The sequence below is a fragment of the Devosia algicola genome (genome assembly GCF_028816455.1).
In the GTDB taxonomy this organism is placed as follows: domain Bacteria; phylum Pseudomonadota; class Alphaproteobacteria; order Rhizobiales; family Devosiaceae; genus Devosia; species Devosia algicola.
Genome location: NZ_CP118246.1, coordinates 3,509,716 through 3,600,370, shown reverse-complemented (window position 1 = coordinate 3,600,370; position 90,655 = coordinate 3,509,716). Strand labels below are relative to the sequence as shown.

At 57.9% G+C, this 90,655-nt stretch carries 91 protein-coding genes, 8 pseudogenes and 1 riboswitch (1 of these 100 cut by a window edge); of the genes and pseudogenes, 47 read left to right on the top strand and 52 right to left on the bottom strand.

Annotation, left to right across the window (positions count from 1 at the left end):
* Together PSQ19_RS19215 and PSQ19_RS19210 are read right to left on the bottom strand one after the other, a co-directional pair.
* Positions 1–797: branched-chain amino acid ABC transporter permease (locus PSQ19_RS19215; RefSeq protein WP_282219072.1), on the bottom strand; the 797-nt coding region annotated here is incomplete at its 3' end.
* 167 nt (positions 798–964) lie between these two features.
* Positions 965–2,062, bottom strand: coding sequence for a branched-chain amino acid ABC transporter substrate-binding protein (locus PSQ19_RS19210; protein ID WP_282219071.1), 1,098 nt, complete (start codon positions 2,060–2,062; stop codon positions 965–967).
* 152 nt (positions 2,063–2,214) lie between these two features.
* On the opposite strand from PSQ19_RS19210, the gene PSQ19_RS19205 reads away from it, so the two are divergent.
* Complete coding sequence (locus PSQ19_RS19205) at positions 2,215–2,904, top strand: GntR family transcriptional regulator (RefSeq protein ID WP_456077514.1); 690 nt, start codon at positions 2,215–2,217, stop codon at positions 2,902–2,904.
* Here PSQ19_RS19205 and PSQ19_RS19195 read toward each other — a convergent pair whose 3' ends face one another.
* From PSQ19_RS19195 to PSQ19_RS19180, 4 genes are all read right to left on the bottom strand, one after another.
* Positions 2,905–5,223, bottom strand: coding sequence for a glycoside hydrolase family 15 protein (locus PSQ19_RS19195; protein ID WP_282219070.1), 2,319 nt, complete (start codon positions 5,221–5,223; stop codon positions 2,905–2,907). It abuts the gene before it with no gap.
* A gap of 3 nt (positions 5,224–5,226) precedes the next feature.
* Entirely contained in the window at positions 5,227–6,012 is a 786-nt protein-coding gene (locus PSQ19_RS19190; RefSeq protein ID WP_282219069.1) for a glucose 1-dehydrogenase, read from the bottom strand.
* A 172-nt stretch (positions 6,013–6,184) separates the two neighbouring features.
* Entirely contained in the window at positions 6,185–6,883 is a 699-nt protein-coding gene (locus PSQ19_RS19185; protein ID WP_282219068.1) for a J domain-containing protein, read from the bottom strand.
* A 1-nt stretch (position 6,884) separates the two neighbouring features.
* The gene (locus tag PSQ19_RS19180; protein ID WP_282219067.1) at positions 6,885–7,604 is read right to left on the bottom strand and encodes a VWA domain-containing protein; all 720 of its coding nucleotides are present in this window, start codon (positions 7,602–7,604) and stop codon (positions 6,885–6,887) included.
* Positions 7,605–7,753: 149 nt separating this feature from the next.
* Between PSQ19_RS19180 and lhgO the strand changes: the two genes are divergently transcribed.
* Positions 7,754–8,947, top strand: a complete 1,194-nt coding sequence (gene lhgO / locus PSQ19_RS19175) for an L-2-hydroxyglutarate oxidase (protein ID WP_282219066.1) — start codon at positions 7,754–7,756, stop codon at positions 8,945–8,947.
* A 128-nt stretch (positions 8,948–9,075) separates the two neighbouring features.
* Here the strand turns inward: lhgO and PSQ19_RS19170 are convergent, their stop codons facing one another.
* The gene (locus tag PSQ19_RS19170; RefSeq protein ID WP_282219065.1) at positions 9,076–10,236 is read right to left on the bottom strand and encodes a mandelate racemase/muconate lactonizing enzyme family protein; all 1,161 of its coding nucleotides are present in this window, start codon (positions 10,234–10,236) and stop codon (positions 9,076–9,078) included.
* Between the two features lie 438 nt (positions 10,237–10,674).
* On the opposite strand from PSQ19_RS19170, the pseudogene PSQ19_RS19165 reads away from it, so the two are divergent.
* Together PSQ19_RS19165 and PSQ19_RS19160 are read left to right on the top strand one after the other, a co-directional pair.
* A pseudogene (locus PSQ19_RS19165) lies at positions 10,675–11,896 on the top strand (PQQ-dependent sugar dehydrogenase).
* Between the two features lie 120 nt (positions 11,897–12,016).
* Positions 12,017–12,976 (top strand): dihydrodipicolinate synthase family protein, encoded by a 960-nt coding sequence (locus PSQ19_RS19160; RefSeq protein WP_282219064.1) that lies wholly within the window; start codon positions 12,017–12,019, stop codon positions 12,974–12,976.
* A gap of 56 nt (positions 12,977–13,032) precedes the next feature.
* Here PSQ19_RS19160 and PSQ19_RS19155 read toward each other — a convergent pair whose 3' ends face one another.
* From PSQ19_RS19155 to PSQ19_RS19140, 4 genes are all read right to left on the bottom strand, one after another.
* The gene (locus PSQ19_RS19155) at positions 13,033–13,713 is read right to left on the bottom strand and encodes an RES family NAD+ phosphorylase (protein WP_282219063.1); all 681 of its coding nucleotides are present in this window, start codon (positions 13,711–13,713) and stop codon (positions 13,033–13,035) included.
* On the bottom strand, positions 13,710–14,132 hold the full coding sequence (locus PSQ19_RS19150) for an MbcA/ParS/Xre antitoxin family protein (RefSeq protein WP_282219062.1): 423 nt from the start codon (positions 14,130–14,132) through the stop codon (positions 13,710–13,712). The genes PSQ19_RS19155 and PSQ19_RS19150 overlap by 4 nt, the downstream gene beginning before the upstream one ends.
* A 137-nt stretch (positions 14,133–14,269) precedes the next feature.
* Positions 14,270–14,653: an FCD domain-containing protein gene (locus PSQ19_RS19145; RefSeq protein WP_282219061.1), complete on the bottom strand. Its 384-nt coding sequence runs from the start codon at positions 14,651–14,653 to the stop codon at positions 14,270–14,272.
* A complete protein-coding gene (locus PSQ19_RS19140; RefSeq protein ID WP_282219060.1) occupies positions 14,622–14,936 on the bottom strand; it encodes a GntR family transcriptional regulator in 315 nt (104 codons plus the stop codon). The genes PSQ19_RS19145 and PSQ19_RS19140 overlap by 32 nt, the downstream gene beginning before the upstream one ends.
* Positions 14,937–15,108: 172 nt before the next feature.
* Between PSQ19_RS19140 and PSQ19_RS19135 the strand changes: the two genes are divergently transcribed.
* From PSQ19_RS19135 to PSQ19_RS19115, 5 genes are all read left to right on the top strand, one after another.
* Complete coding sequence (locus PSQ19_RS19135) at positions 15,109–16,281, top strand: ABC transporter ATP-binding protein (RefSeq protein ID WP_282219059.1); 1,173 nt, start codon at positions 15,109–15,111, stop codon at positions 16,279–16,281.
* A gap of 107 nt (positions 16,282–16,388) precedes the next feature.
* Complete coding sequence (locus PSQ19_RS19130; protein ID WP_282219058.1) at positions 16,389–17,609, top strand: ABC transporter substrate-binding protein; 1,221 nt, start codon at positions 16,389–16,391, stop codon at positions 17,607–17,609.
* Positions 17,610–17,679: 70 nt separating this feature from the next.
* On the top strand, positions 17,680–18,045 hold the full coding sequence (locus PSQ19_RS19125; RefSeq protein WP_282219057.1) for a hypothetical protein: 366 nt from the start codon (positions 17,680–17,682) through the stop codon (positions 18,043–18,045).
* 13 nt (positions 18,046–18,058) lie between these two features.
* Positions 18,059–18,670, top strand: a complete 612-nt coding sequence (locus tag PSQ19_RS19120) for a carbohydrate ABC transporter permease (RefSeq protein ID WP_282219056.1) — start codon at positions 18,059–18,061, stop codon at positions 18,668–18,670.
* Positions 18,667–19,545 carry a carbohydrate ABC transporter permease gene (locus PSQ19_RS19115; RefSeq protein ID WP_282219055.1) on the top strand — a complete coding sequence of 293 codons (879 nt, stop codon included), beginning with the start codon at positions 18,667–18,669 and terminating at the stop codon, positions 19,543–19,545. The genes PSQ19_RS19120 and PSQ19_RS19115 overlap by 4 nt, the downstream gene beginning before the upstream one ends.
* Here PSQ19_RS19115 and PSQ19_RS19110 read toward each other — a convergent pair.
* The gene (locus tag PSQ19_RS19110; RefSeq protein WP_282219054.1) at positions 19,542–20,300 is read right to left on the bottom strand and encodes an SDR family NAD(P)-dependent oxidoreductase; all 759 of its coding nucleotides are present in this window, start codon (positions 20,298–20,300) and stop codon (positions 19,542–19,544) included. The genes PSQ19_RS19115 and PSQ19_RS19110 overlap by 4 nt on opposite strands.
* A gap of 18 nt (positions 20,301–20,318) precedes the next feature.
* The gene (locus PSQ19_RS19105; RefSeq protein WP_282220755.1) at positions 20,319–20,816 is read right to left on the bottom strand and encodes a 2,4'-dihydroxyacetophenone dioxygenase family protein; all 498 of its coding nucleotides are present in this window, start codon (positions 20,814–20,816) and stop codon (positions 20,319–20,321) included.
* A gap of 248 nt (positions 20,817–21,064) precedes the next feature.
* Here PSQ19_RS19105 and PSQ19_RS19100 point away from each other — a divergent pair, with 248 nt between their 5' ends.
* Entirely contained in the window at positions 21,065–22,048 is a 984-nt protein-coding gene (locus PSQ19_RS19100; RefSeq protein WP_282219053.1) for an SDR family oxidoreductase, read from the top strand.
* A 151-nt stretch (positions 22,049–22,199) separates the two neighbouring features.
* Here PSQ19_RS19100 and PSQ19_RS19095 read toward each other — a convergent pair whose 3' ends face one another.
* The 5 genes and pseudogenes from PSQ19_RS19095 to PSQ19_RS19075 form a co-directional block, all read right to left on the bottom strand.
* On the bottom strand, positions 22,200–22,946 hold the full coding sequence (locus PSQ19_RS19095) for an ATP-binding cassette domain-containing protein (protein ID WP_282219052.1): 747 nt from the start codon (positions 22,944–22,946) through the stop codon (positions 22,200–22,202).
* On the bottom strand, positions 22,943–23,740 hold the full coding sequence (locus PSQ19_RS19090; RefSeq protein WP_282219051.1) for an ATP-binding cassette domain-containing protein: 798 nt from the start codon (positions 23,738–23,740) through the stop codon (positions 22,943–22,945). Before PSQ19_RS19090 ends, PSQ19_RS19095 begins: the two co-directional genes overlap by 4 nt.
* Positions 23,737–24,588, bottom strand: a complete 852-nt coding sequence (locus PSQ19_RS19085) for an ABC transporter permease (protein ID WP_282219050.1) — start codon at positions 24,586–24,588, stop codon at positions 23,737–23,739. Before PSQ19_RS19085 ends, PSQ19_RS19090 begins: the two co-directional genes overlap by 4 nt.
* The gene (locus PSQ19_RS19080) at positions 24,585–25,535 is read right to left on the bottom strand and encodes an ABC transporter permease (protein ID WP_282220754.1); all 951 of its coding nucleotides are present in this window, start codon (positions 25,533–25,535) and stop codon (positions 24,585–24,587) included. The genes PSQ19_RS19085 and PSQ19_RS19080 overlap by 4 nt, the downstream gene beginning before the upstream one ends.
* Before the next feature lie 47 nt (positions 25,536–25,582).
* Positions 25,583–27,029, bottom strand: a pseudogene (locus PSQ19_RS19075) (ABC transporter substrate-binding protein).
* A 335-nt stretch (positions 27,030–27,364) separates the two neighbouring features.
* Here PSQ19_RS19075 and PSQ19_RS19070 point away from each other — a divergent pair.
* The 4 genes from PSQ19_RS19070 (at position 27,365) to PSQ19_RS19055 (ending at position 30,000) form a co-directional block, all read left to right on the top strand.
* Positions 27,365–27,787 (top strand): OsmC family protein, encoded by a 423-nt coding sequence (locus tag PSQ19_RS19070; protein ID WP_282219049.1) that lies wholly within the window; start codon positions 27,365–27,367, stop codon positions 27,785–27,787.
* Positions 27,788–27,790: 3 nt separating this feature from the next.
* Positions 27,791–28,327, top strand: coding sequence for a carboxymuconolactone decarboxylase family protein (locus tag PSQ19_RS19065; protein WP_282219048.1), 537 nt, complete (start codon positions 27,791–27,793; stop codon positions 28,325–28,327).
* A 108-nt stretch (positions 28,328–28,435) separates the two neighbouring features.
* Positions 28,436–29,494, top strand: coding sequence for a type III polyketide synthase (locus tag PSQ19_RS19060; RefSeq protein WP_282220753.1), 1,059 nt, complete (start codon positions 28,436–28,438; stop codon positions 29,492–29,494).
* Positions 29,494–30,000, top strand: coding sequence for an isoprenylcysteine carboxyl methyltransferase family protein (locus PSQ19_RS19055; RefSeq protein WP_282219047.1), 507 nt, complete (start codon positions 29,494–29,496; stop codon positions 29,998–30,000). The genes PSQ19_RS19060 and PSQ19_RS19055 overlap by 1 nt, the downstream gene beginning before the upstream one ends.
* Here PSQ19_RS19055 and argE read toward each other — a convergent pair.
* The 4 genes and pseudogenes from argE to eutB form a co-directional block, all read right to left on the bottom strand.
* Entirely contained in the window at positions 29,997–31,169 is a 1,173-nt protein-coding gene (gene argE / locus PSQ19_RS19050; RefSeq protein WP_282219046.1) for an acetylornithine deacetylase, read from the bottom strand. The two genes, PSQ19_RS19055 and argE, sit on opposite strands and share 4 nt — an antisense overlap.
* A gap of 12 nt (positions 31,170–31,181) precedes the next feature.
* On the bottom strand, positions 31,182–32,366 hold the full coding sequence (gene doeA / locus PSQ19_RS19045; protein ID WP_282219045.1) for an ectoine hydrolase DoeA: 1,185 nt from the start codon (positions 32,364–32,366) through the stop codon (positions 31,182–31,184).
* A 17-nt stretch (positions 32,367–32,383) separates the two neighbouring features.
* Positions 32,384–33,376 carry an ectoine utilization protein EutC gene (gene eutC / locus PSQ19_RS19040; RefSeq protein WP_282219044.1) on the bottom strand — a complete coding sequence of 331 codons (993 nt, stop codon included), beginning with the start codon at positions 33,374–33,376 and terminating at the stop codon, positions 32,384–32,386.
* Positions 33,369–34,371: pseudogene (eutB, locus tag PSQ19_RS19035) on the bottom strand (hydroxyectoine utilization dehydratase EutB). Before eutB ends, eutC begins: the two are co-directional and overlap by 8 nt.
* A gap of 436 nt (positions 34,372–34,807) precedes the next feature.
* On the opposite strand from eutB, the gene PSQ19_RS19030 reads away from it, so the two are divergent.
* From PSQ19_RS19030 to PSQ19_RS18995, 8 genes and pseudogenes are all read left to right on the top strand, one after another.
* Entirely contained in the window at positions 34,808–35,416 is a 609-nt protein-coding gene (locus PSQ19_RS19030; RefSeq protein ID WP_282219043.1) for a transporter substrate-binding domain-containing protein, read from the top strand.
* On the top strand, positions 35,325–35,675 hold the full coding sequence (locus PSQ19_RS19025) for a type 2 periplasmic-binding domain-containing protein (RefSeq protein WP_282219042.1): 351 nt from the start codon (positions 35,325–35,327) through the stop codon (positions 35,673–35,675). Before PSQ19_RS19030 ends, PSQ19_RS19025 begins: the two co-directional genes overlap by 92 nt.
* 90 nt (positions 35,676–35,765) lie before the next feature.
* A complete protein-coding gene (ehuC, locus tag PSQ19_RS19020; RefSeq protein ID WP_282219041.1) occupies positions 35,766–36,437 on the top strand; it encodes an ectoine/hydroxyectoine ABC transporter permease subunit EhuC in 672 nt (223 codons plus the stop codon).
* Between the two features lie 8 nt (positions 36,438–36,445).
* Positions 36,446–37,138, top strand: a complete 693-nt coding sequence (gene ehuD, locus PSQ19_RS19015; protein ID WP_282219040.1) for an ectoine/hydroxyectoine ABC transporter permease subunit EhuD — start codon at positions 36,446–36,448, stop codon at positions 37,136–37,138.
* Complete coding sequence (ehuA, locus tag PSQ19_RS19010; protein ID WP_282219039.1) at positions 37,135–37,908, top strand: ectoine/hydroxyectoine ABC transporter ATP-binding protein EhuA; 774 nt, start codon at positions 37,135–37,137, stop codon at positions 37,906–37,908. Before ehuD ends, ehuA begins: the two co-directional genes overlap by 4 nt.
* A 114-nt stretch (positions 37,909–38,022) precedes the next feature.
* Positions 38,023–38,526, top strand: coding sequence for an Lrp/AsnC family transcriptional regulator (locus PSQ19_RS19005; RefSeq protein WP_282219038.1), 504 nt, complete (start codon positions 38,023–38,025; stop codon positions 38,524–38,526).
* A gap of 126 nt (positions 38,527–38,652) precedes the next feature.
* Positions 38,653–40,147 (top strand): annotated as a pseudogene (locus PSQ19_RS19000) (NAD-dependent succinate-semialdehyde dehydrogenase).
* A 34-nt stretch (positions 40,148–40,181) separates the two neighbouring features.
* Entirely contained in the window at positions 40,182–41,552 is a 1,371-nt protein-coding gene (locus tag PSQ19_RS18995; protein WP_282219037.1) for an aspartate aminotransferase family protein, read from the top strand.
* Positions 41,553–41,595: 43 nt separating this feature from the next.
* On the opposite strand, the gene PSQ19_RS18990 is transcribed toward PSQ19_RS18995, so the two are convergent.
* The 7 genes from PSQ19_RS18990 to ectA form a co-directional block, all read right to left on the bottom strand.
* Positions 41,596–42,786 carry an aspartate kinase gene (locus tag PSQ19_RS18990; RefSeq protein WP_282219036.1) on the bottom strand — a complete coding sequence of 397 codons (1,191 nt, stop codon included), beginning with the start codon at positions 42,784–42,786 and terminating at the stop codon, positions 41,596–41,598.
* Positions 42,752–43,057 carry a hypothetical protein gene (locus PSQ19_RS18985; RefSeq protein WP_282219035.1) on the bottom strand — a complete coding sequence of 102 codons (306 nt, stop codon included), beginning with the start codon at positions 43,055–43,057 and terminating at the stop codon, positions 42,752–42,754. Before PSQ19_RS18985 ends, PSQ19_RS18990 begins: the two co-directional genes overlap by 35 nt.
* A 66-nt stretch (positions 43,058–43,123) precedes the next feature.
* Positions 43,124–43,399 carry a phytanoyl-CoA dioxygenase family protein gene (locus tag PSQ19_RS18980; protein ID WP_328517699.1) on the bottom strand — a complete coding sequence of 92 codons (276 nt, stop codon included), beginning with the start codon at positions 43,397–43,399 and terminating at the stop codon, positions 43,124–43,126.
* Positions 43,311–44,051, bottom strand: a complete 741-nt coding sequence (locus PSQ19_RS18975) for a phytanoyl-CoA dioxygenase family protein (protein ID WP_282219033.1) — start codon at positions 44,049–44,051, stop codon at positions 43,311–43,313. The genes PSQ19_RS18980 and PSQ19_RS18975 overlap by 89 nt, the downstream gene beginning before the upstream one ends.
* 48 nt (positions 44,052–44,099) lie before the next feature.
* Positions 44,100–44,492 carry an ectoine synthase gene (locus tag PSQ19_RS18970; RefSeq protein WP_282219032.1) on the bottom strand — a complete coding sequence of 131 codons (393 nt, stop codon included), beginning with the start codon at positions 44,490–44,492 and terminating at the stop codon, positions 44,100–44,102.
* 10 nt (positions 44,493–44,502) lie between these two features.
* On the bottom strand, positions 44,503–45,795 hold the full coding sequence (gene ectB / locus PSQ19_RS18965) for a diaminobutyrate--2-oxoglutarate transaminase (protein ID WP_282219031.1): 1,293 nt from the start codon (positions 45,793–45,795) through the stop codon (positions 44,503–44,505).
* 52 nt (positions 45,796–45,847) lie between these two features.
* On the bottom strand, positions 45,848–46,282 hold the full coding sequence (gene ectA / locus PSQ19_RS18960) for a diaminobutyrate acetyltransferase (RefSeq protein ID WP_282219030.1): 435 nt from the start codon (positions 46,280–46,282) through the stop codon (positions 45,848–45,850).
* A gap of 533 nt (positions 46,283–46,815) precedes the next feature.
* On the opposite strand from ectA, the gene PSQ19_RS18955 reads away from it, so the two are divergent.
* Entirely contained in the window at positions 46,816–47,175 is a 360-nt protein-coding gene (locus PSQ19_RS18955) for a MarR family winged helix-turn-helix transcriptional regulator (RefSeq protein WP_282219029.1), read from the top strand.
* A 30-nt stretch (positions 47,176–47,205) separates the two neighbouring features.
* Here the strand turns inward: PSQ19_RS18955 and PSQ19_RS18950 are convergent, their stop codons facing one another.
* Together PSQ19_RS18950 and mscL are read right to left on the bottom strand one after the other, a co-directional pair.
* Positions 47,206–47,841, bottom strand: a complete 636-nt coding sequence (locus tag PSQ19_RS18950) for a response regulator transcription factor (protein ID WP_282219028.1) — start codon at positions 47,839–47,841, stop codon at positions 47,206–47,208.
* 279 nt (positions 47,842–48,120) lie between these two features.
* Positions 48,121–48,552: a large conductance mechanosensitive channel protein MscL gene (mscL, locus tag PSQ19_RS18945; RefSeq protein WP_282219027.1), complete on the bottom strand. Its 432-nt coding sequence runs from the start codon at positions 48,550–48,552 to the stop codon at positions 48,121–48,123.
* A gap of 183 nt (positions 48,553–48,735) precedes the next feature.
* Between mscL and PSQ19_RS18940 the strand changes: the two genes are divergently transcribed.
* Positions 48,736–50,361 carry a hybrid sensor histidine kinase/response regulator gene (locus tag PSQ19_RS18940; protein ID WP_282219026.1) on the top strand — a complete coding sequence of 542 codons (1,626 nt, stop codon included), beginning with the start codon at positions 48,736–48,738 and terminating at the stop codon, positions 50,359–50,361.
* Between the two features lie 2 nt (positions 50,362–50,363).
* Here PSQ19_RS18940 and PSQ19_RS18935 read toward each other — a convergent pair whose 3' ends face one another.
* On the bottom strand, positions 50,364–51,035 hold the full coding sequence (locus PSQ19_RS18935; RefSeq protein ID WP_282219025.1) for a response regulator: 672 nt from the start codon (positions 51,033–51,035) through the stop codon (positions 50,364–50,366).
* Between the two features lie 203 nt (positions 51,036–51,238).
* On the opposite strand from PSQ19_RS18935, the gene PSQ19_RS18930 reads away from it, so the two are divergent.
* From PSQ19_RS18930 to PSQ19_RS18915, 4 genes and pseudogenes are all read left to right on the top strand, one after another.
* Positions 51,239–53,038 (top strand): hypothetical protein, encoded by a 1,800-nt coding sequence (locus tag PSQ19_RS18930; protein ID WP_282219024.1) that lies wholly within the window; start codon positions 51,239–51,241, stop codon positions 53,036–53,038.
* The gene (locus PSQ19_RS18925; protein WP_282219023.1) at positions 52,936–54,963 is read left to right on the top strand and encodes an SEL1-like repeat protein; all 2,028 of its coding nucleotides are present in this window, start codon (positions 52,936–52,938) and stop codon (positions 54,961–54,963) included. The genes PSQ19_RS18930 and PSQ19_RS18925 overlap by 103 nt, the downstream gene beginning before the upstream one ends.
* Positions 54,964–55,223: 260 nt before the next feature.
* Positions 55,224–56,142 (top strand): annotated as a pseudogene (locus PSQ19_RS18920) (sulfite exporter TauE/SafE family protein); the annotation flags it as partial.
* Between the two features lie 92 nt (positions 56,143–56,234).
* Complete coding sequence (locus tag PSQ19_RS18915; RefSeq protein ID WP_282219022.1) at positions 56,235–56,927, top strand: TIGR02186 family protein; 693 nt, start codon at positions 56,235–56,237, stop codon at positions 56,925–56,927.
* 5 nt (positions 56,928–56,932) lie between these two features.
* On the opposite strand, the gene pdeM is transcribed toward PSQ19_RS18915, so the two are convergent.
* Both pdeM and PSQ19_RS18905 read right to left on the bottom strand, forming a co-directional pair.
* Positions 56,933–57,613 (bottom strand): ligase-associated DNA damage response endonuclease PdeM, encoded by a 681-nt coding sequence (gene pdeM / locus PSQ19_RS18910; RefSeq protein WP_282219021.1) that lies wholly within the window; start codon positions 57,611–57,613, stop codon positions 56,933–56,935.
* A 26-nt stretch (positions 57,614–57,639) separates the two neighbouring features.
* A pseudogene (locus PSQ19_RS18905) lies at positions 57,640–60,097 on the bottom strand (ligase-associated DNA damage response DEXH box helicase).
* Between the two features lie 86 nt (positions 60,098–60,183).
* Here PSQ19_RS18905 and PSQ19_RS18900 point away from each other — a divergent pair.
* Both PSQ19_RS18900 and PSQ19_RS18895 read left to right on the top strand, forming a co-directional pair.
* Entirely contained in the window at positions 60,184–60,375 is a 192-nt protein-coding gene (locus PSQ19_RS18900; protein WP_282219020.1) for a hypothetical protein, read from the top strand.
* Entirely contained in the window at positions 60,348–60,881 is a 534-nt protein-coding gene (locus PSQ19_RS18895; protein ID WP_282219019.1) for a nucleoside/nucleotide kinase family protein, read from the top strand. The genes PSQ19_RS18900 and PSQ19_RS18895 overlap by 28 nt, the downstream gene beginning before the upstream one ends.
* Positions 60,882–60,884: 3 nt before the next feature.
* Here the strand turns inward: PSQ19_RS18895 and PSQ19_RS18890 are convergent, their stop codons facing one another.
* Together PSQ19_RS18890 and PSQ19_RS18885 are read right to left on the bottom strand one after the other, a co-directional pair.
* A complete protein-coding gene (locus PSQ19_RS18890) occupies positions 60,885–62,000 on the bottom strand; it encodes a quinone-dependent dihydroorotate dehydrogenase (protein ID WP_282219018.1) in 1,116 nt (371 codons plus the stop codon).
* Positions 61,997–62,353, bottom strand: coding sequence for a DUF952 domain-containing protein (locus tag PSQ19_RS18885; RefSeq protein WP_282219017.1), 357 nt, complete (start codon positions 62,351–62,353; stop codon positions 61,997–61,999). The genes PSQ19_RS18890 and PSQ19_RS18885 overlap by 4 nt, the downstream gene beginning before the upstream one ends.
* Before the next feature lie 133 nt (positions 62,354–62,486).
* Between PSQ19_RS18885 and PSQ19_RS18880 the strand changes: the two genes are divergently transcribed.
* On the top strand, positions 62,487–63,128 hold the full coding sequence (locus PSQ19_RS18880; RefSeq protein ID WP_282219016.1) for a S24 family peptidase: 642 nt from the start codon (positions 62,487–62,489) through the stop codon (positions 63,126–63,128).
* 18 nt (positions 63,129–63,146) lie between these two features.
* On the opposite strand, the pseudogene PSQ19_RS18875 reads toward PSQ19_RS18880, so the two are convergent.
* Positions 63,147–64,766: pseudogene (locus tag PSQ19_RS18875) on the bottom strand (lysine--tRNA ligase).
* Positions 64,767–64,894: 128 nt separating this feature from the next.
* On the opposite strand from PSQ19_RS18875, the gene PSQ19_RS18870 reads away from it, so the two are divergent.
* Both PSQ19_RS18870 and PSQ19_RS18865 read left to right on the top strand, forming a co-directional pair.
* Complete coding sequence (locus tag PSQ19_RS18870) at positions 64,895–65,308, top strand: tellurite resistance TerB family protein (protein WP_282219015.1); 414 nt, start codon at positions 64,895–64,897, stop codon at positions 65,306–65,308.
* A gap of 21 nt (positions 65,309–65,329) precedes the next feature.
* Positions 65,330–65,845, top strand: a pseudogene (locus PSQ19_RS18865) (class I SAM-dependent methyltransferase); the annotation flags it as partial.
* Between the two features lie 84 nt (positions 65,846–65,929).
* On the opposite strand, the gene PSQ19_RS18860 reads toward PSQ19_RS18865, so the two are convergent.
* Positions 65,930–66,949, bottom strand: coding sequence for a transporter substrate-binding domain-containing protein (locus PSQ19_RS18860; protein ID WP_282219014.1), 1,020 nt, complete (start codon positions 66,947–66,949; stop codon positions 65,930–65,932).
* Positions 66,950–67,050: 101 nt separating this feature from the next.
* On the bottom strand, positions 67,051–68,256 hold the full coding sequence (metZ, locus tag PSQ19_RS18855; RefSeq protein WP_282219013.1) for an O-succinylhomoserine sulfhydrylase: 1,206 nt from the start codon (positions 68,254–68,256) through the stop codon (positions 67,051–67,053).
* 36 nt (positions 68,257–68,292) lie between these two features.
* A riboswitch (SAM riboswitch) is annotated at positions 68,293–68,370 on the bottom strand.
* A 73-nt stretch (positions 68,371–68,443) separates the two neighbouring features.
* Between metZ and PSQ19_RS18850 the strand changes: the two genes are divergently transcribed.
* From PSQ19_RS18850 to PSQ19_RS18830, 5 genes are all read left to right on the top strand, one after another.
* Positions 68,444–69,553 carry a 2'-deoxycytidine 5'-triphosphate deaminase gene (locus tag PSQ19_RS18850; protein WP_282219012.1) on the top strand — a complete coding sequence of 370 codons (1,110 nt, stop codon included), beginning with the start codon at positions 68,444–68,446 and terminating at the stop codon, positions 69,551–69,553.
* A 152-nt stretch (positions 69,554–69,705) separates the two neighbouring features.
* Positions 69,706–70,476, top strand: a complete 771-nt coding sequence (locus PSQ19_RS18845) for a motility protein A (RefSeq protein ID WP_282219011.1) — start codon at positions 69,706–69,708, stop codon at positions 70,474–70,476.
* Between the two features lie 11 nt (positions 70,477–70,487).
* Complete coding sequence (locus PSQ19_RS18840; protein WP_282219010.1) at positions 70,488–71,342, top strand: flagellar motor protein MotB; 855 nt, start codon at positions 70,488–70,490, stop codon at positions 71,340–71,342.
* Positions 71,343–71,499: 157 nt separating this feature from the next.
* Positions 71,500–72,123, top strand: coding sequence for a M81 family metallopeptidase (locus tag PSQ19_RS18835; RefSeq protein ID WP_282219009.1), 624 nt, complete (start codon positions 71,500–71,502; stop codon positions 72,121–72,123).
* A 17-nt stretch (positions 72,124–72,140) separates the two neighbouring features.
* The gene (locus tag PSQ19_RS18830) at positions 72,141–72,992 is read left to right on the top strand and encodes a M81 family metallopeptidase (protein WP_282219008.1); all 852 of its coding nucleotides are present in this window, start codon (positions 72,141–72,143) and stop codon (positions 72,990–72,992) included.
* Between the two features lie 62 nt (positions 72,993–73,054).
* On the opposite strand, the gene PSQ19_RS18825 is transcribed toward PSQ19_RS18830, so the two are convergent.
* Complete coding sequence (locus PSQ19_RS18825) at positions 73,055–73,828, bottom strand: phytanoyl-CoA dioxygenase family protein (protein WP_282219007.1); 774 nt, start codon at positions 73,826–73,828, stop codon at positions 73,055–73,057.
* A 130-nt stretch (positions 73,829–73,958) separates the two neighbouring features.
* On the opposite strand from PSQ19_RS18825, the gene PSQ19_RS18820 reads away from it, so the two are divergent.
* Genes PSQ19_RS18820 through PSQ19_RS18805 form a run of 4 tightly spaced genes read left to right on the top strand, consistent with a single transcriptional unit; the run spans position 73,959 to position 78,179 of the window.
* Positions 73,959–74,765, top strand: coding sequence for a helix-turn-helix transcriptional regulator (locus PSQ19_RS18820; protein WP_282219006.1), 807 nt, complete (start codon positions 73,959–73,961; stop codon positions 74,763–74,765).
* 10 nt (positions 74,766–74,775) lie between these two features.
* Positions 74,776–75,456, top strand: coding sequence for a sialidase family protein (locus tag PSQ19_RS18815; protein WP_282219005.1), 681 nt, complete (start codon positions 74,776–74,778; stop codon positions 75,454–75,456).
* Positions 75,437–75,859 carry a hypothetical protein gene (locus PSQ19_RS18810; protein ID WP_282219004.1) on the top strand — a complete coding sequence of 141 codons (423 nt, stop codon included), beginning with the start codon at positions 75,437–75,439 and terminating at the stop codon, positions 75,857–75,859. The genes PSQ19_RS18815 and PSQ19_RS18810 overlap by 20 nt, the downstream gene beginning before the upstream one ends.
* 19 nt (positions 75,860–75,878) lie before the next feature.
* Complete coding sequence (locus PSQ19_RS18805) at positions 75,879–78,179, top strand: MFS transporter (RefSeq protein WP_282219003.1); 2,301 nt, start codon at positions 75,879–75,881, stop codon at positions 78,177–78,179.
* On the opposite strand, the gene PSQ19_RS18800 is transcribed toward PSQ19_RS18805, so the two are convergent.
* From PSQ19_RS18800 to PSQ19_RS20110, 5 genes are read right to left on the bottom strand one after another with little or no spacing between them, the layout of a single operon-like run.
* Positions 78,169–78,987, bottom strand: coding sequence for a sialidase family protein (locus tag PSQ19_RS18800; RefSeq protein WP_282219002.1), 819 nt, complete (start codon positions 78,985–78,987; stop codon positions 78,169–78,171). The two genes, PSQ19_RS18805 and PSQ19_RS18800, sit on opposite strands and share 11 nt — an antisense overlap.
* Complete coding sequence (locus PSQ19_RS18795) at positions 78,959–79,285, bottom strand: sialidase family protein (RefSeq protein WP_282219001.1); 327 nt, start codon at positions 79,283–79,285, stop codon at positions 78,959–78,961. The genes PSQ19_RS18800 and PSQ19_RS18795 overlap by 29 nt, the downstream gene beginning before the upstream one ends.
* A 20-nt stretch (positions 79,286–79,305) precedes the next feature.
* Positions 79,306–79,794 (bottom strand): hypothetical protein, encoded by a 489-nt coding sequence (locus PSQ19_RS18790; RefSeq protein ID WP_282219000.1) that lies wholly within the window; start codon positions 79,792–79,794, stop codon positions 79,306–79,308.
* Positions 79,791–80,249 (bottom strand): hypothetical protein, encoded by a 459-nt coding sequence (locus PSQ19_RS18785; protein ID WP_282218999.1) that lies wholly within the window; start codon positions 80,247–80,249, stop codon positions 79,791–79,793. Before PSQ19_RS18785 ends, PSQ19_RS18790 begins: the two co-directional genes overlap by 4 nt.
* Entirely contained in the window at positions 80,242–80,457 is a 216-nt protein-coding gene (locus PSQ19_RS20110) for an amidohydrolase family protein (protein WP_407649046.1), read from the bottom strand. Before PSQ19_RS20110 ends, PSQ19_RS18785 begins: the two co-directional genes overlap by 8 nt.
* 1,033 nt (positions 80,458–81,490) lie before the next feature.
* Between PSQ19_RS20110 and PSQ19_RS18775 the strand changes: the two genes are divergently transcribed.
* From PSQ19_RS18775 to PSQ19_RS18760, 4 genes are read left to right on the top strand one after another with little or no spacing between them, the layout of a single operon-like run.
* Positions 81,491–81,991, top strand: coding sequence for an SDR family NAD(P)-dependent oxidoreductase (locus tag PSQ19_RS18775; RefSeq protein ID WP_282218997.1), 501 nt, complete (start codon positions 81,491–81,493; stop codon positions 81,989–81,991).
* Positions 81,885–82,253: an SDR family NAD(P)-dependent oxidoreductase gene (locus PSQ19_RS18770; protein WP_282220752.1), complete on the top strand. Its 369-nt coding sequence runs from the start codon at positions 81,885–81,887 to the stop codon at positions 82,251–82,253. The genes PSQ19_RS18775 and PSQ19_RS18770 overlap by 107 nt, the downstream gene beginning before the upstream one ends.
* Positions 82,250–83,245 (top strand): hypothetical protein, encoded by a 996-nt coding sequence (locus tag PSQ19_RS18765; protein ID WP_282218996.1) that lies wholly within the window; start codon positions 82,250–82,252, stop codon positions 83,243–83,245. The genes PSQ19_RS18770 and PSQ19_RS18765 overlap by 4 nt, the downstream gene beginning before the upstream one ends.
* Before the next feature lie 17 nt (positions 83,246–83,262).
* Positions 83,263–83,655: a RidA family protein gene (locus PSQ19_RS18760; RefSeq protein ID WP_282218995.1), complete on the top strand. Its 393-nt coding sequence runs from the start codon at positions 83,263–83,265 to the stop codon at positions 83,653–83,655.
* Here PSQ19_RS18760 and PSQ19_RS18755 read toward each other — a convergent pair.
* The 7 genes from PSQ19_RS18755 to PSQ19_RS18725 are packed head-to-tail and all read right to left on the bottom strand — an operon-like array spanning position 83,650 to position 90,345.
* Positions 83,650–84,630 (bottom strand): acetylxylan esterase, encoded by a 981-nt coding sequence (locus tag PSQ19_RS18755; protein WP_282218994.1) that lies wholly within the window; start codon positions 84,628–84,630, stop codon positions 83,650–83,652. The two genes, PSQ19_RS18760 and PSQ19_RS18755, sit on opposite strands and share 6 nt — an antisense overlap.
* A 31-nt stretch (positions 84,631–84,661) precedes the next feature.
* Positions 84,662–85,945 (bottom strand): amino acid deaminase, encoded by a 1,284-nt coding sequence (locus PSQ19_RS18750; RefSeq protein WP_282218993.1) that lies wholly within the window; start codon positions 85,943–85,945, stop codon positions 84,662–84,664.
* The gene (locus PSQ19_RS18745) at positions 85,945–86,757 is read right to left on the bottom strand and encodes an HpcH/HpaI aldolase family protein (RefSeq protein ID WP_282218992.1); all 813 of its coding nucleotides are present in this window, start codon (positions 86,755–86,757) and stop codon (positions 85,945–85,947) included. The genes PSQ19_RS18750 and PSQ19_RS18745 overlap by 1 nt, the downstream gene beginning before the upstream one ends.
* 20 nt (positions 86,758–86,777) lie before the next feature.
* Positions 86,778–87,566 carry an SDR family oxidoreductase gene (locus PSQ19_RS18740; RefSeq protein WP_282218991.1) on the bottom strand — a complete coding sequence of 263 codons (789 nt, stop codon included), beginning with the start codon at positions 87,564–87,566 and terminating at the stop codon, positions 86,778–86,780.
* Positions 87,567–87,569: 3 nt separating this feature from the next.
* Positions 87,570–88,529, bottom strand: a complete 960-nt coding sequence (locus PSQ19_RS18735) for a Gfo/Idh/MocA family oxidoreductase (protein ID WP_282218990.1) — start codon at positions 88,527–88,529, stop codon at positions 87,570–87,572.
* Positions 88,530–88,543: 14 nt separating this feature from the next.
* On the bottom strand, positions 88,544–89,338 hold the full coding sequence (locus PSQ19_RS18730) for an SDR family oxidoreductase (RefSeq protein ID WP_282218989.1): 795 nt from the start codon (positions 89,336–89,338) through the stop codon (positions 88,544–88,546).
* Positions 89,335–90,345, bottom strand: a complete 1,011-nt coding sequence (locus tag PSQ19_RS18725; protein ID WP_282218988.1) for a Gfo/Idh/MocA family protein — start codon at positions 90,343–90,345, stop codon at positions 89,335–89,337. The genes PSQ19_RS18730 and PSQ19_RS18725 overlap by 4 nt, the downstream gene beginning before the upstream one ends.
* A 258-nt stretch (positions 90,346–90,603) precedes the next feature.
* On the opposite strand from PSQ19_RS18725, the gene PSQ19_RS18720 reads away from it, so the two are divergent.
* A protein-coding gene (locus tag PSQ19_RS18720) for an RraA family protein (protein ID WP_282218987.1) crosses the window boundary here: on the top strand, positions 90,604–90,655 show its start. It continues 623 nt past the right edge of the window; the window shows 52 of its 675 coding nt (coding positions 1–52); the start codon lies at positions 90,604–90,606; its stop codon lies off the right edge, out of view.

Here is a 90,655-nt window from a genome sequence, read left to right as displayed (position 1 = left end):
AGGCCAGTTGGCTTGAGCACGAGAACAAGTATCAGCACCGAGAAGGAGAAAACGTCCTTCCATTCGCTGCCGATACCGGGAATTTGGGTGCCGAATGCCTCAAGCAGCCCGAGGATCAAGCCGCCGAGCATGGCACCGGGAATGGAGCCGATGCCGCCAATAACCGCGGCGGTAAACGCCTTTATGCCGATGAGAAATCCCATGAAATACCAGATTGAGCCATAATAGGCGCCCGCCATGGTGCCAGCAGCCGCGGCCAGTGCCGAGCCGATGAAAAAGGTCACGGCAATCACGGCGGTGACATTGATACCCATCAGGCGGCACATGTCCTTATCGATGGATATTGCGCGCATGGCCCGACCGTATTGGGTGCGCGAAACGAACAATTCGAGTCCGATCATCAACGCGGCCGCGGTGCCGACGAGGATCATCTGATTGTAGCTGATGAACAGGAGGCCGAGATTGATGCCGCCAAAACCAAGATCAGCGCCGAATGGCTGATATTGCCCATTGGTCAGGGTCAAGACACCGTTTTGCAGGACCAATGACACCGCAAGGGCTGTGATGAGAATGGACAGGCGAGGCGCGTTAAGCATCGGTTGGTAGGCAATGCGCTGGATGAATACGCCCAGAAAGCCGACTGCGATCATGGCCACAACCATGGAAATCGCAACGCCGGTCCAGCCGGGTCCAACATAGGGTGCCAGAACAGACAGGATGAGAAAGCCGAGAAAGCCGCCGACCATATAAATATCGCCGTGGGCGAAATTGAGCAGTTTTACCACACCGAAAATCATGGTGTAGCCAAGCGCAACCAGCGCGTAAAAGATCCCAGCACCAGCCCGTTCACCAGCTGCTGGAAAAAAATATCAAACACCGACATTCACAAGGCTCCCCCTTGACGCCGATTGCAGAGGACCTCGCCACTCCAATGGAGCGGCGAGGCCATAAATAGGCGTTGCTGTTATTCAGCCAGGGTCCACTTGCCGCCCTTGCCCTGCAGCACGACAAAGTTCGAACGCGCAAGGGTATTTTCAGGCGTGAAGGTGATTTCACCGGCAAGTCCGGTGTAGTCGGCGGCCTTGAGGGCTTCGACTACGGCAGCAGAATCGGTGCTGCCGGCAGTTTCGATGGCCGAAGCCAGAAGCTTCATGCCGTCATAGGCCAGCGGCGCATAGGGGCCGGGAGCGGAACCATAGGCTGCTGAATAGTCTTCAATGAAGGCTTTGGCTTCGGGCAGGAATTCGGCAGTCGGATTGGAGAATCCAACGACGCCCTCAGCCGCAGAACCGGCAATATTGAACAGTTCAGGAGAGTTCGATCCGTCGCCAACTGCAATCTTGCCCTGGTAACCGGCCTGACGCAACTGACGGATCAGCAAGCCACCATCAGCATAGTAGGCCGTCCAGAAAACCGCGTCTGGATTGGCCGATCGAATGGCGGTGACGATGGCGGAATAGTCCTGCTCGCCCTTGTTGGCCACTTCAAATGCCGGCACCGTGTTTCCAGCGGCTTCCCAAGCGGTCTTGGTCAGATCGGCCAGATCCTGCGAATAGGCGTCGCCCTGGTTAACGATGGCCAGCGACTTAATGCCGTTGGCGGTAAAATATTCGACAGCCTTGGCCACCTGATCATTGCCGGTGGAGTTAATCATGAAGGCGTCGCCGGGGTTGGCCGGAATCAATTTGGTCGAGTTGGCGGCGGCGATAACAAACGGCAACTTGGCGTCGCCGAATATCTTCAGAGTTGGTACGGTTGCGCCGGAACAATAGCCCCCGACAACACCCACGACATCGGAGGATGCCAGCTTGCTGGCGGCGTTGACCGCCTGTTGGGGATCACAGCCGTCGTCACCAACAATCGATGTCAGCTGTTCGCCCAGGACACCGCCCTCGGCGTTGATTTCGGAAATGGCGAGGTCCACAGCATTGGCCATGTCTTGACCATATGTGGCTTCCGAGCCGGTTGTCGGCACGAGAATGCCGATTTTCATGTCGGCGTATGCCGGGACGGCGAGCGCCACGGCAATCGCCGTGGTTGCTAAAAATGCAGTAATCTTCATGGCTTGGTTCTCTCCCATACCTGTTGTTGCCGTCGGCACTCCCTGTACCCGACGGTTCAGATGGCTAGATTTACACGATTGTATCCAATATACAACCTGCTACATTGAGCACCTCACCGAGAGAATGTGTTGCTGAGCGAGGAGGGCACGGCTTGATCGATAAACTGAGTTTGCGGGCGTCCAATCTTGGTGCCAGCGCGTCGTCATCAGATATCATCCACGACGCCCTGCGTGCGGCAATTATTCGCGGCGAAATTGAGGAAGGCCAGACTCTTCGGCAGGATGCCATCGCCAAGATGTTCAATGTCAGCCGAATTCCAGTACGCGAGGCGCTCAAGCGCCTAGAGGCGCACGGATTGGTGACCTCCGTGCGCTACAAGGGCGTTGTGGTCAGCCGCATCTCAGTTGCAGAGATCGAGGAAATCTTTGAATTCCGGGCAACGATCGAGCCGCAACTGATCGCTCATTCCGTGCCAAGGATGACGCGAAAGTCAATCGACCACGCCCAGGCATTGTGCGATTCCTTCGCGGAGGAAAAGGATGCTGGTCGATGGGGTGACCTGAACCGCCAGTTTCATTCCTCGCTCTATATCGACGCTGGTCGGCCCTACTATTTTGCCGCCGCAGCAGCAGCTAACGACCGCGTCGAGCGCTATATTCGCGCGCAGGCTCAGTCTGACCCATGGCCGCGAGCGGGCAATTCAGGAGCACCAACTGATCCTGGACGCCTGTCGCAATGGCGACGTGATGCAGGCCGCCGCGTTGACCCGCGATCACGTCCTGCAGGCCTCGATCTCATTGACCAAGTTTCTTTCTCAACAGGGTTGAGTGGCGTGCTCTGATTATCCGCGCCCCAACTGGATGGCAAAGTCCTTTTGGCGCCAGGCGTCTCGGTCGGGATAAAAGAAGGTGAACTTTAATTCATCAAACTCAGCAAGTTGGTCCTTTGTCAGCGCCAATATGTGCATGCCAAAGGGGCCGGGCGCCGATTTGCTGTCGTCCTTATGATGCCAGTCATCAAGCGAATGGTGCAAGATGAACGGTTCGGTGGCTTCAATATTTATGCCGCGGCCCTTCGGCACGGACTGGAACGGGCTTGTTTCGCGCCAGTGCCAAACTTCTGCTTCGGGAATGGTCCCGCCATAGCGAGTGTCGACATCATCGAGCAGTTCGGTGGGGCGTTCGGTCGTTATGCAGGCAAGCAGTTTGAGAAATTCACCATGAGCCCAGACCAGCGGCATGGCGCTGCCAGATGGCTTACCCGGCATCAGGCCACGGTCGGGCAATGGTTCGCTGTCCCATACCTGTTCGGGGATCAAGCCGCCGGGTCCGGTCATCTTGGCCATTGCGGCCAGATATGGTCTGGCGTCTTCGCCCGCGGCAACCGCATAGTGCCCGCGTTCACCGGTCAGCAGCGGCCACAATCGACCGATGCCCTGCCCGTCAAATGGGCTTCCGTCAGCGTGTTCACCATAGCCGTCACCATTGTAACGATGGAAGGAAGGACCGTTAGGCGTTTCGACGCGCAAAATCTCATCGACAAGCCGGACCGTGTCAACAATGCGCTTGTCGTCGGCTTTGCGCAGACCGGTGCGGACGAGATACAAAAATTCCAGCCCCAGCAGGCCGGTCGCGGCGATCTCACCGTGCGCGACGTTACGCACATCGATTGAACCATTGATACCGCCCTGCATCGGCCGCGGCGACATGCGAACGTAATAGCCTCCGATATCGCGATCAGCGCAATATTCGCCGCTGGTTGTATAGGTCCAGTCCTCGATGCGTTCGTTCCAACAATCGGCGAGCGATAGCAAATACGCCCGCTCATCGGCGTTGAAATAGTCTGCCGACGCGACGAGAGCACACACTGTCAGGGCAAGAGTAAACGGGCTGGCGCCGGCGTTCTCTTCCCAACGGTCCTGGTCGCTCATCGGTCCCATTCGCACAATATAGGCGATTGCCTTGCGAACCATGTTTTCGGTCGGAATCGAATTGGTCAGGCTGCCAACGGCGCGCAGTTTGGCGGCTAGAATGACCGGTAGCGCGACTTCATCGAGTTGGCTCCCGCTCCAATAGCCTCGACCATCCGGATAATAGTTTTGAGCCCAGCCTCCATTCTCAGATTGTGTACCGATCAGATAGGCCAGTGTCTTTTTGGCATCCTCGATCTGCCCGACGACGATCATCGCCAGTGCCGCTTCAACGGTGTCGCGTGTCCATACCAGGTGATAGCCACCGGGATCGTCGTGGCTGCTGCCCCAAGGCACGCTGAGGCTTGCTACCACGGCCCCGGCATAGGTCCGGTCTTCATGAACCTTGATGACGGTCGCGGATATTTCGGCCACGTGTTTCATCTCGGGGGATGCGTAAGGAATGACCAGCGTCTTGCCCCATTGCACCCACTGGTCAACAAAGCGGTTCCGCACATCGTCATAATCATCTGCCAGGCTCGAGCGTGCCAGCGTGCGGGCGCCCTCCAGCGTTTGCGAAAAGCTGAGCGCCAGAGTGCCGCTCGCCGACGCCAACTCACCGGTCAAGGCGACGTTGCCGTCTGTGGCACAACCATAGGTCCAGGTCATGGCGCCATTTTGCGAGAAGTCCTGCCAGCCATCCGATTCACCGGCATAGCCGACGCTGGTGCGCAAGAAGCCGCAATCGCTACGCAGGCAAATTGACGCGGCGTCTCGCTGCGCGGTGAGGTCGCCGTCTGCCCATGCCGTGTTCGCCCTGTCGCCATCCAGATGTGGCGCTAACAGGCAGTAAAGCTGCAAGCCCTCGCCAACCAGATTATAGTGCACCAAAAGTGTATCACGCTGCGGATGCGGCAAAAACTCGAGTTCCAGCCGGTAGTCATCGCCCTCATGGACGATCTGGGGCAGCGGCACATGCGGTTCTGGCGTTGAAATCAGATAGCGCCGGGCACGTTTGACTTCGGTCCAGCCATTTGGACCCGCGATGATGAAACCGAGATCGCGTATCTGGGGGTGGCCGGTTGAGGGCCAATAGACCTCGTTGCCAATGCCGTATCCCAAGGTCACCCAAATTCGGCTCGATCCAAGCGAGGTGGTTACCACATCCTTGGCGCTTGAGGTCCATGTGGGGCTGATACCGGGATGGCCGGGCGCGTTGCTACCGAGGTTAGTTTTTTGCTTATCATTCATGGTTCAACCTCCGTGCGCGAAGTCGGCAAAATCAATCATTCCGCCATCGACAAAGATGGTAGAACCGGTGGCGTAGCTGGCCAAATCGGACATCAGAACGGTGGCCATCTTGGCAATCTCCGCGGCTTCGCCCATGCGACCCAATGGTATTTTCTGGTTGAGATCAGCCAGGCCGTCTGGGTTGCTCCAGACATTCTGGTTGATCGCGGTCTTGATAGCCCCCGGTGCCAACGCCAGGACACGCACGCCGTGAGGGGCCGCCTCCTGCGCCAGGGTCTTGGTCATCATGGAAAGGCCGGCCTTGGAAGCGGTGTAGGCACTGTAACCGCTCCAGGGAATTACCTCATGGACTGAGGACATGTTGAGGATGGCCCCCTGCCCGTGCGCCACCATGCGATCGAGGGCCTCACGGCAACAATAATAAGCGCCAAAAAGATTGACCTGCAGAACCTTGGTCCAGTCGGTGGTCTTGCCTTGCCAGGCGAGTGCTGGGTGTCCGTCGATGCCAGCATTGTTGACCAGAATATCTATTCCGCCCCATTCAGTATCCATCCGGGTGAACATAGACGCGACCTGTTCGGGATCCGATACATCAGATTGCACCGCAAATGCGCGGCGCCCGAGTGCAGAAATCTTGTTGCACACCGCCTCGGCGGCCTCAGGATGAAACAGAAAATTAACAACGACATCGGCCCCTGCCTCAGCAAGCTGAAGCGCAATTGCTTCGCCGATACCCGAATTCGCGCCGGTGACCAGCGCCCGTTTACCGTCCAGATCGACTGCCAGCATGTTCGTTCTCCTGTTATGTGCAACCGCCAGTTCGTCCATCCGGTCGCGACCCAGATGAGGCGCAAAAACAGACGCTTATGTGGCGTTGGCTATCATGCTAACGATTTTTTGCCGCGAAACGGACGGTGACCGATGGTCGCATGAAATGTCGCCTGCCTAATATGTCTTGTCACTAGCGGTTCTGTTTCAGCAGCAGGTCGCGCGCCTCATTTATCTTGGCGGCGAGAAAGCTCGAGCCGCCATGGTCGGGATGGACGCCCTTCATCAACGTTCGGTGGGCGGTATTTATTTCAGCGTCGCTTGCGCCCGCCTCAAGACCGAGAACTTCCAACGCCCGCGCAATTGGATCACCGCCGTCGGACGATTCACCCGGATGATTCTGCTCGGCAAAATACTCACGCCATCCCGCACGATTGGCATCAAGCCAAGTTTCAAGCAGACTGACGCTATCGGGATCCCAACTAATCTCATCGATCAGTTCCCGCGTTTCGATTTCGCCAAGCTGCATTAGTTCGGCGCCGCGATATTGGCCAATGCGGACCACGCCGTCGACCGACCCGGTGTCGTGATCGAGTTTCATTTCAAAATAGTGGCTTCGGACGCTCGAGGTTTGCTCGGCACTCCATTTGCTGGTGTCGAAGGAAAATGGCCCTAGTTTACCGGTTCGATAGATTGAAAATGCAGCTGCGCCGAGGATCAGCGCGATATCGAAACGGCGCGCCAGCAGAAAGCCCAATCCAACAAGTCCAGCCGTACCAATAATACCGTTACGCAGCCATTTGGCACGGCGGCTCGGTGATAATTTGCTAAAGCCCTGATAAACCGCCAATAATGCAAGCAGGGCAAACCCCGCCAGGAAGACATATCCCATGTCAGCGCAATTGCTCCAGAAGGGCGTGGGCGGAGGCACTTTTTTGCAGTTTGAGCAGATCGCGACCGCCACTAGCAAAGGCGGCGACGGCTTTTAGCAACTGCGCCAGTTCCTGGGGGGCGGAGGCGTCAAAACGCGCATACGCGCCCTTGGTCAATCTGGCAAACTCGCGAAATGCCGCCTCGACCCGGGTGTCATGCCCTTCCTGAAAGATGAACAATGGCAAACCCAGCAGCCCCAACTGCCCTGCCTTTTCCGCCAGTCGATCGACATTTTCCTCAAGGGCATCCCCGACAAAAATCATGGCTTGAATGCGTTGTTTTGCGTGCTCCGAGCGGGCGTGGGCGAACACCTTGCCGATCTGGGTTTCCCCGCCCCGGCAATCAATACTGCACATCAATCGCGCCAAAGTCTGTGCGTTGACCACCCATTTGGACGCACGACATTCGCCAAAACCACGAAAATACTGGAGTTGAATGGCCAGTGCATTGTTGTTCGGAATCGCCTCAAACATCTCGCCCTGCAGCTTGCAGGCAAGATCCCAGGTTGGCTGGCGGCTCATGGTGGCGTCGAGGGCGAATAGGATTCTCGCCTGCTGTCCGGCCGACGGACGCGCCAATGCACCGACCTGTTTGACGAAATCGGCAATATCGCTGCTCGCCGAAGCCTTGCTGACTACGGCGGCTCGAACTGGTTTTAGGTCGCGTTGTTTGTCACCCATAATGTCAATATGTGGCGTGTCCGGGTTTCGAACAAGCCTATGAGTGCACACAATCGGGCGACAGCGCCGATGATTGTCGACGCGGAAATGCGAACCGGGTAGCTTAAACCAGATATCAGGGCGTGGGAGCCACACTGGGGGCATCGACAATGGTCTTCGACTACTGCGTCATAGGCGGCGGCATTGTCGGGCTTGCGAGCGCCGCCAAGATACTGGAAGCGCGGCCCGGCGCCAGCTTGCTGCTGGTCGAAAAAGAGGCCCGACTGGCGGCGCACCAGACCGGTCACAACAGCGGCGTCATTCACGCTGGTATTTACTATCAGCCAGGGAGTCTCAAAGCCACACTGTGCCGCGCAGGTGCCGAGATGACGATGGCGTTTTGTGCAGCCCACGATATTGCCTACAAGCAATGCGGGAAACTTATCGTTGCCACGAGCACCGATGAACTGGGCCGCATGGCGGCGCTCTACGAGCGTGCTGTGACCAACGGGCTGACATTGACGCGCCTCGACAGAGCCGAGCTGAAGCGTGCCGAGCCTGCCATTAGCGGGATGGGCGCCCTTTTGAGCCCCAAGACCGGCATTGTCGACTACAGCCAAATTTGCGAGAAATTGGGAGAGATCATTCGCGCGGCGGGTGCCGATATCCAGTTGTCGACTGGCATCGACAGAATAATGGAGACCGCCAGCGCTGTTGAGATCGGCTCGGGTGATCAAAGCTGGTCGGCGCGACGGCTTATTGTTTGTGGTGGCCTGCAGGCCGACCGGTTGGCCCGACTTGCCGGCATTGACATCGACTTCCGTGTGGTACCGTTTCGCGGTGAATATTATCGGTTGAAGCCCGAAAAATCAGGAATAATCAAACATTTGATCTATCCGGTACCAGATCCGGATTTGCCATTTCTCGGCATTCACCTGACCCGAATGATCGATGGCAGCGTTACAGTCGGCCCAAATGCGGTGGTGGGACTGGCGCGCGAAAAGTATGCCAAATTTTCAGTCGACGCGCGCGATGCACTGGATACCGTTGCATTCGGTGGTTTTTGGCGTCTGGTAGCGGGCAACACAAAACACGCCCTGCACGAACTATACGGCTCCATATCCAAGGGTGGTTATCTCAAGGAGTGTCAAAAATACTGCCCCTCGCTTGAACGCGATGACCTGCTGCCCTATCCCGCTGGTATCCGTGCCCAAGTCGTCACCAACAAGGGCGGGATCGTGCATGATTTCCTGCTCAAACAGACGAACCGAATGCTTCATGTTTGTAACGCGCCTTCGCCTGCAGCGACATCGGCGCTACCGATTGGCGCCATGATCGCCGACAAAATCATGCTGCCAGCCTGATCGGGCGGCAATACGGTAGCACAATTGCATGCGTACAGCTTTGCCGCCCTGGGACGCGAGTGGCCATCCACGCCACCAAAGCGCGGATGAAGGGTGCCGTCAGGTTCGCCTAATTGCGGCCCCCAAAATTACCAGTTCGTCACGGAGCCATCATTACGCTTCAACATTGGCGCCTGCCAGAAGCGGAAGGTCTGCTCCTTTACGGCGTCTTCGTTGATTTCAATGCCAAGACCGGGCGTTGAATCGACGTCAAAATGGACACCGTTGAGGTGTGGCTTGCGCACAAATATCTCGTCTGTATCGACTGCCCCGTACAGGTCGTTGTCGCCGACCCGGGTTTCGAGCCAGGAGAAATTGGCGACTGCGGCCGAAAAATGTATGGTTGCTGCGGTACAAATCGGACCAAGCGGGTTATGCGGCATCATGTCGACATAGTGTGCCTCGCTCCAGCCCGCCACTTTCATCGCCTCGGTCAGCCCGCCAACATTGCAGATGTCGATGCGATTGAACTGGTGAATGTCGCGTTCGATGTAGGGCACAAACTGCCATTTGCTGGAAAATTCCTCGCCGATTGCAAACGGTACATCGGTGAGGCGACGCAGCGATTCATAGGCCTCAGGGGTTTCGTCGCGGATTGGCTCTTCGAGGAAATCGAGCGTTCCAGATGGCATTTTCTGGCAGAACGAGGCGGCCTCGGCGACGGTCAGACGGTGGTGCCAGTCGATGCCTAGGACGGCCTCTTCTCCCAGTTCAGCACGAACCTGACGACAGGCTTCGGCGGTTTTGGCAATATGCTGGCGCGGCTCAAATGTCTTTCCGTTGCCGAAATCGGGGAACAGACGGATACATGACCATCCCTTGGCCTTGAGCGCCTTGGCGCGGTCAAAAATCTCGTCGAACTGGTTGGCGTCGGTGCTGGCAAAGGTTGGCACCTGGTCGCGCTGCTTGCCGCCCAACAACTCATAAACCGGCACGCCCAGCGCCTTACCTTTGATATCATGCAAGGCAATATCGATAGCCGAAATCGCGGCCTGCAGCACCCGTCCCCCTTCAAAATACTGGCTCCGATAACTCTCCTGCCAGAGCGCACCGATATCGAAGGCGTTGCGTCCCTGCAAGAACTGGGCGAAATGCTCGATCGCGCCGATCACAGCCCGTTCACGACCCGATAACCCGCTTTCGCCCCAACCGAAAACCCCATCGTCGGTTTCGACCTTGACGATCAGTTGGTTCCGATGGCCCACCCATATGGCGTAGGGGCGAATGGCGGTAATCTTTGGCGATTGCATGGGATATTCCTTGTTGGGACGGAATGGAGCGACCGGGAGCCTTGGCGCTTGGGGAAGTCTGCGGATTTTGGCTTGGTCAAATGCGGACAAGACGATCATACCGTAGCTGACACGTGACCTGGTGAGCCGGTCAACAAGGCGCTGCCCGGCCCGTTTCGGATACCAACAGGTATTCAACCCCAATTTGACTGAGACCCTAAGTGACATGCACTGCAGGTTCCGTCCAGATCAAAAGTGCAAGCAATAAGGCCATCGAACCGACCGTTCGATAATACGCTGCCATGCACCTCAACGGCCCCCAATCCGATTCCCGATCGTGCGGGCATCGGCACGGGGGTATCAACGCGCCTTCATCATCACCATATCAAGATATCGGCGATTCAAATTGGGGGAAGCCACTAGCTTTATCGCGCGCTGCTCAACCGGAGAGGAATTACGATGAATCCCTATATTACAGCCCAATTGAACGCCCTACTGCTCATTGGCGCATTTGCTGGACCCGTGCTTGCGCAGGGGCAATCCGCAGAAACCCGCGCACCCAATGGGGTCGACCAACGCCCGCAATCTGCCGACCAGACCCGTGCGCCGCAGCCGTCATCGATGCCAGCAGTCGACAAGGCGGTCGTCGCCGACGCTTTGCCCCAAATTTGGGCACTGGAGTTCTTGCCTGATGGGCGTATGCTGGTGACGGCCAAGGAAGGCGCCATGCATATTATTGCCCCCGATGGCACCGTGGGACCAGCGCTCACCGGTGTGCCCGAGGTTTATGTCAGTGGTCAGGGCGGTCTGCTCGATGTGGCACTGGCGCCTGACTTTGCGACCAGCAATAAGATCTTTTTCTCCTTTTCGGAACCACGCCCAGATGGCAACGGCACCTCTGTTGCCTCGGCCACGCTCGTGGACGACGCCAGCGCGCCAGGTCTTGAGGACGTCCGTGTAATTTTCCGCCAGACGCCAAGTTATGCGGGCCCCAACCATTTCGGTTCGCGACTGGTCTTTGGTCGCGATGGCGAGTTGTTCGTGACAGTAGGCGAGCGGTCCGATGCGCAGATCCGCGTTCAGGCGCAGAATATCGATAGCGGTCTGGGCAAGGTGTTCCGTATCGACCAGACCGGTGCGGCCCTGCCCGACAATCCATTTGTCGAAAGGGATGGCGCACTGCCAGAAATATGGAGCCTGGGGCATCGCAACATGCAGTCGGCAGCCCTGGATGGTCAGGGGCGCCTTTGGACGGTCGAGCATGGCCCGATGGGCGGCGACGAAGCTCAACATGCCGCAAGCCGGCATGAATTATGGCTGGCCCGAGGTTACTTATGGTCTCGACTATGGCGGCGCTCCCATCGGCAAGGGTGTTACGGCAAGTGCGAAAACCCAGCAGCCAATTTACTATTGGGACCCGGTGGTCGCGCCGTCCGGCATGGCCTATTACCAGGGAAAGGAGTTTCCCGAGTGGGACGGCGCCTTCCTGATCGGCGGCCTGGTGGCCCAGTCTGTAGTAGTGGTGCATCTTGAAGATGACCGTGTGGCCTTCGAAGAACGCGTGCCGCTCGGTGCCCGCGTGCGCGACGTCAAGGTCGGCCCGGATGGCGCCGTCTATGCCGTAACCGAAATGCGCGGAGCCGGCTCGCAGATTGTCCGTCTTAGCCGCGCTGAAAGCTAGTCGGCGCCAAGCAGGTGATTTTGACCAACGGACAGAATCGCTGCTGACCCGGGCAGCCAAATGTCCTATAGACGGGTCGGATCCCCCCGCCAGTTCCGGCCCATTGAAGGAGAAACCGCCATGTCCCAGATATTTTCCGGCTGCATCCCCGCGCTAATGACGCCCTGTAAGGCCGACAGAACGCCTGACTTCGATGCGCTGGTGCGCAAGGGCAAGCAATTGATCGCCAATGGGATGTCGGCGGTGGTTTATTGCGGTTCGATGGGAGATTGGCCGCTATTGACGGACGAGCAGCGCATGGAGGGTGTGGAGAGACTGGTAAAGGCGGGCGTTCCCGTTATTGTCGGCACTGGTGCGGTCAATACGGCAAAGGCCGTCGCTCATGCCGCTCATGCAGCTAAAGTGGGGGCACAGGGGTTGATGGTTATTCCCCGGGTACTCTCGCGTGGCTCATCGAGCGCAGCGCAACGCCATCATTTCAAGGCTATCCTGACCGCCGCCCCCCAGCTACCCGCTGTTATCTACAACAGTCCATATTATGGCTTTGCTACGCGTGCATATCTGTTCTTTGACCTACGCAAGGATCACCCGAACCTGATCGGGTTCAAGGAATTTGGCGGCGCCGATGATCTGCGTTATGCCGCAGAACACATCACCAGTGGCGATGACGATGTGACACTGATGATTGGCGTTGATACCAATGTGTTCCACGGCTTTGTCAATTGTGGTGCTGTCGGTGCCATCACCGGCATCGGCAACGTACTGCCAAGGGAAGTGCTGCATTTGGTTGCCTTGAGTCAGGCCGCGGCGGCTGGCGATGTCGAGGCACGCGTCCGTGCCCAGGAACTGGATGCTGCTCTCGCGGTTCTGTCGTCCTTTGACGAGGGGGCTGATCTGGTGCTGTATTTCAAGCACATGATGGTGCTCAAGGGTGACGCGGAATATTCGCTGCATTTCAACGAAACCGACGAATTGACCGATAGTCAGCGCGGATATGCCGAGACGCAACTCAAACTGTTTGACCAATGGTATGCTGGATGGTCACGGCAGTCTGACGTGGCCAAAAAATACGTCGCCTGAACGTCGGTAAATCATCTGACCTGCCGCCAAACCGTTGGCGGCGGGTTTTTTGTAGACTAAGCGCCGGCGACGCTATAGTCGGGCGTGCCGGTCCAATTCAACTTCCAACGTGCACCCGGCCTGACATTTTGCACGAGATGCGGCTGGAACGCGACCAAGCAGATGCCACCGCGTTTTCGCACTGAGGCGTAAACGAGCCCGCGCGCACCCTCGGTGCGCAATTGGGTCGCGAGTGCCTGTCCGGCGGGATAGGCAATTGCGGGGTCGGCCGCGAGAAAGGGTTCCCCGGAATCCATCCCTCGCAAATCGCGAAAATCGCCCAGAAATCCCGCGAGCAACACCTGATAGATCGCCTCGTCCACGAAATGATTGATCCGTTGGAGTTCGCGTGTCCGGTGATAGGCGACCTCGGCAATAGCGGTCAAATCGTCAAAAGCACAGTACCACGCCCCCCGCCCCGCATCATTGAAGCGATTTCCCTCGGGACGCGTATAGGCAAAGGCGGCGTTGATGTGTGTTTGGCCCCAGGCTCTGAAAATCAGTTCTCGCGGATCGAGATCGCGCAAACCCGACTGCTCGGCCCTTTGCCGCCGATTGGTCAACCCCTCGATCACTGCGAGGATTTCCATCTCGTCATCGTCATCAACCAGCGGGCGCAGAACCGGTGGCTTGTAATATGCGGTCGGGATCAACCGCACCGTCGCCTGTTCGGCGACCGCGACAAAGGGCGGGTTCACGCACCACCGCGCAGCGCATCAACATAGGTGCGGGTGTCTATCATGGTCGGTAAACCGCCCTCAATCATCGCATCAAGCGGGGTTCTACCGCCAAATAGCGGCCCACTGTTGGGCATGTGGACCCATTGATCGGCAAGGGTCTCACCAAAATAAAGGTGCAGGGCCTTGTATAGCCCGGTTATCGCACTGATGCGCAGCAGCTGATCCCGTGACAGCCGCCCTGTCCAGGCCTCGGTCTTGATCCGCGCCCACGTGCGCTGGCTGACGGCAATCAACGCCGCTCCTGTGGGATTGTTCAATTTCCAGATATCGGCCAGATGTGCATAGGCCTTGACCGCAACATTGGCTATTTGGGCAGGATCATGCGCATCCAGCCTATTTGGAGGAACATATTCTGTAGTTGCAGTTTGAACGGGCATCTTGATCACTTTCTGCCATATGGCTATAGATAGTCCGCCAAATGGCAAATGTCAATCATTGATGGCTTCTGTAGGCACCCGCCCGCGCACCGCCACCACGCCTACGATGGGGCCCAAGCGTATCCACGCGTACCGAATTAGGTTCGTTCCGATGACCGCAGCTGCTCGATCATATGCTGACACGAGCCTTCGACGTGACTGGCGACCATCGCTGCCGCCCCATCAGCGTCCTGGCGCTTCACGCAATCAATGATGCCACGATGTTCGTGCACGACCGCCGTGCGACGGCTGATTGCCACCGAAAATCCACTACTGAAAATGGAGAGAAGGTCGAGATGCTTTCGCCATGTGTCATAGGCATCCCGATTATAGTGCCGATCATAGATGACACTGTGAAATTCCAGGTCGAGCGCCCGATTGCGTTCTGGGTCGGCAAAGTTCAGCCGTTCGATTTCGGACTGGATTTTTTCCAGTCTGTCAACTTCTTCATCACTGGCAATGCCCACGAACCAACGGGTCATGTAGGGTTCCAGCAATCCCTGAATTTCGCTGATATTGCGCAAGAAGGCTCTCGTCCAAGGGACGTACCTGAGCGCCACGATTAGGCGTTATGACCACCAGACCTTCGCCGCGCAACTGGTGTAGCGCCTCACGGATCGGATTGGTGCTGACCGAATAACGCGCAGCCAAGTCGCGAACCTTGAGGCGATCATGGGCGCGTAAACTGCCGCCCAGAATGTCGTTTCTGATTTTCGCGCAAACCGCGCCGGTGCTGTCGCTGGTGGTGCTCATATAGTCGTGCATTTGCAATTCACCCGTGCGCGCTGCCTATACCCAAACACGCGCACCGCCAAGACGGTTTCTCGCATTTCAAGGGCGATAGGTTGTATCATCTATTGACATTTGGTGTATCATTTAGAACGATAAACACACAATAGCAGACAAATGCATGCTGCTTGTCGGGAGGATATGCTGGTTGGCTAATGTCACACTCAAGAACCTGACGAAAACCTATGCAGGCCAAATCACCGCCGTGGACAATCTGAGTCTGGCGATCGCTGATGGCGAGTTTCTGGTGCTGGTCGGCCCGTCTGGTTGTGGCAAGTCAACTGCTTTGAAAATGATCGCGGGACTGGAGCCGATCACGGCGGGAGAGGTTCTCATTGCCGACGAAGTCGTCAATGAATATGCCTCGCGAGACCGCGATATTGCGATGGTATTTCAAAGCTATGCGCTCTATCCGCACATGAGCGTTTTCGACAATATTGCCTTTTCGCTGCAAATTGCCCGTGTGCCAAAGGCGGAGATCACTCGCCGGGTCGCCGAGGTGGCGCGTATCCTGCAGCTCGAAGATTATCTGCGGCGCAAACCGGGTAATCTTTCGGGTGGACAGCGCCAACGGGTTGCCATGGGACGGGCGATCATCCGGCAACCTTCGGTTTTCCTGATGGACGAACCGCTGTCCAATCTTGACGCAAAGCTGCGCGTGCAGATGCGCTCGGAAATTGCGCAAATTCAGCGCCGGGTCAAAGTGACAACGATTTATGTGACTCATGATCAGGTCGAGGCGATGACCATGGGCGACCGGGTCGCGCTGATGAAAGACGGCGTCCTGCAACAAGTTGATACACCCGACAATATCTACAACCGACCAGCAAATACCTTTGTTGCCTCCTTTATCGGTTCGCCGTCGATGAACCTTTACCGGGCGAGCCTTGAACGTGATGAAAGCAACTGCACACTGGTGCTCGGCGGCAATCGACTTGCCATTCCGGCGAGCATTTTTGTGGATCGGGCCGAGCTGGCGGCAAAGATCGGCGATGAAGTCATTGTCGGACTGCGCCCCGAAGATCTTGAGGACGCCACACTAGTGCCGGGGCACCCGGCCGATCAACGGCTCAAGGCAACCGTCATACTCAACGAGTCCTTGGGCTCGGACCACATGGTGCATTTTCCGATCGACGCGCCGCTGGCCAAGGTTTCCGATCAGGATTCGCTTGATGAAATCGTCGTGGCCGAGGGCGCCAAAGGCGTGTGCATCGGACGATTTGGTGCGCGATCACTGGTCAAGGCTGGCCAACCGATCGAGGTGGCAGTGGCCTGCGACCGATTGCATTTCTTCGATGCTGCCACCGGGCTGGCAATTTAGAGGACCGGGCAAGACAGACTCGGCTTTGGCAAACTTTTGGACCGTGACGGTCTCGAAAAGAAGGCGCGGAAACTGCGCTCGGATACTGCAAACAGGAGGAGACGACGATGAAAACACTGATCAAGGGCTTACTGGTTGGCGCACTACTGGCGGCCACTGCAATGTCGGCCATTGCGCAGGACAAGGTGGTTTTGACGATGTGGCACAACCATCCAGAGTGGAAAGACCGGGTGGAGGCAATCCTCAACAAGTATGAGGAATTGAACCCCAATATCGATATCCAACTCGAAGAAATTTCAGGCACCAATTATAATACGCGGCTTAACACCGCCTTGGCCGCAGGGGAGGCCCCCGACCTTTTTGGTCTTAATCCGGGTCCGGTGACTGCGGACGCTGCGGCGGCTGGGTATACCGTTGATCTGACCGACAAACTGGATGTGTCGGGGCTGACGGATTCTGCAATTGCCGCCATCACGCTCGATGGCAAGATCTATAGCGCCCCGATCCTGGGTTCCTACACGGTTGGTCTCTACTACCAACGCAAGATATTTGAAGAAAACGGGCTGACCCCGCCGACCAACCAGACCGAGTTCATGGCGCTTTGCGATACCCTCAAAGAAAAGGGCATCACGCCCATGATCGCACCGGCGCAGGACGGGATCATTCCCTCGTTCCTTTACGCCATGATGGTTGCCAGCGTGGTCAAGGCGGATGGATTTGATGAAATCCGTGCGGGCACCCGCAAGTTCACCGACCCCGATGTGCTCAAAGCCGCCTATTTCCTCAAGGACTCCTATTCGTGCTTCCAGGAGGGTGCTCTTGCCACGCCCTATGTCGAGGGCAAGGCATTGTTCGCGCTTGGCCGTGGGGCCATGCTCGAAGGCGGTTCAGCCGACTATGCAGGGTTCCTTGAAACCAACCCCAATGTAGATGTCGGTGTCGTGCCCTTTCCGGCGGTTGATGGCGGCACGCCAGCCACGGTTACCGGCATGGAAGCGCCCTACAACGTCAACGCCAAGAGCGAGCATATCGATGAAGCCGTCGCCTTCCTTCAGTGGATGATGACCGCCGAGCCGGCCCAGATGGTGGTGGACACCATCACCTTGACGACAACCAAGGGCATCGTGCCATCGGACAATGAGGTGATGAAGGAAATGATCGAAGCGGGTCGTTCCAATGACGTGCGGGTATTTTACGAAATGCCCGAAACCGGCGCGGTGTTTGGCGTCGTTCAGCAGAACGCGGCTGCCTTGTTCCTCGGCGATATCACGCCAGAGGAATTTGCCCAGATCGTTCAGGACGCGGTCAAGCCCTCCTCCAGCATGTAGCCTTTTGGGGGCGACGGCACCTGCCGCCGCCCCCGCTTAGGCCTTGAACAACAGTTTGGACCGCACAGCCATGACACAGAACGGCTCACTGGGATCAGCGTCGGTCCTGACAACACCGTCGGGCAGCAAACGCACCGCCAAACGGCGTGCCACATCAGAAGTCATGCGCAAATATGGACATCTGCTGTTTGTCGTGCCCGGGTTAGTGTTTTTCGTTGCGGTAATGGTGGGGCCAACGCTGTTTGCGCTGGTCATCAGCATGACCAACTGGACCGGACGCGGCACCAGCTTTGAGTTTATCGGTCTTGGGAACTTTCAGGAGGCCTTGACCTATTGGCCGCTCTATCGCGCGGCCATCAACAATGTGATCCTGTTCGTGGCCATGTTGATTTTCCAGCATACGGTGGGTCTGTTCATTGCAGTTCAGGCTCAATGAAAAGCCACGATTCATGGAATTTTATCGGGCGGTGCTGTTCATGCCGGTGATCATTTCACTGGTGTCGACAGGTTTTATCTGGACCTTGATGTTGAGTTCCAACATCGGCTTTATCAATCCGGTGCTCAAGGACCTCGGGTTGGGCTTTTTAGCCCGGAACTGGTTGAGCGATCCGACCACGGCACTACCCACCGTTATTGCCGTCACCGCCTGGAATAGCGTTGGCTGGGCCATCGTCATATATCTCTCGGGCTTGCAAAACGTGCCTGAGGAGTTGAAACAGGCGGCCCATATCGACGGAGCCAATGGCTGGCAAACATTCTGGCGGGTGGTGTTCCCGCAGCTTTCGCCTTCCTTTACCGCGCTCACCGTTCTGACGTTTATCGGCACTTTCAAGACCTTCGATCTGGTTTATGTCCTGACCGGCCCATTGGGGTCGCCCAACTATCGCACCGACGTGGTTGGCACCCTGATCTATCGAACCGCCTTTGGCGGGTCGGGAAATTACACCGACGACATCAGCATGAGTTTTGCCATTGCGCTTGCACTGGTGGTTTTTGCTTTCATGACCTTTATCGCCTGGGCACTGATCAAGATATTGCGGCGTCAGGAGATACAATCATGACCGCGCCATCACTGGCAGAACGCCGCCGACGCCGCGGCGCCAACGCAGCCCGTACGCGACTTATTGTGGGTACTGCGCGCTCAGTATTTCTGGCCATTCTTTCGCTGATGGTCCTGGTTCCTATCGCCTATATGGTGCTGGCGTCGTTCAAGACCGTGCCGGATTTTTTCGGCAACCCCTATGGTCTGCCGGGGACATGGGCATGGGATAATTACAGCCGCGCCTGGCGCGACGCCCACATCTCCGTGACACTGCCCAACACCATCATTGTCACCGCCGTTTCGGTGATCGGCAGCACATTGCTGGCCGCATTGATAGCCTATGGGATCAGCCGCAAGGAAAAACCATTTGCAATGGGGCTTTATACCTTCTTTGTCGCCGGGCTTCTGGTGCCGGTCAACATGATCGTGTTGCCGTTGTTCATTCTGATCAAATGGCTTGGACTGTTTGGCACCTTGCTGGCGTTGATCTTCCCCTATATCGCCTTGGGTTTACCACTTGGCGTGCTCATATTGGGTCCAATCGCTGCGACCTTGCCGCGCGATCTGATCAGCGCGGCGCAGGTCGATGGGGCGACCGAGTGGCAGATTTTCCGGCGCATCGTACTGCCCTTGATGAAGCCGGGCCTGATATCGGTGGCGATCCTGAATGGGGTTTGGATGTGGAACGAGTTCTTCATTCCGCTGATCGTTGCCTTCAAACCTGAGAGCCAAACCATGCCGGTCGGTATCGTATCCTTTGTCGGGGCCTATTCAACTGAATGGGGGCTGGTATTTGCCAGCGTCGTGGTATCCACCGCCCCGATCCTGTTTGCGTATCTGCTGATGACGCGGCAGTTCCAATCTGGCCTGACGGCGGGCGCCGTCAAGGGCTAGCAAATTGAATAGCCGCCGTCCACCGTCAGAATTGTGCCGGTAATAAAGGCGGCGGCAGGCGAGCAAAGAAACAGGGCCGCGCCGGCAACATCGCCGCCCTGCCCCCAGCGATTGAGTGGTGTTCGCGCCAATATCGCCTCGGACCGGTCCTGATCGTCGCGCAACCCTTGTGTCAGCGGCGTCGCGATCCAGCCCGGTGCAACCGCGTTTACCCGAATGGCATCGCGGGCGTAGGAAATCGCAAGGGATTTAGTCAGTTGAGCGATACCGCCCTTGCTGGCGGCGTAGGCGGGAACAAGGCCTCCACCGAAAAACGACAACATTGACGCTGTGTTGAGTATCGCGGCCGCGTCAGAGCGCACCAACAGTGCGCGTACCGCTGCGCAGACCCGCATGGTGCCATTCAGATTGATGTCGACGACCTGATCAAACACGGCGGGATCGAGTTCGTCGTTACGCCGAATGACCCCGGCGCAATTGACGACTATATCCAGCGCCTTGAATCCACCGACCAGTGACTCAACCGCTGTCTGGTCGCGCACATCAAGCAGGCGACAATCGATGTCGTCGCCATGCCGCTTGGCCATCATTTCTATCTCGGACGGGGCAATGCCGGTGGCAATGACCTCCGCCCCCGCCTGCTGAAAGGCAGAGGCGATAGCAGCACCGATGCCAGAGGTGCCGCCGGTGACCAAAACGCGACGCCCGACATACCAACACCGCGCCCAATCATAATCTGACTCGCCGCTGCTCATCGCGATCTCCGACCCCGATCAACGAATGAACTGATCGACATAGTCGCCCCCCAGGCCCGTCGTTTCATAATGTTGGCGGCACATGTCAATTTTGGTGAAGACGTCCTCAAATCCGATGTGCTTGTTGTCGGCGTCAACGTAATACATGCAACCTGTGATGTTGAAGAAGGTAATCATTTCCTCGCAATCTTCAGGCACGACCAGCGTGTGAATTTCGCCGGGAGGCTCAAATACATAGCACCCCGTACCGGCAACCCAGTCGTGCTCGAGGTAGTGCCATTTGCCCTTGATGACATATCCATGCACCGGATTGGTGTGCAGATGGCGCGACAGGACACCAGAACGGCGCACTCGGAGTAGATTGCACCATTGCCCTTGCATGGTGTTGAGCATCAGCGGACGAAACCAGACCCCCTCGGCCTGAGGCACCCAGGCGCGTTCATCATCAGGCACGGCAGCGATAGCGATTTCGCTAGGCGCAAGGGAATGGGCGGACCCCTTCATATTCTGATACATCACTGGTCTTTCACGATATTATTGCCGATAGTAAGCGTGGTAGTGTCCAATTTCCATTGGCGTGGGTCAATGGCTATGGATGTCAGTTGGCAGGTGATGTACCTCGCTGGCGGGTCATGCTGGCGCCCGTCTGTCGGCGCAAAACCGCATTCCTGAGCGACGAACGCGAGTTTTCTGACTCGTCACGAGATAACGAAGTAATGGTCTTGACCGAGACCGGTCAGGCAACAATTTGCGGAGGGCAATTCATGGCCAAAAGAGTTCTTTTCATCGGCGGTACCGGACAAATCTCCTACCCCTGCGTCGAGCGCGCGGTCAGTGAAGGCTTTGAGGTCAGCGTCTTTAACCGTGGCAAATCCGGTGCGGCGCTTCCCGCCGGTGTAACGTCAATCGTTGGCGACATGAAGGGTCCAGAATATGACGCATTAGCCGAGGGTGGGTATGATATTGTGTGCCAATTCATCGCCTTTACGCCAGATCAGGTGGCCAAGGATATCGGCATATTCTCGGGCAAGGTGGTGCAGTATATTTTCATCTCCTCTGCTTCGGTTTACGAGAAACCGGCGCGGCACTATGTGATTACCGAGAAGACGCCAGCGATAAACCCGTTTTGGACCTATAGCCAAAACAAGATTGCCTGCGAGCAGTTACTCAAGGACAGCAACGGCCTGTCCTGGACGATTATTCGCCCCAGCCACACAGTACGTACCGGTCTTCCCACCATGATGGGCGAAGGCGATCTGATTGCGCGACGGATGATCGAAGGCGATCCAGTGATTGTCGCGGGCGACGGCAATACGCCCTGGACGCTCACACGATCGGCCGATTTTGCGGTGCCATTCGTCGGGCTTTTTTCGAAGAGCGACGCGCTCGGCGAAGCATTTCATATAACCTCGGACTTGGCGCACAGTTGGGACGCGATTTATGTCAGCATTGGCAAGGCATTGGGCGTTGAACCAAAAATCGTTCATGTCCCCACCGATACATTGGTACGCTACCATCATGAATGGGAAGGGCCGTTAACCGGCGACAAGTCATGGCCGGCCCTGTTTGACAATTCCAAGGTCAAGAGCGTCGCGGGACAATTTAGCTGCGAAACCAACCTTGATGAAATACTGGTGGAGTCGGTGAAATATTTGAAGCAACGACTCGATAGCGGCCTGCCCCCAAAAGGCGAAATGGATGCGCTTTTGGACCGGATCTGCGCTGGGCAATCGGCTCTAGGACGCTAGGCAGGGTCATGGCGCAAAGGCACACTCCAGTTGGTTCACTGTGTGGGTGAGGCTCGCCGATCTGATCGAAAGTGTGTCGAAAGTGGCGTGTAGACTATCATGCGCCAACGGCGCCACGGACCTAGGGTGTCCGGCTTGATACAACGCGTCGTCAGGCGGGCATACGCGGCACGCTGGCGATCAGCTTTTTAGTATAGGGATGTTGGGGGGCAGCAAGAATGGCGGCGGTGTCGCCGGCTTCTACAACAACGCCTCGCTCCAGAATGACGATGCGCGGGCACAGGGCGGCGACCACGCCCAAATCGTGGGACACCAGCACCAGTGTTATGGTGTGGGCCAATTGCTTGAGCAGTTCGACGATGCGGATACGGGTCGACAGATCGAGCGCGCTGACCGCTTCATCTGCGAGCACCAGTTCCGGGCGGGCAACGATGGCGCGGGCGATGGCGATACGCTGGCGCTGGCCGCCGGAAAATTCATGCGGATAGCGTCGGGCAGCGTCGGTGGGCAGGCCGACTTCGGTGAGCGCTGCGGCAACCGCCTCATCGTGATTACCCTCTATGCGCAGAGACCGGAGCGGCTCGGCGATGATATCGCGAACGCGCTGACGTGGATCGAGAGAGGAATAGGGATCCTGAAACACCATTTGAACGGCCCGCCGGTAACGGCGCATGAAACGAGCGTCGCGCGGATCGAGTTGATCGCCGCCAAATTTTATCGTGCCGCTGGTTGGCCGTTCCAGCCCCAGCAACAGACGCAACAGTGTGGTTTTGCCTGAACCGCTTTCACCAACAATGCCGAGATTGGCGCCGCGTTCAACATTGAAGCTGACTTCGTTGAGAACCCGAGCTTTGCTGGTGTAGCCAAAATTGACCTGATCAAGCGACAGGATACTCATGATGCCCCCAACGCACTATCAAAGGCGCGGGCGGCCGCCACCAGCGATTGGGTATATTGATGCTGCGGCGCGCCAAGGACGGTTTTGACCGGGCCGGTTTCCACCATGCGCCCCTGCCGCAACACCAGCACCTGATCGACGATGGTGGAAACGACCGGCAGGTCGTGGCTAATGAACAGGAGCGCCATGCCAAGGTCGCGCACCAGACTGTCGAGCAGGGCCAGAATTTCAGCCTGGGTGGTGACGTCGAGTGCCGTGGTTGGCTCATCGGCAATCAGTAATTTGGGGCGGCAGGCCAGCGCCATGGCAATGGCGACGCGCTGGCGCTGACCGCCCGACACTTCATAAGGATAGGCATTGGCGATGCGCTGTGGCTGCGGCAGCGAGACACGCTCGAGCAGGGCAATGATTTCAGCATCGATGTTGGCAAGGTCGCGCCCTTCGCGGCGAAAACGACGGTGCAGTGGTTCGGCCAACTGGTTTCCCAATTTCATCAGCGGATCAAGCGCGGTCAGCGGTTCCTGAAACACAACGGCGCTGGCGGCGCCGCGTAATTGATTGAGTTTTCGCTCCGGCGCGCCAATGACTTCGACCCCATCAAGGGTTACTGAACCGCGTGGCACGATGGCGGGGGGCAACAGGCCGGTAATGGCCATGGCGGTTAGCGATTTCCCCGAACCGCTTTCCCCGATCAGACCAAGCCGTTGACCCGGCTCAATCGCAAACGACAGATCGGCGACCAGATCTTGACCACCGGTGGCGATACCAAGATTGTTGACAGCGAGCAAACTCATCGGCTGCGCCTGCGGGTTGGATCGCCGACATCGCGCAAACCATCGGCGAACAAATTGATGCCAATGACCAGAACCAACAGTGCCAGGCCCGGTGCGATGGCCCCGAAGGGGGCGGTATAGACAGTGCCCTGTGCCTCTTGCAGCAGCCGACCCCACGAAGCATTGGGCGGTGGCGCGCCGAGGCCGAGATAGGACAGGGAGGCTTCGGCAATGGCAGCGAGGCCGAATTGCAGGGCAAAATTGACCATCAGCGTCGGCCAGATATTGGGCAAGACATGGATTACAACGATGCGCGGCCATGAGGTGCCAGAGGTGCGGGCGGCGGTGATGAAATCCATCTGCAACACCCGCTTGGCCAGAATGCGGGTCAAGCGCCCGACAATGGCGGACAGGGCAATGCCGAGCGCCAGAATGGCGGACCACAGACTGGCGGTGTCACTGGCGGCGACCACCAGCATAGCCAACAACAATGTCGGGAAGGCTATGAGAATATCGAAGGCGGCGGCCAATGCATCATCGAGCAGGCGGGTGGCAAAAGCGGCGAGCACGCCAATGGTGACCCCAATGGCGGCGCCAATGCCGACAGCGCCTATGCCAACCTGCAGAGCAATACGCGACCCGATCATGATCTGGGTAAACAAATCCCGGCCCAACCGATCGGTACCGGCCCAGTGCAGCAAGGAAGGAGCTTCGAGGCGACCGCCAGCGGTGCTCGAAGGATCGTATGGGGTCCAGACCAATGTCAACAGCGCGATGGCGGCATGGATGCCCACAAGGGTCATGCCAACCACAAATGTCCAGGATATGGCGGCGCGCGGCGCAGGCCGATCCAACTCTATTGTGGTCATGAGGCCGCGCCTCGGCTGCGGTCGCGCAGGCGCGGGTCGATCAAGCGTTGTGCGAGATCGGCGAAAAAGCCGATGAACAGCACCAGCAATGTCGACACGAACAACACACCCTGAACATTGGGATAGTCGCGTTGGGAAATGCCCAACAGCAACATGGAGCCAAGGCCGGGCAAGGTGAACACACGCTCGACCACCACGGCGCCCAGAAAGGTTGAGGCCAGTTCAATCCCCAGAATGGAAATGATCGGCACCGAGCCATTGCGCACACCATGGCGCAACAGGGCTTCGGTAAAGCTGGAGCCAAGCGCCCGGGCAGTACGCAAATAATCGCTGCCCAACACATCCTGAGTGGCTGAGCGCACATAGCGCACCAGCGAGGATGCCATGACGGTGGCGACTGTCAGAACCGGCAGCGTCAGGTCGCGCAACGCTTCGGCGGGATTACCCCAACCCTGACGCGGGAAACCGCCCGAGGGAAACAGACGCAAATTGATGGCAAAAGCGGTGACCAACAGGATGCCGACCCAGAAGACGGGAATGGCAATACCCAACTGGGAAAAGACCGAAATCAGCCCGCCATACCATTTATGCGATTTGACCGCGGCAATAATGCCCAGGGGCACCGCCAGAATGATCGCCAATGCGAACGCCAGAAGCGTCAGTGGCACCGTGACGGTGAGGCGCGCCAGAATCTCCTCGCCTACGGGGGCCTGACTGACAAACGAGGTGCCCAGGTCAAACCGGGCAAGACTGGTAATGAAGCGGATAAATTGTTGCCATAGCGGCAGGTCGGATCCGACCTGCTGGCGTGCAGCCGCGATCTGGTCCGCATCGGCACCAACGCCAAGAAGGGCGTTGGCGGGGTCGCCCGGCAATAGACGCAATAACGCAAACAGCACTAGCGAGGCCAGCAGCAGAGACAAGCACAGAATGACGAGCCGACGCAGGATATAAACGAGAATTGTTCAACTCCATTTGTCGGCTCGCAGCAGATCTATTCTGCGCTTTTTTCGATGTTGTAGGCGAAGAACTGTGAGTTCAGCCCGTTGACCGGATAACCACTAACGTTAGAGGCCGATACCACGATCTGCGGGTAAAGGTATAGCCAGTCGCTGGCCGCATCTTCGGCGATCAGCTTGTTGGCTTCAGTCAACTTTTCGTTCTGTTCGTCAAGGGTAGCACTGGCCTCGGACTGTTTGATCAGTTCGATCACCTTGGGATTGTTGTACCCCCAATAAAAATCGGGGTTGCCGTAAAACACGATATCGCGGTGATTGACGTGTTCCTGCAAGGTCGCATCAAAATCATGGGCCTGGTAGATTTTTGTGTACCATTCATTGGCAGTGATGATGTTGATGTTGACGGTGACGCCGACCTTGGCCAGGCTCGCTTTTGATAAATTCGGCAACAATCGGGTGCGGGTCGTAATCGGGGGTATCCAGGGTAAAGGTGAAGCCATCGGGATAACCGGCCTCGGTCAGCATTGCCTTGGCGCTGTCGGGATCATAGGCATCGACCGCCGTCAAATCGACATACCAGGGGTCAGTCGGCGGCACGAACGAGCCGATCAGGGTGCCATAATCGCCCCAGATCGATTCCAGCAGCTTTTTGTCGTCGATGGCGCGAGCAACGGCCTTGCGGACCTCGACTTTGTCGAAGGGGGCAACGCGGTCGTTAAAGGCCATCAGTTCCTTGGTCGTGGATTGGCCGTTGGTAACAGTGAAATCGGGATTATCGGTGAACTGGGCCAGCGCATCAGGGCTTTGCACGGAGGTAATGATGTCGACGGCGCCCGTCAAAAGTGCATTGTTGAGAGCAGTGGCGTCGGTGAAATAATTGAAGACAACGCCAGCATTGGTGGGGGAGCTGCCCAGTAATTGTCGGCAAGAGTCAGCGACAGGCTGGAGCCACGGCGCCATTGATCCAGCTTGTAGGGGCCGGTGCCATCTTCACTGTCGGTGATGTCGGTTGCGGCATCGTTGACGATCCAGACATAGGCTCAGATTATAGGGCAGCGAAATCGAGCGTTCGCTGAGCGCGATGACGACCGTCAGATCATCGGGCGTTTCGATGTTGGTGATGGTGGAAAGACTGTTCTTGCGCGAGCTCTTGGAGCTTTCAGCGGTCACGCGCTCGATGCTGGCCTTGACGTCGGCAGCGGTCAATGGGTCGCCGGAATGGAATGTAACGCCGCCCTGAAGGGTAATGGTATAGGTCAATCCGTCATCGCTGACAGTAAAGTTCGTGGCCAAAACATTCTGCACATCACCATCGTCAGTCAGGCCAAACAGGGCCTGGTAAACATTGCCATTGAACGCTTCATTGATGCCCTGCCCGGCCCCGGCGGTGTTATCAAGGTTCTGCGGCTCATAAAGTGAACCGATTTCGATGACGGCGCTGGTGTCAGCGGCGGCCAGAACCGTGGGACTGACCGATAGCATGGCCACACTGGCGGTAAGGGCCGTGATGACGAACTGACGGCGATTGGGGCGGGCGAATAGCGGCATGGGATTGCTCCTGGACTGGACAAACGGGTCTGACCGTAAAACGGTGACGTCAGTAAACTATATCGCAAAATGCCGATATAGCCAGTGACCTTGCGGTTCCCCGGTTGCGTTTTAGGCGCGACTCCGGGAAATTGTTTTCCACACCCTGTCGCGTTTTGACAAAGCAATTCAGGCAGATGACATTGCTATAGCACGCTCGTTTACCGTTCCTGGCCCCGCCAGTAGCGTGGCAAGGTGCGTAGTTGGCAGACTAGTGCAAAGGAAAAATCATGGTCAATATCGTTACGCGTCCCACCACGGTTGGAGCATCGCTTGATCAGGTAGGTGCGGGAAGCGTTTTGGCGCAATCGGGCGCTGGAGCAAAGTTGGCAAATCTGGCATCGGACGAGGGATTTACCCCGCTAGAACTGATGGACGCAGCGTTAGCAGGCTGCCTGGTGTTGAGTGTGCGGATCGCGGTGCGCAAGCTGGGTTGGCAGGAACGTTTCACGTCGGTCAATGTGGATGTGACCCATGAGAAGGCCCCGGACGGACCGTCGCGGGTGGCGGGATTCGCCTGTTCATTTCGTATTGAGGGCGAGTTTAGTCCAGCAGAGCGGCAGGAATTGATCGCTGAAGCCCATGAGATCTGCACCGTAGGCAATACATTTGAACATGGTGCCATCGTGCGCGACGTTACGCCGGTGATGTAGCCGATGGCCCGGATCAGCCAGGTTGATTATGCCAACGCCAATAGCGAGCAGCGCGCAGCCCATGATGAAGAAATGCGCTTGCGCGGGCGTATGACCAATATGAAGCGCACGCTGCTGCACTCCCCGGCGGCGCTGCGGGTATATGGCGAATGGTTCACGCTGCGCGACCAATTATTGCCGGTGGTCGGGGAGCGCGCCATCTGGCTGTTTGCTGAGGCAATTTGCGCAGCCTCGGACAGTAAAATCGGCATGGGGTTCATGCGGCGCGCAATTGTCATGGCGGGTGACGATCCAGACAATCTTGAACTGAATGCGGAAGAATTGGCTTTGGTGGCGTTTGGGCGATCGCTGGGGCGCGACCCAAAGGCCGTGCCCGATGCGATATGGGCGGCGGTGGCGGCCCGTCATGACGATAAAACGCTGGTCGATCTGGTTGCCTTTGCCGGATTGATGGTGGCGACCAACCTATTCACCGATGCGGTTCAGACGGCGATGGACGCAGAATTACTGCCGTTTCTGGGTGGCGTAACCGGGTTGTGACCGTCAAAACGCCGTTCAGGGCATCCAAAACCAATTTGGCTGCGTTTAACAAAGTGCGCACGATTTGCCCCTGATGGCTGCGCTTTTGAAAGTGAGCCCATTGTGAACATGCAAATTGCTGCACACCCTGCCCGACTGCTTGGTCTGGGCACGGCTGTACCTGCCCATGAATTGCCTCAGGACATGGTCAAAATTGTTGCCAGCCGTATATTGGGACCGCGCTATCCAGAGTTTGAACGGCTGTCGAAGTCTTTTGCCAATTCAGGGATCAACAAACGCTATTCGGTAGTGCCGTTCGAATGGTTCGAGGCGGGCAAAGACTGGCCGGAACGCACCGCGGCCTATCTTGAGGGCGCAACGACCCTGTTTGTCGCGGCGGCTAACAAGGCGCTGGCTGATGCGTCCCTGCGGGCCGAGGAGATTGACACAATCGTCACCATCACCTCGACCGGCATCGCCACGCCGACACTGGAGGCGCGGGCGATGGCAAGCCTGGCGTTCAGAAGCGATGTCATGAGGGTGCCGGTGTTTGGACTGGGCTGCGCGGGTGGCGTGACTGGGCTGTCGATCGCGGCGCGGTTGGCGGCGGCAACACCGGGCAGCAAGGTGCTGCTGGTGTGCGTTGAAACCTGCACCCTGTCATTTCGTGCCGACAGAATGCAAAAGGCCGATATCATTGCCACCGTGCTGTTCGGTGATGGCGCGGCGGCCGCGTGCCTATCGACGGAGAGTTCGAGCCATCCGATTCTTGGAGTGGGCGCCGAGTACACATGGCCCGACACATTGCCGATCATGGGATGGGACGTTGATACGGACGGGTTCGGGGTAATTTTTGACCGCTCGATCCCCGAATTCGTCAAACAGAATTTTGCCGACGCGGTTGATGGCGGGTTGGAAAGCATGGGGCTGGCCCGCGATGATTTGAGCCGCATGATATGCCATCCCGGGGGCTCAAAGGTGGTGGAAGCCATTGAAGGGGCGCTACATCTTGAACAAGGCGTGCTGGACAGCGAGCGTGAGGTGTTGCGCGACTATGGCAATATGTCGGCGCCCACGGCCCTGTTTGTTCTGGAGCGGGTGATGGCGCGCGCGCCCGATGGCACGATGATGCTGGCGGCGCTAGGGCCAGGTTTTACCGCCTCGATGCTGCCGATCCGGTTCGCCTGATGGGCGGTGTTTCGATTGGCGCGGTTGTGTTGCTGGTGCTGGTCATCGGTCAGCGCCTGGTGGAATTGCGGATTGCCAAGCGCAACACGGTGGCGCTACTGGCGCGCGGCGGTCGCGAACTTGGGGCTGATCATTACTGGCTGATCGTGGCGCTGCACACCGCATGGATCGGGACACTGGTACTGTCTGGCTGGCAGCAGCCATTGCTGTGGGGATGGGTTGGCGTCTATCTAGTACTGCAGGCCGGGCGATTTTGGATATTGCGCAGTCTGGGCGGGCGTTGGACTACACGGATCATTATTGTTGATGAGCCTGCGATCCAGCGAGGGCCCTATCGCTTTGTGCGCCATCCAAACTATTGGCTGGTGGCGGCAGAGTTGATTGCGGTGCCCATGGCTTTGGGCCTTTATTGGGTCGCGATTGTCTTTACGCTTTTGAACGCGGCGATGATGGTGAAACGCATCAGGGCTGAAAATACGGCATTGGCCAGTTTGCCCGAGGCCTAGGCAGCCAGACGGTTGCGGAGTTGGCTCATCATTGAGAGGCACGTATCGAGTTGGGACAAGGCGACAAATTCGTCGGCCTTGTGGGCCTGCTGGATCGAGCCGGGGCCACAAATGACGGTGGCAATGCCCAACTGCTGAAATAGGCCCGCTTCGGTGCCGAACGCAACACATTGGGCCGGGGCATTATCGCCGGTCAGTGCGCGGACCAAGGTTTCGGCTTCGGACTGGCTCATCGGTTGGAGCCCGATGATTTCGCCGATGATGTCAGTAACGATATCAGCATCAGGGCTGACCGCCTGCATGGCAGGCAGCAAGGTGTTTTGAACGTAGGTTGTGATGTCGGTTTTGGCAAAGGCCAGATCGGCGGCGTTGACCGGGCGCAGTTCCCATGAGAGCGAGCAAGCTCCAGCAATGATATTGCGGGCAGTACCACCTTCGATGCGACCAACCTGGATGGTCGACCAAGGCGGATCGAAGCGAGAATCTTTCGGCGCCCGCGCCTTGAGCGCTTCCCCGATTTCAAGCAGGCGGGTCACATAGCGCACCGCATAGTGAACGGCATTGACGCCCAGATCTGGCTGAGAGGCGTGGCCGGGACTGCCGGTAAAATGGGTGGCATATTCGCAGCACCCCTTATGCCCTTCAATGATGCGCATCTCGGTAGGTTCACCAACGATACATACGGCGGGTTTCGGGCCGGTTCTGGCCAATTGTTCGAGCATGACCTGGGCACCGAGGCAACTGACTTCCTCATCGAACGTGAAGGCAAAATGCAGCGGGCGCGTGAGTTTTTGGCTGGCAAACAGAGGCGCACTGGCCATGGCGCAAGCGATGAAACCCTTCATGTCGCAGGTGCCGCGTCCGTAAATGCGGTCGTCGTGCAGGCGCGTGGTGAACGGATCGCCGGTCCAGTCCTGGCCGGCAACCGGAACCACGTCGGTATGGCCCGACAGGACGATGCCACCATCGGTATCCAGCGGCCCTACGGTTGCAAACAGGTTGGCCCGCTGGCCGTCGCTTGAATGGCTCAAGCTTGTGTGAATACCCAAATGGTCGAGTCGCTCGGCCAGATAGGCGATGAGGGAAAGGTTTGATTTAAGGCTGATGCTGTCATAGGCGATCAGATCATCGAGAAGTGCTGTTGCATCGGTGAGCAGCGGGTGGGCCATGCTGTCTCCGGGTCAGGGTTTGATGATCAGTTCGCGAGCGACATCGGCCAGGCATTCGGCGGGGCCATCCTCGGTGATCCTGATGGTTTCCGACACTTCAAAACCCCAATCGTCGCCCCATAGACCCGGCATGAAATGGAAGGTCATGTTGGGTTCGAGGATCGACTGGTCGCCCGGCCGCAGACTCATGGTACGCTCGCCCCAATCTGGGGGATAGGAGATGCCAACCGCATAGCCGGTGCGCGAATTTTTCTCGATGCCATGCTTGGCCAGCACGGCAAAAAATGCGTCGGCAACATCGCCACAGGTGTTGCCGGGACGCGCAACCTCGAGCCCGTCGATCAGCCCCTCGAGCACCGCCTCTTCTGCGCGCAGCATGTCAGCGGGTGGTTCGCCGAGATAGATGGTGCGCGACATCGGGCAATGGTAGCGTCGATAGCATCCGGCAATTTCAAAAAAAGTGCCCTCGCCACGCCGCAACGGGCGATCGTCCCACGTCAAATGGGCGGCGGCGGCATCGGTGCCAGAAGGGGTAAGCGGCACGATGGAGGGATAGTCACCGCCAAATCCATCGGCGCCACGCAGACTGGCGTCGTAAATTTCGGCAATCAGAGTGCTTTTGGGCAAGCCATCTTCGGCGGTATCGCGAATGCGCTGGTGCATCACTTCAACGATGCGCGCGGCGCGACGCATATAAATGAGTTCTTGTTCGGACTTGACGGCGCGCTGCCAATTGACCAGCGCCGTTGCATCAATGAACTGGGCGTCAGTTAACTCCAGACGCAGTGTTTCAAGGCATTTTGCGGTGAAATAATAATTGTCCATTTCCAGCCCGATACGAGCGCTGGCGTGGCCATATTGGCGTAGCAACACCGCCATCAACTGATAGGGATGGATGGTCGCACTTTGCACATAATGGTCGGGGTAGGAGTGGATGGATTCAGGTGAGAGATAGCTGGTCATGCGGGCGCCGACCCCATCCATGGGGCGCCCCCACCATAATGGCTCGCCCTCGGGCATGATGATCACGGCCTGGTGCACGTAAAATGACCAACCATCATAGCCGGTCAACCAAGACATATTGGCGGGATCGGTGACAACGAGCACTTCAATATCGGCCCGTGCCATCGCGGCACGGGTCTTGACCAGGCGCTCCTGGTACTCTGCAATCGAAAACGGCAGCGCAATATCAGGCAATTGGACCTCCAAGGGCCTCAGGTGGAAAAAATCTGCCCCAGTTGTGCCTGTTTGGCACGCTGATAGGCAAGAGTTGCAATAGCGGTATCCTGAACGCCGGTTCCGGTCAGGTCGGCCAGTGTAATATCATCGGGATCGGTGCGAGCACGGGCCAGGCCGCTGACTATGGCGCCCAGTTCGACATAATCGGTGTCCGCGAGCGCCTGTTGTGCAGCGATGGCGTGATGCAACTCGCCCAGCACTCGTGTCTGGCTTAACCGATCAGGCACATAGCGAGTTAGTAACGCAAAGGCGGCAGGGTCGATTTCGTTCTTATGCTCAGCGTCAGATCCCATGGCGGTGATATGCTGGCCAGGTTCGAGCCAAGCCGCCTTGAGTATCGGGGTCGTACTTGGTGTTGTTGTAATGATGATATCGGCGTTGCGGACCGCTTCGCGCGGCTCAGGGCAAGCAGTTACCGGTATGGCGAGGGACGCAGACAGTTCGGCGGCGCGTTGTTCGGCCTTGGCCGGGTCGCGTGCCCATAGCCGCGCCGACCGGATGGGGCGCACCTGCATGAGCGCCTGCAATTGCAGTCCGGCCTGCACGCCGGCGCCAAGAATGGCGGCAGTATGGGCATCTTGGCGCGCCAAATGCCGGGCGGCGACTGCCCCGGCGGCGGCGGTGCGCACGTCCGTCAGATAACCATTGTCGAACAGGGCAGCCTCCAGCAGGCCGGTGCGGGCACTTAACAGCACCATCAGGCCATTGACTGAAGGCAAGCCCAAGGCGGGATTGTTGAAAAAGCCGGGGCTGATCTTGATGGCGAAACTCTCAATGCCCGGCACATAGGCGGTTTTGACATCGACTTCGCCATTGGCCTCCTTCATATCAAGACGCAGGATTGGCGGCATGACTACCGCCGTTGTCGCCAGCGCCCGAAAAGCGTTTTCGACGCAGGCAATTGCTTCGGCGTCGAGCGGCACCAACTGGCGCAAATCGGCCTCGGTCAGAATAGTGACATCAGGCATGGGCGGTCTCGGCCTCCAGGTCGGGATTGTCACCCGCCATGATACGCTGGTGCAGGGTCATGTCGATATTCTTGCCGGTGAGGAGCGCAATGACCTCCCCAGACGGCTGGACGCGCCCGCTCAACAGTGCGGCGAGCGGCACGGCGGCGGCGCCCTCCAGCACCTCACCTTCCTCAAAATAGGCGTAGCGCATGGCCTCGGCGATATCTGCTTCGCTGACCAGAACGGTTTGGTCGACAAGATCGCGGACCATGGCAAAGCTGTGCTGATTATCCATGCCGATGCCACCGCCCAGCGAGTCGGCTAACGTTGGCAATTCGGTAACTGCAACTGGCGCGCCAGCAGCTAGGCTTTGATGCATGGCTGCACCCTTTTGCATGGTGACGCCGACTAAGTGAATGGCGGGATTGATGGTTTTGATGGCGCGGGCAACGCCTGCCATCAGGCCGCCGCCCGATAGGGGGACCAGAACGGCGGTGGCGTCGGGCGCATCCTCAAGCATTTCGAGGCCAAGGGTGCCCTGCCCGGCAATGACAGTGGCGGCATCGAACGGCGGGATCATGGTCAATCCTTCATCGCGTACCAGGCGATCAACTTCGGCTTGCGCGTCATCCTGACTGGCGCCGACGATATGGATATGTGCGCCCAGCGCCTCGATGGCGGCGATCTTGTTGGCCGGCACCAGTTTTGACATGCAGATGACAGCACGGCAGACCGCGCTTTTGGCGGCATGGGCCAGCGCGCGGCCATGGTTCCCGGTCGAGGCGGCAACTACGCCGGCAGCCTCGTTCAGCACCAGAGAGGGACAGGACGGCATTGGTGGCGCCGCGTAGCTTGAAGCTGCCGGTGGTCTGGTGGTGCTCGCATTTGAGGCGGACGTCACAATTGAGTTTGGCGCTCAGACCAAGGGCGTCGCGCTGGGGTGTGCGCAACACGTGACCGGCAATACGACGGCGCGCTGCCAGGATCTGGGTGAAGGCAACAGCCAAAGGCACCTCCCGATAATGTAACCTGAAAAAGGCTACAGCCGCAGGCAGACGATCCGCCCGGTACGACAGGCGGATTTTGATGAATTTTATCGCGCCAAGCCAGAACTATGCCCGTCAGCCAGATAGTTGATCTCACTAAACATTTGGCGGGTCGCAGCCGATCTGCCTATCTGGGGCACAACATAAAGAGAGTTCTTCCCTCGACTTGACCGGCTCGATCCGCAACCCTGTGCATCTTCAAAGTTCAGCGTGAGGGCATACAAATAATCCGCCTTTGTGCCTTGTGGCTATCCCGGTTCGCTTAACCACTGTTCTCGCCTTACCGGAGCAGGCCACATGGCTTGCCAGACAATTTGCAACCTAACTGCTGGTTCGTTGTTATGGCTACCAACCAACAGCGGCAACCATGAACCGCCAATATCAGGAACACGGGAGTAAACACATGCTCAATACTCAAAAATTCGGCAAGACTATTTTAGCTGCCATCGCCGTCATGGCGATGGGATCGGCATCGGTGAGCGCAGCCTCGCTCGCCGACATCCAAAAATCTGGCAAGATCCGCATCGCCGTCGCCAATGAAATTCCCTATGGCTATATCGACCCCAATGGCGACGCCAAGGGCGCGGGCCCCGATGTGGCCAAGCACATCATGGATAAACTCGGCATCAAGGACATTGAATGGGTCACCGCGGAATTTTCAGGTCTGATCCCCGGCCTACAGGCTGATCGTTTCGACATGGTCGCGGCTGAAATGGCCGTGCTGCCAGCGCGCTGCGAACAGGTAATCTATTCCGAACCCAACACCTCTTATGGCGAAGGGCTATTGGTTGCCGCGGGCAATCCTGACGACATTCACTCCTTTGATGATTTTGCCAAGCGCAAGGACATCAAGGTGGCGATCATGGCCGGGGCAGACCAGGCTCGACATGATGCAGGCCCTTGGTGTTGCCGAGGACCAGATGGTGACCATTTCGTCCAATGCCGATGCCATTTCCACAGTATCGACCGGCCGCGCCAATGCTTATGCCGCCACCAGCCTGACCGCCAGTGAACTGGCTGCCAAGGGCGACAAAGTTGAAGTTGCCGGCGAGTTCGTTGATCCGGTGGTCAATGGCGAGGAAGTGCGTAGCTGGGGTGCCTTTACCTTCGCCCAAGGATCGGAAGATTTGCGGGACGCGGTAAATGGTGTTTTGGCCGAGTACAAGAGCACCGACGATTGGAGCAAGACCCTGATGGGCTATGGCTTCACGCAGGCAGACGTCGATGGCTCCGGCCACAAAACGACCGAGGAACTTTGCGCGCCGAAATAAGCGCACGCCAATTCGGGGGGCGGGTCGCGATGACCTGCCCTTTCCCCACCCGAACCCCGGCAGGCGCCAGGGTGCAGATCAGAGCAATGGATGCACTGGACCGAGTATCTCAATCCGCTGATGCAAGGCGCTTGGTTGACTGTTCAGTTGACCTTGTATTCGACCATATTGGGGGCTGCGTTGGCTTTTGCCGCCGGAATCGGCAAAACCTCACGCAACCATGGCATCAAGGCCGTCGCCGTTACCTATATCGAGGTGTTTCGCGGCACGTCACTTTTGGTTCAATTGTTCTGGCTCTATTTCGCTCTGCCAATTTTGGGTCAAGGGATAGGTCTGGATTTGCGTCTGCCTCCGGTCGTGGCCGGGGTTTTGGCGCTGGCGCTCAATATCGGGGCCTATGGGGCTGAGGTCGTACGCGGGGCCATCCAAGCGGTTTCCAAGGACCAGTTCGAAGCCGCCAAGGCCCTCAACTTTACCCGTCGCCAGACGCTATGGTCGGTTGCCCTGCCCCAGGCAATTCCCGAAATGATGCCGTCGTTTGGCAATCTGGCAGTACAAAACCTCAAGGATACAGCACTCGTCTCGCTGATCAGCCTCGGCGATCTCGCGTTTCGGGCTGAGCAATTGCGCAATTTCACCCAGGACAGTACGACCATCTACACCATGGTGCTGTTCATGTATTTCGGCATGGCGCTGGTGGTGACGGCGATGATGAAAATGCTGGAGCGCTATGTTGGCCGCTGGCGTTCGGCGCGCGGGTGAGGTGAACCATGCTGTTTGGATTTGAATGGGATACTTCGAACGATCTGGTTTTTGCCGTGTCGATCCTGCCGATTCTGCTGCGCGGCATGATTGTGACGATCGAGGCGACATTTCTCGGATTTTTCGTAGCGCTGATCCTGGGCCTGATTTTTGCCGCGCTCAAAGCCGCGCCGCTCAAGATCATTTCCTGGCCGGCGGGTCTGGTTACCGAGTTCATTCGCGACACGCCACTGCTGATTCAGCTGTTTTTCCTCTATTACGTGTTGCCCGAATATGGGCTGGTTTTTCCCGCGTTTCTGACCGGTGCACTGGCGCTCGGGCTGCAATATAGCGCCTATACGGCTGAAGTTTATCGCGCCGGTATTGAGGCGATTGCCAAAGGCCAGCATGAGGCGGCGCGGGCGCTCAATTTTACCAGCCTGCGTACATTTACCCATGTGGTGCTGCCCCAGGCGGTGCCCCGCATCGTGCCGGCGATGGGCAACTATCTGGTGTCCATCATGAAGGATGTGCCGGTGCTTTCGGTGGTCACCGTGCTTGAAATGCTCAATGTCGCCCAGATCGTTGGCGACCGCACCTTCAATTACCTAGTCCCGCTATCCATGGTTGGCGGGCTTTACATGATCATGACGCTGGTTGCGTCCAGCGGGGTGCGCTGGCTTGACCAGACCTTGCCCAAGAGAGGTCTATCCCTGAAATGAGCGACACCATCATCAAATTCGATCAGGTGGTCAAACGCTTCGGTGCGCTGACCGTGCTTGACCACCTCGATTTCAATGTGCAGCGCGGCGAGAAGGTGACGATCATCGGGCCGTCCGGGTCGGGAAAATCCACGGTTCTGCGTATACTGATGACGCTGGAAAGTATCAGCGAGGGGGTGGTGAGCGTCGATGGCGAACCGCTATGGCATGAGCAAAAGGACGGCAAACTCGTCAAGGCCAGCGAGGCGCATCTGCGCAAGATGCGGGTGCAGCTGGGCATGGTGTTTCAACAGTTCAACCTGTTTCCGCATATGAGCGTGTTGCGCAACATTACCGAAGGCCCGGTCAAGGTCTTGGGGCTGAGCAAGCAGGATGCACGCGAGCGGGCCGAAGAACTGCTCGAAATGGTAGGACTGGCCAATCAGGCGCAAAAATATCCCCATCAGCTATCCGGTGGGCAGCAACAGCGCGTCGGCATTGCCCGAGCCCTGGCAATGCGCCCCAAGGTGATGCTGTTCGACGAGCCGACATCGGCGCTCGACCCTGAACTTGTGGGGGAGGTGCTCAATGTTATCGCCGCGCTGGCCGAGGAGCACGATCTGACCATGCTGCTGGTGACCCACGAAATGCGGTTTGCCCGCGAAGTCTCGGACCGGGTTTGCTTTTTTGACAAGGGCAAGATCAAGGAACAGGGCACGCCCGAGGAATTGTTTACCGATCCCAAGGAAGAGCGCACACGCGAATTCTTGAAGGCTGTTCTGGACGGATAGCCACGCCGATTGTAACCCGCCAGGCGAGGCGATGGTTTGACAACACTCAACGCTTTACGCGGCTGGGGGCGTAGCCTTATGGTGCGCGCACCAATCCAATAGCGAAGAGCCAGCGTGAACGCACCAAAAACCGAGAATGGCGTCCGACTCGACGACCGCGACATCAAGATATTGAGCATTTTGCAACGTGAGGGCCGCATCCCCAAGGCGGCACTGGCGGAACGCGTCAACCTGTCGGCTACGCCCTGCTGGGAACGGTTGCGGCGGCTTGAAGATTCAGGGATCATAGAAAGCTATCAGGCGGTGCTGTCGATCAAGGCGTTCGGACCTGTGACTGTGGTGTTCATGCAAGTCGAGATCGACAGCCACCGGCAAGAAGATTTCGCCACCTTCCAGGATGCCATCGCCGAAACGCGTGAGATCGTTGAATGCTGGGGCGTTGGCGGTGGGATTGATTATATCTGCAAGGTGATTGTGCGGACACTGGACGACTATCAGGCGCTGATCGAGAACCTCTTGGCGCGCGACATAGGCATCAAACGCTATTATTCCTATGTGGTGACGCAGCCGATCAAGAATGACCCCCTACCGGTGGAACTGTTGACGCGCGACAGCTGAGCGTTGCAGACGAAACTAACGCCTGAACCAATTCAAATAGAGCCTTCTATCGGAAAAATCGGGAGAGTTTGGCGAACGCCTCTGCCTTCGGATCGCCTAGTGTTGGGTGAACCGAGGAGCTTATTAATGAACGCAGCACAGGCAAGCAATCCGCAATCAGACGATCTGATCGATCGGCTGGCAGATCGCGAACTGTTCTGCCCGGCCGCCTTTATCGATGGGGAGCGCATCGGGGAAGATGTGCGCGGGGAAATCGTGGTGACGGACCCCGCCAGCGGGCGGTTTCTGGGGAGCGTCCCAGGGATGGACGCAGCCCAGTCGCGCCGTGCGGTCGACGCCGCCCAAAAGGCATTTGCCGACTGGTCCGGCCTGTTGCCGCAGGAGCGTTCGGCGATCCTTCGCCGCTGGTTTGACCTGATTATGGCCGCGCAGGAAGATTTGGCGCAGATCATGACGGCTGAACAGGGCAAGCCAATTTCCGAAGCGCGGGGCGAGATCGCCTATGCCGCGTCGTTCGTCGAATTTTATGCCGAGGAAGCAAAGCGCCCCAATATTGAAAGCGTTACCTCGCATTTGCCCGATGCGGAAGTCGAAATATGGCGCGAACCGTGTGGCGTGGCGGCGCTGATCACGCCGTGGAATTTTCCAGCCGCAATGCTGACGCGCAAAGCGGCTGCGGCACTGGCGGCAGGATGCACCTGTGTATGCCACCCATCGGGCGAAACCCCATTTTCCGCCACCGCCCTGGCGGTTCTGGCAGAACGGGCCGGCATGCCACAGGGTGTGTTCAATATCGTCACCGGCCGGGCCAGCGAGATTGTTGCGCCATGGACAGAAGATCCGCGGGTGCGGGTGATTTCCTTTACCGGTTCGACCGAAATTGGCCGTCTGCTGATCCGCCAGTCGGCTGACACGGTAAAACGAGTGATCATGGAATTGGGTGGGCTGGCCCCGTTCATTGTCTTTGCCGATGCCGATCTCGATCAGGCAATCGAGGAGGCGATGAAGGCCAAATTTGCCACCTCGGGCCAGGATTGCCTAGGTGCCAACCGCTTTTTCGTCGAGCGCCCGATTTATGAAAATTTCTGCGAAAAGGCTCGCGGCCGCGACGAGAGCGCTCACCGTGGGGCCCGGCATTGAAGATCCCGATATCGGGCCGCTTATGAATAAAAAGGCAGTGGCCAAACAGGCCGAGCATGTGGCCGACGCCCTAGCTACGGGTGCCAGACTATTGGTCGGTGGCAGTGGCCATGACGCGGGTGCCTTGTTTTTTCAACCAACTGTACTGGTCGACGTGTCTCCGGAGGCTCTGATCATGCACGAGGAAACCTTTGGCCCTGTCGCGGCTATTGCGCCGTTTGACGGTGAGGACGAGGTTTTGGCACGCGCCAATGACACCGAATATGGGTTGGTGGCCTATTTACATACCAATGATCCGCGCCGGATCTATCGAGCAAGCCGGGCGCTCCAATATGGGATGGTGGCGATCAATCGCACCAAGGTAACGGGCGCGCCCATTCCATTTGGCGGCATGAAGCAATCGGGTGTCGGGCGCGAGGGCGCACGACTGGGTATGGAGGCCTTTACCGAGGTCAAATATGTCTGCCGCGACTGGCGCTGATCCAAGATAGAATTTTTCAAGAAGGACGACTGCAATGCTGACGAACGACCAACTCGACCGCTGGGATCGAGACAATTTTTTCCACCCATCCACCCATCTGGGCCAGCATGCGCGCGGGGAGAGCCCGAGCCGGATCGTGACCGGCGGATCGGGCGTCTATATTGAGGATCGCGACGGCACCAAGTTGCTCGATGCCTTTGCCGGGCTTTATTGCGTCAATGTCGGCTATGGCCGCTCTGAGATTGCCGATGCGATTGCCGAACAGGCCAAGCAGTTGGCCTATTATCACGCCTATGTCGGCCATGGCACGGAAGCCTCTATAACGCTTGCCAAAATGGTGCTGGACCGGGCACCCGAGAATATGTCCAAGGTTTATTTCGGACTGGGCGGCTCGGATGCCAACGAGACCAACGTCAAGATGGTCTGGTACTACAACAACATCCTTGGGCGGCCCGAGAAAAAGAAAATCATCTCACGCTGGCGCGGCTACCATGGCTCGGGGATCATGACCGGCTCTTTGACCGGACTGGCGGGCTTTCACAACAAGTTTGATCTGCCGCGCGCGCCGATCCTGCATACCGAAGCGCCATATTACTTCCGGCGCGCCGACCTCGATATGAGCGAAGCTGACTTTGTCGCCCATTGCGTGGCCGAGCTTGAAGCCATGATCGAGCGGGAAGGTGCCGATACGATCGCTGCGTTCATCGGTGAGCCCGTGCTGGGCACTGGCGGGCTGGTGCCGCCGCCCGCGGGCTACTGGCAGGCAATCCAGAGGGTTCTCAAAAAGCACGATATCCTATTGATCGTTGACGAGGTGGTGACCGCATTTGGACGGCTTGGCGCCATGTTCGGTTCGGACAAGCATGGGCTTGAGGCCGATATCATCACCATCGCCAAGGGACTAACTTCGGCCTATGCGCCGTTGTCGGGTTCGATCTTTTCAAAGCGGATGTGGGAAGTGCTGGAGCGTGGCACCGATGAGAACGGACCGATCGGGCATGGCTGGACCTATTCCGCCCACCCCATCGGCACGGCCGCCGGGGTCGCCAATCTCAAGCTGATTGATAGCTTGGGACTGGTCGAGAACGCCGGCAAAACCGGGGCCTATTTCAACGCGGCCATGGCCGATGCACTAAGCGGACATGCCCATGTCGGCGATGTACGCGGCGAAGGCATGATGTGCGCGGTCGAGTTCGTCAAGGACAAGGCCAGCAGGGCGTTTTTTGAAACGAGCGACAAGGTGGGGCCGAAACTGGCGACAGCACTTTTGGGGCAAGGTGTGATCGCGCGAGCAATGCCGCAGGGCGACATCATCGGCTTTGCACCGCCGTTGTGCCTGACCGAGGCTGAGGCCGACATTGTGGTCGACGGTTTCAAGGCTGCCGTTGGCGAAGTGTTCGGATAAGACGATCATGACCCCGCGACCTTAGGCGCGGGGTCATTGACACTCAGGCCGCCCTGAGACGGAGTTTGTCGTGTTGGGCCGAGCTTTCCTCGACCAGCCCCTTGTGCAGGGCGATGACGGTGCGGTCGAAATCCGTTTCCTCCACTACGACCTGCAGGTCGACCTTGCGGATTTGATCATGAATGCCGAGTGGCTCAATACCGGCTTCGGCGAGCATAGAAACTGCCTTGCCAAGAATATTGACCGCGCCGAGATCGCGACCAATGGCCGAAACCAGTGCGACTTTGCGTAGCGTGATTTCGGCGGTCGGATAAAGTGCCGAAAGATCCTTTTCGACACGCCTGATCGCCTTCATCGATCCCTTGAGGAAATGAGTGATGGTGTTGGCGTTGGAGGTCTTGGCGATGATCCAGACCTTGTGGCGGTCCAGCGCTTCAAGGATTTTGGCGTCATATCCTTTTACCCCGACCATGTCCTGATCATAGAACTCAAAGGCGAAGACGCTTTTGAGGCCGGTAACGATCTCAACGCCGGGCTGGCTGGCCGCGAGATCGGAGCGGATCAGCGTGCCGGGATGGTCAGGCTCGAAGGCGTTCTTTACCCGTAGCGGAATACCCGCCTGGCGCAAACTCTTGGCGGCGCGCGGGTGGATGGCTTCCATACCCATATTGGACAGTTGGTCGGCGACATCATAATTGGTTTCACCAATGACACGGACGGCGTCAGTACCGACCACGCGCGGATCGGCCGAGGAGAGATGAAACTCTTTGTGAATGATGGCTTCGACAGCCCCGGTTACCACGGCGACGCGCGAGAGTGTGACTTCTGAATAACCCCGATCGTATGTGCGCATCAGCACTTCGCGGCATTGGGCATAGCCGGTAACGACGGGCAATTCATGAGCCAGATCTATTTCGGCAAAGGCACGTTCGATCTGCTGATCGAGATCATGCTGACCATCCTCGCGCCAGCCCGTCAGATCAACAAAACGGGCATTAACCCCATGCAGCTTAAGTAACAAAGCGGTATTGTGCGCGGACTGGGCTTCGCCGAGCGAGGAGAGCATTTCGCGTACGGTCAACAGGTGCTGCTCGAGCTGGAAATGGCCGAATGAGCAGAGGCGCGCCAGATCGATGAGGCACGAGCGCACGCCCTCGACGCGCTCCTTAACGAAGCGGTCGGCCACTTCGCGCGCATTGTCATCGCCAAAGATTTCTGCGTTCTTTTCGAGCATCGTAGTGGCGACATGGCTTAAAGCATCGCCCCAGGCTCCAGCCGCTCTCGGCACTGGAGAATAGCGAATAGACGCCCGGTTCGCCCGATTTTTTGTGTTCAAGCAATGCATCAGTCATGCCGCCATAGGCGGAGACGACGATGATACGATTATAGAGATCGGCGCCCTTGCGCGATCCGATCAGGACCGTATCGAGCAATTCCTTGGTACGCGACATTGAGGTGCCGCCGATCTTTTCAACGGTATGCGAGGCGGTCGGCGTGATAGTCATGATTATCCTTGCGCACCCCCGAGGGGGCGCCGTAACTGCTAGTCAATTGCGAGGCGAAGCTGGGCGTTAGCCAAGCTTGCCCGAAACGATGTCGATAGGGCCCTTGGGATCACGGGCGCTCAAGAATGCCGGACGTGGTGCCTTGGCGGCGAAGGGCGCTTCAACCTTGTTGGACCATGCGTTGTAGACAAAGAACGCATTGGAGCGGGGGTTGGGCGTGATATTACCGTTGGAGCCGTGAATGGTGTTGCAGTCAAATAGCAGCACTGTACCGGCCTTGCCCGCAGCATAATCGATGCCGTGCTGCTTGTTCAGCCGGGTTAGCGCCTCGTGCGAGGGCACGCCGATTTCCTGCTTTTTGAGCGAGGCTTTTGTGGTTATCGTCCGGCGTTTCACCGGCACAGGCGACAAATTTGTTGTGCGAGCCGGGCATTAGCATCAGCGGGCCGTTGAGCGCATCATTGTCGGTCAGAAGGATCGAGGCGGAAATGGCGCGCATACGCGGCATGCCGTCTTCGGCGTGCCAGGTTTCAAAGTCGGAGTGCCAGTAAAATTCCTTGCCGGTGAAGCCAGGCTTATAGTTGAGGCGCGACTGGTGCAGATAAACATCGTCGTCGAGCAGGAAACTGGTCGGACCGGCAACGCGTGCATCGCGGGCCAACCGGTCAAACAGCGCATTCTGCTCGTCGAGACGGAAGACCGTACGCACTTCCCTGGAATTGGGTTCGTTGATGATGCTGTCGGCATCGAGATCCCCGTCACCAGCCCGCAGACGTGCGGCTTCGGCTTGAAGGGCGGCAATCTCGGTGCTGGAAAAGACGTTTTCGAGTATCAGATAGCCGTTTTTGACAAAGCTCTCCGTTTGGGCGCGCGTGAGTGGCGCCTCGGGTGTCCATTTGCCCCAAAATACCGGATCCGGCCGGTCGGTCCATTGTTCAGCCGCAAGGCGTGTGGGGTAAAGGTCTTTTGTTGTCGATTGCATCGCAATGCTCATCAGAAATCCCTTTCTGCAAATTGGTTGGGTTGAAGGAAGCAGGTTCGCTCAGGCGGTTTCAGCAACCGGTGCGTAGGACCCATCTTCGCGGTGAACTTCTTTGCCAGTTACCGGCGGGTTGAAGCAGCACGCCATGACCATTTCAGACTTGGCGGTCAGGCGATGGTGATCGTGCTGGTCAAGCGCGTACATGACGCCCGGGCGGATCGGATGGACCGTGCCCGTGGCCAGATCCTCAATCGAGCCTTCGCCCGAAACGCAATAGACGCTCTCGAAGTGATGCTTGTAGTGAAACACATGGCTGGTGTTTTCGTGAATACGGGTAATATGGAAGGAAAAACCCATATTGTCGCCAGCCAACAACAAGCGGGTGCTGTCCCAGCCGTCGGACTTGACGAGGCGGTCGGACTGTCTGGCGATGTTCAAATCTCGTACGATCATGGTTGTGCTCCTATTCTGCGGCAGCGCGCTGGATGCCAAGGACTTCCTCAAAGGCATTTTCGACGATGTCGAGCCCTGCAGCGAACTGCTCTTTGTCAATCGTTAGCGGCGACAGGATCTTGACGATTTCGCCATGGGCGCCAGAAGTTTCGATGATGAGGCCAGAGCGGAAGCAGGAGCGGCAGATGGCGTCAGCCACGGTCCCGGTTCCAGCATTGATCCCCTGCATCATCCCGCGACCGCGACGCCCCAGTTCATGGGCGTCGGCGATGGCATCGAGCCGCTGACCAAGATAGGCCGACTTGTCAGCGATTTCGGCTTCGAACTTGCCATCAGACCAGAATTTTTCGATGGCAGCAGCGGCGGTGACAAAGGCGTGGTTATTGCCCCGGAAGGTACCGTTGTGCTCGGCCGGCTTCCAAATATCGAGACGCGGTTTCATCAAGGTCAGGGCAAAAGGCAAGCCCATGCCCGACAGCGATTTGGCCATGGTGATGATATCGGGGTCCAGACCCATACCCTCAAACGAGAAATAGCTACCCGTGCGGCCACAGCCGGCCTGGATATCGTCGACGATGAATAGTGCGCCGTGGCGGCGAGCAATGGCGCGAATCTTGAGGAGCCATTCAGCAGAAGCGGCGTTCAAACCACCTTCACCCTGAACCGTTTCAACGATGAAGGCGGCGGGCGCGTCAAAGCCGCTGGATGGATCAGACAATTGCTGATCCAGCATATCGGCGGTGTCGATATCGGCACCGAAATAGCCATCATAGGCGGCGCGCACTACCCCAGACAGTGGAGTATTGGCGCCCTGGCGATGACCGGAATTGCCGGTCGCGGCGAGCGCGCCAAGAGTGACACCGTGAAATCCATTGGTGAAGGCAACGATCGAATTGCGCCCGGTGACCTTGCGCGCCAGCTTCATCGCGGCTTCAACGGCATTGGCACCAGTGGGGCCGGTAAACTGCAATTTGTAGTCCATGCCGCGGGGCTTGAGGATCAGGCGCTCAAAAGTTTCAAGGAAATTTTCCTTGGCTTCTGTAAACATATCAAGGCCATGGGCGATGCCGTCGGCCGAAATATAGTCGATAAGCGCGGACTTGAGGTCAGGGTCATTGTGACCGTAATTAAGCGTTGAGCAGCCGGCGAGGAAATCGGTATAGGCCTTGCCGGACTTATCAAAAATCGTAGCGTTCTGCGCCTTACCGAATGTCTTGGGGAAGCTGCGTGAATAGGAACGCACCTGGCTTTCAACCCGGTCAAATACATCAGAATTGGTGATTTTGCTGGTCGTGAGTGTCATGTGTTTCGTCTCCCTGGGGACGTGAAATAAACGCGCGGCTACGCCGGTGGTTTCAGGCGGCTGAGCGAATGGTGAGCGCTTCGCGCTCGAATGGACCGATGGTCACGAGAAACTCGGTATCGTGCTGGCCATCGAAATGATCGTCACGGCGGAAATGAGCCTTGCGGGTCAGGTCGGTATCCAATCGTTCGGCGATGGAGCCGAACAGGGCCCAGGATGCGCCATTATCCTTGGTGATGGTGCTTTGAATACGGGTGACGTCAGCGCAAACATTGCGTGCCAAAACTGCTGTAATCAAACGCCGCGCCAAGCCGCGTCCACGCGCCTTTTCGCTGACGCAGACCTGCCAGACAAACAGGGTGTCGATATGATCGGGCGGGATATAACCCGAAATCCAACCAACGACTTCCCCATCCAGGCTCGGCGAGGGCGCAGGTACTTGAGAAGTGGCTGCACTGCAAAAGATTGCAATACATTGAGTTGTCATCGAGCCCGGCAGTGTCGCGCACCAGTTTCCAGACCGCTGCGCCATCTTCGTGCCTAGGCGTACGAATGCTCAGGTGGTTCGGCTTGGGCGCTGCGTTGTTGGGGGATATGGCCGCAAGATGCATATAAATTCTCCGTTGCACTTCGAGGCAGTTATTTAGCTTGTTAAAACTAAATGTCAACGGCACGGCAGCGTTGCGAATTTTGCATGGTTGCGATTATTTGTTGTTTTTCAGTAGGTTCCTAGCGTATTCAATAATTTCGTGAATTTTTCTATCACCGAGACACCCCAACCATATGCCTAAAAATAGTTTGCATTGTAGAAATATTTTTGTGGAGAAGGGTAATGGAAGTCGCTTGGGTTCGGCGATTGGTACGGATAGTGTCTTATCAATGACAAAAGCGGATACACATCGTTGGACAACCGAACCAAACAAGCCCTGACAGCGATGCGCAAAATCCTGCGCACCACCGAGTTCAACGCCAAAACCGTGATGCGTGAGACTGGTTTGACGCCGTCCCAGGCTCATTTTCATGCAAATGCTCGAGGAAGGTGCCGAGCAGACAGCGGGGCACGTTGCAAGCCGCATGGGGATTACCCAAGCCACCGCTACGGCATTGATCCAAAAATTGGAACTGCAGGGCATGGTGCAACGACGCAAGGGAGAGGCCGATCGACGTCAGGTCTGGCTATCGCTGAGTGAAAGGGGCCATGAGGTGTTGGCCATTGCGCCCGACGGTGTCCATGCAAAATTCAATGAGCAATTTGTGACATTGGCTGAATGGGAGCAGGCAATGCTAATTGCCTCGCTGGAACGAGTGGCGGCGATGCTTGAGCCAGATGCCAGCGACGCAGCCCCGATATTGGATGCCGCGCCGGAACTAGGTCACTGATTCGAACACGAACTGCGCGCGTGTTCGCGCTCAGGTGGTCAGTACTATTCGCATGAGATCGGCAGTATTGCGCGCGCCAAGCTTTTCCATGACGCGGGCGCGGTGCACTTCTATGGTGCGCGGCGAGATGCCCAATTCGCGACCGGCTTCCTTGTTCGACTGGCCATTGGTGATGAGTTGAAGCACTTCGCGTTCGCGCGGGGTCAGCTGCGAAAAGCCGCGCACTTCAACCGGTCGTCGCCCGCCGCTCATGGCGCCGAGATGAATATCGCGCCGTAACGCATCGCGGACCGACTGCAGAAAATATTCGGAGTCGAATGGCTTGGTAATGACGTCAGAAGCGCCCTCCTTCATGGCCGCCACCGCTGCTTCGACTTGGGGCGTGTCACAAACGATGAAAACCGGTGTGCCGGTGCGCATGGATTTGACGCGGCGCAGTAGGTTGAGACCGCTTTCGCCCCCGACCTGCAAATTAGCGACCACCACATCGGGGCGGCGGCGTTCGAGGCTAGCCAGGAAATGGCTGGAGTCGAGCGAGAAAACAGTCTGAAAACCCTCAAGCCGGAACAGCACGCTGAGCGCCTCACAGGTGGCGGGATCCGGGTCGGCAATATTGATCAGGCGGTCCCGGTTCATAAATGCATGATAATAGACTTGTTCGCTCATGGTGTCCTCTGCCCTTTGAGTGTGTTCACCCAGACAAGTGTGCGCTCGGGCATGTTCCTAGCCATCCGCAACCCTGAATGCGGCACCGCCAATATGCCTGGGTGATTCTGCCCGTAGTTTGCGCTAAGTGTTCGCGCCGTCCGATATGAACAATGCGTAGGATCGACTACCTATGTGCTAGGTATATTATCATATTTATTTCTACGTCAACTGAATTTTTTCCTAGTATCCGCGTAAAAAAATCGACGCCAAAGCGCCGACCTTTGAATCGTTGGTGCGTCAGGCCTTTGATCGGAGTGAGTCGCGAATTTCGGTAAGCAGCACTTCTTCGCGCGAGGGCGCAGGCGTGGCTTCGACGGGTTCCTTTGCCGCTTCGCGCTTCATCGAGTTGATGCCCTTGACCACCAGGAACAGCACGAAGGCAACAATGGTAAACTTGACCACGGCATTGATAAACAGGCCGATATTTAGGGTCGCGATACCGGCGTCCTGAGCAGCGGCCAATGATGGCACCGCGATATTTTCCGGATTCTTGAGCACAATGAACAGGTTGGAAAAATCAATACCACCCAATATCAGGCCGATGACCGGCATAAAGACGTCATCTACCAGTGAAGACACGATGGCGCCGAAAGCGGCGCCGATAATGACGCCAATCGCCAGATCGACCATATTGCCCTTGATGGCAAAGTCACGAAATTCCTTGAACATGCTGTCCCCTTTTTGCTCAACCGTATATGGCTCGTCGCGCCCGCCCTTGGCTCGAGTATTTTGCCCGCACGACTTGGGTAGAATTCAGCAATAGGGCAAGAATTGCAAGCAGAACCACACAGTTGCTTGCATGAATAGGGGCCGACGCCGATAGTAACAGCAGCCCACTAGGAGTGCCCATCGATGGATATTTCGATCGACAATGACGCGATGCAATTGCGTCAGGCCATGGACCACATTCCCCAGGGTATCGCAGTGTTCGACCCCGATCTGCGCCTGTTGATGTCGAACCAGCGCTATGCCGAATTGCTGGCGCTGCCCGCATGGCTGGGCGTACCCGGGACGCCATTGCTTGAAATTTGCCTGTTCGTGGGTCAGCGGGGCGATTTTGGGCCGGGCGACCCGCTACAACTGGCGAACAAGCGGGTGGTAACGCTTACGGGATCGGCACAGACCGTCAGCCAACGCATGGGGAATGCCGGACAGATGCTGGAATTTTATACAGCCTGTCTGCCCGACGGCGGATTAACGATCAGTCTTTCGGACGTAACCGCGCGGGCCGAGGCCGAACGCGCCTTGGCACAGGTCAACCAGTCGCTCGAAGCGCGGGTTTCCGAACGCACGGCAGCGCTGACCCGGGTCAATGCGGAACTGGAACAGGCGCGCGCTAAGGCCGATGCCGCCAACCACGACAAGACGCGATTTCTAGCGGCGGCCAGTCACGATCTGTTGCAGCCCCTCAACGCGGCGCGGCTCTATACATCAACCCTAATCGAGCGGGCGAAAAGCACCGGTCTAGGCGATCTGGCACACAGCATAGAGGCGTCGCTTACTGCGGTTGAAGACATCATGTCGGCGCTGTTGGACATGTCGCGCATCGATAGTGGCGCGTTGCGCCCCGCTCCGGCGCCGGTGCGGGTGCGCGACCTACTCAAGAAGATCGAGGTCGAGTTCGGCCCAATGGCACGCGAACGCGGGGTGCAACTTGTGGTGGTGCCGACGAAGGCCACTGTGATTGCCGACCGGATGCTGGTCGGACGGATTTTACAGAACCTGGCATCCAACGCGATCAAATATACCGCGCCCGGTGGCCGCGTTCTGGTGGGTGCGCGGCGGCGGGGCAGTCGGGTTCGCCTCGATGTGATCGATAGCGGTATCGGCTTTAATAAGGATCAGCACAAGCTGGTGTTCGCCGAATTTGCACGGCTGGAGCGCGGCGCACGTATGGCGCAGGGTCTTGGGCTGGGGCTATCGATCGTACAACGGCTGGTGGCGGCACTGGGCCTGACGCTGGAACTCGACAGCGTCGAGGGACGTGGATCGCGGTTCTCGCTGATTCTGGCGGCGGCTCGAGGCGCGCAGGGGAGCAATGAGCCCGATCAACCCGAGCGCGAGGTCATTTTCGGACTATTGGACTTGCGCATCCTGTGCGTCGACAATGAGCGCACGATTCTTGAGGCAATGCAGGGGTTGCTGTCTAATTGGGGATGCGACGTGCGGATCGCGCGCTCGCTCAAAGACATTGATCGCGGTCGCCTGATCGAGGGATGGTCGCCGGACCTGGTGCTGATGGACTACCATCTGGACCAGACCTCGGGTCTCGATGCCATTGAGTGGTTGCGGCACAATGTGGGTGGACATCTGCCCGCAGCGCTGGTGACGGCGGATCGCAGCCCGGCGGTGCGCGCGCTGGCAGAGGAACGTGGCATCGCTGTGGTGACCAAGCCCGTCAAACCGGCAGCGCTACGCGCAACAATCAGCGGACTTGCCGGCCAAAGCGGGCGCGGGGCCAAAACGCAGGCCGGCTGACCTCAGGGCTTGTCGGTGCCGACTGAAAACAGCGCTTCGAACTGACCCTGTTCAATGCGCGCGGCGGCGATTACTGCCTGGGTACGGCTATCGACGTCGAGCTTTTGCAGGATGGCGGAGACATGCGCCTTGACCGTGGCTTCCGAAATCGAGAGTTCGTAGGCGATCTGCTTGTTCATCAACCCATCGCTGAGCATCATCAGCACCCGGACCTGTTGCGGGGTCAGCGTCGCCAGTCGCCGCATCAAGGCAGTCTGGTCGTCCTCACTGCCCACGGAGGCCCCTTCGGGCACGAACACATCACCCGAAAGCACAGTTTCGATGGAGCGGCGAATTTGGGTGGGGCCAACCGACTTGTGCAGATAGCCTGCGGCGCCCAGTTCAAACGACCGGCGTACAACGGTATCTTCTTCGACCGCAGAGATGATCATGACCGGAATATCGGGATATTGGGCGCGCAACAGCAACAGGCCGGAAAAACCGCGAACGCCGGGCATGTTGAGATCGAGCAGAACCAGATCACAATCGCGCTCGGTCTCGAGCGCTGCACTCAATTCAGCCAGATCGGCGGCTTCCTCGACCAGAATGGTGGCATCGCCACCGGCAAGAGTCTGTCGCAGGGCAGCGCGGAACAGCGGGTGATCGTCGACAATGATAATGCGGCGGCGCGTCATGGGCAGTGCAACATTCCTGTTTCGTGGTCAGTATTAACGCCTGTTAATCACGTAAAAGCGCACAAATCTGCACAAATGCGCGTACTCAGTGGCAAAATGAGACAATGGTTAACGGGTTCTTTACCATGTTTTCTCAAGAGTGAAGCTTATACCTTCGTGGTGACTCGCGTTGGTACCCGCAGTTTTTCCGATAGGGAAACATTATGGCCCGTGCCTATTCGCTCACCGACCAACAGGATCTCGCAACCGAACCGCAGCCTGGCGAATGGCAGGCCCTGCGCGGTGAACTGGTTGCCCTACTCGATCAGGTGGAAGGGCGATTTACCCACGCAGAGGCGCCACCAACAGCCTATGAGGGATTGAGCCAAAAGGTACGAAACCTGCGCGACCAGGTGGATGGTACCAGTGGCAGCGCCCGACGTCGCGAGGCACTCAAGACAGTCAAGCGCGCGGTCGACCGGTTCTCCGAACCCGAGGCGCTGGAAAGCGGCGCCCCGAGCGGTTTGCACGCCGCCATCGCCGAAATCCGCAATCGACAATTTTCGGCACCCGAAGCCGCCATTGCCCGCCGCAGCGGCGAATCACCCCAAGAGTCGCCGCAACTGCGCGAAATGACGGCGCTAATGAAGGGTTTATCCGGCCGTCTGGGCGGACTTGAAGCCGAACTCAAGGCGCAGCGATCCAACAATGGCGATGTGCACGAAGTGGCCAGCCAAGTCGAACAATTGACCCAGGTTGTGGAACTATTGGCTGGTGCGGTTGGTGAAACTGGACAGGTCAAGCGGCTCGAAGGCCAGATCGCGGGGCTGGCCAAATTGATTGGCGAGGGATCCAAGGTTGATCTTTCGGCCATCAACCGACGACTTGACGATGTGTCAGCCACCGTTGGCAAGCTGGCAGAATTGCAGGCCGAGCAGATGGAACGCGAAGTTGTGCGCCAGGAGCGTGACACGCTGGCGGCAGATTTTGGCTCCGAACAGGCCGCGGACAATGGCCAGGCCATGGCCGCAATCGAGACCAGCGTGCGCAATGTGTATGACCGCATTGATTCCATCGAACGCAATGTGACGCTTTCGACCGGTGAGTTCGAGCGATTGACCTCCGAGATGGCGGCGATCACCCAGGCAGTGCGCGACAAAGACGTGATGCCCGCGGCGCTAATCGACAAGATCGACGCGTTACAGAACCGCATTGACGGTTTTGACAGCATGAATGGGGATGTTGCGGGGCTAAAAAGCGATGTCAGTGCCTTGCGTGGCACCATTCTGAGTGGGATCGCACCGCGATTTGACAAGATCGAGACCCAAATTGAGGCCCTGTCGAGCAAACTCGATCTACCGCGCGAAGATCCAGGGGTCGGCCAAATTGAAAACCAGGCTCAAGGCGCTGGTCGCGCGGATGGACGAGACGGGGACCCAGACTCAATGGGCTTGCAAGGCTCTATAAAACCCCTGCGCCCGAACCCAAACCTATCCCGGAGCCCGATTTCGAGGCGCTGGCTACTCTGGTCGCCAATCGCACCTTCGAGGCCGCCACCAAGGACGCGCCAACCGTTAACGGCGTTGATCAGAACAGTATCAATGCGCTCGAACAACGCATGTCCGCCATGTTCAACACCGCGGGCAAAGACACTGCAGAACGGCTCGCCCGACTTGAGACGGCACTGGCCAAGCGCGCCAGTGATGCCGCTGCAACTGCCCGAACAGCGCAGGCTGCCGCACCCAAGCCGAAGCCAAAACCGGCATCGCAGCCAGAGCCAACGCGGCAAGCAGCCAGCGGGCACGTTGCCAGCGGGCACGCAAAGTCCACGTCCAAACAACCAGATGACGCTGAAGCGCTTGACTCGATGCTGGCGGCCCTCTCGGTGCAAGGGGCGACGCATGAAGCGGCTGCAGACACCATGCCAAACCGTCCATCTGACGATGGGCCGTTGCGCGACCCCGGATTCCCGCCCGCCACACCGGCTGCTGCTCAAACGGCGCGGCGGGCCCATCCCGGCATAGAAAAACGTACCAATCGCCTGCCCCCCGAGGTCGTGGCGCAGATGGAGTTCGACCCTGCGAGCGTCGAGCGGCCACCGCGTCCCCAGTCCAGTTTTGAAACGCCCGCAGACGATCCATTTTCCGAAGTGCAGAGCAGCACGACGGCCAGCGACGAACCCAAGGCCGCCAGCAACGCGGCGAGTACCAGCACCTTTGTTGCAGCGGCGCGACGGGCACAGCGCGCCAAGCAGGAGAGCACGCCGTCGGTGATGTCCAATTCGATCATTGGTCGGGCGCTGGCGCGGGTCAAGGCCAATACAGAGGAGGAGGATACGCCCGACGCGGCAAGCGCGAGCGACGTCGAGGCATCTGGTCAAGAGGTGGTGCGGAAAAAGCGCAGTTTGTTTGCCCGCAAGCCCAAGGTTGACAGGACGCCAAAGTCAGAGCAGGCGGAAATTGCCGAAGCTGAGATGCCGACGGATCAGACGCCCGAGACACCCACCAAGGCCGGGCGATTTCTTGGCCGCCGCAAGGAACCCAAGATGGAAGCGGCGGAAAGTGTCGCACAGGACCAGCTTGACCCGACGGCGCCTGAGCATGACTTTGAACTGACCGAGGACGATGCAGACAGCCCGAGCTTCCTGATGCGCTATCGGCGTACATTGTTGCTGGCGGCTGCGTTAGCCGTGGTTTCGATGTTGGCGCTCAACCTGGTTCTACAGCGTGGAGGATCGGCGGACAGCACGGCTTCCCCACCCGATACCGGCGACGCGACACCGGCTAAAACCTCGATGCTGGACAATAGCGTTGATCTAGCGACCTTGCCGACTGAACCTCGTGTCATCTCGATGGTGGATTCGTCAACAGTTGGTTCGATCGATCCGGCCAACACGACGCGCTTCAGTAAGACGACCAGCGACATGCCGCCGATCCCCTCCGCCATGGCGGCGAATGCACTGACTTCGCCGGAAACGGAGTCCGCAATCGCGGACGATTTGAAGTTGACCTCGCCAATCCTCGCCAATACCGGCGATCTGGCAAATCCCGCGGCGGCTCCGAATAATGTTCCGGCGGCAACCGAGGTGGTGGAATTTGAATTGGCACCCGAGAGCGTAGGGCCACTCCCGCTACGAGAGGCAGCAGCCAAGGGCGATGCGCGGGCGCAATTTGAAATTGGCGCAATCTACAGCGAAGGTCACGCCATCACTCAGGACTATTCGAGTGCGGCAACCTGGTATGAGCGCGCCGCGGCGCAGGGATTCGCTCCCGCCCAATATCGGCTCGGCAATCTTTACGAAAACGGCAACGGCGTCGAGAAGAATATCGAGCAGGCCAAGCTCTGGTATCAGCGTAGCGCCGAAGCGGGCAACCGCATGGCCATGCACAATCTGGCCGCGCTTTACGCTAGCGGCCAATTGGGTGACCAGAAATTCGACATGGCGGCGGAATGGTTCGAACGCGCCGCCAATCGCGACATGATCGACAGCCAGTTCAACCTTGGCATGCTGCATGCGCGAGGCCTGGGCGTGAAGCAGGACCTAAAGGCATCCTACAAATGGTTCTCGCTGGCAGCCCGCAACGGTGACGCGGATGCCATCAAGGCACGCGACGACATCGCGCGTTCTCTGGAAGCCGATGCCGTCAAGGAAGTCTCAGCCGAAGTTGCGACGTGGAAACCCACCGACATCGATCTAGCCGCCAATTTCGCCCCCATCGGCACATGGTCGGCAAGCTTTGATCCGGGCGAAACCATCAAGACCAAGGGCGTGGTCAGCAAGGTGCAGACCGCACTGCTCAATCTTGGATTTGACATTGGTACGCCCGACGGGGTTGTCGGCCCCAAGACCGCAGACGCGATCAAGGCGTTTGAACGCGAAACCGGCATGAGCGAAACCGGCGCCATCAACCCACGACTGCTCGCCGTTCTGGGTAGCCAGCCGGTCTGATTTTTTCATTGGCGCGCCGTCCTGTTGTCAGGGCGGCGCATTTTCTTTAGCCAATGCGAAATTGTGAAAGCAAGTATTCAGTTTTCAGGTGCATTGTCGTGTACCAATGGCTTGCGTGTTGGGGTGGCGGCTGTGCCATAAACCCTTATACTAACTTATGAACCGGAAGCCTCGACCCCTGAATTGTGGGCCCGGGGCTTCTTCCTATTGACAATGTCCGGTCTGAGCGACCGCACCCTAGCCTTGAATGGACCCGGGTCTTGCAGATCTATCTGCCGATCGCCGAAATGTCGGTAAACCTCTTTTTCCTTGTTGGGATCGGAGGGGCTGTTGGATTTCTGTCGGGACTGTTTGGTGTGGGGGGCGGTTTCCTATTGACCCCGCTGCTGATTTTTTCGGGCGTACCGGCTTCTGTGGCGGTTGCCTCGGTCACCGGACAGGTGGTCGCGGCGTCAACATCAGGAGCGCTGACCTATTACAAGCGCGGCCAGATCGACCTGCATCTGGCCATGTATCTGGTGCTATCGGGCATTCTGGGCGCGTTTGTAGGCGTCGCGACGTTCTCCCAATTACGGGCTGCCGGTCAGTTGGACCTGATCATTTCGGTCGGCTTCCTGGTGCTTTTGGGCTTTGTTGGTACGGTAATGCTGATTGAATCAGCGCGTTCCATCCTCAAGCGTCGATCGGGGGTGGTGGCGCGCGAGCGCCTACCCAACCAGCACAACTGGATCCATGGCCTGCCACTGCGTGTCCGCTTCAAGCGATCCAAGGCTCTATATCAGCGTGTTGCCGGTGCTGGTCATCGGCCTGAGCATCGGGTTCCTGGGGTCGGTTCTGGGCATTGGCGGGGGCTTTGTCATGGTACCGGCGCTGGTCTATCTGCTTCGGGTACCGGGCAATATGGTGATCGGCACATCGCTGATGCAGGTGGTTGTGATGATGGCGGCGACCACCATGATGCATGCGGTGCAAAGCCAGAGTGTGGATATCGTGCTGGCGTTCTGTTTGATGATCGGGGGCGTCGTGGGGGCGCAGTTTGGCGCTTCGGCAGGCAAGCAACTGCGCGGCGAACAATTGCGGGGGCTGTTGGCGCTGCTGGTGCTTGCCGTTGCTATCCGGTTCGGCCTGTCGCTGGTATTGACGCCAGGCGATATCTTCAGCATGGCCATTGCTGGTCCGGGGGTGGCAATTGAGTTGGTCACAGGCCTTGATGATGGTGGGGCTGTCGCTGGCGGCGCTGATCGTGCCGGCGCGCGCCGAGACGGTGGTGAGTGAACTATCGACCGAGTCGGTCGAGATCAGCCTCGAACTTTTCGGGCGAGCGACTAAGCTTTTTCGGCAGTATAGGGCCCGATGCAGGCGAGGACGTGCCCGCTGTGGATGGGCCGTACCATGTCATCATCGTGGTCGTAGGACCAACGACAGACCGGGTGGCGCGCGAAAAGACCCATAATTTCGGCGTGTGGCTGAATACCGATCAGGTGCGATTTGCCCACTTCCCCAGCTATTATCAGGTGATGAGCAGCGGGCGGCTCAATGATATTGCCAGCCCCGCGGCGCAGACGATCGAGAATTTTGATCCCGCTAATCAGGCACAACCCAACGAGGAGGCGGGATGGTGGAAGTCGGCGCAGTTCGGGCGGGAATTGACACGATTGATGACCGAGGAGGGCCTTTTCGGGCTCAATGAGAGTGCAGTCAAGTTTCTGTCACCAACGGTCTATTCAAGCCGGTTGACGTTACCTGCGGCGGCGCCGCCGGGGCGCTATCTGGCGCGCACCTATGTGCTCAAGCATGGCGCTGTCGTAGCGCGCAGCACCGAGGGTTTTACTGTACGCAAGATCGGCTTTGAGCGTTTTCTGGCCATTCAGGCACGTCAGCAGCCGCTGCTTTATGGTCTGGTCAGTGTCCTTTTGGGCCTCCTGACCGGCTGGCTGGGCGGGGTCCTGTTCAAGCGGAACTAGGCTGATCAGGCGATCAGGCGCCTGGGACTGACTGGATAGAGTCGGTCCCGGCCCAGCATGGTAATGGCAAGCGACGAAAAGTCCAGCAGGTCGGCAAAGGCGCGGTCGAGGATATTGAGATTGCCGGTCGAGGCGCCATAGGCAGGCAGGATCAGCAATTGCCCATCATTGACAAAACAGGGGCGGCGAATAGCGCGGCCATTGATGTAGATATGGGCAGCGGGGTGCAGGTGCCCGGCCATCAGGCCCGGCGTGCCACGACGCGGTTCGTGGGTTAACACCAGACCGCCGCGCTCAAGTTGGGCCATGCACTGGCCGCCAAGCGCATGGGGCGCGGGATCATGATTGCCCGAAAGCCAGAACCAGTCGGCGCGAGCACACATTTGGGCAATCGTCGTACGATCCTGGTGAGACAGGCTTTGCGGACCATAGTCGCGGTGGAAGCTGTCGCCGAGCGCAATCAGGGACCTGGCACCGGTCGCGGTGAGATCGCTGTCCAGCCGCTTGAGCGTCAGTCCGGTATCATAGGGCGGCAACAGCTGACCTTGTCGAGCGAACGACGACATTTTTTCCAGATGCAGATCGGCGACCAACAGCGCGTTTTCGGCGCGCCAGTAAAGGGCGCCCGAGGCTAGTGGCTCAAAAACGTGACCGGCGAAGTGCAGCAATTGCGTGTCCTCGCGCATCGTCTGGTGTTGATCATACCCCAAAGTCAGCCCAATGCCTCTTTCATTAGTTCGTCCGCCGCTTCGGCCATGGCAGTTTCCCGGCCTTCGCCAAAAATCGGCTCACGCCCGATTTCGAGCATCATGGGTACCGCAAAAGGCGAGATTCGGTCCAGCGGCTTGTGGATGATGTGCTGGCGAATACGACGAAGGCAGTGACCCAACCGATCGATATCGAGTAGGCCGCGCGCCGCATCATGACGGGTGGCCTGAATGAGAACATGATCGGGCTCGTGCTGGTAGAGTACATCATAAATCAGGTCCGAACTCATGGTGATCTGGCGGCCAGTCTTTTCCTTGCCGGGATGCCGCCGCTGGATAAGGCCTGCAATAATGGCGCAGTTGCGGAACGTGCGCTTCATCAGTGCTGATTCATCGAGCCAGTCCTCGAGATCTTCGCCGAGCATGTCCTCGGAAAACAGGCTCGGCCAGCGACAGCCGGTTGGTGCGCACAAGGGCAGACAGATCGCCCAACCCCCAGATGGCCAGGGCATATTCGGAGGCCACGAAACCGAGCGGGCGGGCGCGGGCGCGTTCTAGGCGCCGCGTCAGCAGCATGCCTAGGGTCTGGTGGGCCAACCGGCCCTCGAACGGATAGCAGACCATATAGTTGTGAGCGCCGCGCGGAAAGGTTTCGACCAGTAGATTGCTGCGGTCCGGCAGTACGGAAAAATCGCGTTGCAAGCGCAGCCAGTCGGCAACTTGATCGGGCAAGCGCTGCCAGTCGGCAGGTGTGTCGATGATGCGGCGGACACGCTCGGCCAGATAGGTTGAGAGCGGAAACTTGCCGCCCATGTAGGAGGGTATTTTGGGGTCCTTGGCGAAGGCGCGGCTGACAAATGCCTCATTATCCCTCATGCCTTCGAAAGCAACGATTTCGCCGCCAAACATAAAGGTGTCCCCAACCACCAGTGTGCCGAAAAAATACTCCTCCATTTCGCCCAGCACGCGGCCACCACGACCAATGGGGCCGGTGGTTTTCCCCTGCTTTTGCCCCCTACCCCGCACCAGCCGAACGCGCACCATCGGCTCTTCGATGATGGTGCCAACATTGAGACGATATTGCTGGGCGACGTGCGGGTTGGCGATTCGCCAGAGGCCCTCGGTGGTTTTCTTGAGCCGTGCATAGCGCTCATAGGCACGCAAGGCGTAGCCACCAGTGGCGACGAAATCGAGAATGCGGTCAAACAGGTTTCGTGGCAGTTCGCGATAAGGCCAGGCCCGGATGATCTCGGCATAGAGAATATCGGGATCGAACGGGGCAGCGCAGGCCATGCCCAGAATGTGCTGTGCCAGCACGTCATAACCGCCGGCGGCGGGATCTTCGCTATCCTGATGGCGTTCTTCGACAGCTTCCAGAGCCGCCTCACATTCGAGCACTTCGAAACGGTTGGAGGGCACCAGCAGGGCCTGCGATGGCTCGTCGAGCCGGTGGTTGGCGCGGCCGATGCGCTGGAGCATGCGCGAAGAGCCTTTTGGCGCACCGACCTGGACCACGAGATCGACATCGCCCCAGTCAATCCCGAGATCAAGCGTTGAGGTACAGACGACGGCCCGAATATTGCCCGCGACCATGGCCGCTTCGACCTTGCGGCGCTGCTCGACCGACAATGAGCCATGGTGAAGGGCAATGGCCAAGCCATCATCATTGATCGCCCACAGGCTCTGGAACAGCAGTTCGGCCTGCGAACGGGTATTGACGAACAGCAGTGTGATACGGTGCTGCTTGATGGTTTCGTAAGGCTCTGGCACCGCATAGGCGGCCGAATGACCGGCCCATGGCAGACGATCATGGCTTTTGAGTATAGACAATGTTGGCGGCGCGCCGCCGGTAGCGGTCAACAGATCGGTATTTGCCTCCGGCAGCGGACGGGCTATCCAGTCAGCCAGCAGGTCTGGTCGGGCGACGGTGGCGCTGAGGGCGGTGATGCGCATTTGGGGCGCAAGTGTTGCAAGCCGGGCCAGTGCCAGGGACAGCAATTCGCCGCGCTTGGATGTGACCAGCGCATGCAATTCGTCGAGCACGATACGTTTGAGCGAGCCGAACAGGCGCGGGGCGTCTGGGTGGCTGAGCAATAGCGCCAATTGTTCGGGGGTGGTCAATAGGATGTCCGGTGGATCATAGCGCTGACGCTGGCGGCGCGAGGGCGGCGTATCGCCGGTGCGGGTTTCGACCTTTATTTTAAGGCCCATTTCGGCGATGGGGGTGGTCAAATTGCGCGCAACGTCAACCGCCAGCGCCTTTAGCGGGGAAAGGTAGAGCGTGTGCAAGCCCTCATGTGGCGTAGCGATCAGATCCTGAAGGGTTGGCAAAAAGCCGGCCAGGGTCTTGCCAGCACCGGTTGGCGCGATCAATAGAGCCGAGGCGCCATTATTCCAGCTGCCGAGAACCTTTATCTGATGGTCGCGCGGCGACCAGGCTTTGGCGGCAAACCATTCGGTGATAAGGGGGGCAGGACGGTCAAGGAAGGTCCGGGGCTAAGTACAGGTCGGCGCGCCAGCATAACGCGGTTGCGGGCGGGAGGAAGTCAATGGCAACAGAAAATTTGGGCGCAAGGGGCGAACCCGTTCACCAGACACTGACGCCACAGGCCGCGCTCTCATTGTTGGTGACCCATGTTCTTGAGATGGAAAGCGCCAGCATTGAACGGATTGCCATTGGCATTGCGGGGGGCCGGGAAGCGGCAAATCCACCATGGCCGGTGAGTTGGTCAGTCTGCTGAATGCGGCTCGGCCGGGCAGCGCGGCGCTGGTCCCCATGGACGGTTTTCACATGCGCCACGCCAAGCTCGAAAATTTGGGGCTGGTAGATTTCAAAGGCGCGCCGCACACATTTGAAGGCGCAGAATTTGCCGGGTTTCTGCACCACATCAAGCACGCCAAGGCGGCGGTCAGTGGACCGGGCTATTCGCGCAAGATCGAGGATGTCGTAGATAATGCCTTTACCATTGGCGCCGAGGTGGGGGTGCTGATTGTCGAGGGTAATTATTTGCTGCTCAACCAGGGCGCGTGGGCGGGGGTCAAGCGGCAACTGGATTATTCCGTATTTATCGATGTGCCGCGCGAAACGGTGCGGGCGCGTTTGCTCAAGCGCCATGCCGAGGAGGGGTTGTTTTCCGAGGAGCGAAACAAGGCCCATATCGAGCGCACGGATTTGCCCAATTATGATCTGGTGGCCCAGTCGCAGGATCGAGCCGAGTTGATCATCACCATCGATAGTGCTGGCTAGATATCAGGTTTTGAGGCGCGCCTTGCCGCTGGCCCAGTCGGCGGCGTGGATGCCGCTCAATTGGGCAATGCTGGTCTTGCCATTGGCACGCACCGCCGAGACAAGGCCGCGCTTGATCCGCTCCAACAGGTCAAACCCGCCAAATACCATGGACGAGTAGAGCTGAACGGCATTGGCACCGGCTTCAAACTTTGCCAGGGCGCTTTGAGGCGAATGGATGCCGCCAACGCCAATAATCGGCATATCGCCGACCCTGATGCGGGTCTGTGCAAGTTTTCTGGTCGCCAGATCAAACAGCGGCTGGCCCGACAGGCCGCCGACCTCATCGGCGTTTTCCTGACCGGCGACACCATCGCGCGACAATGTGGTGTTGGAAACGATAAGGCCGTCGAGATCAGTGTCCAACACGACCTTGGCGATGGCATCGAGAGCGGTTTCGTCGAGATCGGGGGCGATTTTCAGAAACACCGGCACCCGCACCGTGGCCTTGGCGCGGGCTTGCAGCACTTCGCCGAGAAGGCGCGCAAGGGCCTCATCGGCCTGCAGGTTGCGCAGGCCGGGCGTATTCGGCGAGGAAATATTGACCGTCAAATAATCGGCCAGATCGGCAAAGCGTTTGACGCCCGCAACATAATCGGCAACGAAATCCTCGCTGTCCTTGTTGGCGCCGATATTGATGCCCAGCGCAGCGGGCACGCGCAGACCCTTGAGGCGGGCAAAAGCTGCCTCGTGGCCTTCATTGTTAAAGCCCATGCGATTGATAACGCCGTGGGAGGACATCAGGCGAAACAGGCGCGGTTTGGGATTGCCGGACTGGGGACGCGGAGTGAGCGTGCCGACCTCGACCATGCCAAATCCCATCTGCCCAAGCTGGCGTGGCACCTCGGCATTTTTGTCAAAACCTGCGGCCATGCCGACGGGGTTCGAAAGTTCGAGCCCGCACAGCGCAGTTGCCAGTTCGGGGGCGTCAGAATAGGTCTGGTGCGGGCCAAGTCCAAGTCTCAGTGCCGCAATTGTCGCGCCATGGGCGATTTCCGCGTCCATTTTCAATAAGGCAGCGCTGCTCAGGTTCTGGACCGGGCCGAGTTTGAGCAACGGTGAGAGGGCCGACAGAATCATTTGAGGCCTTGGGGAAGTTGGCACGCGCCATCGGCGGCAACCGCAAGGGGCAATTCCCAGGCGACGGCCGAGATTGGCAGGGGACCATGATAATGCGGGAACAGGGCGCCACCACGCGACGGTTCCCATTTGAGATTTTCGCCAAGATCGGCGGTGCGCACGGCCAAAAGGACCAGGTCATTCTGCCCAGCGAAGTGCAGCGCCAACGTTTGGGCAAGCTGATCGGCGGTCGAAAGATGAATATAGCCGTCGGTGTGATCGATGGGCATACCGTGGCAATGGCCATTGGTGCCGACCGTTGTGCGGCTGGCATGATCCAGAATTTTGTAAATGAGGGAGGGTGGTGATTTCATGGGCGTAAATTAGGGCGCAGCGCGGTTTGGCGCAAGCGGGCGAGTGACTTTACAAATGCGCATGAAGGTCTTATGAATAGGACTTCATTCCGTATGCCTAAGAACTATTTCCTGCTGCTAGGAACGATCACTTATGCTTTCACACCGCGCGATCTGGGACGGTATTGATGCCATGGCGCGACGCCACGGCCATTCCGTTTCGGCGCTGGCCAAGCTGGCGGGGCTGGATGCAACGGCGTTCAATTTTTCCAAGCGGGTGAGCAAAGACGGCCGCGAGCGCTGGCCCTCGACCGAAAGCATCGCCAAGATTCTTGAGGCAACAGGAGAAAGTTTTGACACGTTCTTAAACGGGTCCGGGGCTTTTTTGCAAATGCCGGACAAATCCAGTTTGCGCACGGTGCCGCTACTTGGCGTGGCGCAGGCTGGGTCGGGCGGTTTTTTCGACAGCGCCGGTTTTCCGGCTGGTCAGGGCTGGGACGAGATTGCCCTGCCCTCGCCGGGCGAACAGGGCATTTACGCACTTGAAGTGCAGGGCGACTCAATGGAGCCGCTCTACCGGGAAGGTGATCGAATCGTCGTGTCGCCGACCGAGCAGGTGCGGCGCGGCGACCGGGTGGTGGTCAAGACCAGTGACGGAGAGGTCATGGCCAAGGTTCTGGCCCGGCAAAGTGCCAAGCAGATCGAGTTGCAATCGCTCAACCCAGCCTATGAGCCGCGTCTACTGGATTTGAGTGATATTGAATGGATCGCCCGGATCATCTGGGCGAGCCAATGATGTTTGAACGGATCGGACTCAGGCGGCCTTGACCAGGTCTCCTGCCAGCGCTGTTTCGATCAGCTTTCGCGTTTCATCGACGCCGTACAGGGCAATGAAGGAGCCGAACCGCGGCCCTTGATCCTGCCCCAGAAGCACCTGATAGATCGCCTTGAACCAATCGCGCAGCGGCTCAAATTCGTGCTTCTTGCCAATCTCGAACACCAGATTCTGCAAATCATTGGCATCAGTAGAGCCGGACTTGTCCGCTAGCGCGGTGGCAAGATCGGCCAGTGCCGTGCGTTCCTTGTCGGTGGGTGCGCGATAGATTTTGGTAGGTTTGACCTTGTCGTTGAAATAGCGGACAGCGTAATTGGCCAGCCGATCCAGGCTCGGGATGAGTTTTTGGTGTCGCGCCTTTGACGTAGCGCGAAATAAACCCCCAGAGCACCGAGGCATCCTCGGCATTGGCAGTCGATACGAGGTTGAGCAGCAGGGCAAAGGTCAGCGGCGATTCAGCAGCGGGCGGGTTGCCGAAATGGACGTGGAACACCGGGTTTTCCAGGCGTTCGGCAACGCTCTGCTTCTGGTAATTGGCAACGAAGCTATAATAGTCATCGACCGCCTTGGGGATGACATCAAAATGCAGGCGCTTGGCAGCCCGGGGCTTGCCGAACATATATTGGCCCAGACTTTGTGGGCTGGCATAAGCCAGCCATTCGTCAATGGTCAGCCCATTGCCCTTTGACTTTGAAATCTTCTGGCCCGATTCATCGAGGAACAATTCGTAATTGAACCCCTCGGGGGCTTGCCGCCGAGCGCTGTGACAATGCGGTTGGCCAGTTTGACGCTGTCGATCAAATCCTTGCCGGCCATTTCATAATCGACACCGAGAGCAAACCAGCGCAGCGCCCAATCGGGCTTCCACTGGCACTTGACCGCGCCGCCCGTAACATTGGTTTCATACTTTTGATCATCGGCCGGATCGATATAAACAATGGTCCCGGCTTTGGCGTTGATCTCGACCATAGGCACCTGCAGCACATTGCCATTGACCTTGGAGATCGGCAGGAATGGCGAATAGGTGGCGCGCCGGTCCGGACCAAGGCTGGGCAGCATGATGTTCATCACATCATCATAGACCACGAGCATGCGCAGCAAGGCCTCATCAAAGGTGCCGTTGGTATAATAATCGGTCGAAGAGGCAAACTCGTAGGAAAAGCCGAAGCCATCGAGAAAGGCACGCAGACGCGCATTGTTGGCAGCCCCAAACGAGGGATATTCGTTCGAGAACGGATCCGGCACCCGGGTCAAAGGCTTGCCGAGAAAGCTAGCCATCATTTCCTGATTGGGCACGTTGCCGGGAACCTTGCGGAAACCATCCATATCGTCAGAAAACGCCAACAGGCGTGTTGGCACCTGATCGCGGGTCAAGAGGCGAAAGGCGGTGCGGACCATGGTGGTGCGGGCCACTTCGCCAAAGGTGCCAATGTGGGGCAGGCCCGACGGGCCATAGCCGGTTTCGAACAACACTTCGGCCTTGCCGGCTTTTTCCAGCCGCGCGACAAGCTTTTTGGCTTCCTCAAACGGCCAGGCACGGGCGGTTTGGGCGGGCTCGAAAAATGCGGGGTCGAGGACGGGAAGAGGTGCGGGCGACACGGGTCTGGCCTTTTCAGCTAAAGGGAGCGTAACCGGTGTGTTGCATTGTGCGCCGCTTGCGTCAATGCTGTGATGTGCCTCTGATTTGCTGGCATAGCCAACCCAAGCCTGTTCAAAGGAAAACGTCGATGCCAACTTCCGCCCACGAGGGATTGATCCACATCATGGTCATCGCGGCCTCCTCCGATAACACCATGACGCAAAGCGAATGGCGGCGCGTCGAAGGGTTGGTAGGGCGGATGCCGGTATTTGAAGGGTTTGACCCGTCGCGACTGACCGACGTCGCCAATGCCTGCGTAGAAAAGGTCAATGGGGCACCCGGCCTTGACGGGGCGATCAATGACGCGCTGGCCGCCATCCCCGTAAAATTACAGGATACAGCCTATGCGCTTGCGGTCGAGTTAACCGCGCTCGACCTGCATCTGTCGCAGGAAGAATTGCGGTTTCTGGAAATGCTGCGCGACCGGATTGAGGTCGACCGCCTGACAACCGCCGCCATCGAAACAGCAGCGCGGGCGCGCTATCGACGTATGCCTGGATAGGCAGGCCGGGAGCAACTCAAAATGGGCAATGACGCCAAGTCTGATTGGATTGCGGATCGAGACGGTATGAAGGAGCAGTATCGCGACGCTGCCAAGCTGGCGCGGCGGGCCAATATTTTCCAATACAGCACCGCTTCTATTGGTTGGTTCGATTGGGTCGCAATGCTCGCACACCTGCCCGATAGCGCCAATGTTTTGGAGGTGGGATGTGGTGTCGGTTGGCTTTGGACCGCCAAACAAATGCCTGCGGGGTTGTCATTGACCCTGACCGACCAGTCCGAGGGCATGGTTGCCGAGGCCTTGGCGCGCGTACGAGCGCTCGACCGTTTCCCCAAAGTTGAGGGCCGGACGGCAGACGTTGCAGCGCTGCCTTTTCCCGACACTAGCTTCGATGCGGTTTTGGCGTGTCATATGCTTTACCACGTGCCAGACCCGCAGGGCGCACTGGACGAAATGATCCGCGTCTTGCGCCCCGGTGGCACAATCCTTGTTACAACCAATAGCGAAGACAATATGAGCGAAATGTATTCGCTGGCCCACGCTGCATGGGGCGGGTTGGCGGTTGATCCGAGCGGGGAAAGCTTTGGCATCAAGGCGGCCACCGATGCGATGAAGGCCAGGCTAAAAGAGGTCGAGGTTGCAATTTCCAGCGACGTGCTCAAGGTGACCGACGCCGAAGCGATCGTGGGATCGCTTACTTCCTATCCGCCCGGCGACCGGGCCAGCCAGGCTCAATTGGCCACCCTTCGGGCAATGATCACCAGGCGGATGGCCGAAAACGACGGCATTTTCACTATCGCCAAGCGATCGGGTCTGATCAGGGGCCAAAAGGCTCAATAAAATCCGATAGGAAACCAGCGCAGATACAGGCTCGTCGAGGGCGCCGCTGTTTTCGAGTTTGACCAGTGCCAGATCAATGGCATGGCGTACGGCATCATGATCGGCGTTGACCGCGATGGTCATGCCAGGGCCGAACAGGTCAGGCCTGAAATATGGCTGACCGGCAAAACCGAAACCGGGATTGTCATTAAGCCAGAATGACGCGCGCATGGCATCGCCAAAATAGAGATCGACCTGATTATCCTTAAGGGCGGTCAGGGCCTGAATCTCGTCGCCAAAGGGGACCAGCTTGGCGTCAGGAAGATAGCGATTGATAAAGGTCTGATGTGCGGAGCCCGTGCGCACGGCAATGGTTTTGCCAGCCAATTTTTCGGGGTCAAAGTTGCCGATAGCACCACTAGCGGCGACAAATCGGCCCGGCAGGGCGAGATAGGTCGCGGAAAAGTCAAACCGGTCGCCGTCGGCTGAGGTCATGGCGAGCCCCGCGATCAGGGCATCGCCTTGATTATCTGCCAGAGCATCGGCCGCCTGCGCCCAGGGCCAGGCCTGAACGGTGCAGGCAACGTCGGCTTCGGCGCAAATGCGGCGGGCCAGATCGATATTGAAACCGATCAGGGCGCCACCGGCGTCACGAAAATTGAACGGCGGAAAATCGGCGGTGGTCAGAAATCTTATCGCCGGGATCGGCGTGAGGTTGGGCAGGATTTCACGCGCTGATGGGTCGACATGATTGGGTAACGCTTGGGCTACGGCGGCGTTCAGACCAGCAAGCAGAAAAAACAGCGAGATAAAAAAACGCATCGGGTGGCAGGCCCTGGCCAGTTTAATTGCGCCGGTTATGACGCAATTGTTCAGATTTGGCGAGGGGCGTGAAACCCCGTTCCTGTTGCTGGGGCCGGCGATCAGGTTTGGTCCAGCCCATAGAGCAGATCGGCCAATAGATCTTCTTGGGCTTCGAGCCCGACCGACAGGCGCAGCAGACCCGGGGTGATACCGGTTTCAAGCCGCACCTCTTCACCCAAACGCTGGTGCGTGGTGGTGGTGGGATGAGTAATGATGGATTTGGCATCGCCCAGATTGTTGGAAATCAGGATGATTGCCAGGGCATCGGCAAGCTTGAACGCGGCCTCCTGCCCACCCTTGACCTCAAAGGCCAGCATGGTCGAGCCACCGCGCATCTGGCGCTTGCCCAGTTCATATTGGGGATGATCCTTGTGGTGCGGGTAAAACACACGTTCGATTCTGGGATGATCGGCCAGGGCATTTGAAAGCGCCGTGGCGGTGGCGGTGGCGTGGCGCACGCGCAATGACAGTCCTTCAAGTCCCTTGAGCAGGTTCCAGGCATTGAACGGGGCCAGGGATGGACCGGTCTGGCGGATGAAGGTGTGCACATCCCCTTCGATCAGTTCCTTGCTGCCCAACACCACACCGCCCATGACCCGGCCATGGCCATCAATGTGCTTGGTGGCCGAATAGGCGACCAGGTCAGCGCCCAGCTGCAGCGGCGACTGCCAGATCGGTGTAGCAAAGACATTGTCGACCACCAGCTTGGCGCCATGGGCATGAGCGATGTCAGCCACAGCGGCAATATCAACCAGTTCCAGCGTCGGATTGGTTGGGGTTTCAATAAATATGACTTTGGTATTGGGCATCATGGCGGCTGCGAAATTGGCGGGATCGCGCCCATCGACCAAAGTCGAGGTAACACCCCAGCGCGGCAGATAGTCCTCGACCACAAAGCGACAGCCGCCGAACAGGGCCCGCGCCGCGACCACATGATCGCCCGCTCGCAACTGGCTCATCAGCGCCAAAGTGATCGCCGCCATGCCTGTCGCTGTGCCCCGCGCCGCCTCTGCCCCTTCAAGCAAGGCCATGCGGTTCTGGAACATTTCAACGGTCGGATTGGAAAAGCGAGAATAGATATAGCCCGGATCATCGCCCTTGAAGCGGGCCTCGGCGCCGGCCGAGTCGGGATAAATATAGCCCGAGTTCAAAAACAGAGCTTCAGAAGTTTCCCCGGCCGGGGACCGATCGGTGCCGCCATGAACCAGACGGGTGTCCTGAGACTGTCGGGCGGGATCGCTAAGAGGATTGTTGGCCTTGGTCATTGATATGCCTTCAAACAAAAAAACCGGCCCGCAGAAGCGGCCGGTTGAACGGTCTCTTAGCAATTTGTTTAAAGTGGCTGCAACCAGACCGGCCAAATCACCACTAAATTGATCTAAGACCAATTGGCTCTTGGCGTCAATCGCGTGGGTTGGTATCGCAGGAACGAGTTTTAGTGGGGGCGCCGTCATGAGCACTGAGTACAACTGGCCCAGGGGTGTGTTTCCTGCCCGACTGATCGAGCAGTTGGGATCCATCGGCGCGATCACGACCGGCGCAGCGTTCGATACTGATCAGGTGCAACCGGCCAGTCTTGACCTGCGCCTCGGCAATACGGCCTACCGCGTGCGCTCCAGCTTTCTGCCCGGCCCCTCTCACTCGGTGGCCGAACGGATCGAGGCACTCAAGCTGCACGAAATCGACCTCACCCAGGGCGCTGTGCTGGAGCGCGGCTGCGTTTATCTGGTGCCTTTGCAGGAAAGTCTGGCGCTGCCCGCCGCCGTCAGCGCCTCGGCAAATCCCAAAAGTTCCACCGGGCGGCTCGATGTTTTCACCCGGGTGATCGGGGATCGGGCACGCGGCTTTGACCAGATGCCTGAGGGATATCACGGACCGCTGTTTCTAGAGGTCAGCCCGCGCACCTTTCCGATCCTGGTGCGGACTGGCTCGCGCCTGAGCCAGATGCGATTCAGGTCGGGGGATTCGCGACTTGGCGTGGCAGAGCACCAGGCGCTGCATGCTACCCAGACGCTGGTGATCGGCGGTGACCGCCCGGTTGAAAACGGGGTATCGCTATCAATCGATCTCAAGGGGCAAAGTCGGGACGGCCTTGTTGGCTTTCGCTCAAAACGTCATACGGCGGTGGTCGACGTGGACAAGAAAGCGGGCCTGGACGTGCTCGATTTCTGGGAACCCATCACCAATCGCGGTTCGGACGAACTCATCCTTGATCCCGATGAATTTTATATTCTCGTAAGTGATGAAGCGGTGCATGTACCCCCTGACCATGCGGCCGAAATGGTGCCGTTTGATCCGCTGGTGGGTGAATTCCGGGTGCATTATGCCGGATTTTTCGATCCGGGCTTTGGTCATTCGGCGGCTGGCGGCACGGGCAGCCGGGCGGTTTTGGAAGTGCGCAGCCGCGAAGTGCCCTTTTTATTAGGGCATGGACAGACGATCGGGCGGTTGATCTACGAAAAACTGGCCGAAACGCCTGACCGACTTTATGGCAGCGCATCGGGATCAAACTATCAGGCCCAGGCGCTAAAACTGTCCAAGCATTTCAGGCCCTATCCATAAAGGACGTTAAATTTCTTGCTTGCGCCGCCGAGACATCACGCGTTTTTGAGGCGCAAACAAATAATTATTTCTCGCGAGTAGATCGTCCCAATTAGCGATGGCTTAACAGGCATCCCATTACTGTCGAACCTGAAGAAGAGGTGAGATGGTCCATGGATATAGCAACCATTGCCGGCATTATTGTTGGCGCCGCCGTTATTGGGTGGGCGATTTCGCTCGGCGGCTCGTTCATGGCCTTTGTCGATTTGCCGTCGGTGCTGGTGGTTATCGGCGGCGGGTTTGCGGCCACGGTCATTCGCTTTCCTCTGATGGGCATTGGCCAATCATTGGCGATTGGTGGCCGGGTGGCCTTTACCCACAAGAAGGTTGAACCGCGGGCCCTCATCCAGAAAATCGCCGAAATGGGCGAGCTGGTGCGCCGTTCGGGGCCGCTGGGGCTGGAAGGGTTTGAGGCAGGGGATGCCAATCTGACAAAAGGCGCCATCTACATCGCCGACGGCTATGATCCGGCCTATATCCGTGAAGCTATGGAATTGACGCGCGACCAGTTTCTGCAACGCCTCTCGGAAGGCCAGCGCGTGTTTAAATCGCTGGGCGATGCCGGCCCCGCCTTTGGCATGATCGGCACTATCGTCGGGCTGGTGCAGATGCTGGGTAATATGGAGGACCCATCGGCCATTGGTCCCGCCATGGCCGTGGCACTATTGACCACGCTTTATGGCGCAGTTCTGGCCAATCTGGTGTGCCTGCCGATTGCCGATAAACTGACCGCAAAGCTCGAAGTTGAAGAAATTAACCAGACCTTGATCATCGACGGCGTTCTTGCGGTGCGATCTGGTACCAGCCCGTCGCTGATCCGCGAAAAACTGATCGCCTATCTGCCCGAGAACCAGCACAAGGGTATGCTGGACGAAGCGGCATAGGGGTCAGCGGCATGGCAATGCGCAAAAAAGCTGGCGGCGGCGCGCCCGAATGGATGGTTACTTTTGGCGACCTGATGTCCATTCTGGTGTGCTTTTTCGTGCTTTTGATCTCTTTTTCCATTCAGGACACCAAAAAACTGCAGGTTGTTGCGGGCTCGATGCGCGAGGCGTTTGGTAGCAGCGACAATCGTCGCCTGTCAGGGGTGATCGAGCAGAGTGGCAATCCGGCACGTGAATATGTCAAGGATGCCTCCGAGGATCTCATCGATATGGAAAAAGTGTCCATTTCAAGCACCAAGAGCGACAAGAACCGCATGCAAGGGGTGGAAGCCAACACGTTTGAGGTCGAAAAGAACAATATCGACACCAAGCAGCGCTTCTCGCTGGCCGCCGCCTCCATCCGACAGGCCTGGCAGTCTATGCCCGAGCTGACCACGATTGCTGATAATCTGATTGTCGAGGAAACCCCCGAGGGACTTGATATCGTTATTGCCGACCAGAGAGGCAGCCGCATGTTTCCCGAAGGTGGCAAATATCCGGTCGAAAAAGCCCGCGCCGCCATTGCCGCCATTGCGCCGATATTGAGCCAGTTGGGCAGCCAGGTCAGCATTTCGGGCCATACGGCGGCTGGCTCGCTTTACCTCAATGATCGATATGGGCCATGGGAGTTATCAAGCGACAGGGCAAATACCGTGCGCGCCATCATGGGTGAATTCGGTCTGCCCGCGCGCCAGATCCAGGGCGTTATCGGGCGTGCGGATTCCGAGCCGTTTTTTACCAATGACCCCTATCTGGCGGCCAATGAGCGGGTAAAAATTTCGGTGCTGCACAATGAACCCCCGGTGCCAGCTGAGCTAAGCCCATAGAGGCGACGGACATTTCGTTCATCCCTGCCCCCGCCCGACTAATGGGTAGCCGGCAAAAGTTTTGTCCAACCTGCAGCGGTAGGCAGGAGAATTGACGCATCAAACTATTTGGTTATCATACTAATATGATATTTAGTGTTGATGACGGAGGATGCGGGTGACACGGACAGTTTTGCTGGCAGGCATCTACCACGAGACCCACACGTTTTTGCAGCAGAAGACCGGGTTGGTTGCGTTTGAGCAGGTGGCGCTCAATTTGGGTGACGCGGTCATTGCCAACAATCTGGACAATGGTTCGCCCACTGACGGATTTATCAGCCATGCGTTGGCACAGAAATGGAAAATCATTCCCACCATCCAGATGGCCGCGATGCCCTCGGGTATGGTCGAGCAGAGCGCCATTGAATTTTTCAAAGCCAAACTGTTTGCCGCACTCGAGCGCCATGTTGACGAACTCGACGGTATTTATCTGGTGCTGCACGGGGCCATGGTCAGCGAGGAAATCGACGATATCGAGGGGAACATACTCGCCGAGGTTAAGACATTGCTTGGCCGGGCCGCGCGCACCATTCCGGTGGCCGGCGTTCTTGATCTGCACGCCAATGTATCGGCCAAAATGTTGGACAACAGCGACTGCCTGGTGTCCTACCGCGAAAATCCGCATACCGATGCGCGAGAAGCCGCGATTCGCGGCGCGCAGCTACTCGGTGAACTCATGGATCGGCCCGGCGCGGTTCAGGTGCATCTGCCAACCAAATATGTGTTCCCCCTGTTGGGTTAGGGACCAGTTCAAAGCCTATGGCGGCGGCGCTCGCTGAGGCGCGCGCCATTGAGGCGGCGGACCCGGAGATTTTGTGCATCAATGTGATGGGAGGCTATGCCTATGCCGACATTGCGGACTGTGGATTTAGTCTGAATTGCTGTACGCGCGGTGATCCAGTCAAGGCCAAGGCCTACCTTGAGCGCATATTGACAACCACCGAAAGCTGGCTGACCGAAGCCTATCCGGTCGAAAAGAGCCTCGACATCGTGTTGGCCGACATTGACGCCAATCCGCCAGCCGATGGCCCAATTCTGCTGATTGAAGCGGCGGACAATATCGGCGGCGGCACGCCGGGCGATGCCACCGGCATTTTGGCGCCGCTGCTAGCCAGCGGGCGGCGAAATATTGTGGCGATCATCAATGACCCCGAGGCGGTCGCGCTATGCGACAAAGCCAGACAGGGCGATGATATCGAGCTGTCGATCGGCGCCAAGGTCGATACCCATCATGGCGAGCCGCTGGTTTTCAGCGGGGTCATTGAGCGCCTGAGCAATGGGGCATTCGAGCTTGAAAACCGGCAGTCGCATCTCGCCTCAATGATGGGCACGCATATCGAGATGGGGCCGTGTGCTGTACTACGGAACCAGCAGGCGATTGTGCTTTTGACCAGCCGCAAGACACCGCCGATGGACCTGGGCCAATTACATTCCCAGGGCATTGAGGTGGAAAAGGCCCGCTATGTGATCGTCAAGGCGGCGGTGTCGCATCGGGACGCTTATGATCCGATTGCCGTGCGCAGCTACAACGTCGATAGCCCGGGCCTGTGCACCAGTAATTTGAAGCGGCTGCCATTTGAAAAGCTCGCCGGCAAGCAGATCAGCCTGTAACCGATTCTGGCGCGGCTCGACTTTTTGCCAACCGCGCCAACGAACAACGCAGGTCTGTACCCTCAAATTTTCTGGCTTTGCCGCAGATCGCTTTCCAGCTTGGCTTTGTAAGCGGCTTTTGCCACTTCATCGACTCGGGTGCTTTTGGCAAAATAAATAAATCCAAGGGCACGGCGCGAACGCGTTTTTGAGCGGTTCGCCCCAGCCCAATGGATGATTTTGGAATCATGGAGCAGGAAGGTGCCCGCGCCACCAGGGAATTTGACTGTATTGGCCTTGTCGTCGTCAGTGCCGAAATCGGTTATTCCCTGTGAGAAACCAAGTACGCCCGAACGCCCATGGGGCCGAAACGCGTCAGCCTTGTGCGATCCGCGCACATAGTGGATGCAGCCGTTTTCCTCGTCGACCGGTTCAAGCGCCAACCAGCCGGTTACCGCCTTTGGCGGGGTGAGGTGGAAATAATAACCGTCCTGATGTGGTGGTGTGCCCTGCCCGATGCCGGCGGGCTTGTTGAAATATTGCAGGTTGACCGGATTGACCTCCTCACCCAGCACCGTTTCGGCCAGGGCGCGAATGGTATCGGTTTCAATCAGATCGCGAAAATAATCGTCATATTTGAACATATTCTGCAGTTGCTTGAGGCTGGATCGGTCGGACCTGTCCTCAAAATAGACCTCGGTGTCGGGCATTTTTGGGACGCATTGGGCAATATAGCGATCAAGCTCGCTACTGATTTCAGTCATTTTGGTGGCATCGAACAACGGCTGGCGGGTGATATAGCCGTCGCGGTCAAAGTCGGCTTTGTCAGTGTCGTTTTGCTGGGCAAGCGCTGTCATGATGGCTTCCTCCTCCAAATATAAGTCGTTGGATTTCATAAAAGCGTCATGTGGCGGCTGCGTCTTGTGTGATGATCGGGAGTAAAATAGGATTTCCGACAAATCAGGCGGAATTTCGGCGCAATTTGTTATGGAATATGATCTTGATCCAACATCGTTGGTGTTGCGCGATCACCGTTTCGGTCGGTTCGACCGACGTCTGCGGATTGGTCCGGTCGTGTGGTCGTTCCATGATCTGCTGTGGATTCATGAGGGCAAAGCGCACATTGAATTTACGCAACTGGGCACCGGACTGGATCTGGTGGCGCCGGGAGGGGTGTTGATCCTGCCCAATACGCAGTTTGAGGGATCAGCGGGCGCAGCGTTCGCAACCGCCTCGATCTGTCATTTCGAGGTGCCGCAGGCCGAGGGGCATCAGTTTGGGGGGCCGGGAATTTTGCTACCGCACAAGGGAGAGTCGCTGCATTTGCAAAACCAGATCCGGCTTGCCCTGCAATTGGCGCGGCGAGCCGGGGCGGCGCCACTGGGGCGCCGCCAGCGACTATTGGTCAGCATATTGGATGGGTTTGATCTCTCGCATGGCGTTGAGCAGGTCGAAAATTTTACCGATAAAGACCGTCTGGCGATGGCTTGGGACGTGGCCGCCCGTTCGCTTGGCAAGATGCGTTCGCTCAGTGATGTCGCGCGCACCCTGGGCATTGGTGAAAGCGCATTGCGCACGCTTCATCGCACAATATGGGGCACTTCGGCGGGCGAATATTTGCGCGAATTGCGTTTGCGCAAGGCCGAGGAACTGCTTGCAACCACGGGATTCGGGCTGGCCGAAATTGCGCAGGCGGTGGGCTATGGACATCCAGCGACGTTGAGTGCTGCGTTCCGGAAATCGCGTGGCAAGACACCGGGGCAGTATCGGCAATGGTCCAATCCTTTTGCCTAAGGGGCATCTAATGAAGATCATCAAGGACATTATCGTCTACCAGAATCCGCAGCCGCTGCTGGTCAGCCGTCAGGCTGTGTTTCCAGGGGTGGCGCAACTGGATAATGGCGATCTGATTGCGCTGTTTTCGATCGGACAGGCGTTTGATTCTGCCGACCAGCGCGCCTATTGCTGCCACAGCGTCGACAATGGGCGGCATTGGACAGCGCCCGTGGCGCTGCATGAACATGATTATGGCGCGGTACAGCATTCGGAAACGCTTAAACCATTAGTATTGGATGACGGCACGCTTATCGCCACCGGTTACGCCTTTTTGCGTCCCGACGCGCTGACGCCGATTGTCGACGAGCAGACATTTGCGGTGCTGCCGATGCACAACAAAATCAGTTTCTCCACCGATGGCGGGCAAAATTGGACGGTACCGAGCCGTATCGACATCGAGGGCAAGCCGCTTGAAATGTCCGGGCCCTGCATTCAGTTGGCATCAGGGCAGAATCCTGGGTGCGGCAGCACCGTTTCATCTCGGGGCGAGCGGGCACGAAGGGTGGATCATTTGCAGCGACGATGGCGGCAAAAACTGGTCGAAGCTGTCGGTATTTTTTGCCGCGCCTGGCGGCACGATCGCCGCGTGGGAATGTCGATTGTGCGAAACAGCGCCCGGGCAAGTCGCGGTGCTGTTCTGGGCCTATGACAATGTCAGCAAGATCAATTTGACCAATCGGCTGGTATTGTCGCGCGATGGCGGCGCGCATTTTGGCGCGCCCATCGATACCGGAATATTGGGACAGGCGTCCAACCTTATTGGCTGGCGGAATGGCGAAGTGCTCACCATTCACGCGCATCGCGAGCCGCCCGTCGGGCTGGTCGTGCGGCGCAGCATACTCAGCAACACGGGTCTTAACGTGCTCGAAACGCTCGATCTATTTGCCGATGCGCATTTGGGCAGCGATTCAACCGACATCCGCAAGCAGTTCGGCAGCCTCAAATTCGGTCAACCATCATTGCTCCATATGCGCAATGGCGAGGTGCTGGCGACCTGTTGGCTGGTCGAAAACGGCCAACACGTCATCAAGTCGTTTATCGTCGAAATCTAGACGGTTCTGGAGTCTGAAAATGTCCGTGGCGCCGCCGTTCTCCACAGTTGCAGTTGCACAAATACCGATTGAGCAGACCGACTATGACAAGATGCGGCGCCTGCCCTATCTATTCTTGTCGAGCACGTTGACCGGGGCGGCAGCGCTGATCCTGGTTGGAGCGCCGATGACGCTATTTGCGGCGGAGTTGGGCCTGGAAGCCGACAGGATTGGGCTATTGGGCGGCCTCATGCCATTCTTCCAATTGCTGGGCATCGCGTTCCTGCCGCTGATCATGCGGTTTGGCTGCAAGCGTGTCGCCAGTACGGCGCTGACCATTCGCTACCTGTTCCTGTTGCTGTTCTTGCTGGCTCCGGGCTTTTTTGGGGCGCCGGAAGTGGTATTTTGGCTGCTATTCACGGCGATGGCGCTTTTTTCGCTGTCGCGCACCATCGCCGAAGCCGCCTATGTCCCCTGGTCGCAGGAATTCATGCCGCGCTTGGTACGCGGGGCGATCATGGGACGATTGGCGATGGCCAGCCTGCCAATTGCCTTGGGCATTTCATTCGGGATCAAATTGTGGCTCGACAGCCGGGTGGGGCTGGATCGATTCTTGCCGGTGTTTGGCATCGGCATCGTGGTGGGGTTGATTGGCGCGCTCAGCCTATTGGGCCTTGGTGGTGGGAAACCCGATCCGCAGGGCGTACGCGGCATGGCCGCCATGGCCAATCTCAAGGCCCCGCTCAAGGATCGCAATTTCCTGATTTTCCTGTTTTCCTCGGGTACCCAATATTTGATCGTGACGGTCATGGGCGTATTTTTGCTGCTGTTTTTCAAACTGCGATTGTCGCTGGCATCTGGTGAGTTGATATTTTTGTCGACGCTTATTCCGGTCGGCGCGGCCATTGGCAGTCTGGCGACAGGATGGATCGTTGATCGATATGGCGCGCGCGGCATACGCATTACATTGCAGGTCGCCCAAGTATTCCTGCTGCTCAGTTTTGCACTGATGAGTCCGGACCTGCCCGGTGTCACGATAATTGCGGCGCTGATGTTTGCAGCATTTGGCTTTATGGCGTTTGGCTCGATAACGGCGGGTAACGTCTATCTGCTTAATTACGTGCCGCCGACCAACAAGGAAAGCTATACGGCGCTGTCCTATAGTGTTGACGGGATAGTTGGCGGTTCGGCTACGTTCGGCGCGGGTTTTTTGGTGTTCTGGCTGGAAAAATCACAACCGCAGGTGCTTGGCATTACGCTGGGCAGTTATGAAACACTGTTTGTCCTGTGCGCGATGATCCTGTCGGCGTCGCTGGTGGCCTTTGCATTCTTGCGCGAGGAAGGAGGCACCGGCGTAAAGGATTTCATCAGCCAGTTTTCGACGGGCAATTCGCTGCAGGCGCTTTGGGGCGTGCACCGTTATGGACATCTTACCTCGGAGGAGCGGCGGCGCGAGCTGACCTATCGCTTTGGCGGCACGCGCAGCGCGCTGGCCAAGGAGGAATTGTTTGAAGCGTTGCGTGATCCCAGCTTTGACGTGCGCTATGAGGCAATCCAGGCGCTGGGTCATTTGCCCAAGAGCGCTCGCGTTGTCGCTGAACTGGAAAACATGCTGTGCTATCATGGGCTTGTCGAGTTGCAATATGCGGCGCTAACGGCACTGGGGCGACTACGTTCAGACTCCAGTGGCGAGCAGATCATCCAGTTTCTCGAAGACCCCAATCCGATCCTGCGCGCACGCGCCACCCGTTCATTGGGCGAAATCCGCGATAGCGCCTGCCTGCCGCTGATCCGCGCACAACTGCAACAGGAGCCCGAGCTTGATTGCCGGTTGGCGGCGGCATCGGCGCTGGGCAAGCTGGGTGATCGCGACAGCGTTGAGCCACTACTGGCGTTCTATTGCCAGCTGGTGCACGATGATGTGGATATTGCGGGCGAGCCGCGCAGCAAGGTGGTGCTGCTGGCCGTGGCCAAAATTCTGGATTGCGAGGAGTCATTTTCGCAGGACTGGCGGCGCGAAGAAAAATTCGTCGGCTTCAGGCTGCCGAATCTGCTCAATCGCCTTGCCGACACGCTGCGACGGCTGTCCGACGAGGGTGCGCAAAACCAGCGCAAACTATTGCGCCAAGTGGCGGCGGAGTTGGGCGGCGGCGATACGCAGACAGCGTTCAGAGCACTGCAGAATTTACGCCCCTACATCGCCAACAGCAAACATCCCAATAGCACCATGGTGCTTTCGGTCATGGATACGACGCGCCTAATCCAATCGCCGCACCGGGCCTTGCTGGTTTTGCTGTGTATTGTTATGCGCCCGGTGCTAAGGCACCGGCTCAAGGGCTGAGCCGCACCCAGTGCAGGCACATGGCGTCGGGGGTACCGGCATAGTAGCAGACCATCGCTCCGCCGTCGGGCGTGGCTTCGGCATAGGGTAGGCCAAAGTTCCACAAGCCCATTTCCGCCAACAGTTCGCCGGTAGCGGCCGCCTGGGGGTTGGGGTCGCCCTGATCGTGCAGACTTATTTCACTCGTGAGCAAAAAGGGCGCGTTTATATTTTCGGCTACGCGCATCTGAATTGACGCGCGATCAAAACGATCTACCCAAGGCAGCAACACCCGCCCGTCCAGCAGTACCGCCGGCCGTCCAGCTTGATCGGTAAATCCGAGATCCTGGGGAGCGGACCAGCTACGCCCGCCGTCCGTTGTGACGCGGCGATGAATGTTCAAATAGTGGTTGGCGGGCTTATCGTAGGTCCAGGCGAAGCTGGCAATCTGGCCATCGGCGGCAACTGCGCAGCGCAAATCCCAGTTGAAAATATTGCCCGTCGGATCGACCGCGACGTCGAACGGCGCCGACCAGTTGTTGCCCTGATCCTTGGACCGGACAAATACCGCCTTTTGCATCCAGGGGCCGGCGTCGAGATAGGTCTTGTTGGTTTCGATACTGAGCAACCATGTGCCATCCGGCATTATCATCAAGGGATTGGTCAGGCTGGGCGGTCCAAGCTCATCGGGCAACGGCACTTGCGAAAATGGTGACCAAGTACGACCATCATCCTGCGAACGCGCCAGCAGAATAGCCATTGGCAGGCAACCCTCGGTTTCGGGGTTGAACAGGGGTTTGTCAGGAAAAGCGTCGCGATCGACCCACATGACGGCGGCCACCAGGCTCGTCGTTTGGCATCGGCGTCAGATAACAGATATTAAGGCTCCCGGCGTGGCCACCAATCGTCAGGTCGTCAAAGGGGAAAGCTGGCACACCCCAGCTGCGACCATTATCGGTTGAACGGGCAAAACCGATCCGCTCGTCGGCGCACTCCTTGGCGGCGCCCTGTCGCCAACAGGCCAACATGTCGCCATTGGCAAGGCAGGTAATGGTCGGGAAGGTCATGGCGGCATGATCTGTGCCCGGCTCGGCCTTGGAGAGTATCCCGCGGGCAGAAATTTGCATGGTCATGATGTCCTATTGGCTCAGCGCTGCGGCTTACCGGGCCAATCCATCAGCAGGGCTGTGTGTTTTTCTGCGGCCTCGGCTTTGGCACGATCCTTGAAGATGCGCACGATGCATTGGGGTTTGGTGCGATCAATCGCATCGTAGACGAGATGATAGCCGGTCTTGTCCATGATCGGGCCGATCCAGCCGGCGCAATGGTCGCAATAATGCTGCATGGGGGCGGCGTCATTATCGAGCACCTTGCTCAGGCTGGGGCAGACATTCATGCGAAGCTCCAGACGATCGTCGTGCAGATCCAAATCCATATCGCAATTTTCCTCGTCGCGGATATGAGACCAATATTCATGCATACCCGCCAGGCCCTTGGTCTGGAACAGTTCGAGCGTATGCCGCTCCTGGTTTTTACTGATCTCAAGCCAATATTGCTCCAGCGCCTCTCGTCCCTGGGTGGCAAGAAACTTGAAAACCTCATTGTAAAACCGCGGGAAGTGATCGCTGGGAATCATGTACGCCTCCGTATGATCTGGCGACACGCGCCCGGTGCGGTAATTTCTGTATCAATGGCAAACGGCGTGCCGGCGGCCATGGCCTCGTTGGTCTTGATGGTCTGGTCGCAGAAATGAGGCGACACGGCCCCCGTGAGCTTGAGAACATGGTGGTAGGCAGTGCAATGGCGCACCGTCAGCACGATTTCGTCCGGCGTTATCTCGATGGAAAAATCAGCGTTCTCGCGCTCGAAAAAATGCTGCCAGTGGTGGGCGATTTCAGCACGGTCGCCGTCAAGAAGATGTTGGCGCAGGTCGGCATAGACGTCGCGTCCGACCCTGGCGAAAATATCGTTCATCACCGCGGTGCCATAGTGGGCAATGATATAGTCAATCGTTGTGTTGGTGGCGCCGTGAAAGTCCAGATGCACATTGCCTTGCTCTTGGTAGCGCATCGGCGTTTTGGTCTCAGGCATTTGTTGCTCCTGTATAGACCTGCTCGCCGCCGATAATCGTTGCAGCGACGTCCAGCGTGCCGGGCCGTAGCACGGCGAAATCAGCACGCTTGCCGATTTCGATACTGCCGATTTCTGCCTCCATCCCCAAAACCCGGGCCGGGGTCAGGCTGCTGGCATGGGCGGCCTGGACCAAACTCTTGCCAGAATAATCGAGGTAGTTTCGCATGGCCTCGGCGGGGCTCAACGACGAACCGCACAGGCCTCCATTGCGGTCGAGAACGGCTTTGCCCGGCGAGGCTAGTTACCCAATATCCGGGATAGAACTCAAACTCAGTGGCGCTGCTGCCGGCATATTTGTTGGCGTCGGTTTCCAGAAAAACCCGATTTGCCGGGAGGTGAGACAGGGCCTGCACCAGCTTTGGGTGAACGTGAATGCCATCACAAATCAGGCCAAGCGCGATGGATGGCTCGGCAATCAACGCGTCGGTGAGCGAAAAGATCGGTACGCCATCCGTGCGCGGCGGCAATGAAGGCATGACATTATACATGTGGGTGACCGCATCGATGCCCCACTGGGCATAGCGGGCAATATTTTCTGGTCGTGCCTGACTATGGCCAAGGTGCACCGACACACCGGCGCCCTTCATCATGCCGATAAAGGCCTCTGCTCCTGGCAGTTCGGGCGCAATTGTTACGGCCTTGAGCTTGCCGTCTGCGGCGCGCAACATCGCGTCGGCCAAATCGGTCGTCGGCCGTTGCAGGTTTTGGGGGTTATGGGCGCCGGGCGCGCCAAAACATGGCCCTTCGCTGTGAATACCCAAGGCACGGGCCCCGCTCGATACTACGCATTCGCGGGCCAGGCGCGCCAGCACGTCGGTCAGTGTGTCTCGGGGCAGGCAACTTATTGATGGCAGGAAGCCCGTAACGCCGTGAGCCGCCAGCAATTGACTGTTCTGGCGCACGCAATCGGGGTCGACGTCATTATAGAGATGGTCGGCAAAACCATGTTGCAGCAGATCGATGATACCGGGAAACAGGATCTGACCGCTCACATCGATCTGTTGCCAATCGGGCCCGGTTGGTTCATCAGTCGAAATCATCGCCGCGAAGCGACCATTTTCGATCAGCAGATCTTTGTGGACTGCTCCGTCCGGGATAATAATGGTTGCGTTGGTCCACCGCTGCATGACTTGCGTCACCTCACCCGTCCTACTATGTTATCATATTAATGAAGTAGGTTGACGATTCAAGGACAAATCATGGACGCGGCCTGTGTTTGTATATCGGGGGCAACTCACGGCATTGGTTTTGGCATAGCCGAAGCCTTCGCCAGAACCGGCGCCCGATTGGTCATCAATGCCGAGCGGCCCGATAGCGCGGCACTGGCGCGGCTCAACGCGTTGACAGAATGCCATTTCGTCCTGGCGGATCTGTCGAGCGTGGCAGGGGCGCGCAACTTTATCGAAGAATCACACGACAGACTGGGGCGGCTGGATACACTGGTCAACAATGCAGGCACGTTTCAGGATGTTGATTTCCTGGATCTGGAAGAAGCGCAATTCGCCAAGACATTTGATCTGAACGTCAGGGGCTATCTGTTTGCAGGCTCAGGCATTTGCGCGGCGGGTCAGCCCGGATCAGCGCAACGCCAGCATTATCTGTGTCGGGTCGACCAATTCAAAAGCCGCCGAGAAAAACAGCGTCATTTACGATTCATCGAAAGGAGCCGTCCTGATGCTGGTGCGCTCGCTGGCGGTTAGCCTGGCGGAGCGAGGTATCCGCGTGAACGGCATCGGGCCAGGCATTGTGGAAACACCATTGACCAGGGCGGGACTGGATCAAGGCGAGGTGCGCCAAATCCTTAAGCGACAAATACCGCTTGGGCGAATTGGCGAGCCCGAGGACATTGGTGGGGCGGCCGTCTTTCTGGCCTCGCCACAGGCGAGTTACATTACCGGACAGATGCTCTATATCGACGGCGGCATTGTCGCCAACCAAATGTCATGGGAAAGCCCGTCTTGAACACCACACTGGTGCCACGTCACCTGCAATTGCGCTCCATGCTGTTTCGTCGTTGGAAGACTGTAGGCGTCAAGATCGGCGACCGGATCGAATCCCAGAATGACATCGTCAATTTCTGCGGCTTCTCGCTGATTACCGTGATCAAGACGCTCAAGGACCTTGAGGCCGAAGGTGTCATTCGCCGACAGGTCGGCAAAGGCTCGTTTCTTGTCAAAACCCCATGGGCTGCGGCGCACTGGCGCATTGGCATGTTTTACAATCGCGACATTGTGGGCGGCGGCATTTTTAACAATGAGTTTTACACCAAGCTGGTCGTGGCGTTTGAAAAGAGCGTTGTTTCTGATGGCCATGAGTTCATTCTCGGCAGCTTCACGCACAAAGTGATGCCGATCACCATGTGGGACGCGCTTGATGCTGTTGTACTGACCGGCATTACCAGCGAAACCTCGGCCGACGCTCTGGCAAACACATCCTCACAGATCAGCGTGATCGACACGCGCATAGAGGGGTTGGCGGTTCATTCCTATCGCCTCGATTTTGAGCCAGCCATTCGCGCGGCCTTTGGCTATTTTTCAGCTAAGCCACATCGCTGGCTTTATCTGGATAGCGAGATCGCCTCGCCCGAGCAGACCGCCCGGCTCAGCGCGTTCAAAAAGGCGCACGAGGAATTGGGGGCAAATCAGCGGGTCCAATATATCAACGTCAATCAGGAATCCGGCTTCAACGATACGGCCGGGCTGATTGGTGCACTCGAAGAATTCCGGCCCAATATTGTTTGTGGCTACGTGCCCCATGGCTGGCACGATCTGATCAACCAGCATTGTTCCAACCGACCCCAAATCTATGGCTATGCCCTGGGGTTCGATGAACCAGGATTTGTCTGCAACACCCGAGCCTGGATGGATCAGATGATCCCCAGCCTTCAGGCGAATCTGGAAAACAGGCAGGCAGAGCCCGTGCAACAGGTTTTTCCCGCCACGTTTAATCCCTAATCAATCCCAGAGGTATCATGCTAAAAATCATCAACGAAGGCGCCAAGTCCGACCTGCCGTTTTCTCCGGCAATCGTGGCAGGCGAGTTCATGTATGTCTCGGGCCAGGCCTCGGTTGATGCAAAGTCCGGCGCGATCATTGTTGGATCATTTGAAGACGAGATGCGCCGCTCGATTGCCAATCTCAAAGCGATCCTTGAGGCGGGCGGCTTGAGCCTTGACCACGTCATCAATGTCAAATCCTATGTCGCCGATCAGGATGATCTGGCGCAGTACAATGAAATTTACGCCGAGTACTTCGCCAAGCCATTGCCGACGCGCAGCACCATCATCGGGGTGCTGGGCACCAAACTTAAATTCGAGCTGGATTGCGTTGCCTATGTGCCGAGCACGCGGCAAGCAGCGTCATAGGGCGGCCATGAATGCAAAAAGCTGATCCATTTCCATGGGCAGCTTTTCGTGGGCGTAATCGGGATAAGTCACCATTTTTTTGGCGGCGGTGAGCTTGTTGTAGGCGGCATACTGGGTTGAGGGCGGGCAAACTTGATCCGCCAGGCCGATGCGCCACAAAACCTCGCCCCGCACACGCTCGGCAAGGTGTTGAATATCAATATAACCCAGCGCACTGAAGACCTCGGCCTCGCGTTGGTGCAACGGATCAAAGCGGCGGAACCACTCGGACAGTTCAAGATAGGCGTTTTTGGCCTGATCCATTTCCCAGACACGCCGATAATCGCTCAGGAATGGAAAGACCGGCGCCAGTTTGGCGACCTCCGGTACAAGGGCAGAACAGGCGACCGTCAAACCGCCACCCTGGCTGCCGCCCCAGACGCCGACCCGGTCCGCATCAACCTCATCCATGCCCATGACCAGCCGCGTGATCTGGGCGGTATCCAGGAAAATATTGCGAAACAGCAGTTTTTCCGGCGCACCCTGCAGCGCGTCTTCCAGGCCGCGCACGATGTGGCCGCGCAATGTATTGCCGCGTACAATGCCGCGATCCTCGGACAGGCCACCCTGCCCCCGACAATCCATGCCGATATAACTAAAACCCTGCGCGGCGAAGGCAAGCATCGGGCCAGCGGCCCAATCCCCAATTCGGTCCGCATATCCATGAAACTGCACGATAGCAGGATGGGGATTGGGCGCGTCTTTGGGACGAACATATTTGGCATGAATGCGGGCGCCGCCGACTCCGGTAAAATAGAGGTGGAAGCAATCGGCAAAGCTGCATTCAAATTCTGCAGGCACCAGTTCGACGTCCGGGGTGACTGCCGCCATTTCCGCAAGACCGGTGGCCCAGAACTTATCAAAGTCGGCAGGTTTCGGATTGCGTCCGGCATAGCCTGGGAGCTTATCAATGGACAGGTCAAATGTTAATGGCACTTTGCAGTCTCCAGATCGTCGAATCAGTTTTTCAGAAAAAGGTGAGCATGGCGTCAATGACATCATAGCCATCATCAACGACTGGTATACAGTGCCATTTGTCAAAGGCGGTGCAGGGATGGGAAATACCAGAGCCAATCATGTCACCAACCTGCCAATCCATCCCTTCGCCCAGTCGGACATAGGCGTGCTGGTCGTTGGTGTTAAAAATTTCAGCTTTTCCGACGTCGAGGAAACCGACGCCGGGACGATAGCGCTTGATCGGCAGGGGCAGACCGGCGTCAAAAGGAATGTCGCGCTTTCCCATGGTCAGAAATGCCAGACCGGGCTCGGGTATCGACTGCACATAGGACCAGGCCTCCAGCGCCGGCTGGAAAGCGGCATTCCAATGCCGGTTCGGATCGCGTCGCGCGGCTTCCTGCAAATTGTGATAGGCCCCATGGTCGTTGGTGACATAGCAGCCGCTGCGCAAAACGATGCGGGTGGGCACTGCAAGGTCAAGCTTGGCAAATCGGTCGGCAATCATGTCGAAATAGGCCGATCCACCGCCACTCATGATGAATTGGTCAAGCTTGGCGAAGGCTTCCGGTGGGAGGGCTTGGGCGACCTTTACGACAAAATCGGCGAAGTCGCTCACAGGGTTGGAGCCCTGATCCAACCCCGGCAATGCACCCTCGAATGCGGATAGGCCGGCAAATGCCAACTGGTCGGCGTCGCACTGACGAATGGCAGCTTCAAGCGCCAGTGCAGTATCAAGATCACGCACGCCGGTGCGCCCGCCCTTGGCACCAATTTCGATCAACAGGCGCACTGGTCGCCGCAGTTTTTTACCGGCCAGATGCTGTTGCAGCTGTTGGAGTTGGTTGCGGGAATCGAGGAAACAGTAGAACTCGAAGTCTGGATCGCCCGCCAAAAGCTGCGCGATCATGGCAATGTTCGTCTTGCCAACGAGTTGATTGGCCAAAATAATGCGCCGCACACCGAAGTGGTGCATGGTGTGCGCCTGATTGGCTGTTGCGGCGCTTATGGCCCAGGCGCCATTGCGCAACTGCTCATCAAAAATCTGTGGACACATGGTGGTCTTGCCATGCGGCGCCAGCGACAGGCCACGCTGGGTGAGGTAGTCCGCGAACAAATTGGCGTTGTAGTCCAATGCACTGCGCTTGAGCACCATAAGGGGCAGCGGCAAATCCTCGGCCAGGACATTCCAGCGTTTTAGGCCGACATCAGCGAGTTTGAAGGGACTGGCGGTGCCCGGAAGACCTTTGGTGCGCCCGTCCAAAATAGTGCTGGTGATTTCGCTAAGGTCGAGCATCACAGTTTATCAAAGGCCGACAATAATTCGTCGGCGTAATTTGCCAAGGCGATCACGTCCGCGCCGACATTGATGAGATTATAGCCCATATCGACATAGTCGCCCAAAACGTCTGGACCACCGACAGTGGCGGCAATCTTGCCGTGTTTGCGGGCCACCTCTGCCACTTTCTTGCGCACCGACTTGATATCGGGATGTTGAATCTGGCCTGGAATGCCCAGAGCCACCGAATAGTCGCCAGGGCCAAAAAACAGCGCATCAACGCCGTCAAGTTCGGCAATCCGATCGAGATCGTCAAGCGCCTCTGGGTCTTCGATCTGATGGCACACAAAGCGTTCCTGATTGGCGGTGGCCAGATAGTCGAGAAAGCTGACGCGGGTGAACATGGCATCATTGTTGCCGCCGTCGACGGCGCGCTTGCCGACCGGGGCAAATTTGGTGAAGTCGCGCACCATGGTGGCATCGGCCAGATTCATCACATGCGGCACGATCAGGCCGGTAGCATCCATTTCGAGGGGGCGAATATAGTCCGAATAGCTGCCGCGCGCGACGCGGACCAATGTATCGACATCATAGAGTTTTGCGGCGCGGATCTGATTTTCGATCTGTTCGAAACTGGCCGAGGTATGCTCCATGCACAGCCAAATGGCATCGGGCTGGGCCGACGCAAACACTTCGGCGACCTTGGCATCGCTGGTATTGAGTTTGAGAACACGGGCGACCTTGCCCTCGCGGATGGTGCGCAGAACTCGACTGGGTCGCATGGCAAATTGGGTTGCGGGCCCGGCGGTGTAGGGTTGAGCAGACGTCATGATAGCCTCATCAGGTTGCATTATTTGGCTGTGTAGCCGCCATCGACAGGAATGTTGGCGCCGGTGATATAGGCGGAGGCGTCGGAGGCGAGAAAAACAATGGCGCCCTTGAGATCGGTGTCATTGGCCATGCGGCCCAACTGGGTGCGATCACTGTAGTTTTTGACAAATTTTTCGGGCTGCCCGCTCAAAAAACCACCGGGCGCCAAACAATTTACGCGGACATTATCCGGCCCCAGAATGCTGGCGGCCCAACGACTGAAGTTGAGCATGCCACCCTTCTCATAATGATAGATTGGCGATGGGTTCGCCATCATGTCGGTGCCGACATAGTTGTGCATTTCAACGCCGACCGACCCCATCATCGAGCCGATATTGATGATCGAGCCGCTGCGGTTCTGACGCATGTTCTGGCTGAACAGATGGGTGATCTTGAACAGCGCCGAGGCGTTGACGTGCAGGCTTTTGTCGTAGGCGTCCAGATCATGGTGCCAACCGGAAATGGCGGACCGGGTGACCGCATTATTGATCAGGATGTCGCACTTTCCAGCGGCGGCGATGATGTCGGCATGAAGTTTTTCGATGGACTGATCCGACCCCAGATCGAGATGGTGAGCGGTCACGTCATAACCGCGGGCGCGCTCTTCGGCAGCGACAATTTCGAGCTTTTCCAGGTCGCGGGCGGCAATAAAGGTCCGGGCGCCGGCTTCGGCTACGGCAGCTACGATCTGGCGGCCATATAGTCCAGCGCCGCCAGTCACCAATGCGGTTTTCCCCGCCAGTGAGAAACTGTCCAATATTGTGGTCATCACCTACTCCAATTCTGATAAAAATACTTCGCGTCCGCCGTCATTGCGGCTTTCGAGCCCGGCAATAACCAATTGCATGAGTTCGCGGGTTTCGGCCCAGGGGACGGGTGGAGTGCCGGATCGCAAATAGTCGACATAAGCCTGCAATTGCTGCTTGAAGGAATAGTAATTGTCAAAGAACCGCAATTGGGTGGCTGCTGCCGTCCCGGCCAGCGTCATCAAGCCGAAGCCGCCGTACAGATCGTTGATAACCGCGAGCGTGACGTCAACGCCGTCGCAATGTTTGGCATGCACGATGTTGCGATCCTTGTCGCCGGTGTTGCGCACCGACACAAATCCCGGCCCGACAATGGGGTAAACCGCTTCAAGGGCGTGAATGCCGTAGGTTTCCCAGCTTTTGGCCATCGTCATGTCAATATAGCGCAGCGCGCCAAATTCATGGGTTGCACGGTGAAACGGTTCAAATTCCTTGCAGTAGCGCATGGCCGATGAACTGATGAGCGGATGCCCCTTGGCCACCCAATCCGAGAAGGTCGCAAGATCGGCGCGATTGTCGCAGAGCGGCTTGTCAACGAAGACGGGCAGTCCGGCCTCGACAAAGGGCCGACAGCGCTCGATATGCTCAAATCCCTTGTCGGTGGCGACCAAAACCGCATCGACGTGACCGATCACATCCTCGGCGCGCGCCACGACATTAGGAATTTTCGCGACCTTGGCGACCGACTCGGCGTCGTTGAGGTCATCTGTCCAGATGTGGGTTACCTCGGCACCGGCGATCCCCAATGTGTTCCGAGGTTGCTTGCCGATATACGTCTTGATCGCCGCATAGGGACAGTTGGCCAGAGCGTCCGCATCATAGTCGCCATTGATGATGATGCTCCACGAATAGGGGTGACCATTGCCCTCGACCATGCCCAACATGGCAAGCCGTATTGTTGGCTGGGTAAGTGGAAAACCGGGCATTGTCGATACTCCCTTTACCACGCGGTCCAGCCGCCATCGACGCTGAGGACCTGCCCGGTGATGTAACTGGCGGCAGGTGATAGCAGGAAGGCGGCAGCACCGGCGGTTTCGTGTTGCTCGCCGGTGCGCCCCAACATGGTGTGCTGTTCAAGGTTCTTGACGAAGGGCTTGTTCCAGCCGGTAGTGTTCAAATTTGGAAACGGGCCAGGCGCGATGGCGTTGACGCGGATATTGCGCGGGCCATAGTGGGCAGCCAGATAACGCACCATCTGCGCAATACCGGCTTTGCCGGTGCCATATTCGATCGGGTTCGGGTTTAACCCTTCGGGATAAAGTGCGGGATTGGGCGCCACCAGACCGTACATCGAGGCGTACATGAGTATGCTGCCACCCTGCTTCATTTGCGCGGCTACCTTACGCGCCGCCAGGAAGGCACCGGTCAAATTCACCCGATTGGCACGGTCGAAATCGTCGCCCGACAATTCCTCCAACCGCTTGCTGGTTGAGCCGAATGTGGCGTTGACAAAGCCATCGAGGTGACCAAACCGCGCTGTGCAGGCATCAATGCAGGCATTGATCGAATTTTCATCGCCAATATCGAGGTCAATGCCGAAAATATCGCCCCCACACTTTCTATTGCCCAGTTCGGTTAGGGCAGTTTTCAGGCGATCGGGATCACGATCGGCGATGCAGAGATTGGCACCCAGATCCGCGGCCAGAGCGGCGACCGGCGTGGCGAGATAACCAGCGCCGCCGGCAATCAGAATTGACTTTCCAGCCAGCGAGAAGGGCAACGCCTGTACACTCATGGTGCCACCGTGATGATGCGTTTTTCCTGCCAGGATTGCTTGGCGGCATGGGCGATCATCAGGTTTTGTCGCGCTTCGGCAAGCGTCGCCAGTTCGCAGCGTTTACCCTCAAGTGCGTCGAGCATGGCATGGGCCTGCAAACCGAAGCGCGCCTGATGCGCTTCGGTTGGTACCATGCCAGCCATGAAGTCATGAGTTTCGCGCCAATTGCCACTATCATCATCGGCAAAATTCAATCTGGATTGCTCTAGCTGCAAATTGCCGTTGGTGCCGATGAATTCAAAGGTCGCGACATTGGGTTTTTGAAACTGGTTGAGCACGATGTTGGCCATGACCCCGCTTTGGAAGCGAATGCTGATCAGGCAGGTGTCCTCGGTGTCGGTGCCTTGAAGCACTAGCCGGTCATACATGCACATGACCTGATCAGGGGCCCCGGCGATCCAGATCAACAGGTCAAACAGATGGCTGGCCGCATCAAGGATGGCGCCGCCGCCCATTTCAGGGCGGGCATAATAGGTTTGACGATAATCGGGCCGATATTTGGGGAATTCCTGCGACGAATTCATATAAACCAGCTTCAGGTCGCCGATCTTGCCGCCCAGCACCTGCTGGCGCAGAGCCTGAACCTCCTTGCCAACGCGACGAACATAACCGACGCGGGCCAAAATGCCCTTCTGCGCGACAAGTTCAAGTACTGAATCGACGCCTTCACGTTCGACCGACAGCGGCTTTTCGACCAGAAACGGCAGCCCCGCCTCGGCACAAACACGCATAAGCTGAACATGGACATGGGCGGGGGCGCAGATAACGGCGAGATCAAATTGATCAAGCGGGGCGGCATCAAGACTAGGATAGGCGGCAGCGAGGCTGAAATCGGTTGCCACCGCCGCACGCTTTTCGGCATCAGGCTCAACGATTGAAAGGTCAGCGCGGCCAGTTTGCCGGTACCCCTCGAGATGGCGACGAGCTATGCCCCCGGCGCCTATGATCAATACGTATTTTCTCACAGATCCCCCGGAAGCACAGTTTTGGGCGCTAGCGTCGCCTCGGGGCCCGAGGACATGCCGCATCCGAATTGTCGCTTGACTTAGCCAAATACTATGTTGTTATGTTAATGAGATATCTTGAGCTGTCAACAAGGTTGAAGAAGCGAAATCGAAACAAAATATCTGTTTTATTACAACATGTTGGCACTGGTTGCCTCGTAAAATACGGCAGCGGTACGCGCCAAGCCATATTGGTCTGACGATGGAGGATTGTCGTTCGTGAGTTCTGATACACGCACCTCGGAATTGATAAAATTGTGCCGAGAGCAAT

Excerpts from the sequence above, each read along its gene's own strand:
- PSQ19_RS18730 (WP_282218989.1), bottom strand. The coding sequence starts at position 89,338 with ATGAGTGTACAGGCGTTGCCCTTCTCGCTGGCTGGAAAGTCAATTCTG.
- PSQ19_RS18995 (WP_282219037.1), top strand. The coding sequence starts at position 40,182 with ATGCTGACGAACGACCAACTCGACCGCTGGGATCGAGACAATTTTTTC.
- PSQ19_RS19100 (WP_282219053.1), top strand. The coding sequence starts at position 21,065 with ATGGCCAAAAGAGTTCTTTTCATCGGCGGTACCGGACAAATCTCCTAC.
- mscL (WP_282219027.1), bottom strand. The coding sequence starts at position 48,552 with ATGTTCAAGGAATTTCGTGACTTTGCCATCAAGGGCAATATGGTCGAT.
- PSQ19_RS18805 (WP_282219003.1), top strand. The coding sequence starts at position 75,879 with ATGTCCGTGGCGCCGCCGTTCTCCACAGTTGCAGTTGCACAAATACCG.
- PSQ19_RS19095 (WP_282219052.1), bottom strand. The coding sequence starts at position 22,946 with ATGAGTATCCTGTCGCTTGATCAGGTCAATTTTGGCTACACCAGCAAA.
- PSQ19_RS18985 (WP_282219035.1), bottom strand. The coding sequence starts at position 43,057 with ATGACTATCACGCCGACCGCCTCGCATACCGTTGAAAAGATCGGCGGC.
- PSQ19_RS19140 (WP_282219060.1), bottom strand. The coding sequence starts at position 14,936 with ATGCACGACTATATGAGCACCACCAGCGACAGCACCGGCGCGGTTTGC.
- PSQ19_RS18785 (WP_282218999.1), bottom strand. The coding sequence starts at position 80,249 with ATGCCTGAGACCAAAACGCCGATGCGCTACCAAGAGCAAGGCAATGTG.
- PSQ19_RS19180 (WP_282219067.1), bottom strand. The coding sequence starts at position 7,604 with ATGGGTGACAAACAACGCGACCTAAAACCAGTTCGAGCCGCCGTAGTC.
- argE (WP_282219046.1), bottom strand. The coding sequence starts at position 31,169 with ATGGCCCACCCGCTGCTCACCGATGCAACAGCACTTCTCGATGATCTG.
- ectA (WP_282219030.1), bottom strand. The coding sequence starts at position 46,282 with ATGACAACTCAATGTATTGCAATCTTTTGCAGTGCAGCCACTTCTCAA.
- eutC (WP_282219044.1), bottom strand. The coding sequence starts at position 33,376 with ATGCCTGATGTCACTATTCTGACCGAGGCCGATTTGCGCCAGTTGGTG.
- PSQ19_RS19115 (WP_282219055.1), top strand. The coding sequence starts at position 18,667 with ATGACCGCGCCATCACTGGCAGAACGCCGCCGACGCCGCGGCGCCAAC.
- PSQ19_RS18850 (WP_282219012.1), top strand. The coding sequence starts at position 68,444 with ATGAGCACTGAGTACAACTGGCCCAGGGGTGTGTTTCCTGCCCGACTG.
- PSQ19_RS18735 (WP_282218990.1), bottom strand. The coding sequence starts at position 88,529 with ATGCCCGGTTTTCCACTTACCCAGCCAACAATACGGCTTGCCATGTTG.
- PSQ19_RS18745 (WP_282218992.1), bottom strand. The coding sequence starts at position 86,757 with ATGACGTCTGCTCAACCCTACACCGCCGGGCCCGCAACCCAATTTGCC.
- PSQ19_RS18760 (WP_282218995.1), top strand. The coding sequence starts at position 83,263 with ATGCTAAAAATCATCAACGAAGGCGCCAAGTCCGACCTGCCGTTTTCT.
- lhgO (WP_282219066.1), top strand. The coding sequence starts at position 7,754 with ATGGTCTTCGACTACTGCGTCATAGGCGGCGGCATTGTCGGGCTTGCG.
- PSQ19_RS19055 (WP_282219047.1), top strand. The coding sequence starts at position 29,494 with ATGGGCGGTGTTTCGATTGGCGCGGTTGTGTTGCTGGTGCTGGTCATC.
- PSQ19_RS19085 (WP_282219050.1), bottom strand. The coding sequence starts at position 24,588 with ATGACCACAATAGAGTTGGATCGGCCTGCGCCGCGCGCCGCCATATCC.
- PSQ19_RS18750 (WP_282218993.1), bottom strand. The coding sequence starts at position 85,945 with ATGCTCGACCTTAGCGAAATCACCAGCACTATTTTGGACGGGCGCACC.
- PSQ19_RS18890 (WP_282219018.1), bottom strand. The coding sequence starts at position 62,000 with ATGATTCTGTCGGCCCTCTCACCGTTGCTCAAACTCGGCCCGGTCCAG.
- PSQ19_RS19090 (WP_282219051.1), bottom strand. The coding sequence starts at position 23,740 with ATGAGTTTGCTCGCTGTCAACAATCTTGGTATCGCCACCGGTGGTCAA.
- PSQ19_RS19030 (WP_282219043.1), top strand. The coding sequence starts at position 34,808 with ATGCTCAATACTCAAAAATTCGGCAAGACTATTTTAGCTGCCATCGCC.
- PSQ19_RS18990 (WP_282219036.1), bottom strand. The coding sequence starts at position 42,786 with ATGCTCGAAAAGAACGCAGAAATCTTTGGCGATGACAATGCGCGCGAA.
- PSQ19_RS18825 (WP_282219007.1), bottom strand. The coding sequence starts at position 73,828 with ATGACAGCGCTTGCCCAGCAAAACGACACTGACAAAGCCGACTTTGAC.
- PSQ19_RS19160 (WP_282219064.1), top strand. The coding sequence starts at position 12,017 with ATGTCCCAGATATTTTCCGGCTGCATCCCCGCGCTAATGACGCCCTGT.
- PSQ19_RS19150 (WP_282219062.1), bottom strand. The coding sequence starts at position 14,132 with ATGCCCGTTCAAACTGCAACTACAGAATATGTTCCTCCAAATAGGCTG.
- PSQ19_RS18775 (WP_282218997.1), top strand. The coding sequence starts at position 81,491 with ATGGACGCGGCCTGTGTTTGTATATCGGGGGCAACTCACGGCATTGGT.
- PSQ19_RS18955 (WP_282219029.1), top strand. The coding sequence starts at position 46,816 with ATGCAAATGCTCGAGGAAGGTGCCGAGCAGACAGCGGGGCACGTTGCA.
- ehuD (WP_282219040.1), top strand. The coding sequence starts at position 36,446 with ATGCTGTTTGGATTTGAATGGGATACTTCGAACGATCTGGTTTTTGCC.
- PSQ19_RS18800 (WP_282219002.1), bottom strand. The coding sequence starts at position 78,987 with ATGTGGGTCGATCGCGACGCTTTTCCTGACAAACCCCTGTTCAACCCC.
- PSQ19_RS18790 (WP_282219000.1), bottom strand. The coding sequence starts at position 79,794 with ATGATTCCCAGCGATCACTTCCCGCGGTTTTACAATGAGGTTTTCAAG.
- PSQ19_RS19145 (WP_282219061.1), bottom strand. The coding sequence starts at position 14,653 with ATGACCCGTTGGTTCGTGGGCATTGCCAGTGATGAAGAAGTTGACAGA.
- PSQ19_RS18795 (WP_282219001.1), bottom strand. The coding sequence starts at position 79,285 with ATGCAAATTTCTGCCCGCGGGATACTCTCCAAGGCCGAGCCGGGCACA.
- PSQ19_RS18885 (WP_282219017.1), bottom strand. The coding sequence starts at position 62,353 with ATGAAATCACCACCCTCCCTCATTTACAAAATTCTGGATCATGCCAGC.
- PSQ19_RS19185 (WP_282219068.1), bottom strand. The coding sequence starts at position 6,883 with ATGGGATATGTCTTCCTGGCGGGGTTTGCCCTGCTTGCATTATTGGCG.
- ectB (WP_282219031.1), bottom strand. The coding sequence starts at position 45,795 with ATGACACTCACGACCAGCAAAATCACCAATTCTGATGTATTTGACCGG.
- PSQ19_RS19105 (WP_282220755.1), bottom strand. The coding sequence starts at position 20,816 with ATGTATCAGAATATGAAGGGGTCCGCCCATTCCCTTGCGCCTAGCGAA.
- PSQ19_RS19195 (WP_282219070.1), bottom strand. The coding sequence starts at position 5,223 with ATGAATGATAAGCAAAAAACTAACCTCGGTAGCAACGCGCCCGGCCAT.
- PSQ19_RS18975 (WP_282219033.1), bottom strand. The coding sequence starts at position 44,051 with ATGAGCATTGCGATGCAATCGACAACAAAAGACCTTTACCCCACACGC.
- PSQ19_RS18925 (WP_282219023.1), top strand. The coding sequence starts at position 52,936 with ATGCCAAACCGTCCATCTGACGATGGGCCGTTGCGCGACCCCGGATTC.
- PSQ19_RS19170 (WP_282219065.1), bottom strand. The coding sequence starts at position 10,236 with ATGCAATCGCCAAAGATTACCGCCATTCGCCCCTACGCCATATGGGTG.
- PSQ19_RS18815 (WP_282219005.1), top strand. The coding sequence starts at position 74,776 with ATGAAGATCATCAAGGACATTATCGTCTACCAGAATCCGCAGCCGCTG.
- PSQ19_RS18930 (WP_282219024.1), top strand. The coding sequence starts at position 51,239 with ATGGCCCGTGCCTATTCGCTCACCGACCAACAGGATCTCGCAACCGAA.
- PSQ19_RS19060 (WP_282220753.1), top strand. The coding sequence starts at position 28,436 with ATGCAAATTGCTGCACACCCTGCCCGACTGCTTGGTCTGGGCACGGCT.
- PSQ19_RS19210 (WP_282219071.1), bottom strand. The coding sequence starts at position 2,062 with ATGAAGATTACTGCATTTTTAGCAACCACGGCGATTGCCGTGGCGCTC.
- PSQ19_RS18895 (WP_282219019.1), top strand. The coding sequence starts at position 60,348 with ATGGCCGGTGAGTTGGTCAGTCTGCTGAATGCGGCTCGGCCGGGCAGC.
- PSQ19_RS18740 (WP_282218991.1), bottom strand. The coding sequence starts at position 87,566 with ATGACCACAATATTGGACAGTTTCTCACTGGCGGGGAAAACCGCATTG.
- PSQ19_RS18845 (WP_282219011.1), top strand. The coding sequence starts at position 69,706 with ATGGATATAGCAACCATTGCCGGCATTATTGTTGGCGCCGCCGTTATT.
- PSQ19_RS19025 (WP_282219042.1), top strand. The coding sequence starts at position 35,325 with ATGGTGACCATTTCGTCCAATGCCGATGCCATTTCCACAGTATCGACC.
- PSQ19_RS18820 (WP_282219006.1), top strand. The coding sequence starts at position 73,959 with ATGGAATATGATCTTGATCCAACATCGTTGGTGTTGCGCGATCACCGT.
- PSQ19_RS18830 (WP_282219008.1), top strand. The coding sequence starts at position 72,141 with ATGGCGGCGGCGCTCGCTGAGGCGCGCGCCATTGAGGCGGCGGACCCG.
- PSQ19_RS18970 (WP_282219032.1), bottom strand. The coding sequence starts at position 44,492 with ATGATCGTACGAGATTTGAACATCGCCAGACAGTCCGACCGCCTCGTC.
- PSQ19_RS18935 (WP_282219025.1), bottom strand. The coding sequence starts at position 51,035 with ATGACGCGCCGCCGCATTATCATTGTCGACGATCACCCGCTGTTCCGC.
- ehuC (WP_282219041.1), top strand. The coding sequence starts at position 35,766 with ATGCACTGGACCGAGTATCTCAATCCGCTGATGCAAGGCGCTTGGTTG.
- PSQ19_RS18940 (WP_282219026.1), top strand. The coding sequence starts at position 48,736 with ATGGATATTTCGATCGACAATGACGCGATGCAATTGCGTCAGGCCATG.
- PSQ19_RS19130 (WP_282219058.1), top strand. The coding sequence starts at position 16,389 with ATGAAAACACTGATCAAGGGCTTACTGGTTGGCGCACTACTGGCGGCC.
- PSQ19_RS18840 (WP_282219010.1), top strand. The coding sequence starts at position 70,488 with ATGGCAATGCGCAAAAAAGCTGGCGGCGGCGCGCCCGAATGGATGGTT.
- pdeM (WP_282219021.1), bottom strand. The coding sequence starts at position 57,613 with ATGCGCGAGGACACGCAATTGCTGCACTTCGCCGGTCACGTTTTTGAG.
- PSQ19_RS19125 (WP_282219057.1), top strand. The coding sequence starts at position 17,680 with ATGACACAGAACGGCTCACTGGGATCAGCGTCGGTCCTGACAACACCG.
- PSQ19_RS19120 (WP_282219056.1), top strand. The coding sequence starts at position 18,059 with ATGGAATTTTATCGGGCGGTGCTGTTCATGCCGGTGATCATTTCACTG.
- PSQ19_RS19065 (WP_282219048.1), top strand. The coding sequence starts at position 27,791 with ATGGCCCGGATCAGCCAGGTTGATTATGCCAACGCCAATAGCGAGCAG.
- PSQ19_RS18880 (WP_282219016.1), top strand. The coding sequence starts at position 62,487 with ATGCTTTCACACCGCGCGATCTGGGACGGTATTGATGCCATGGCGCGA.
- PSQ19_RS18950 (WP_282219028.1), bottom strand. The coding sequence starts at position 47,841 with ATGAGCGAACAAGTCTATTATCATGCATTTATGAACCGGGACCGCCTG.
- PSQ19_RS19110 (WP_282219054.1), bottom strand. The coding sequence starts at position 20,300 with ATGAGCAGCGGCGAGTCAGATTATGATTGGGCGCGGTGTTGGTATGTC.
- PSQ19_RS18900 (WP_282219020.1), top strand. The coding sequence starts at position 60,184 with ATGGCAACAGAAAATTTGGGCGCAAGGGGCGAACCCGTTCACCAGACA.
- ehuA (WP_282219039.1), top strand. The coding sequence starts at position 37,135 with ATGAGCGACACCATCATCAAATTCGATCAGGTGGTCAAACGCTTCGGT.
- PSQ19_RS19190 (WP_282219069.1), bottom strand. The coding sequence starts at position 6,012 with ATGCTGGCAGTCGATCTGGACGGTAAACGGGCGCTGGTCACCGGCGCG.
- PSQ19_RS18860 (WP_282219014.1), bottom strand. The coding sequence starts at position 66,949 with ATGCGTTTTTTTATCTCGCTGTTTTTTCTGCTTGCTGGTCTGAACGCC.
- metZ (WP_282219013.1), bottom strand. The coding sequence starts at position 68,256 with ATGACCAAGGCCAACAATCCTCTTAGCGATCCCGCCCGACAGTCTCAG.
- PSQ19_RS20110 (WP_407649046.1), bottom strand. The coding sequence starts at position 80,457 with ATGCGAAACTACCTCGATTATTCTGGCAAGAGTTTGGTCCAGGCCGCC.
- PSQ19_RS18870 (WP_282219015.1), top strand. The coding sequence starts at position 64,895 with ATGCCAACTTCCGCCCACGAGGGATTGATCCACATCATGGTCATCGCG.
- PSQ19_RS19070 (WP_282219049.1), top strand. The coding sequence starts at position 27,365 with ATGGTCAATATCGTTACGCGTCCCACCACGGTTGGAGCATCGCTTGAT.